The 106,860-nt window shown below is 61.9% G+C and carries 88 protein-coding genes, 1 tRNA gene, 5 pseudogenes and 1 riboswitch; of the genes and pseudogenes, 32 read left to right on the top strand and 62 right to left on the bottom strand.

The window, feature by feature from the left end:
- On the top strand, positions 1 to 520 hold a 520-nt coding region (locus tag GA0061105_RS26855; protein ID WP_141130233.1), incomplete at its 5' end, for an AMP-binding enzyme.
- Positions 521 to 629: 109 nt separating this feature from the next.
- Here GA0061105_RS26855 and GA0061105_RS26850 read toward each other — a convergent pair.
- Positions 630 to 854 carry a DUF1674 domain-containing protein gene (locus tag GA0061105_RS26850; protein WP_092753898.1) on the bottom strand — a complete coding sequence of 75 codons (225 nt, stop codon included), beginning with the start codon at positions 852 to 854 and terminating at the stop codon, positions 630 to 632.
- Between the two features lie 110 nt (positions 855 to 964).
- Here GA0061105_RS26850 and htpX point away from each other — a divergent pair, with 110 nt between their 5' ends.
- The 4 genes from htpX to purH all read left to right on the top strand — a co-directional run bounded on the left by htpX (position 965) and on the right by purH (position 7,001).
- A complete protein-coding gene (gene htpX / locus GA0061105_RS26845) occupies positions 965 to 1,921 on the top strand; it encodes a zinc metalloprotease HtpX (protein WP_092753884.1) in 957 nt (318 codons plus the stop codon).
- Positions 1,912 to 3,300, top strand: coding sequence for an RsmB/NOP family class I SAM-dependent RNA methyltransferase (locus GA0061105_RS26840; protein WP_092753882.1), 1,389 nt, complete (start codon positions 1,912 to 1,914; stop codon positions 3,298 to 3,300). Before htpX ends, GA0061105_RS26840 begins: the two co-directional genes overlap by 10 nt.
- A gap of 212 nt (positions 3,301 to 3,512) precedes the next feature.
- Complete coding sequence (locus GA0061105_RS26835) at positions 3,513 to 5,186, top strand: heparinase II/III family protein (protein ID WP_064696409.1); 1,674 nt, start codon at positions 3,513 to 3,515, stop codon at positions 5,184 to 5,186.
- Between the two features lie 198 nt (positions 5,187 to 5,384).
- A complete protein-coding gene (gene purH, locus GA0061105_RS26830) occupies positions 5,385 to 7,001 on the top strand; it encodes a bifunctional phosphoribosylaminoimidazolecarboxamide formyltransferase/IMP cyclohydrolase (RefSeq protein WP_092753880.1) in 1,617 nt (538 codons plus the stop codon).
- A gap of 17 nt (positions 7,002 to 7,018) precedes the next feature.
- On the opposite strand, the gene GA0061105_RS26825 is transcribed toward purH, so the two are convergent.
- Positions 7,019 to 8,404: an MFS transporter gene (locus GA0061105_RS26825; RefSeq protein ID WP_092753878.1), complete on the bottom strand. Its 1,386-nt coding sequence runs from the start codon at positions 8,402 to 8,404 to the stop codon at positions 7,019 to 7,021.
- Positions 8,405 to 8,433: 29 nt separating this feature from the next.
- The gene (locus GA0061105_RS26820) at positions 8,434 to 13,209 is read right to left on the bottom strand and encodes an NAD-glutamate dehydrogenase (protein WP_092753876.1); all 4,776 of its coding nucleotides are present in this window, start codon (positions 13,207 to 13,209) and stop codon (positions 8,434 to 8,436) included.
- A gap of 279 nt (positions 13,210 to 13,488) precedes the next feature.
- Between GA0061105_RS26820 and pdxY the strand changes: the two genes are divergently transcribed.
- The 3 genes from pdxY (at position 13,489) to GA0061105_RS26800 (ending at position 16,798) form a co-directional block, all read left to right on the top strand.
- Complete coding sequence (gene pdxY, locus GA0061105_RS26810; RefSeq protein WP_064696413.1) at positions 13,489 to 14,364, top strand: pyridoxal kinase PdxY; 876 nt, start codon at positions 13,489 to 13,491, stop codon at positions 14,362 to 14,364.
- 71 nt (positions 14,365 to 14,435) lie between these two features.
- Positions 14,436 to 15,077: a carbonic anhydrase gene (locus GA0061105_RS26805; protein ID WP_064696414.1), complete on the top strand. Its 642-nt coding sequence runs from the start codon at positions 14,436 to 14,438 to the stop codon at positions 15,075 to 15,077.
- 95 nt (positions 15,078 to 15,172) lie between these two features.
- Entirely contained in the window at positions 15,173 to 16,798 is a 1,626-nt protein-coding gene (locus GA0061105_RS26800; RefSeq protein WP_064696415.1) for a GGDEF domain-containing protein, read from the top strand.
- Positions 16,799 to 16,850: 52 nt separating this feature from the next.
- Here GA0061105_RS26800 and GA0061105_RS26795 read toward each other — a convergent pair whose 3' ends face one another.
- From GA0061105_RS26795 to GA0061105_RS33100, 3 genes and pseudogenes are all read right to left on the bottom strand, one after another.
- Positions 16,851 to 17,675 carry a lytic murein transglycosylase gene (locus GA0061105_RS26795; protein WP_064696416.1) on the bottom strand — a complete coding sequence of 275 codons (825 nt, stop codon included), beginning with the start codon at positions 17,673 to 17,675 and terminating at the stop codon, positions 16,851 to 16,853.
- A 165-nt stretch (positions 17,676 to 17,840) separates the two neighbouring features.
- Complete coding sequence (locus tag GA0061105_RS26790) at positions 17,841 to 18,875, bottom strand: aspartate-semialdehyde dehydrogenase (RefSeq protein ID WP_064696417.1); 1,035 nt, start codon at positions 18,873 to 18,875, stop codon at positions 17,841 to 17,843.
- A 110-nt stretch (positions 18,876 to 18,985) separates the two neighbouring features.
- A pseudogene (locus GA0061105_RS33100) lies at positions 18,986 to 19,202 on the bottom strand (hypothetical protein).
- Between the two features lie 253 nt (positions 19,203 to 19,455).
- Here GA0061105_RS33100 and GA0061105_RS26785 point away from each other — a divergent pair.
- Entirely contained in the window at positions 19,456 to 21,342 is a 1,887-nt protein-coding gene (locus GA0061105_RS26785) for an MFS transporter (RefSeq protein ID WP_092753874.1), read from the top strand.
- 164 nt (positions 21,343 to 21,506) lie between these two features.
- Here the strand turns inward: GA0061105_RS26785 and lpxE are convergent, their stop codons facing one another.
- The 3 genes from lpxE to leuB are packed head-to-tail and all read right to left on the bottom strand — an operon-like array spanning position 21,507 to position 23,608.
- The gene (gene lpxE, locus GA0061105_RS26780; RefSeq protein WP_208601706.1) at positions 21,507 to 22,241 is read right to left on the bottom strand and encodes a phosphatase PAP2 family protein; all 735 of its coding nucleotides are present in this window, start codon (positions 22,239 to 22,241) and stop codon (positions 21,507 to 21,509) included.
- On the bottom strand, positions 22,195 to 22,485 hold the full coding sequence (locus GA0061105_RS26775; protein ID WP_141130232.1) for a hypothetical protein: 291 nt from the start codon (positions 22,483 to 22,485) through the stop codon (positions 22,195 to 22,197). Before GA0061105_RS26775 ends, lpxE begins: the two co-directional genes overlap by 47 nt.
- Before the next feature lie 10 nt (positions 22,486 to 22,495).
- On the bottom strand, positions 22,496 to 23,608 hold the full coding sequence (leuB, locus tag GA0061105_RS26770; protein ID WP_064696419.1) for a 3-isopropylmalate dehydrogenase: 1,113 nt from the start codon (positions 23,606 to 23,608) through the stop codon (positions 22,496 to 22,498).
- A gap of 166 nt (positions 23,609 to 23,774) precedes the next feature.
- Here leuB and GA0061105_RS26765 point away from each other — a divergent pair, with 166 nt between their 5' ends.
- Positions 23,775 to 24,707, top strand: a complete 933-nt coding sequence (locus GA0061105_RS26765) for a pyridoxal-phosphate dependent enzyme (RefSeq protein WP_092753868.1) — start codon at positions 23,775 to 23,777, stop codon at positions 24,705 to 24,707.
- 59 nt (positions 24,708 to 24,766) lie between these two features.
- Here GA0061105_RS26765 and leuD read toward each other — a convergent pair whose 3' ends face one another.
- The 3 genes from leuD to GA0061105_RS26750 form a co-directional block, all read right to left on the bottom strand.
- Positions 24,767 to 25,375: a 3-isopropylmalate dehydratase small subunit gene (leuD, locus tag GA0061105_RS26760; RefSeq protein ID WP_092753866.1), complete on the bottom strand. Its 609-nt coding sequence runs from the start codon at positions 25,373 to 25,375 to the stop codon at positions 24,767 to 24,769.
- A gap of 135 nt (positions 25,376 to 25,510) precedes the next feature.
- A complete protein-coding gene (locus GA0061105_RS26755; RefSeq protein WP_092753864.1) occupies positions 25,511 to 25,933 on the bottom strand; it encodes a VOC family protein in 423 nt (140 codons plus the stop codon).
- Positions 25,934 to 26,029: 96 nt separating this feature from the next.
- A complete protein-coding gene (locus GA0061105_RS26750) occupies positions 26,030 to 26,263 on the bottom strand; it encodes a hypothetical protein (protein WP_092753862.1) in 234 nt (77 codons plus the stop codon).
- A gap of 113 nt (positions 26,264 to 26,376) precedes the next feature.
- On the opposite strand from GA0061105_RS26750, the gene GA0061105_RS26745 reads away from it, so the two are divergent.
- Entirely contained in the window at positions 26,377 to 27,282 is a 906-nt protein-coding gene (locus GA0061105_RS26745; RefSeq protein ID WP_092753860.1) for an HpcH/HpaI aldolase/citrate lyase family protein, read from the top strand.
- Positions 27,282 to 27,488 (top strand): DUF1737 domain-containing protein, encoded by a 207-nt coding sequence (locus GA0061105_RS26740; RefSeq protein WP_008528624.1) that lies wholly within the window; start codon positions 27,282 to 27,284, stop codon positions 27,486 to 27,488. The genes GA0061105_RS26745 and GA0061105_RS26740 overlap by 1 nt, the downstream gene beginning before the upstream one ends.
- 21 nt (positions 27,489 to 27,509) lie before the next feature.
- Here GA0061105_RS26740 and GA0061105_RS26735 read toward each other — a convergent pair whose 3' ends face one another.
- On the bottom strand, positions 27,510 to 27,947 hold the full coding sequence (locus GA0061105_RS26735) for a metallopeptidase family protein (protein WP_008528622.1): 438 nt from the start codon (positions 27,945 to 27,947) through the stop codon (positions 27,510 to 27,512).
- A 162-nt stretch (positions 27,948 to 28,109) separates the two neighbouring features.
- Here GA0061105_RS26735 and GA0061105_RS33555 point away from each other — a divergent pair, with 162 nt between their 5' ends.
- From GA0061105_RS33555 to bfr, 5 genes and pseudogenes are all read left to right on the top strand, one after another.
- On the top strand, positions 28,110 to 29,063 hold the full coding sequence (locus tag GA0061105_RS33555) for an ImuA family protein (protein WP_245304429.1): 954 nt from the start codon (positions 28,110 to 28,112) through the stop codon (positions 29,061 to 29,063).
- Between the two features lie 40 nt (positions 29,064 to 29,103).
- The gene (locus GA0061105_RS26730; protein WP_245304428.1) at positions 29,104 to 30,522 is read left to right on the top strand and encodes a Y-family DNA polymerase; all 1,419 of its coding nucleotides are present in this window, start codon (positions 29,104 to 29,106) and stop codon (positions 30,520 to 30,522) included.
- On the top strand, positions 30,519 to 33,965 hold the full coding sequence (locus GA0061105_RS26725; protein WP_092753856.1) for an error-prone DNA polymerase: 3,447 nt from the start codon (positions 30,519 to 30,521) through the stop codon (positions 33,963 to 33,965). Before GA0061105_RS26730 ends, GA0061105_RS26725 begins: the two co-directional genes overlap by 4 nt.
- Before the next feature lie 95 nt (positions 33,966 to 34,060).
- Positions 34,061 to 34,451, top strand: a pseudogene (locus tag GA0061105_RS26720) ((2Fe-2S)-binding protein).
- On the top strand, positions 34,417 to 34,902 hold the full coding sequence (gene bfr, locus GA0061105_RS26715; RefSeq protein ID WP_064696427.1) for a bacterioferritin: 486 nt from the start codon (positions 34,417 to 34,419) through the stop codon (positions 34,900 to 34,902). Before GA0061105_RS26720 ends, bfr begins: the two are co-directional and overlap by 35 nt.
- Positions 34,903 to 35,050: 148 nt before the next feature.
- Here the strand turns inward: bfr and GA0061105_RS26710 are convergent, their stop codons facing one another.
- From GA0061105_RS26710 to rsfS, 6 genes are all read right to left on the bottom strand, one after another.
- Positions 35,051 to 35,584 carry an RNA pyrophosphohydrolase gene (locus GA0061105_RS26710; protein ID WP_092753854.1) on the bottom strand — a complete coding sequence of 178 codons (534 nt, stop codon included), beginning with the start codon at positions 35,582 to 35,584 and terminating at the stop codon, positions 35,051 to 35,053.
- Positions 35,585 to 35,609: 25 nt separating this feature from the next.
- Positions 35,610 to 36,800, bottom strand: coding sequence for a divergent polysaccharide deacetylase family protein (locus tag GA0061105_RS26705; RefSeq protein ID WP_092753852.1), 1,191 nt, complete (start codon positions 36,798 to 36,800; stop codon positions 35,610 to 35,612).
- 77 nt (positions 36,801 to 36,877) lie between these two features.
- Positions 36,878 to 38,200, bottom strand: a complete 1,323-nt coding sequence (locus GA0061105_RS26700; RefSeq protein WP_064696430.1) for a S41 family peptidase — start codon at positions 38,198 to 38,200, stop codon at positions 36,878 to 36,880.
- The gene (locus GA0061105_RS26695; protein ID WP_092753850.1) at positions 38,190 to 39,590 is read right to left on the bottom strand and encodes a murein hydrolase activator EnvC family protein; all 1,401 of its coding nucleotides are present in this window, start codon (positions 39,588 to 39,590) and stop codon (positions 38,190 to 38,192) included. Before GA0061105_RS26695 ends, GA0061105_RS26700 begins: the two co-directional genes overlap by 11 nt.
- Before the next feature lie 179 nt (positions 39,591 to 39,769).
- Positions 39,770 to 40,252, bottom strand: a complete 483-nt coding sequence (rlmH, locus tag GA0061105_RS26690) for a 23S rRNA (pseudouridine(1915)-N(3))-methyltransferase RlmH (RefSeq protein WP_064696432.1) — start codon at positions 40,250 to 40,252, stop codon at positions 39,770 to 39,772.
- Positions 40,253 to 40,369: 117 nt separating this feature from the next.
- Positions 40,370 to 40,813 (bottom strand): ribosome silencing factor, encoded by a 444-nt coding sequence (rsfS, locus tag GA0061105_RS26685; protein ID WP_064696433.1) that lies wholly within the window; start codon positions 40,811 to 40,813, stop codon positions 40,370 to 40,372.
- Between the two features lie 210 nt (positions 40,814 to 41,023).
- Between rsfS and GA0061105_RS26680 the strand changes: the two genes are divergently transcribed.
- A complete protein-coding gene (locus tag GA0061105_RS26680; protein WP_064696434.1) occupies positions 41,024 to 41,401 on the top strand; it encodes a winged helix-turn-helix domain-containing protein in 378 nt (125 codons plus the stop codon).
- Here GA0061105_RS26680 and modC read toward each other — a convergent pair whose 3' ends face one another.
- The 7 genes and pseudogenes from modC to obgE form a co-directional block, all read right to left on the bottom strand.
- Entirely contained in the window at positions 41,402 to 42,469 is a 1,068-nt protein-coding gene (modC, locus tag GA0061105_RS26675; protein WP_092753848.1) for a molybdenum ABC transporter ATP-binding protein, read from the bottom strand.
- Positions 42,466 to 43,167: a molybdate ABC transporter permease subunit gene (gene modB / locus GA0061105_RS26670; protein WP_092753846.1), complete on the bottom strand. Its 702-nt coding sequence runs from the start codon at positions 43,165 to 43,167 to the stop codon at positions 42,466 to 42,468. Before modB ends, modC begins: the two co-directional genes overlap by 4 nt.
- Positions 43,168 to 43,433: 266 nt before the next feature.
- The gene (modA, locus tag GA0061105_RS26665; RefSeq protein ID WP_092753844.1) at positions 43,434 to 44,231 is read right to left on the bottom strand and encodes a molybdate ABC transporter substrate-binding protein; all 798 of its coding nucleotides are present in this window, start codon (positions 44,229 to 44,231) and stop codon (positions 43,434 to 43,436) included.
- A gap of 495 nt (positions 44,232 to 44,726) precedes the next feature.
- Positions 44,727 to 45,317: pseudogene (locus GA0061105_RS26660) on the bottom strand (nicotinate-nucleotide adenylyltransferase); the annotation flags it as partial.
- Positions 45,318 to 45,354: 37 nt separating this feature from the next.
- Positions 45,355 to 46,638 (bottom strand): glutamate-5-semialdehyde dehydrogenase, encoded by a 1,284-nt coding sequence (locus GA0061105_RS26655; protein WP_092753842.1) that lies wholly within the window; start codon positions 46,636 to 46,638, stop codon positions 45,355 to 45,357.
- Positions 46,631 to 47,800 carry a glutamate 5-kinase gene (gene proB, locus GA0061105_RS26650; RefSeq protein WP_092753896.1) on the bottom strand — a complete coding sequence of 390 codons (1,170 nt, stop codon included), beginning with the start codon at positions 47,798 to 47,800 and terminating at the stop codon, positions 46,631 to 46,633. The genes GA0061105_RS26655 and proB overlap by 8 nt, the downstream gene beginning before the upstream one ends.
- Entirely contained in the window at positions 47,787 to 48,875 is a 1,089-nt protein-coding gene (obgE, locus tag GA0061105_RS26645) for a GTPase ObgE (RefSeq protein WP_064696440.1), read from the bottom strand. The genes proB and obgE overlap by 14 nt, the downstream gene beginning before the upstream one ends.
- Before the next feature lie 84 nt (positions 48,876 to 48,959).
- Here obgE and GA0061105_RS26640 point away from each other — a divergent pair, with 84 nt between their 5' ends.
- On the top strand, positions 48,960 to 49,823 hold the full coding sequence (locus tag GA0061105_RS26640) for an endonuclease/exonuclease/phosphatase family protein (RefSeq protein ID WP_092753840.1): 864 nt from the start codon (positions 48,960 to 48,962) through the stop codon (positions 49,821 to 49,823).
- A gap of 92 nt (positions 49,824 to 49,915) precedes the next feature.
- On the opposite strand, the gene GA0061105_RS26635 is transcribed toward GA0061105_RS26640, so the two are convergent.
- From GA0061105_RS26635 to rplU, 4 genes are all read right to left on the bottom strand, one after another.
- Positions 49,916 to 50,503, bottom strand: coding sequence for a GNAT family N-acetyltransferase (locus GA0061105_RS26635; RefSeq protein WP_092753838.1), 588 nt, complete (start codon positions 50,501 to 50,503; stop codon positions 49,916 to 49,918).
- Entirely contained in the window at positions 50,500 to 51,156 is a 657-nt protein-coding gene (locus GA0061105_RS26630) for a GNAT family N-acetyltransferase (protein WP_011427247.1), read from the bottom strand. The genes GA0061105_RS26635 and GA0061105_RS26630 overlap by 4 nt, the downstream gene beginning before the upstream one ends.
- Before the next feature lie 125 nt (positions 51,157 to 51,281).
- Positions 51,282 to 51,551 (bottom strand): 50S ribosomal protein L27, encoded by a 270-nt coding sequence (gene rpmA / locus GA0061105_RS26625; RefSeq protein WP_004676172.1) that lies wholly within the window; start codon positions 51,549 to 51,551, stop codon positions 51,282 to 51,284.
- A 34-nt stretch (positions 51,552 to 51,585) separates the two neighbouring features.
- Positions 51,586 to 51,903 carry a 50S ribosomal protein L21 gene (gene rplU, locus GA0061105_RS26620; protein ID WP_007824851.1) on the bottom strand — a complete coding sequence of 106 codons (318 nt, stop codon included), beginning with the start codon at positions 51,901 to 51,903 and terminating at the stop codon, positions 51,586 to 51,588.
- Positions 51,904 to 52,206: 303 nt separating this feature from the next.
- Between rplU and GA0061105_RS26615 the strand changes: the two genes are divergently transcribed.
- From GA0061105_RS26615 to GA0061105_RS26600, 4 genes are all read left to right on the top strand, one after another.
- A tRNA-Ser gene (locus GA0061105_RS26615) sits at positions 52,207 to 52,296 on the top strand.
- A gap of 403 nt (positions 52,297 to 52,699) precedes the next feature.
- A complete protein-coding gene (locus tag GA0061105_RS26610; RefSeq protein ID WP_092753836.1) occupies positions 52,700 to 54,142 on the top strand; it encodes a M81 family metallopeptidase in 1,443 nt (480 codons plus the stop codon).
- 48 nt (positions 54,143 to 54,190) lie between these two features.
- Positions 54,191 to 55,975, top strand: a complete 1,785-nt coding sequence (locus GA0061105_RS26605) for a gamma-glutamyltransferase family protein (RefSeq protein ID WP_092753894.1) — start codon at positions 54,191 to 54,193, stop codon at positions 55,973 to 55,975.
- A gap of 252 nt (positions 55,976 to 56,227) precedes the next feature.
- On the top strand, positions 56,228 to 57,562 hold the full coding sequence (locus GA0061105_RS26600; RefSeq protein WP_092753834.1) for a glucoamylase family protein: 1,335 nt from the start codon (positions 56,228 to 56,230) through the stop codon (positions 57,560 to 57,562).
- Positions 57,563 to 57,656: 94 nt separating this feature from the next.
- On the opposite strand, the gene GA0061105_RS26595 is transcribed toward GA0061105_RS26600, so the two are convergent.
- The 6 genes from GA0061105_RS26595 to hglS form a co-directional block, all read right to left on the bottom strand.
- Positions 57,657 to 58,694 (bottom strand): ABC transporter ATP-binding protein, encoded by a 1,038-nt coding sequence (locus tag GA0061105_RS26595; protein ID WP_092753832.1) that lies wholly within the window; start codon positions 58,692 to 58,694, stop codon positions 57,657 to 57,659.
- Positions 58,691 to 60,358 (bottom strand): ABC transporter permease, encoded by a 1,668-nt coding sequence (locus GA0061105_RS26590; protein WP_092753830.1) that lies wholly within the window; start codon positions 60,356 to 60,358, stop codon positions 58,691 to 58,693. The genes GA0061105_RS26595 and GA0061105_RS26590 overlap by 4 nt, the downstream gene beginning before the upstream one ends.
- A gap of 99 nt (positions 60,359 to 60,457) precedes the next feature.
- Positions 60,458 to 61,480, bottom strand: a complete 1,023-nt coding sequence (locus GA0061105_RS26585; protein ID WP_092753892.1) for an iron ABC transporter substrate-binding protein — start codon at positions 61,478 to 61,480, stop codon at positions 60,458 to 60,460.
- A gap of 156 nt (positions 61,481 to 61,636) precedes the next feature.
- Positions 61,637 to 63,175, bottom strand: a complete 1,539-nt coding sequence (gene amaB / locus GA0061105_RS26580; protein WP_092753828.1) for an L-piperidine-6-carboxylate dehydrogenase — start codon at positions 63,173 to 63,175, stop codon at positions 61,637 to 61,639.
- Between the two features lie 43 nt (positions 63,176 to 63,218).
- Positions 63,219 to 64,502 carry an NAD(P)/FAD-dependent oxidoreductase gene (locus GA0061105_RS26575; protein WP_092753890.1) on the bottom strand — a complete coding sequence of 428 codons (1,284 nt, stop codon included), beginning with the start codon at positions 64,500 to 64,502 and terminating at the stop codon, positions 63,219 to 63,221.
- 67 nt (positions 64,503 to 64,569) lie between these two features.
- Positions 64,570 to 65,982, bottom strand: a complete 1,413-nt coding sequence (gene hglS / locus GA0061105_RS26570; protein ID WP_092753888.1) for a 2-oxoadipate dioxygenase/decarboxylase HglS — start codon at positions 65,980 to 65,982, stop codon at positions 64,570 to 64,572.
- Positions 65,983 to 66,086: 104 nt separating this feature from the next.
- Between hglS and GA0061105_RS26565 the strand changes: the two genes are divergently transcribed.
- The 3 genes from GA0061105_RS26565 to GA0061105_RS26555 all read left to right on the top strand — a co-directional run bounded on the left by GA0061105_RS26565 (position 66,087) and on the right by GA0061105_RS26555 (position 68,624).
- Positions 66,087 to 66,995, top strand: a complete 909-nt coding sequence (locus tag GA0061105_RS26565; RefSeq protein ID WP_092753826.1) for a LysR family transcriptional regulator — start codon at positions 66,087 to 66,089, stop codon at positions 66,993 to 66,995.
- A gap of 68 nt (positions 66,996 to 67,063) precedes the next feature.
- Positions 67,064 to 67,300 carry an Lrp/AsnC ligand binding domain-containing protein gene (locus GA0061105_RS26560; protein ID WP_003543721.1) on the top strand — a complete coding sequence of 79 codons (237 nt, stop codon included), beginning with the start codon at positions 67,064 to 67,066 and terminating at the stop codon, positions 67,298 to 67,300.
- A gap of 145 nt (positions 67,301 to 67,445) precedes the next feature.
- Positions 67,446 to 68,624: a glycosyltransferase family 4 protein gene (locus GA0061105_RS26555; RefSeq protein ID WP_092753824.1), complete on the top strand. Its 1,179-nt coding sequence runs from the start codon at positions 67,446 to 67,448 to the stop codon at positions 68,622 to 68,624.
- A 23-nt stretch (positions 68,625 to 68,647) separates the two neighbouring features.
- On the opposite strand, the gene GA0061105_RS26550 is transcribed toward GA0061105_RS26555, so the two are convergent.
- The 9 genes from GA0061105_RS26550 to epmA form a co-directional block, all read right to left on the bottom strand.
- On the bottom strand, positions 68,648 to 71,959 hold the full coding sequence (locus GA0061105_RS26550) for an oligosaccharide flippase family protein (protein ID WP_092753822.1): 3,312 nt from the start codon (positions 71,957 to 71,959) through the stop codon (positions 68,648 to 68,650).
- Between the two features lie 88 nt (positions 71,960 to 72,047).
- Positions 72,048 to 73,226: a glycosyltransferase family 4 protein gene (locus GA0061105_RS26545; protein WP_092753820.1), complete on the bottom strand. Its 1,179-nt coding sequence runs from the start codon at positions 73,224 to 73,226 to the stop codon at positions 72,048 to 72,050.
- Between the two features lie 42 nt (positions 73,227 to 73,268).
- On the bottom strand, positions 73,269 to 75,749 hold the full coding sequence (locus GA0061105_RS26540) for a glycoside hydrolase family 2 protein (RefSeq protein ID WP_092753818.1): 2,481 nt from the start codon (positions 75,747 to 75,749) through the stop codon (positions 73,269 to 73,271).
- A gap of 16 nt (positions 75,750 to 75,765) precedes the next feature.
- A complete protein-coding gene (locus GA0061105_RS26535) occupies positions 75,766 to 76,746 on the bottom strand; it encodes a DUF1839 family protein (protein WP_208601705.1) in 981 nt (326 codons plus the stop codon).
- Positions 76,737 to 77,645 (bottom strand): amino acid--[acyl-carrier-protein] ligase, encoded by a 909-nt coding sequence (locus GA0061105_RS26530; protein WP_092753816.1) that lies wholly within the window; start codon positions 77,643 to 77,645, stop codon positions 76,737 to 76,739. The genes GA0061105_RS26535 and GA0061105_RS26530 overlap by 10 nt, the downstream gene beginning before the upstream one ends.
- A gap of 4 nt (positions 77,646 to 77,649) precedes the next feature.
- Complete coding sequence (locus tag GA0061105_RS26525) at positions 77,650 to 78,831, bottom strand: acyl-CoA dehydrogenase family protein (protein ID WP_092753814.1); 1,182 nt, start codon at positions 78,829 to 78,831, stop codon at positions 77,650 to 77,652.
- Positions 78,831 to 79,082, bottom strand: a complete 252-nt coding sequence (locus GA0061105_RS26520; protein WP_092753812.1) for an acyl carrier protein — start codon at positions 79,080 to 79,082, stop codon at positions 78,831 to 78,833. The genes GA0061105_RS26525 and GA0061105_RS26520 overlap by 1 nt, the downstream gene beginning before the upstream one ends.
- Before the next feature lie 264 nt (positions 79,083 to 79,346).
- Positions 79,347 to 80,396 (bottom strand): lysine-2,3-aminomutase-like protein, encoded by a 1,050-nt coding sequence (locus tag GA0061105_RS26515; RefSeq protein WP_092753810.1) that lies wholly within the window; start codon positions 80,394 to 80,396, stop codon positions 79,347 to 79,349.
- Positions 80,393 to 81,454 (bottom strand): EF-P lysine aminoacylase EpmA, encoded by a 1,062-nt coding sequence (gene epmA / locus GA0061105_RS26510; protein WP_092753808.1) that lies wholly within the window; start codon positions 81,452 to 81,454, stop codon positions 80,393 to 80,395. Before epmA ends, GA0061105_RS26515 begins: the two co-directional genes overlap by 4 nt.
- A 148-nt stretch (positions 81,455 to 81,602) precedes the next feature.
- On the opposite strand from epmA, the gene efp reads away from it, so the two are divergent.
- Positions 81,603 to 82,172: an elongation factor P gene (gene efp, locus GA0061105_RS26505; protein ID WP_092753806.1), complete on the top strand. Its 570-nt coding sequence runs from the start codon at positions 81,603 to 81,605 to the stop codon at positions 82,170 to 82,172.
- Positions 82,173 to 82,232: 60 nt separating this feature from the next.
- Here the strand turns inward: efp and GA0061105_RS26500 are convergent, their stop codons facing one another.
- The 6 genes from GA0061105_RS26500 to metA form a co-directional block, all read right to left on the bottom strand.
- Entirely contained in the window at positions 82,233 to 82,961 is a 729-nt protein-coding gene (locus tag GA0061105_RS26500; RefSeq protein ID WP_064696466.1) for an SIS domain-containing protein, read from the bottom strand.
- 17 nt (positions 82,962 to 82,978) lie between these two features.
- On the bottom strand, positions 82,979 to 84,130 hold the full coding sequence (nagA, locus tag GA0061105_RS26495) for an N-acetylglucosamine-6-phosphate deacetylase (RefSeq protein ID WP_064696467.1): 1,152 nt from the start codon (positions 84,128 to 84,130) through the stop codon (positions 82,979 to 82,981).
- Complete coding sequence (locus GA0061105_RS26490; protein ID WP_092753804.1) at positions 84,130 to 85,161, bottom strand: SIS domain-containing protein; 1,032 nt, start codon at positions 85,159 to 85,161, stop codon at positions 84,130 to 84,132. The genes nagA and GA0061105_RS26490 overlap by 1 nt, the downstream gene beginning before the upstream one ends.
- Positions 85,154 to 85,930 carry a GntR family transcriptional regulator gene (locus GA0061105_RS26485; RefSeq protein WP_064696469.1) on the bottom strand — a complete coding sequence of 259 codons (777 nt, stop codon included), beginning with the start codon at positions 85,928 to 85,930 and terminating at the stop codon, positions 85,154 to 85,156. Before GA0061105_RS26485 ends, GA0061105_RS26490 begins: the two co-directional genes overlap by 8 nt.
- 131 nt (positions 85,931 to 86,061) lie before the next feature.
- Complete coding sequence (locus GA0061105_RS26480; RefSeq protein ID WP_092753802.1) at positions 86,062 to 87,084, bottom strand: aldose epimerase family protein; 1,023 nt, start codon at positions 87,082 to 87,084, stop codon at positions 86,062 to 86,064.
- Positions 87,085 to 87,176: 92 nt separating this feature from the next.
- Entirely contained in the window at positions 87,177 to 88,100 is a 924-nt protein-coding gene (metA, locus tag GA0061105_RS26475; protein ID WP_092753800.1) for a homoserine O-acetyltransferase MetA, read from the bottom strand.
- A 48-nt stretch (positions 88,101 to 88,148) separates the two neighbouring features.
- Positions 88,149 to 88,226: riboswitch (SAM riboswitch) on the bottom strand.
- A 153-nt stretch (positions 88,227 to 88,379) separates the two neighbouring features.
- Between metA and GA0061105_RS26470 the strand changes: the two genes are divergently transcribed.
- Positions 88,380 to 90,233 (top strand): ABC transporter ATP-binding protein/permease, encoded by a 1,854-nt coding sequence (locus GA0061105_RS26470; RefSeq protein ID WP_092753798.1) that lies wholly within the window; start codon positions 88,380 to 88,382, stop codon positions 90,231 to 90,233.
- A gap of 9 nt (positions 90,234 to 90,242) precedes the next feature.
- Here GA0061105_RS26470 and GA0061105_RS26465 read toward each other — a convergent pair.
- The 4 genes and pseudogenes from GA0061105_RS26465 to GA0061105_RS26450 form a co-directional block, all read right to left on the bottom strand.
- A pseudogene (locus tag GA0061105_RS26465) lies at positions 90,243 to 90,744 on the bottom strand (hypothetical protein).
- A gap of 171 nt (positions 90,745 to 90,915) precedes the next feature.
- Positions 90,916 to 92,736 (bottom strand): ABC-F family ATP-binding cassette domain-containing protein, encoded by a 1,821-nt coding sequence (locus tag GA0061105_RS26460; protein WP_092753796.1) that lies wholly within the window; start codon positions 92,734 to 92,736, stop codon positions 90,916 to 90,918.
- Between the two features lie 3 nt (positions 92,737 to 92,739).
- A complete protein-coding gene (locus GA0061105_RS26455) occupies positions 92,740 to 93,390 on the bottom strand; it encodes a thiamine diphosphokinase (RefSeq protein WP_064696474.1) in 651 nt (216 codons plus the stop codon).
- 66 nt (positions 93,391 to 93,456) lie between these two features.
- A complete protein-coding gene (locus GA0061105_RS26450; protein ID WP_092753794.1) occupies positions 93,457 to 93,981 on the bottom strand; it encodes a MarR family winged helix-turn-helix transcriptional regulator in 525 nt (174 codons plus the stop codon).
- 111 nt (positions 93,982 to 94,092) lie between these two features.
- On the opposite strand from GA0061105_RS26450, the gene GA0061105_RS26445 reads away from it, so the two are divergent.
- Entirely contained in the window at positions 94,093 to 95,631 is a 1,539-nt protein-coding gene (locus GA0061105_RS26445; protein WP_092753793.1) for an MDR family MFS transporter, read from the top strand.
- A gap of 382 nt (positions 95,632 to 96,013) precedes the next feature.
- Positions 96,014 to 97,558, top strand: coding sequence for a M48 family metalloprotease (locus GA0061105_RS26440; protein WP_092753791.1), 1,545 nt, complete (start codon positions 96,014 to 96,016; stop codon positions 97,556 to 97,558).
- 51 nt (positions 97,559 to 97,609) lie between these two features.
- Here the strand turns inward: GA0061105_RS26440 and GA0061105_RS26435 are convergent, their stop codons facing one another.
- From GA0061105_RS26435 to GA0061105_RS26415, 5 genes are all read right to left on the bottom strand, one after another.
- Positions 97,610 to 98,473, bottom strand: a complete 864-nt coding sequence (locus tag GA0061105_RS26435) for an RNA polymerase factor sigma-32 (protein WP_038692797.1) — start codon at positions 98,471 to 98,473, stop codon at positions 97,610 to 97,612.
- A gap of 377 nt (positions 98,474 to 98,850) precedes the next feature.
- Positions 98,851 to 99,423, bottom strand: a complete 573-nt coding sequence (locus GA0061105_RS26430) for a CarD family transcriptional regulator (protein ID WP_064696478.1) — start codon at positions 99,421 to 99,423, stop codon at positions 98,851 to 98,853.
- 394 nt (positions 99,424 to 99,817) lie between these two features.
- Positions 99,818 to 100,156, bottom strand: coding sequence for a ferredoxin FdxA (fdxA, locus tag GA0061105_RS26425; protein WP_049733327.1), 339 nt, complete (start codon positions 100,154 to 100,156; stop codon positions 99,818 to 99,820).
- Positions 100,157 to 100,350: 194 nt separating this feature from the next.
- Positions 100,351 to 100,755 (bottom strand): RNA-binding S4 domain-containing protein, encoded by a 405-nt coding sequence (locus GA0061105_RS26420; RefSeq protein WP_064696479.1) that lies wholly within the window; start codon positions 100,753 to 100,755, stop codon positions 100,351 to 100,353.
- Between the two features lie 2 nt (positions 100,756 to 100,757).
- Positions 100,758 to 103,979, bottom strand: coding sequence for a helicase-related protein (locus GA0061105_RS26415; protein ID WP_092753789.1), 3,222 nt, complete (start codon positions 103,977 to 103,979; stop codon positions 100,758 to 100,760).
- Between the two features lie 806 nt (positions 103,980 to 104,785).
- On the opposite strand from GA0061105_RS26415, the gene GA0061105_RS26410 reads away from it, so the two are divergent.
- Positions 104,786 to 104,941 (top strand): DUF3309 family protein, encoded by a 156-nt coding sequence (locus GA0061105_RS26410; protein ID WP_003543790.1) that lies wholly within the window; start codon positions 104,786 to 104,788, stop codon positions 104,939 to 104,941.
- A 26-nt stretch (positions 104,942 to 104,967) separates the two neighbouring features.
- On the top strand, positions 104,968 to 105,225 hold the full coding sequence (locus tag GA0061105_RS26405; RefSeq protein WP_064696481.1) for a YMGG-like glycine zipper-containing protein: 258 nt from the start codon (positions 104,968 to 104,970) through the stop codon (positions 105,223 to 105,225).
- Positions 105,226 to 105,706: 481 nt separating this feature from the next.
- Here the strand turns inward: GA0061105_RS26405 and phbB are convergent, their stop codons facing one another.
- A complete protein-coding gene (gene phbB / locus GA0061105_RS26400; protein ID WP_092753787.1) occupies positions 105,707 to 106,432 on the bottom strand; it encodes a beta-ketoacyl-ACP reductase in 726 nt (241 codons plus the stop codon).
- 68 nt (positions 106,433 to 106,500) lie between these two features.
- Positions 106,501 to 106,860 (bottom strand): annotated as a pseudogene (locus tag GA0061105_RS26395) (acetyl-CoA C-acetyltransferase); the annotation flags it as partial.

Raw genomic sequence — 106,860 nt, 5'->3', positions numbered from 1 at the left:
CGACCACGAGCGCTTCATCCAGACCTATTTCTCCACCTACAAGGGGAAATACTTCACCGGCGACGGCTGCCGGCGCGATGCGGATGGCTATTACTGGATCACCGGCCGCGTCGACGACGTGCTCAACGTCTCCGGCCACCGGCTCGGCACGGCGGAGGTGGAATCGGCGCTCGTCTCGCACAATCTGGTTTCGGAGGCTGCGGTCGTCGGCTACCCGCATGCGATCAAGGGCCAGGGCATTTACTGCTATGTGACGCTCATGTCGGGTCACGATGGTTCGGACACGCTTCGCCAGGAACTGGTGAAACATGTGCGCGCCGAAATCGGGCCAATCGCGGCGCCCGACAAGATCCAGTTCGCGCCGGGCCTGCCGAAAACCCGTTCCGGCAAGATCATGCGTCGCATTCTGCGCAAGATCGCCGAGGACGATTTCGGTGCGCTTGGCGACACCTCGACGCTTGCCGATCCGGCCGTTGTCGATGACCTGATCGCCAACCGGCAGAACAAGGCGACCGCCTGATACACGGGGCCGCTCCGACCATCCGAGTCCCGGGGCGGCTCACTTTACGCTGGGCCGGCTGATATCGGGCGGCCTGCACAGGGCCCGGATTCGGGCCCGACAATCCTGCTTAAAAATCGATTGCCCGCCCGTTGATTTCGTAATCGCCGAAGCGCGCGGGCTCGGCTCCGCCGCGGCCGCCGATCTCAGTTGGCAGCTCCAGCGGTTTCCGGTTCTTCCGTCGTTCCTCAGCCTCGGCAAGCGCACGTTGGGCGGCCGGGGACAGCACCTTGCGCGGCGGTTCCGATCCCTCCGCCGTCGGCGTTTGGCTATTGTCGTTGTCGGCTTCCTGCATGGCCTTCTCCTGCCGGAAATATTGAAAATGGCGGGTGAGTAACCAAATCATAATGCGCCGGCAGAGCGATTGAAAGCTTGCGGCGCCGAAATCGGAGATGGAGATTCGCAATGAACCTCGTTCGCACTGCCATGTTGCTTGCCTTCATGACGGCGCTTTTCATGTTCGTCGGCTTTCTGATCGGCGGCCGGGGCGGCATGATGATCGCCTTCCTCATTGCCGCCGGCATGAATTTCTTCTCCTATTGGAATTCCGATCGCATGGTGCTTGCGGCCTATCGCGCGCAGCAGATCGATGAACGCAATGCGCCGGAATTCTTTGCGATCGTGCGCGATCTCGCCCGCAATGCCGGTCTGCCGATGCCGAAGGTCTATCTCTACGACAGCCCCCAGCCGAATGCCTTCGCCACCGGCCGCAATCCCGAAAATGCCGCTGTCGCCGCCTCGACCGGCCTGCTGAGCGCCCTGTCTCCCGAGGAGGTCGCAGGCGTGATGGCGCATGAGCTCGCCCATATCCAGAACCGCGACACGCTGACCATGACGATCACGGCAACGCTTGCCGGCGCGATCTCGATGCTTGGCAACTTTGCTTTCTTCTTCGGCGGCAACCGCGACAACAACAATAATCCGCTCGGTTTCATCGGCGTCCTCGTCGCCATGATCGTGGCACCTCTCGCTGCCATGCTGGTGCAGATGGCGATCAGCCGCACGCGCGAATATTCGGCCGACCGCCGCGGCGCCGAGATCTGCGGAAACCCGCTCTGGCTTGCTTCAGCACTTGGAAAGATCGCCCGCGGGGCTGCTCATGTGCCGAACGAGGATGCCGAGCGGAATCCGGCGACGGCGCATATGTTCATCATCAATCCGCTTTCCGGCGAGCGAATGGACAATCTGTTTTCTACCCATCCGAACACGGAAAACCGCATTGCCGCGCTGCAGGAGATGGCGCAAGGCGGCATGACTATCTCGACGGGACCGGTGCGTGCTGCTAATCCGTCGCGCAAATCGCGCTCTGTTCCGAATACGGGTCGCGGTGGTTCGCAACCGCCAAAAGGTCCGTGGTCTTGAATTCAGAAGGTACAAAAAAGCCATTCCGGGAACAGAAACCCTCGGCCGACCGATCGGCGCCGGCAAAGCCCGGCCTGCAGGCCCGGGCGGCGGCCGCAAAAATTCTCGCCGCCGTCGTCGACCGCAAGCTGCCGCTCGATGGCGCTCTCGACCATGAACATGGCAATCCGGCCTATAAGGCGCTTGGCGAAAGCGATCGGGCGCTTGTGCGCGCCATTCTGAACACGACGCTGCGGCATCTGCCGCGCATCGATGCCGCAATTGCCTCGCTGCTGGAATCGCCGCTTCCGGAGGGGGCGCGGGCTTTGCACCATGTTCTGGCGATCGGGGCTGCGCAGATCCTCTATCTCGACGTGCCGGATCATTCGGCCGTCGATCTTGCCGTCGAGCAGGCCAATCAGGATCCACGCAATCGCCGCTTTGCCAAGCTGGTCAATGCGGTGCTGCGCCGGCTCGGCCGTGAAAAGGACGAGGTGCTCGAGGAGATCGGCAAGGTGCCGCCGATGCCGACCTGGTTCCTGACGAGGCTGGAAAAGGCCTATGGCCGCGACGCGGCGCTGGCGATCTCGCAATCGCAGCTCGAACCTGCGGCGATCGACCTCACCGTCAAATCCGACGCCGAAGCCTGGGCAAAGCGGCTGAACGGCGTTGCCCTGCCGACGGGCGGCGTGCGGCTGGCCGCCTTCGATGGCGGCATTCCTTCGCTCGAGGGCTTCGACGACGGTGCGTGGTGGGTGCAGGATGCGGCCGCAAGCATTCCGGCCAAGCTTTTCGGTGATCTCTCCGGCAAACGTGCCGCCGATCTCTGCGCTGCGCCCGGCGGCAAGACGGCGCAGCTCATCCTTGCCGGCGGCGCGGTGACCGCGCTCGATCAATCGGAGAGCCGGCTCAGACGGCTGCGGTCGAATCTCGACCGGCTCGGCCTCGAGGCGGAAACGGTCGCGGCGGACCTGACGACATTCAAACCGGCGGAAGGCTTCGATGCGATCCTGCTCGACGCCCCCTGCTCTTCCACCGGCACGACGCGCCGGCACCCCGACGTGCTGTGGACCAAGGGGCCGGATGATATTGCCAGGCTCGCGGCGCTGCAGGAGCGGCTGCTGCGTCATGCGCTGACCTTGCTGAAGCCTGGCGGCACGCTGGTGTTTTCGAACTGCTCGCTCGATCCGGCCGAGGGCGAGGAGGTGGTCGCCCGCATTCTTTCCGATACGGATGCAATCGAGCGCGTTCCGATCAGCCCGGACGACTGGCCAGGCCTTGAAGCGGCGCTCACGCCGCTCGGCGAATTCCGCACGCTTCCAACCATGCTGAAAATGCCCGAGGGCATCGCCTCCGGCCTCGACGGCTTCTACGCGGCGGTGCTGCGGCGAGCGGCGTGATAGAAGCTTAAACACATCGATCGAATCCGCGCGAGGCGAGGATTGCACCCTCGCAGCACGTCTGTCGTTCTTTGCGAAACGCCGGAATATCGTCGAATGACATGCAACGATTTTCTTATATTCGAACGTTGTCACGAATTAATTCATTGCGGGCGATGAAATCGGTTTCCTTTCACCTATTCTTAACCACGAGGGTCAATAGACAATAGAATATGCAGTCCGGTCGGCGTTTTGCGAGCATGTATGTTCGGGAGGCTTGGCGGCGCGCCTTGCGCCGCGTCGCGTTGCTGCGCCTGAAGCTCATTCGCCATTCTATCAAGCCGCCCGAGCGTCTGATCGTCGCCCCGACCGACCTTCGCGGCATCGATCCGCATGTGGCCGACGAAATTCTCAACGGACGGTTCCTCCTGGCCGGCCGCATGTTGGAAACGGACGGCAAGTCGCCCTTCACCTTCACCTTGCCCTCTCGGCCCTTTGCTATCCGCCTGCACAGCTTCGGCTGGCTGCGGCACATGCGGGCGCACAAGACGGAACGCAGTTCGGCCGCAGCCCGCGCGATCGTCGACAGCTGGCTTTCCATCCATGCCGGCCGCATGGAAGGAATTGCGTGGGAGACCGACGTCACTGCCCAGCGCGTGATTGCCTGGCTGTCGCATTCGCCGGTCGTGCTGCAGAACGCCGATCGCGGCTTTTATCGCCGTTTCATGAAGTCGCTGGCTTTCCAGGTCAGGTTCCTGCATCGCATGGCGCCCTATACGTTTGGTGGCCTGGAGCTGTTTCGCCTGCGCATCGCGCTCGCCATGGCCTCCGTCGCCATGCCGGCACGTCCATCCACGCTGCGAAGAGCGGCCCAGGCGCTCGACCGCCAATTCGATAGCCAGATTCTGCCGGATGGCGGCCATATCTCGCGCAACCCGCGCGTCGGCCTGGAACTGCTGCTCGACCTGCTGCCGTTGCGGCAGACTTACGTCAATCTCGGCCATGATCTGCCGCAGAAGCTGATCTCCGGCATCGACCGCATGTATCCGGCCTTGCGATTCTTCCGCCATCAGGACGGGGACCTGGCGCTTTTCAACGGTGCGACCTCGACCCTCGCCAACGAGCTGATGTCGGTGCTCAGATATGACGAGACCGCCGGCCAGCCCTTCAAGGCTTTGCCGCAGTCGCGCTATCAGCGGCTTTCCGGGGGCAAGACTATTATCATCGCCGATACCGGTACGCCGCCTTCGGGCGGCGCGCTGCGGACCGCGCATGCCGGCAGCCTCTCCTTCGAGATGTCGTCCGGGCGCCATCGCTTCATCGTCAATTCCGGCTCGCCGAAATTTGCGGGGCACCGCTATGTGCAGATGGCGCGCACGACCGCGGCGCATTCGACCGTCATCCTCAACGACACGTCATCCAGCCGTTTTTCGCACTCGCCTTTCCTCAATCACGCGATCACCGAGCCGGTGAGGACCGTCACTGTCGAACGTGTCGAAACCGAAGATGGGCGCGACAGCATCAAACTCAGTCATGACGGCTATCTCAAAACCTTCGGCGTGCTGCACGAGCGTGAGCTGACGCTCAATGCCGCAGGCTCGATGGTGACTGGCCACGACCGGCTGATCGTCCGCGAAGGACATGAAAGTGACGAGCCTTTGAAGGCCGTCGCCCGCTTTCATATCCATCCTTCGATCGTTCTGCAGCAGAGCGATGGAGAGTCCGTACTGCTGACGGCGCCAGACGGTGAGAGCTGGCTGTTTTCCGCGCCCGGCAATGAAGTGCTGATTTCCGAGGACGTCTTCTTTGCCGACAGCTCCGGCATTTGCGGCTCGGACCAGATCGAGGTCGATTTTGATCTGGCCGAGAAGACGGAGATCCGCTGGTTCCTGTCGCGTAAAGGTTAGACGGGACCGCCAACCGGAATTCGAATCCTGGATTAAATCGAAAAGCAGAGCATGAGCGCTGTTTGCGTGGCGGCAAAGCTGTGCTAACGCGGCGCCAGCAAGAAACGTCCCTAAGGCAGGATCTCGTCCGAAAGCCGCTCATACTTTTCGGCCGCATGCTCTAGCGGATATCTCCCGAAGCCCGAACGGAGAAGGTTAATGGCCGTCATTTCCAAAAAAATCCCCGCCCCGGACAAGGTCGAAATCAGGACCGCGCTCCTCTCCGTCTTCGACAAGACCGGCATCGTCGACCTTGCCCAGGCATTGTCCCAAAGAGGCGTGCGTCTGCTGTCGACCGGCGGCACCTACAAGGCGATCGCCGCTGCCGGTCTTGATGTCACCGATGTCTCCGAGATCACCGGTTTTCCCGAGATCATGGACGGGCGCGTCAAGACGCTGCACCCGACGGTGCATGGCGGCCTGCTGGCCATCCGCGACGACGGCGAACACCAGGAAGCGATGAAAAAGCACGGCATCGAGGGCATCGATCTTGCCGTCATCAACCTCTATCCTTTCGAAGAAGTGCGGGCGGCCGGCGGCGATAATCCGACAACTGTCGAGAATATCGACATCGGCGGTCCGGCGATGATCCGGGCATCGGCCAAGAACCATGCCTATGTGACCATCCTGACCGATCCCAATGATTATGCCGAGTTCAGGGAGCAGCTTTCGGCAGATGACGGCAAGACTGCCTATGCCTTCCGCCAGCGCATGGCCGCCAAGGCCTATGCGCGCACCGCGGCCTATGATGCTGCGATTTCCAACTGGTTTGCCGAAGCGCTGTCGATCGACACGCCGCGCCACCGCGTCATCGGCGGCGTGCTGAAGGAAGAGATGCGATACGGCGAAAACCCGCACCAGAAGGCCGCCTTCTATGTCACAGGCGAGAGGCGCGCGGGTGTCTCGACGGCTGTGCTGCTGCAAGGCAAGCAGCTCTCCTACAACAATATCAACGACACCGATGCCGCCTACGAGCTCGTCGCCGAATTCCTGCCGGAAAAGGCGCCAGCCTGCGCGATCATAAAACATGCCAATCCTTGCGGCGTCGCCACCGGCTCGAGCCTGGTCGAAGCCTACCAGCGGGCGCTCGCCTGCGATTCCGTTTCCGCCTTCGGCGGCATCATCGCGCTCAACCGGATATTGGATGCGGAAACGGCCGAAGAGATCGTCAAACTCTTCACCGAGGTGATCATCGCCCCGGATGTCACCGAAGAGGCGAAGGCGATCGTCGCCCGTAAGCCGAATCTGCGGCTGCTGTCTGCCGGCGGTCTACCCGATCCGCGCGCCCCAGGACTGACGGCAAAGACCGTTTCCGGCGGTTTGCTCGTCCAGAGCCGCGACAACGGCATGGTCGAGGATCTGGAGCTCAAGATCGTCACCAAGCGCGCGCCGACGGCGCAGGAGCTTGAGGATATGAAGTTCGCCTTCAAGGTCGGCAAGCATGTCAAATCGAACGCGGTGGTCTATGCCAAGGACGGCCAGACGGCCGGGATCGGCGCCGGGCAGATGAGCCGGGTCGATTCCGCCCGCATCGCCGCGCTGAAGGCCGAAGAGGCCGCCAAGGCGCTCGGCCTCCCCACGCCGATGACGCATGGTTCGGCGGTTGCTTCCGAAGCCTTCCTGCCGTTTGCCGATGGCCTTCTGTCGATGATCGCCGCAGGGGCGACGGCGGTCATCCAGCCGGGCGGCTCGATGCGCGACCAGGAGGTTATCGATGCCGCCAACGAACACGGCATTGCGATGGTCTTCACCGGGATGCGCCATTTCCGGCACTGACGCAGGCTGGAGAATTGTCAGGCTTGATCGGCCGGATAGGGCGTGCGGAACAGCAGCACCAGCCCGCCGGCGAGAAACAGGATCAACGTTGCCATTCCGAGCCGCGGTGAGCCGGTGATATAGGTTGTCAGCGAGAAAAGCAGCGTCGCCATGAAGCTCGTGGCGCGCCCCGAAAGTGCGTAGAGGCCGAAGTATCGGCCGGCTTCCTCAAGGCTGACGCTGCGCGCGAGATAGGAGCGCGACGAGGCCTGCACCGGCCCGAAAGCGAGCCCGATCAGCAGGCCATAAAGGATATAGGCCTTTTCGGCGGAGGTGCCGAAGAGACCGCCGGAATCGGCCGTCGGCAGCGATATCAGGCCAAACAGGGTGTAACCCGGCCCGGTCGAGATGATGCCGATGGTGGCGAGAAGCAGCATGGTGAGGCTGATGACGACCGTCACCTTCGACCCGACGCTCCTGTCGATGCGGCCGGCGATCAGGCAGCCGAGGATCGCCACCACGTTCAGGATGATGCCGTAGAGGCCGATTTCGATCGTCGCCCAGCCGAACATGCCGGCGGCGAAAACGCCGCCGAGAATCAACAAGCCGTTGACGCCGTCCTGATAGATCATGCGGGCGATGAGGAATTTCAGGATGCCAGGGCGTGCTCTGAGTTCACCGAGCGTGTTTCTCAGTTCCCGCAGGCCAATGCGGATGGCCGCGCCGAAGGGCACGCCTTTGGTGACATCGGGTGTGAAGAAGAACATCGGCAGGATGAAGATCAGGTACCAGACGGCCGAGATCGGCCCGGTGATGCGCGCATCCTGGCCGGTCTTGGGATCGAGGCCGAAGAGCGGGTCGAGGCCGAGGACGGTCTTGCCGCTTTCCGGGCTTGCCGCCAAAAGCGTGACGACGGCAATCAGCACGATCATGCCGCCGAGATAACCAAGCCCCCAGGCGGTGTTGGAGAGCTTGCCCACCTCGTGCCTGGCGACCAGCCGAGGCATCATGGAATCATTGAAGACGATCGAAAACTCGGCCGAAATCGAGGCGAGGATCATGAAGATCACGGGATAGAGGACGGGCGATCCCGGAGCTGCAAACCACAGGCAGAAGAGGCTGGCGATCTTGACGGCGGCGAAGAAGCCGATCCAGGGTTTACGCGCGCCGGACTGGTCGGCGATCGAGCCGAGAACGGGCGAGAGCAGGGCGATGATCACAGACGAGATCGTCGCCATGTTGCTCCATGTCGTCTGGGCCGATACCGGATCATCGGTCAGGCGGGAGACGAAATAGGGCCCGAAGATGAAGGTGGTGACCACGGTGAAGAAGGGCTGCGCCGCCCAATCGAAGAACATCCACCCCCAGATGCCCTTCTCCGTGGCTTTCGGCGGCTGCGTTCCTGTCCAGTCTATGCGATTCACCCATCCGCTCCTTTTTGCAGCGGACTGTCTCACCTCACCCGGTCGCGCGCAAGATCGGTCAGGATGCCTGCGGCAACGGTAATACGCGCAAGATTGGGATCGCCGCTGTCGCTGAGGCTCGAAAGCTCCTCGACGATGCGGTTGATGCGGACACGATCCTGTGCATGCCAGGCCTGGACGGGCAGCTTCTCCTTGCCGTGCTCGGAAAGGGCCGAGATGACAATGTCGCGCCGGGCGCTGGCAATCTGGTCGATGCTGCGGGCAAGCGCCAGATTTTCGTAGTGGTCGGAGGTGAGGATCCGGCCGCCGGCCGCCAGCAGCCGGGCGATCCGGAAGGTCTTCGACACCGCGAAATAATTTTCGGCAGCGCGCACCAGCGGCTCGCCGGTGCGCTCGGCAATCTGCATGATCTCCGGCACCAGCGCGAAGCTCTGGAGGTTGGCGATCTCGGCCGCAAGCTTTTCGGGCACGCCCGCCTCGGTGTATTCCGCCTGGCGAGCGGCAGCATCGCCAGCTGGCTGTTCGGCTAAAGCAGGTTTCAGCTTCTTCAGTGAAGCTTGTAGCCGGCTAATCACCGTTGCCATGTCGGCTTTGGTCATTGCGGTTTTCAACAAGAGGCGCGTGAGGACGGTAAAGCTGTAGCTGATTTCCTCGTAGATGCGGTTTTGCACCTCGCCCGAGATCTTGCCGTCGAGCGCATCCGTCTCGGACCAGAGCCGGGTAAGGTCGAAACCGTCGCGGGCGACGATTGCGGCGCGCACCACTTCCGGCGCCGAAGCCGCCGTCGCGTCCATCATCGCAACGGTGAAGCTCGGCCCGCCGCGGTTTATCGCTTCATTGGCAAGCACGGTCGCGATGATTTCGCGCCGCAGGCGGTGCCCGGCGATATCGCCGGCGTTCGACCTCTGCATCTTGACGGGGAAATAATTCGACAGCGTCGCTGCGAAATAGGGGTCGTCGGGCAGATCGCTCGCGGCGAGCGCGTCGAAGAGTACGATCTTGGCATAGGACAGCAGCACGCCGATTTCCGGCCGCGTCAGCGGCTTGCCGGCGGTGTAACGTTCGGCGAGCGTCTGCTCATCCGGCAGGGTCTCGACCTTGCGGTTCAGCTGGCCGGCAGCCTCGAGCACGCTCATGAAGCGGGCGAGTTCCAGGCCGTTTGCGGTGCCCTTGCGTTCGCTCAGCGAGATCGCCAGCGACTGGAGATAGTTGTTGCGCAAGACCAGAGCCGCCACCTCGCCGGTCATCGACGACAGAAGCTGGTCGCGTTTTACCCGCGTCAGCCGGCCGTCATGCATGGCGGCGGCGAGCGCAATCTTGATGTTGACCTCGACGTCCGAGGTGTTGACGCCGGCCGAGTTGTCGATGGCGTCGGAATTGCACCGTCCGCCCTTGAGGCCATAGGCGATGCGGCCCTTCTGGGTGACGCCGAGATTTGCGCCCTCGCCGATCACCTTGGCGCGCACCTCGGCCGCCGTGATGCGGATCGGGTCATTGGCGCGGTCGCCGACCTCTGTATCGGTTTCGGCGGAAGCTTTCACATAGGTGCCGATGCCGCCGAACCAGAGCAGGTCGACCGGGCTCTTCAGGATTGCCGTCATGATCTCGAAGGGCGTGGCCACGGCTTTGTCGATGCCGATCGCGGTCATCGTTTCCGGCGTCAGCGTCACCGATTTGGCTGCGCGGGAAATGACCATCGCCCCCTTCGAAAGGGCGTTTCTGTCGAAATCCTGCCAGCTCGAGCGCGGCAGGTCGAAGAGCCGCTGGCGCTCGGCGAGCGTCTTTTCCATGTCGGGATCGGGATCGATGATGATGTCGCGATGGTCAAAAGCGGCGACGAGCCGGATCTTGGGTGAGAGCAGCATGCCGTTGCCGAAGACGTCGCCCGACATGTCGCCGACGCCCGCGACGGTAAAGGGCGTCGTCTGGATGTCGATGTCCATTTCGCGGAAATGGCGTTTCACGGTTTCCCAGGCGCCGCGGGCGGTGATGCCCATCTTCTTGTGATCGTAACCGGCCGAGCCGCCGGAGGCGAAGGCGTCGTCCAGCCAGAAGCCGGCTTCCTGCGCCAGAGCATTGGCGGTATCGGAGAAGGTTGCGGTGCCCTTGTCGGCGGCGACGACGAAATAGGGATCGTCGCCGTCGAGCCTGATCGTGTCCGTCGGCGGCACGATCTCGGCGCCCGATATATTGTCGGTGATCGAAAGCAGCGTGCGGATATAAGTCTTGTAAGCCTCGCGGCCGGCATTGAAGACCTCGTCGCGGCTGCCACCGACGGGAAGTTTTTTGGGATAAAAGCCGCCTTTGGCGCCCACCGGCACGATGACGGCGTTCTTCACCTGCTGCGCCTTGACCAGACCGAGCACCTCGGTGCGGTAATCCTCGGCACGATCCGACCAGCGCAGGCCGCCGCGCGCCACCTTGCCGAAGCGCAGGTGCACGCCTTCGACCTCGACGCCGTAGACGAACATCTCGCGGAAGGGTCTGGGTTGCGGCAGCCCGTCGACCAGGTGCGGATCGAGCTTGAAGGCCAGCATGGATTTTGGCGAGCCATCCGCGTTCTTCTGGAAATAATTGGTGCGCAGCGTCGCGTCGACGATGTTGACGTAGCGGCGCAGGATTCGGTCGTCGTCAAGGCTCGGAACGTCGGCAAGATCGGCCTCGATCGCCTGGTGCAGGTCGGCGAGCTTCTTGGTGCGGGCTTTCTCGGAGAGCTTGGGATCGAGCGTGTCGTGGAACAGCCGGAAGATGGCGGCGGCCACACCAGGATATTTGTCGAGCGTCGTTGCGATGTAATCCTGCGAATAGGCGATGCCGGCCTGGCGGAGATAACGGGCATAGGCGCGCAGCACATTCGTCTCGCGCGCCGAGAGACCCGCCGAAAGGATCAGCCGATTGAAGCTGTCATTGTCGATCGTTCCGGCGAAGGCGGCGACGAAGGCCTCCTCGAGTGCGGCGCCATACCGGTGCAGGTCGATGTCGCCGCCGGTGCGGGTCTCGAGTTCCATGTCGTGCAGCACGACGAGTTTGGTTTCGACATCGGCGACCTTTACGCCGATGTCGAAAGTGCGTTCGCTGACGACATTGAAGCCGAGGTTCTCGAGAAGGGGCACGCGGCGCGACAAAGCCAGCTGGCCGTCGGCATGGAAGATCTTCAGCGAGAGGATCCGGCCATGTTCTTCCTGGCGATGATAAAATTGGATGCGGAGCGGTTCGCCGGCGGCGCAGGCGCCGATGTCGGCAAGGTCGGCCACGGTTTCTTCAGGCGTGAAAGAATCCTGGAAGGCCTGATCGACCGATAGCTTCGGCGACTTGGGTCCGGCCAACGCCTCGAAACGGTCGTGCCAGCGGGCGGTTATTTCCCGGATCGTCTGCTCGAGCTTTGCCTGCGGAATGCGCGGGGTCTTGCCGCCGGAGCGACCGATGATGAAATGCACGCGGGCGACGCCCCCTTCGGGGAAAGCCGGGTAATAGGCTGAGACACGGCCGTCATAGACGGTCTTCAGATAGGTGCCGATCCGCTCACGCACGATCGAGTCATATTCCTCACGCGGCACATAAACGATTACCGAGACGAACCGGTCGAAATGGTCGATGCGCGGCAGGACGCGCACGCGCGGCCGATCGGCGAGATCGTTGATCTGTTCGGCAAAGCTTGCAAGCAGCGTCGTGTCGATCTGGAAAAGGTCGTCGCGCGGATAGGATTCCAGCGTGTTGTCGAGCATGCGGCCGGAATGGCTCATCGGATCGAAGCCGAAATGCTCTTTGACCTTCTCGATCTTGGAGCGCAGCAGCGGGATTTCGGAGGCGAGCGAGGTATAGGCCGTCGAGGTGAAGAGGCCGACGATGCGGAGTTCCCCCGTGACGTTGCCTTGAGCGTCGAAACGCTTGACGCCGACGTAATCCATATAGGCGCGGCGATGGACGATCGACTTTACATTCGCCTTGGTGACGATCAGGAAGTCGGGGCCGTCGAGGAAGGCGAGAATCTCCGGCGTCGTGGTCACGGCATCCTTGCCGGTGCGCAGCACGAGAACGTCGGGATTGGAGAGGATGCCAAGGCCGGCACCCTTGTCGCGCTCGACCTTGGCGTCGGCGCCCTTGCCGGAATAGAGATATTCGCGCATCCCGAGAAAAGTGAAATTTTCATCGCGCAGCCAGGTCAGGAAGGCCACCGCCTCCGCGTGTTCGGCCTTTCTGCGGCCGGCGCCATTGGCCGAAAGCTCGGCGATCACCCCGTCAAGCTTGGCAAGCATCGGCTTCCAGTCCGAGACTGACAGGCGGACCTGTTCGAGGACGGTCTGGACGCGTTTGACGAGATCGGCAGCCTGGGTGGAATTCAATGGGGCGATATGGAGCTGGATATGGCTGACGCGCGTAGCGGGATCGCTCGGGCGGTCGGCGGAATAGAGCGCGGGGGCTTTGCCCTTTTCCATGACGAGGATGGGATGCACGGCCATGAACAGATCGCGATAGGTGCTCGTCACTTCACCCATGACCGATTCATAGAGGAAAGGCATGTTCCGGTCAGTCACCGACAGCACCGAGACGGGCGCGCCGCCAGGCGTCACCTCGGCAAGCGTGTCGATGCTGACGCGCGGCACCTTGCCGTTCCAGGCGGCAAGTTCCTTTGCCGAGTGCATGGCGGAGCGCGCCAGCATGTCGGGCGTATAGAGTTCGAGATCGTCATTGCTGGCCCGGCCGAAGAGAAATTCCGGATCGAGATGCGCCTCGCTCGCCGTCTCGGCGATCTTGCGCGCAGTCTCGATCTGCTTTTCCCGCTTTGGATTGTTTCTGGCAGCCATGAATCGCCTCCCCGCAATGAACTGATTTTTCGCAAGCTAGCAGAAGACTTCTCGAAAAAATCTCTAAAATAGAGGCCCCAGGAACTGTTTTGGTGCTTTTTTGACGGTAGAAATGGGAAATTGTTAGAGAATTTTCCGCTTTCAAGGCCAAATCGCGCCAGCAAGGCCTCTCCTTGCAGCTTTGCTTTGGCGGCACATTTCCATGCTCAGGTGAAGAATGGTTGACAGCACGGCGTCAAAAAGATCATCAAACGCCATCATCATTCGGACCTCGGTATCATGTCGGAAAATGCAGCGGGCGCAGTCATCGTCATTTCCAGCCATGTCGTGCGCGGCTCGGTCGGCAACCGGGCGGCGGTGTTTGCGCTGGAGACGCTCGGCCATCCGGTCTGGGCGCTGCCGACCGTGATTCTGCCCTGGCATCCCGGCCATGGCCGCTCGACACGGCTGACATTCGCCGAAGCGGATTTCGACGCGGCGATCGACGATCTGATCCGTGCGCCCTGGATTGGCGAAGTCAGGGCGGTGCTTTCGGGCTATTTCGGCAATGCCGCCCAGGCGCGCTCCGTCGCCCGGCTGGTCGCTGCGCTCCGGCAGAACAATCCCGAACTGCTTTATGTCTGCGACCCGGTCATGGGCGACCTCGGCGGCCTCTACGTGCCGGAAGCGACGGCGGAGGCCATTCGCGACCATCTCATCCCGCTGGCCTCGCTGGCAACGCCGAACCGGTACGAGCTCGCCTGGCTGTCAGGGGCCGCGCTCGACGACAACAGCGCCATCATGGAGGCGGCGCTGGCGCTCGGGCCGTCGCGCATGCTCGTCACCTCGGCGGTACCGATGATGGCGGGCGGCACCGGCAATCTCTACCTTTCCGGCCGACACGCGCTCCTTGCCGAGCACCGCGTCGTCGAGAACCCGCCGAATGGCCTCGGCGACCTGCTTTCCGCCGTTTTCCTGTCGCGCCTGCTGTCCGGCCTAGAGGATGAAAAGGCATTGCAGCTTGCCACCGCCAGCGTGTTCGAAGTGCTTGCACGTGCGGTCAAGCGCGGCAGCAATGAGTTGATGCTGGCAAGCGATGCCTCCAGTCTTTCGACGCCGATGGCCATGGTGCAGATGCGCCGGCTGGTGCACCCCGCCCAACGGCGGAAAAATTGACGCATTTGCCAATGCGCTCATTTTGCGGTGCAGCAGTTGATCTTGTCCTCGGCGCGCGCTAATCCAGAGGCATGCAGCGTTTTCCAAACACTCTTCTAAACGGTTATCGCAACTTTATGAACGGGCGTTATGCCGACGCCCGCGACAGGTATCGGCAGCTTGCTGAAAACGGTCAGAGTCCGAGCACGCTTGTTATCGCCTGTTCGGACTCGCGTGCGGCTCCCGAGCTAATCTTCGATGCCGGCCCAGGCGAGCTTTTTGTCGTCCGCAATGTCGCCAATATGGTGCCGCCCTATGAGCCGGACGGCAATTTCCATTCGACATCGGCTGCTCTTGAATTTGCCGTGCAGGCACTGAAGGTTTCAGACATCGTCGTGATGGGCCATGGCCGCTGCGGAGGGATTCGTGCGGCACTTGATCCAAATGCCGAGCCGTTGTCGCCCGGCGATTTCATTGGCCGATGGATGTCGCTGGTCAAACCGGCAGCCGAGCAGATCCAGAGCAATGACGTGATGACCGCGGCCGAGCGGCAAACTGCGCTCGAGCGTGTCTCCATCCGCAACTCCATCGACAATCTCAGAAGCTTTCCGAATATCAGGGCGCTCGAAGAAGCGGGAAATCTTCATCTTCATGGCGCCTGGTTCGACATTTCGACGGGTGAACTCTGGGTGATGGACGCCGATACCCGTGACTTCATTCGCCCGGAAATCTAGGGATAGGCGGGTTTATCAGTTTTTTAACGATTGCTGCTAAGCTTCTCCGGAATTGGTCGCACACGACCGACGTTTGATCACCGTGGCGATTGGCGATGAAGTTCGAGACCATCAAAAAGGTTATCCTGGCCGCTATCATGCTGCCTTTCGTCTTCATGGTCATTGAAGGCGTCATCCTGCTGCGGTCTTCGCTCAAGGAATACAGGGATCTTGAGAAGGATCGGCAGTTTGCCGATGTGCTTGCCCGCGCCGGGTCCATCGCCGCCACGGAGATCCTGGCTGAAATCGGCGCCACGCGTCGATACATCGCCCAGCCCAGCGGCCCGGCCGCCGCCGCGATGCAACGAAGCCGGGCGATGCTCGATCACGAACGCCGCGCTTTCTATGCCAGCCTCCCCTCTCGCGATCTGCTGGACGAGGGGCTTGTCGACGAATTGTCGGCTCTCAACCTTGCCTACAGCCGTATTGTGGCTGCGCGAAGCGCAGTCGACCAAGGCCGTTATATCAACAGCGATCCAGGGTATATCTACTGGTATGCGGCCCAGAAGCAGCTTGCTGTCGTCGATGCGCTTTCGCCGCTGATCAGTGACCCGGTACTGCTGCAGAAATCCAACCAGCTGATGGGCATCCTGCTGACCTATTACGGTGAAAGGCTGATCACCGTCGTCGGTACCCGTTATCTTGACAATGGCTTCGCCGCCAGGTTTCCGGTGGAGATGTTCGTGCAGGGCAAGGTCATGCTCGGCGATGGGATGGACCATATGGTCTTCCATTCCTCAGACTCAACGGTACGCGACATCACTGCCTATCTCGGCCGTAGCAACCAGGTGAAGGCGAATGCGATTACCGATTCCATCCTTGCCGGATCGCGGCCTACGCCCGAGGCGCGAGATATCTGGGCGGTGGCGCAGAACGAGCGGATGGCCTTCCTCCAGCACAAGATCGTCGAAGCCGCCAATGATATCCACGAGACCGGCGAAAGTCTTTCGGCGCGTGCGCAGGTTCACCTGACGCTGATCTTGGCGCTCTGCGCCGGCCTGCTCATTCTAGCCACCTTGGTGATGCTGCTGGCGGCAAGGGGTCTGCGCCTCGTTGCCCGGCTGACGCGCGATCGTGAGACGCTAGTGGGCGAGTTGCGCAACGCCGCCCAAACCGACCTTCTGACCGGGCTTTACAACAGGCGCGGCTTCGAAGTCGCCGCCTCGGCGCTTCTCACGCAGGCCGCGCACGGATCGCGATGGATTTCCGTCGTGCTCTTCGATCTCGATCATTTCAAGAAAATCAACGATGTTCACGGCCATGACGCCGGCGATGCCGTGCTTCGTCACGTTGCGGACATCGCACGCCAGAATTTTCGTCCCTTCGATCTGCTGGTACGCCACGGTGGCGAAGAATTCCTGGCGCTTCTGCCGGACTCGACCCCCGATGAAGCGGCAATCGTCGCCGAGCGCGCGCGCCTGGCGATCGAAAGGGCGGAAATCCCGTTGCCGAGCGGCGATCAAATCAAGGTGACGGCGAGCTTCGGATGCGCCGGCCGGGCAAACGACGCCGCCAACCGGAACTTCGAGGATCTGGTCAAGCGCGCCGATCTGGCGCTTTACGCCGCCAAGGCCTCCGGTCGCAATTGCGTCGTTTCGGGGCCGGTTGTGCCAGCGGCCATGCCACAGGAGGAGCGACGCAAGACGGCAGCTTCGGGCGGCGGTTTTGATGCCCGCATATGAAAAACGCCGCATATCGCAGCGGCGTTTCCGAATATCATTTTTCAATATAGCCTTATCTGCCGCCGTCGATCTGCTGGCCGATATAGGCGATCGCCTGCTGGTAGACGCTGGCGGCATTCCAGCCTTGGATGGCAGCGAAATTCGGCTCTCCCGGCTGATAGCCGGCGCCCGCACGCCAGCCGTGGCCCTTGAGGAAATTTGCGGTCGAGGCCAGCGCATCGGCGCGGGAGCCGACCATGTCGACCCGGCCGTCGCCGTCGCCGTCGGCGCCGAAGCGCACGACATTGCGCGGCAGAAACTGCGTCTGGCCGATCTCACCATGGGCGGCGCCCTTGGCCTGCGGGCTCAGATAACCCTCGGAGACCAGCTGCAGCGCAGCATAAAGCTGGTCGGTGAAATATTCCGAACGACGGCAGTCATAGGCAAGGGTCGACACAGCCGATAGCGTGTGCTGATTGCCCATATAGCTGCCAAAACCGGTTTCCATGCCCCAGATCGCGATCAGCGGGCCGGCGGGAACGCCGAAGCGGCGCTCCAGCGAAGCAAAGAGGGCCTGGTTGGCCGCCCTCATCGAACGGCCGCGGGAAATGATGGCCGCACCGCCGCGCTTCTGCATGAAGGCATCGAAGGAGAGCTTGAAACTTTTCTGGCCGCGGTCGGCGGCGATCGTCGGTCTGTTGTAGTTGACGTTGGCGAAGGCGCGGCTAAGCACCGATTGGCTGACGCCATTGGCCGCTGCCGTCTGTTTGAAATCGGCGACCCAGGCGTCGAAGCCCGCGCTGGTATTGCCACATTGCGGCCCCTGCGCGAAGGCCGGTACCGCATGGAGGACGCCCATTGCCGCAGCGGCCGCCAGAAACAACTTTGTCATGCGCATTGAGAAACCCCGCTCTCGATCTGCATAGTTTTTAGGCGGGCAAGAGAATGCCAGCCACTCGCGATTTTGTCACGATCTTTAGCGATCGCTTATACAACTGTGTTTGCCCCGGAAAAAGCCCCGCTCACGGAGCAGGGCTTAACGTCTTATGGTTTACAAATGGTATCAGGCTGCCTGCCTGCGGGGCTTGACCAGGCCGCGATTGACGAGCAGTTCGGCGATCTGGATGGCGTTCAGCGCTGCACCCTTGCGCAGGTTGTCGGAAACCACCCACATATTGAGGCCGTTTTCAACAGTCGCGTCCTCGCGGATGCGCGAGATGTAGGTCGCATCTTCGCCGGCGGACTCATAGGGCGTGATGTAGCCGCCGTTCTCGCGCTTGTCGATGACGAGGCAGCCGGGTGCGTCGCGCAGGATGTCGCGGGCCTGGTCGGCAGTGATCTCGTTTTCGAACTCGATGTTGACCGATTCCGAGTGACCGATGAAGACCGGCACACGCACCGCCGTGCAGGTCACCTTGATCTTCGGGTCGAGCATCTTCTTCGTCTCGGCCAACACCTTCCATTCTTCCTTGGTGTAGCCATCTTCCATGAAGCTGTCGATGTGCGGAATGACGTTGAAGGCGATGCGCTTGGTGAACTTCTTGTTCTCGATCGGGTCGGCAACGAAGACGGCGCGCGTCTGGTTGAAGAGTTCGTCCATGCCATCCTTGCCGGCGCCGGAGACCGACTGATAGGTGGAGACGACGACGCGTTTGATCTTGGCGAAGTCGTGCAGCGGCTTCAGCGCCACCACCAGCTGCGCGGTCGAGCAATTCGGATTGGCGATGATGTTGCGCTTGGTGAACTGCGTGACGGCGTCCGGGTTGACTTCCGGCACGATCAGCGGCACGTCGGCGTCGTAGCGCCAGGCCGACGAATTGTCGATGACGACGCAGCCCTGCTGGCCGATCTTCGGCGAAAACTTCTTGGAGACCTCGCCGCCCGCCGACATCAGGCAGATATCGGTATCGGAGAAATCGTAATTCTCCAGATTGGAGACCTTCAGCGTCCGGTCCCCATAGGAGACTTCGGTGCCCTGCGAACGCGCCGAGGCGAGCGCCACGACCTCATCGGCGGGGAAGCCGCGTTCGGAGAGGATGTTGAGCATCTCCCGGCCGACATTTCCGGTCGCTCCCGCAACTGCTACTTTGAAACCCATTTCTCAAGCTCTCTTTCTCTTCTCTCCTCTGTCCGGTGAGGGGAAAGGCGCGAAAAATCGCGTCTTCCTGTCCCCAGCCGAGCCGGGGAGAGAGCGGCAGGCCAGAGACGTCAGACGGTTTTCGTCGTCGTTTTGGCCTTGGTTTTGGCAGAAACCGGAACGGCAATATCCACCCCGGCAACTCGTGCCCGGTCATTGCATTCGGCAATGGCGTGTTCATCGCGAACCATGGAGATTTCCTTTTCCGCTGTTGCTCTTAGAAGGTTTTCCACAGGAGTCAAGGTTTTTGCGCGCGCAGGCAGTAGGCGAAAGGGACGGCCGCCTGATACGTAACAGGCCTTTTCTTCGCTATGTGGTTGAAATTCTCCCGCCTCCGAAATCACGTTGCGGTCAGGAGCCGAACAACGGCCAGACGCGTCCACGAAATGTGCCGGCCATTAGACTAAAGTCATAATCCCAAAGCCTCTCTCTTTGCGGCCTGTCTTTTCTGGCACACTCTCGTCAGGCGTGTCGCGGCCAGGGGTATGCTTTGAGGAAAGCGGGCCGCGTGCGTTGCTCATCACTCTGTGGAGGACAGACAATGGCAAATGTCGCAAGCATCGACGGCGCGAAGGCCGGTCCGATGACGGGCGAGGAGAAGAAGGTCATCTTCGCTTCTTCGCTCGGCACCGTTTTCGAATGGTACGATTTCTATCTTTATGGTTCGCTCGCGACCTATATCGGCGCGACCTACTTCACCCAATATCCTGAAGCAACACGCAACATTTTCACGTTGCTCGCCTTTGCTGCCGGCTTCCTGGTGCGTCCCTTCGGCGCGCTGGTTTTCGGCCGTCTCGGCGATCTCGTCGGACGCAAATACACCTTCCTGGTGACGATCCTGATCATGGGTTTCTCGACCTTCCTCGTCGGTATCCTGCCGGGTGCGGCCACCATCGGCATCGCAGCGCCGATCATCCTGATCGGTCTTCGCCTGCTCCAGGGCCTGGCGCTCGGCGGTGAATATGGCGGCGCGGCCACCTATGTCGCCGAACATGCGCCGAATGGGCGTCGCGGCTATTTCACATCATGGATCCAGACGACGGCGACGCTCGGCCTGTTCCTTTCGCTGATCGTCATCATCCTGGTCCAGTCGCTGATGGGTCCGGTTCAATTCGCCGCCTGGGGCTGGCGCATTCCGTTCCTGGTCTCGGTCGTCCTGCTCGGCATTTCCGTCTGGATCCGTCTGAAGATGAACGAATCGCCTGCGTTCCAGCGCATGAAGGCGGAGGGCAAGGGCTCCAAGGCGCCGCTGACCGAAGCCTTCGGCCAATGGAAGAACGCCAAGATCGCGATCATCGCCCTTCTCGGCGCAACCATGGGCCAGGCAGTCGTCTGGTATGGCGGCCAGTTCTATGCGTTGTTCTTCCTGCAGAACGTGCTCAAGGTCGAGCTTTTCTCGGCCAACGTCATGGTCGCTATCGCGCTCTTGCTCGGGACGCCGTTCTTCGTCATCTTCGGTGCCCTCTCCGACAAGATCGGCCGCAAGCCGATCATCATGGCTGGTCTCCTCATCGCCGCGGTGACCTACAATCCGCTGTTCAAGGCGATGACCTGGACGGCGAACCCGGCGCTTGCCGAAGCGCAGGCCTCGATCCGCGCGACGGTCACGGCCGACCCGGCGGACTGCAGGTTCCAGTTCAACCCGACAGGTACGGCGAAGTTCACCAGCTCCTGCGACGTGGCGACAGCGTTCCTGACGAAGAACTCGGTGCCATATGACGTCGTGCCGGGTCCGGCCGGGCAGCCGGCAACGGTGAAGGTCGGCAACCAGACCGTCACGAGCTTCGACGCCATTGCCGCCGGCGACAAGGCGAAGGGCATGACTGCTGCGTTCGAGAAGGGCGTCAACATTGCGCTTCACGATGCCGGCTACCCGCTGAAGCGCGGGGTCGCCAAAGTGCCGGATTCCAAGCTCGATGCCTTCATCGCCGCCAACCCTGAATTGGCGCTCAATGCCGAGACGATACGCGCGGGCGAGAAGGAAACCATGCCGGCAGCCAAGCTGGTCGAAGGCAAGCTGCTGACGGCGGACGAGGCCAATGGCGTTACCGACATGGCAGTCTACAACATCGCCAATGGTGGCACCTTCGCCATGACTGCCGATCCTACCCGCGTCAACTGGGTCGGAACGGTTGCGATCCTCTTCGTCCTCGTCCTCTACGTGACGATGGTCTATGGCCCGATCGCAGCACTTCTGGTCGAACTCTTCCCGACCCGCATCCGCTACACCGGTATGTCGCTGCCCTATCACATCGGCAACGGCTGGTTCGGCGGCCTGCTGCCGGCGACGGCCTTCGCGATGAGCGCTGCCGCGGGCGACATCTATTACGGTCTCTGGTATCCGATCGTCTTTGCGGCGATCACGCTGGTGATCGGCCTGATCTTCCTGCCGGAAACGAAGAACAGGGACATCCACGCAATGGATTGATGACGCCTTGGCGTCTGACAAGCTTGAGAAAACGGCCCGGCGCTCACAAGGCGTCGGGCTTTTTCGTATTACAGCGCCGCGCGTCATTTTGGAGGCGCAAAGGACGCTGTAACATGTGAAATGGCTGCGTAGTTTTGTCCTTAAATCGATTCTGATTTAAGGAATTATGCAGTGCGGAACAGGCGCTTGGCGAGCGGCCAGCCGTCCGGCGCCAGTTTGAAGAGCAGACCGCAGCGGGCATAGACGATCGCGGTCAGCAGCGAGAACCAGCCGCCGAAGGCAAGACCGGCGATGACGTCGCTCGGATAATGGGCGCCGACCATGACCCGTGTCATGCCGAACCAGATGGCACAGGCGATAAAGGCAACGCGGTAGCGCGGAAACAGAAGCGCGAAGGCGGCGAAGAAGGCGCCGACCGTGGTGGAATGGCCGGAGGGAAAACTTTCGAAGGCCGCACGGCCCGAAAAAGGCGTGAAAGAAAAGATACCGTAATCGTGGAAGTGATCGGGACGCGCCCTTCCAATCGCCCGTTTCAGGAGATTGGCGAGGAGCCCGGAGCAGACCACCGTGGTGAAGAGATAGGCGCCGATCCAGCTGACATAAAGCGCCTGTGCCTTGGCACGCGCCGTGTTCAAGAGCTTGTAGCCCGCCCTGCCCTGAAAGAAGAGCAGGATGCTGGTGCAGATCAGCCAGGCGGAATCGCCGAAACCAGTCAGGAACTCGCCCAGCTGCTTCACCGACGTGGGAGGCACGCTGGCGCCGATCGGCGCGTCGAAGAGCAGCATCGAAAGGAGCACGGCGTTGATGGTGATGAAGAGACAGGCCTGCCAGCGCAAAGGCGGCATCGTCGCATCAGTCCGGCGCCAGCGCCTGTCCAGAGAAATCCAAAATGCCCGCATTCAGTCGTCCGTTCGAATTAGAACTCGAGCGCCGCGTATCCGACAGGCACTCCATCACCTTGAACTGGCGCATAAGCCGGAAAATACCTTCCAGCCTGGAAGTATGCACCGTGAAATCCGGCGCAAAAATACACGAGATTATGGCCAAGGATAGCCCATTTTGGCTAATTCGACCGAACCGGCGGTTGTGCATCCCTGAAAAGCCCTCCGCATACGTGATGCGAAGGGCGTGAAACTGTTTCACGTGAAATATATCAGGCCGTCAGTGCCTTGAACTCGGCAAGGATTGCATCGCCCATTTCAACCGTGCCGACCTGCCTTGCGCCATCGGCCATGATGTCGCCGGTGCGGATGCCCTTGTCGAGCACGTTGGCAATCGCTTTTTCCAGGTCGTCGGCTTCCTTCACCATGTTGAAAGAATAACGAAGGCACATGGCGAAGGAGGCGATCATGGCGATCGGATTGGCGATGCCCTTGCCGGCAATATCGGGGGCCGAGCCGTGCACCGGCTCATAGAGAGCCTTGCGCTTACCGGTCTTACCATCGGGAGCACCGAGCGAAGCCGAGGGCAGCATGCCGAGCGAGCCGGTCAGCATGGCGGCGACGTCGGAAAGCATGTCGCCGAAGAGATTGTCGGTGACGATGACGTCGAACTGCTTGGGCTGGCGCACCAGCTGCATGCCGCCGGCGTCAGCCAGCATATGTTCGAGCTGGACGTCGGAATATTTCGCCTTGTGGGTCTCGGTCACCACCTGGTTCCAGAGCACGCCCGACTTCATGACGTTGCGCTTTTCCATGGAGCAGACGCGGTTGTTGCGCGTGCGGGCCATTTCGAAGGCGACGCCGGCGATGCGCTCGATTTCATAGGTATCGTAAATCTGCGTGTCGATGCCGCGTTTCTGGCCGTTGCCGAGATCGATGATCTCCTTCGGCTCGCCGAAATAGACGCCGCCGGTCAGCTCGCGGATGATCAGGATATCAAGGCCTTCGACCAGTTCCGGCTTCAGCGAGGAGGCAGAGGCAAGGGCGGGATAGCAGATTGCGGGGCGCAGGTTTGCGAAGAGCTGCAGGTCCTTGCGCAGGCGAAGCAGGCCGGCTTCCGGGCGCACGTCGTAAGGCACGTCGTCCCATTTCGGGCCGCCGACGGCGCCGAAGAGAACGGCATCGGCGGCAAGCGCCTTCTGCATGTCGGCTTCCGAGATCGCCGCGCCATGGGCGTCATAGGCAGAACCGCCGACAAGGCCCTCGTCGGTGACGAAACCGGCATTCATCGCCTCGTTCATATAGGCGATGATCTTGCGAACCTCACCCATGGCCTCGGGACCGATGCCGTCGCCCGGCAGCAGGAAAAGATTGCGCGCTGTCATGAAACCCTCCTGGAAAAACAGTTGCGGCTTCTTAGACCCCGTAAATGGGCATTTCAAGCGAGAGAAGGGCTGAATCGGTACGCTTCGCTCCAGGCCGTGATTGTTGCTCCTGCGCCTGCAACCGGATTAGAACGGTGACCAGACTTTTATTTCCTGGATGTTTCTCATGGCTTCAGCCCCTCTCCATCTCGACACGCCCCTGCTTCGGACATCCCCTGGCTATAGCGCCAGCGGCAAACCTCTCTGGCTGAAACTCGATGCGCTACAGCCTTCCGGCAGCTTCAAGCTGCGCGGTGTCGGCCGGCTTTGCCAGCACGAGGTGGAACATGGTGCGCGCGAGATCTTCTGCGCTTCCGGCGGCAATGCCGGCATTGCCGCGGCTTACGCAGGTCGGGCTCTCGGCGTGCCGGTCACGATCGTCGTGCCAGAGACGACGGCGGCCGATGTGCGGGATACGATTGCAGCAACCGGTGCGAATGTCCTGGTCCACGGATCGGTTTTCGATGAGGCCAATGCTCATGCGGTCGAGCTAGTACGGAGCCGCAAGGCGACCTACGTGCACCCCTTCGACCATCCGCTTCTGTGGGATGGCCATGCCACACTGATCGACGAGGTGGTGGCGAAGAGGGCGGCATTCGATTGCGTCGTCACCAGCGTCGGCGGCGGTGGGCTGCTTGCCGGTATCGTTGAGGGACTGAAACGGAACGGGCTTTCCGACGTGCCCGTCATTGCCGTCGAAACCGAAGGAGCGGCCTCGCTGAATGCCAGCCTCCGGGCGAACGAGCGCATCACCCTTCCCGCCATCACCTCGATTGCCAATTCGCTCGGCGCTCGGCAGGTGGCGCAGCATGTCTTCGAGCTGCCGAAACAGCATCCGATCGAAAGCGTTGTCGTCAGCGACGCCGATGCGGTTGCCGCCTGCCTGAAATTTGCCAATGTCCATCGCATTCTGGTCGAACCGGCCTGTGGTGCGGCTCTTGCGGTTGCCGATGTGCATGCCGGGCTTCTTCAGCGCTTCAACCACCCGCTGATCGAAGTCTGCGGCGGCATCGGCGTGTCGCTTGAAAAGCTGAGGCTTTGGAAGGAGAAGTTTCTCTAATCTCAGTCAAAGAAAAAGCCGGGCGAACCCGGCTTGATCGATCGGCAATGCGTCAGGGCTCAGGCGGCCCAGGGATGCGAAGCGGCGTTCTTCTTTTCAAATTCATCGATCGCCTTGCCCTTTTCCAGCGTCAGACCGATATCGTCGAGGCCGTTCAGCAGGCAGTGGCGCTTGAACTCGTCGAGGTCGAACTTGATGGAGCCGCCATCGGGGCCGGTGATCTCGAGGTTCGCGAGGTCCACCGTGAGGATGGCGTTGGAGCCGCGCGAGGCGTCGTCCATCAGCTTATCGAGATCTTCCTGGCTGACCTTGATCGGCAGAATGCCGTTCTTGAAGCAGTTGTTGTAGAAAATGTCGGCGAAGCTGGTGGAGATCACGCAGCGGATGCCGAAATCGAGCAGCGCCCACGGAGCATGCTCACGCGAGGAGCCGCAGCCGAAATTGTCGCCGGCGACCAGGATCTTGGCATCGCGATAGGCTGGCTTGTTGAGCACAAACTCGGTGTTTTCGGAGCCGTCTTCATTGTAGCGGGCTTCGGCGAAAAGGCCCTTGCCGAGACCGGTGCGCTTGATGGTCTTCAGATAATCCTTCGGAATGATCATGTCGGTGTCGATGTTGACGACCGGCAGGGGCGCTGCAACGCCCGTGAGCTTCACGAATTTATCCATGACCAATGCTCCATTTCAGCAAAACGTAATTTCTGAATTTGCATCTAGTCCAGTTTTTCGCCGAAATGAAGGAGAATCTTTCTAAAAAGGCAGCCACGCGACGTTTCGCGCGGCCTGCCTATACGCAATGTCCCGTCACTCGGTGGGTGCGTTCAACCCCCAGAGGACGCCGAAGGGATCGCGAAGCTGGCCGTAGCGGTCGCCCCAGAACATCAGTTCGACCGGCATGACGACTTCGGCACCGGCAGCGACCGCGCGCTCCCACCAGAAATCGATATCGTCGATGACAAGCTGGATGGCGAAGCCTTCATGGCCTTTGAAGGGATGACCGTATTCGGGATAGGCATCAGCCAGCATGAGGGAACTGCCGTTGATATAGAGATGCACATGCATCGTCCGGCCGCTCTCGTCGACCGGCACTCTATGCGCTTCTTCGGCGCCGAAGGCCTTCTTGTAGAATTCCGCGGCCTTTACCGCGCCGTCGACCGTCAGATAGGGCAGCAGGCCATTCTTGACCGGCGGCATTTTGACCGGTTTGTTTTCCGTATCCATGCTCATCCTCCATCGTTTTTGAGCGCCGGCTGAATGCCTGGCTGCTTCAAAGACGTATCATGGAAGCATGATCCGACAGTGTCGGTCAGTTTTTTAAGCGGCTTAGAGATCGATGATCGTGCCGCGGCCGTCGTTCCAGATGCGCATCTCCGGTTTGCCGTTGTTTGCCTTGGCACGAACGGGAGCGGGCTTCAACTTCATCGAAAGCGCGCGGCCGACCATGAGCACGGTGAGAATGCCGCCGACGGCGAGCGTCACCGAGAAGGTGAGAAGCAGCATGGCCACGAAAAAGGTGGCGCCGGCAAGCATGATGAAGATGGAGCGAATGTTCTGCATGGGTTTGAAACCTTTCTACAGAAAGGAATGTGGTTCTTCTTTTTCCTCTCTGCAAGGCAAGCATGGCTTTTTGTTGTCTTGCAGGGCTTTCTGAAGCTTGGCACTAATGGTCCATGAGTCGAACCGTACCTCTGCGTTCTCAGCTATTGCGCCGCTCGGTGCTGAGCGTGCCCGCCATCAACGTGCGGGCGCTCCAAAAGAGCCATTCCCTTGATTGCGATGCCGTTATTTTCGACCTGGAGGATTCCGTCGCGCCCGAGAACAAGGGGGAAGCGCGGGAAAATCTGCGTGGTTTCTTTGCCGGGCCGCCGCTTGCGGGCAAGGAAAGGATCATCCGCATCAATTCTTTGTCATCCGAATTCGGGGCGGCGGATCTCGATCTGGTCAAGGCGCTTTTGCCCGACGCCGTTCTCCTGCCGAAGGTGGACGAGCCGCGGGATATCACCGAGATCAGCGTTCTTCTTGCCGATGCCGAGGCGCCGGAGGGACTGCGCATCTGGGCGATGATCGAGACGCCGCGCGGCGTGCTGAATGTCGGGGCGATCGCCGAATCCGGAAGCACGCCGGGATCGCGGCTCGATTGCCTCGTCGTCGGCCTCAATGATCTGCGCAAGGAAACGGGCGTCCTGCAGCAGCCGGGGCGAAGCTTTCTCGTGCCCTGGCTGATGCAGGTCATCCTGGCGGTCAAGGCCTATGGGCTCGATGCGCTCGACAGCGTTTTCAACGATTTCCAGGATGCCGAAGGTTTCGACGTCGAATGCGGGCAGGGCCGCGCCATGGGGTTTGCCGGCAAGATGCTGATCCATCCCGCGCAGATTGCGGCCGCCAACCGGCATTTCGGTCCGAGCGCTGATGAGATTGCCGAGGCGCAGGCAATTATATCAGCCTTTGCCGATCCGGCTGCCAGGGGGCTCAACGTCATCAATGCGAACGGGCGGATGATCGAGCGGCTGCATCTTGTCCAGGCCGAAGCTCTGGTTCATAAAGCACGTCTGATTTCCGCAAGAAAGCCTGCCTGATGAAACTCTACCGCTTCCTGACCGGCCCCGACGATGCTTCCTTCTGTCACAAGGTTACCGCCGCCCTCAACAAGGGCTGGTCGCTGGAGGGCTCGCCGACCTATGCCTTCAATGCGGCAACCGGCGCGATGCAGTGCGGCCAGGCCGTCGTCAAGGAGGTCGAAGGCAAGGATTATGATCCGGAAATGAAGCTCTCCGAGCAATAGCGCGTTCTTCCGGACGCGGTGTCAGCGTTCCGCGGCTTCCTCGGCGCTGGCCTCGATCCGCTCCATATCATCGTCGCTCAGCCCGAAATGGTGGCCGATCTCGTGGATCAGGACATGGGTGATGATATCGCCGAGCGTCTCGTCGTTCTCAGCCCAGTAATCGAGGATGGGACGCCGATAGAGGCGGATGCGGTTCGGCATCTCGCCGGTTTCCACCGTGAAACGTTCGGAAATACCTCTGCCCTCGAAAAGGCCGAGCAGATCGAAAGGGGTTTCCAGCGCCATGTCCTCGAAAACGTCGTCATCAGGGAAATCCTCGATCTCGATCGTGAGGTTGGTCGTCAGCTGGCGGAATTCATCCGGCAAATGGCTATAGGCTTCCATGGCCAGCGACTCGAAAGTGCTGATCGTCGGCGCATGGCGGTCTCGCCAATCATCGCTCTGGTCTATGCGGGCCATGAATATTCCTTCCTTTGCGGGCCCATATAGAACCTTTGCTGCCGTTTTTCGAGTGTGGAATCAAAGGCAGGAATAAATTCATAGAAAATGGTTGTTGACTCTTCTCCGGCTCTCTGGAATCCATAAGAACATAACAGGAACACGACGGACGGAGTAAACGCCATGGCGCAGAACGCCCTGGCGCGCGAGCGGCTTTTTGCGCTCCGCGAAACCATAGCCAAGCTGGAAGGAAAGCCTGCGCCGGCGCTTGCGGCAGTGGAGCGGGAAGCCCTGGCGTTGGGGAAGACTGGGCAGCAGGATACGAAACGCGATCGGCGCGGATGCCTGCCGTTTGGCGTGACATCGCTCGACGAAGCGATGGGAGGCGGGCTGCCGCTCGATGCGATCACGGAAATCCGTTCCGCGCTTTTCCGGGATGCAGGGGCCGCCTGTGGGTTCGCCCTTGCGGCCGCAGCGCTGCTGCAGCGGGTGGAGGAGGAGGCGGGCGACCGTTCGCCGATGCTCTGGATCGGCGATGCAGTCTCGACGATCGAGGCCGGCCTTCCCTATGCGGTGGGTCTTCAGGATTTCGGCTTGCAGCCCGGGCGTTTCGTGCACGCTTCGCCGCGCAAGCTCGATGAGGCGCTCTGGCTTGCAGAAACCGCGGTGGAAAGTGGCGCCTTTTCGGTCGTCATCCTGGAGATCAGGGGCAATCCTGCGCATTTCGGCCTGACCGAGAGCCGGCGGCTCGGTTTGCGCGCCAAGGCGGCCGGCCGCCCGCTCTTCCTGCTTCGGCAGGCCGGAGAGGAGGAGGCAAGCAGCGCCGTCTTTCGTCTTCTGGCCGAGCCCGCGCCATCCGGCATGCGGGCTCTGCCGGATGGATCGAGGCTTGCCGGCAGCATCGGCAATCCGGTTTTTCGTCTCAGCCTGGAGAAGAGCCGCAACCCGGCTTCGCTCTCCCTTCTTCTGGAGTGGAACCCCCATGAACGTCAGTTTTTCCCCGTCGGCGAACCAAGGCACGCTCTTACTCCAGACGAACGGTCAGCGTATCCTGGCGCTCAGCTTTCCGCATCTTTCGACGGACAGGATCGCCCGCAGAAAATGGGGCCTTTCCTGGCGTTTGAAAGGGCGTCCTGAGGCTGCGCCGATCGTCTGTGCCGGAAAGCACGAGAATGCCATGCGGCTGACGGCGCTGGACGAGACCGCCGAAGCCTTGGGCCTGAAGAGGGGCCAAGGTGTCGCGGAAGCGCGCGCCATGCATCCGAAGCTCGATATTGTCGAGGAGGACCCGACCGCCGACGCGCGGCTGCTCGAAGCCATCGCCGACTGGTGCGACCGCTATACGCCTTTGGTGGCGATCGACGGACCGGATGGGCTGTTCCTCGACATCAGCGGCTGCACCCATCTTTTCGGCGGCGAGAGAGCGCTGTTGAAGGATATTCTCATGCGGCTTTTCCATATGGGGCTCGACGTGCGCGGCTCGATCTCCTCATCACCCGGCCTTTCCTCGGCCGTCACCCGTTTCGGCAATGGCGGTGTCGTCGAAGACGAGGAGATGGAGGATGTGCTGGCGCCGTTACCGGTTGCCGCACTTCGATTGAACGAAGACACCGTGGCGTCGCTGAAGAAGCTCGGGCTGAAATATATCGGCGATGTCATGAACGCGCCACGGGCGCCGTTGACCCGCCGTTTCGGAGCGAGCCTGCTGCTGCGGCTCGATCAGGCGCTCGGACATGACGAGGAACCGGTTTCGCCGCGGCTGCCCGTCGCCAGCCTGTCGGCCGAGCGGCGGCTGGCCGAGCCAATCGGCACCGAGGAGGATATCCTCGCCCTTGCCGGCCATCTCGCCATGTCGCTGAAACCGTCCCTGGAAGCGCGCGGCGCCGGCGGCCGCGCTTTCGAACTCGTGCTCTTTCGGGTCGACGGTAGGGTTTTCCGGATCGCCGTCGGCGCTTCGCGGCCGCTCAGGGAGCCGAAGCAGATCGCGGATCTCTTTTCACAGCGCCTGCAAGCCATTCATGACGATCTCGATGCCGGCTACGGTTTCGAGATCCTGCGGCTGAATGTCGTGCGCCATGAGCCCTTCGAAGCGACGCAGGGAGATTTCGACGGCGGCCGGCAAAGAGAAATTTCGCTTGCGGCTTTCGTCGATCGCGTCTCGGCCCGCCTCGGCGCGGACTGTCTGCAAGGTTTTCAGCTTCGCGAGAGCCATGTGCCGGAACGCGCGGCGATTGCAAGTCCCTTGATGGAAGGTTCTCCCACGCGACCCAAAGGCGGGGAAAGCCGTCTCTCCCCCTCCCGCAGCGAACGGCCCTTGCGGCTTTTTGCCAGGCCGGAACCGGTGGAGGCTTCGCTTGCCGAAGTTCCGGAAGGGCCGCCGCAAAGTTTCCGCTGGCGGCGCGTGCAGCATCAGGTCCTGCGCAGCGAAGGTCCGGAACGCCTTGCCATGGAGTGGTGGATCGATGGCGCCGATGCCAGGACCCGTGACTATTTCCGGGTCGAGGACAATGCCGGGCATCGCTTCTGGATCTATCGCGAAGGCTTCTATGGCGAGGAGCCGCCGCCGCGCTGGTTCATGCACGGGGTTTTCGCATGAACAGGGCGCCGGCATTTTTCGAGATCGGTGCGCGCACCAATTTCTCCTTTCTGGAAGGCGCTTCGAAGCCTGAGGAAATGGTGGTGCAGGCTGCCATGCTGAAACTTTCCGGTCTTGGGATTGCGGATCGGAACTCGGTTGCCGGTGTCGTCAGGGCGCATGCGCAGGCGCAGGAGATCGAAGAGAAATTTAAGCGAAGGCATGAGAAGAACCTCCATGACAAAGAGGAGAAAATTCTCGATCCTATCCGGATTCAACCGGGCGCCCGGCTCGTCTTTTCGGACGGAACCCCCGAAATCCTTGCCTATCCCCGGAACAGGCAGGGTTGGGCGCATCTCTGCCGTTTGCTGAGCGCGGGAAACCTGCGGGCAGAAAAAGGATCCTGCCTGCTTTACGAGGCGGATATCATGGAATGGGGAGACGAGATGATGCTCGCCCTTGTCCCCGATCCGTCGGTTGCCGGCGAAATTTCCGGCGAGCAGGAATTGGAAGCCTGTCTCGAACGTTTCCGAGAACGCTTCGGCAAGGCATTTCACATGGCGTTGGCGCCTGCCTACGACGGCCGCGACCGGCCGGTTTTCGCAACGCTTTCCATGATCGCCGCGCGCAACGGCATTCCTGTCATTGCGACCAACCAGCCGCTCTATCACCATACCGACCGCCGCCCGCTTTCCGATATCGTCATCTCGATTCGGGAACACGTTCCTATTGCCGAGGCAGGATTTCTTCTTGCTCCGAATGCCGAGCGTTATCTCAAGGGCCCACGTGAAATGGCCCGCGTTTTCCGGGATTATCCGGAGGCGATCGCCAATACCCAGATGTTTTTCGGCAGGCTTTCGTTTTCGCTCGATGAACTCAAACACAATTATCCGCCTGAAAACGATCCCGGCGAAACGCCTTACGAAACTCTCGAGCGATTGACGAGGACAGGGGCTGCAAAGCGTTATCCGGATGGTGTCCCCTCCGAGATCCAGACCCAGATCAACTATGAACTCAACCTCATCCGGGAGAAGCAATACGAGCCGTATTTTCTGACGGTTCACAAGCTCATTCAGCATGCGCGTTATGAATTGAAGATCCTGTGCCAGGGCCGCGGTTCCGCGGCCAATTCGGTCATCTGCTACTGTCTTGAGATCACGGAAGTCGATCCGACCAAAAGCACGTTGCTTTTCGACCGCTTCATCTCGATGGACCGCGACGAGCCGCCTGATATCGATGTGGATTTCGAGCATGACCGGCGCGAAGAGGTCATCCAGTACATCTACAGAAAATATACCAAGGAGCATGCCGGGCTGACGGCTGGCGTCACCACCTATCGCACCCGTTCGGCCGGCCGCGAGGTCTCCAAGGCCTTCGGGCTTTCGGAGGATGTCCAGTCGGCGATCAGCAGCCTGGTCTGGGGATGGTCGGAGGATAATCTGTCGGAGCGGGATGCCAAGGCGGCGGGGCTCGACATTTCGGATCCGGTGACATCAAACGTTCTGCGTTATGCCTCCGAGCTTCTCGGCTTCCCGCGCCATCTGACCCAGCATGTCGGCGGCTTCGTCATCACCCGGGACCGGCTCGACGAGGTCGTGCCGATCATGAAGACGGCGATGCCGGATCGCTACATGATCGAGTGGGACAAGGACGACCTCGACAATGTCAGGATCCTCAAGGTCGATGTGCTGGCGCTCGGAATGCTGACATGTCTCAGAAAAGCTTTTTCATTGCTCGAGCTGCATTACGGCGTCAAGAAAACCCTTGCCGATCTTGGCAACAGGGAACACGGAGACGAGGGCGTACCGGTTTATGACATGATGTGCCGGGCCGACACGCTGGGCGTCTTTCAGATCGAAAGCAGGGCGCAGATGAGCATGTTGCCCCGGCTGAAGCCCCGACGTTTCTACGATCTTGTGATCGAAGTGGCGATCGTCCGGCCGGGGCCAATTCAGGGCAATATGGTTCATCCCTATCTGACGCGGCGGGAGCAGTCGCATTCTCCCGGCTTCAGGATCGACTATCCGAAAGACGAGATGATCCCGATCCTCAAGCGGACGCTCGGCGTGCCTCTGTTTCAGGAGCAGGCGATGCAGATCGCGATCACGGCGGCAGGATTCTCGCCTGCCAAGGCCGATCGCCTGCGCCGTTCGATGGCGACCTTCAAGCGGTTGGGAAAGGTCAACGCGTTCAAGGACGACCTGATCAACGGCATGACCGAGAGAGGCTATCCGAAGGATTTCGCCGAACGCTGCTTCAGCCAGATCGAAGGCTTCGGCGAATACGGCTTTCCCGAAAGCCATGCGGCTTCCTTTGCCCTGCTGGTCTATGCCTCGTCCTGGATCAAGGCCTATTATCCCGACGTCTTTTGCGCTGCCATGCTCAACTCGCAGCCGATGGGCTTTTACGCACCGGCGCAGCTCGTTCGTGATGCCAGGGAACACGGGGTCGAGATCCGGCCTGTCGACATCAACAGATCCGATTGGGATTGCCATCTCGAAGAGGCGGTGTTCGACAGAAATGCCGTCGACATGCGGCACGCCGACATGCGAGACATCATCAGGGCAAAACGAGCCGTCCGTCTCGGTTTTCGCCAGGTCAAGGGGCTCTCCGAGAAAGCGCTGGAGAGCCTTATCGCCCACAGAGGCGATGGTTATGGCTCGGTTCGTGATCTTTGGCTGCGTTCCGGCCTCGACAGAGCCGATATCGAAAGGCTGGCGGATGCCGATGCCTTCGGTTCGATCGGACTGTCGAGACGTGAGGCGCTCTGGGCCGCAAGAGCGCTGGATGCAAAATATGCTCCTGAAAAATTGCCTCTGTTCGACAGAGTGAACCATATCGATTTGCAGGTCGAACCGACGGCCAGCCTGCCTGATATGCCGCCGGGTGAGCAGGTGATCGAGGACTATCGCTATCTGTCATTGTCGCTGAAGGCGCATCCGGTGTCCTTCCTGCGGGAGGAATTCCGGAAGATCGGCATCACCCGGAATGTCGATCTCCTGACGGTGCCGAACGGAAAGAGGGTGACAATCGCCGGTCTGGTACTGGTGCGCCAGCGACCGGGATCGGCCAAGGGCGTCATCTTCATGACGCTGGAGGATGAGACCGGCGTCGCCAACGCAATCGTCTGGAGCAAGATATTCGACAAATACCGGGCAGTGGTCATGGGTGCCCGGCTCGTGAAAATCCGCGGCAGGCTGCAGAGCCATAGCGGCGTAATCCATACGGTCGTCGAGCATATCGAGGACATGACGCCGGCGCTTGGCATCCTGCAACGCGAGGCCCGACGTTTCGCCGCCTGCGAACGCGCCGACGAGGTGCTGAGGCCAGGGGTCGATCCACTGCAGAGGAAGCTTGCAACCGCGCAGGAGAGGACGGAAATGGAAAGGCGAACGGGAGGCGCGGGCCATGTCGGTGCGACCGAAACCGCCGAGGTCATGCCGCGCGGGCGGAACTTTCATTGAGCGGTCGGATCGACTGGGGCATGTTCTCATCTTGCGATCGCCGCACAATTAATCTGCAACAGGCTCCACCCATCGCCTGCAATCGATGCCGCCGGATTCAAATTTTTTTCTTGACAGCTACCGTCTTCTTTAGCAGAAAACACGATAGTCAGTGTCATGTTTGGAAATGAAGACGTGCTTGTCTGCAGCTGCAATTATATAACCGACAAGGAAATCCGGGAGGTTATCACCGACCTTCTCGACGAAGATTGTTGGCAGCTTATCGTGCCTGCGAAGGTCTATCACGCCATGGAAAAACGCGGCCGTTGCTGCGGCTGTTTCCCCAACGTGGTCGACATTATTATCCGGACGACCGAGGAATATCACGCCCGTCGCCACTCGACGGAAGCCGAAATATTTGATTTCATGTCGCGCTTGAAGCAATTCCATGAGGAAAACAGGAGAGCGGACATTGAAAGGCGACAAAAAGGTCATCGAGCGGCTTAACGAGGCATTGTTCCTCGAACTCGGTGCCGTCAACCAATATTGGGTTCACTACCGTCTTCTTGAGGACTGGGGCTACACCAAGCTCGCCAAGAAGGAACGCGCCGAATCCATCGAAGAGATGCACCATGCCGACCGGCTTGTTGCGCGCATCATTTTCCTCGAAGGCCATCCCAATCTGCAGACCCTGGCACCGCTGCGCATCGGCCAGAACGTCAAGGAAGTTCTGGAAGCCGATCTGGCCGGCGAGTACGACGCCCGCACGGCCTACAAGAAGTCGCGCGATATCTGTCATGAGGCCGGCGATTACGTTTCCATGAAGCTTTTCGAAGAGCTGCTGATGGATGAGGAAGGCCATATCGATTTCCTCGAAACCCAGCTCGATCTGCTCGAGAAAATCGGCGAAAGCAAATACGGCCAGCTCAACGCCGATTCGGCCAACGAGGCCGAATAAAATCGCTAAAAGATACCGGCCGTCCCGAACGGCCGGTATTCCCGATCTGATATCGCCTGATGCAATCCAGTCGCCAAGCATTCGCTGAATACACTGGTCGCTCTTTGCTCCTGCCTTCCGAACGCGAGACGGGGTCGGTTTGCCGTAATCACTGTTCCGACTGCAGCGTTGCCAGGTGCTGGAATTCGGCGATCACCTGGTCGTAGACGGCACGCTTGAAGGGCACGATCAGGCCTGGCAGTTCCTGCATCGGTTTCCACTCCCAGGCATCGAATTCCGGCTCGTGGCCGCCAGGCGGCGGGTTGATGGCAATTTCATTTTCTTCGCCTTCGAAGCGGAAGGCGAACCAGCGTTGCGTCTGGCCGCGGAATTTTCCTTTCAGCCCGATGCCGATCAGTGCCGGCGGCAGATCATAATTGATCCAGTCCCGCGCTTCGGCGAGCAGGGTCACCGTCCTGATGCCGGTCTCTTCGTAAAGTTCGCGATAGGCGGCATCCAAAGGATCTTCGTCTCTGTCGATGCCTCCCTGGGGCATCTGCCAGAGCTGCGGTGAGCCGTCATATTCGGAATTGCCGTCGGGGATGCGTCGCCCGGCCCAGACCAGGCCATTGCGGTTCAGGATCATCACCCCGACGCATGGGCGATAGGGCAGATCCTCGGCTTTCACGTTGGCCTGGCTCATCTTCTTCTCCGTTCAGGACATCATCTCAGGGGTTTCTGGGATCGTTCGAAAGCGCCGCGACGCCGACGATCTCGATGCCGCGCATCGAAGCCTCCTCGCTCCACTTGGCAATGGCGTCGACGCTTTCGTCAAAAGCCGACGCGATGCCGATCGCCTGGCCGTTCTTGCGAGCGATGCGTTCGAGCTCGTCGAGCTTCTTCAGGATGGCGTTGACATCGAGCTGGCCGTCGAGCTGCAGATCGGCAAAGGCATAGGGCAACTCCGTCCCCTTTGCGACATCAGCCGTTTTCGACTGCGCCGACGTGCCGTCGTCGAGGAAGATCAGGCCGCGCTTGCCGATATCGCGCATCACCGGTTCCATAGCGGATGGATCGGAGAGGAAACGGCCGCCGAGATAGTTCATGATGCCGGTGTAGTTGGTGATCTCGCCCATCGCCTTGTGCAGGTTCTCGATATTGCGGGCGACCGGCTTGCCCGTCAGCAGGGTCTCCGGACCCGGATCATTGGCCGGGTAGTCGAACGGTTCGAGCGGCACCTGCAGCAGAATCTCGTGGCCGCCGCGGCGGGCTTCCTGCATCCAGCGCTGCAGGCTGTTGCCGCTTGCGGCAAAGGCGAGGGTGATCTCCTCCGGCAGTTCGGCAATGGCGCGCTGCGTTCCTGTCTGGCTGAGTCCGAGGCCGCTGACCACGATAGCAACACGGATGCCGCGCGCTTGGGATGAGGGGCGGGCATATTGGTCCATCGGCCGCCGGCCGTCCGGGCCGACGATCGGCAGCCTGCCAAAGGCGGTCTCTTCAAGCAGGGCTTCATTGGGTTGGGCTGCCATGCGCGGATCCTGGCCGATCTGCATGGCATCGACCAGCACCGGCCCGCCGCCGTCGCGCGGGCGGGGACTGTATTTGGTGACGACGGAGCCGTCGCCGGTAACCATCTGCTCGACATTGGCGCCCGAGCGCGGATCGGCGCGCGGCATGCCGTCGGCCGCCTGATTGGCAGCAGTCGTCGGTGGCTTATTGGAAGGTTGGATTGCTGCCTGTTCGGCCGCCGGCGGTTTGGCGCGCTCCAGCCCGTCGCCACGAAAGGCGGTATAGAGAGAAAAGCCGCCTATCGTGAAAAGGCACAGACTAGCGGCGATACGGCCGAGGCGCAGCACACCCGGGCGCCGGCTGCCGGTTTTGCGGTTGCGCCCCAACGGCGCATGCAGGTCCGTTCCCAATTTTCTCGCCCGCTCCAAAACCGGGAAACAGCTGAAAGGGTCAAGGCCGGGCGAGTGCCCGGCCTTGCAATGATCGATTACTTGGCGACGACGGCCTTGTCAGGGTTCGGCGGAAAGGCCGGATCGGTCTTCTTGCCGCGCAGGAGGTCGAGCGCGTAATTCAGCTGAACGTCGTCCTTCGGATCCGGCGGCACATAGGCGACGGAGCCCGAACCTTCGTCGGTCTCGCTCTGGCCCTTGATGTGGCCGCGCAGGCTGGATTCGCCTTCGGTTACCATCTTGCCCTGCAGTTCCTCCGGCAGCGGCTCCTCGACCTTGATGTCAGGGGTGATGCCGGTGCCCTGGATCGAGCGGCCCGACGGCGTGTAATAGAGCGCCGTGGTCAGGCGCAGTGCGCCGTTTTCCCCGAGCGGGATGATCGTCTGGACCGAACCCTTGCCGAAGGAGCGGGTGCCGAGAATGGTAGCGCGGCGCAGATCCTGAAGGGCGCCGGCAACGATTTCCGACGCGGAAGCCGAACCGCCATTGATCAGCACGATCACCGGCTTGCCATCGGTCAGGTCGCCCGGGCCGGCATTGAAGCGGCGGGTTTCATCGGGATTGCGGCCACGCGTCGAAACGACCTCGCCACGCTGCAGCAGGGCGTCGGAGACGTTGATCGCCTGGTCGAGCAGGCCGCCCGGATTGAGGCGCAGGTCAAGGACGTAACCCTTCAGCTTGTCGGCCGGAATGGTATCCTTGATCTTCTTGATCGCCTTTTCCATGTCGGGATAGGTCTTTTCGGTGAAAGAGATGATGCGGAGGTAACCGACATCGTCCTCGACGCGCGACTTGACGGCCTGGACGGCGACGACGTCACGAACGATCGTCAGCTCGATCGGCTTGTCGGCGCCCTTGCGGATCAGCGTCAGCTTGATCGGCGTGTTGACGGCGCCGCGCATCTTCTCGACGGCGTCTTCCAGCTTCAGGCCGCGCACGGACTGGCCGTCGATCTCGGAGATGTAATCGCCGGCGAGAACACCGGCCTTGGCGGCGGGCGTATCGTCGATCGGGGTGATGACCTTGACGAGCTCGTCTTCCATCGTGACTTCGATGCCGAGACCGCCGAATTCACCCTTGGTCTGGGTGCGCATGTCTTCGGCATCCTTCGCATTCATATAGCTCGAATGCGGGTCGAGCGAGGAAAGCATGCCGTTGATGGCGTTCTCGATCAGCTTGTCTTCGGCCGGCGGTGTGACGTACTGCGCGCGCACGCGTTCGAAGACGTCGCCGAATACCGACAGTTCCTTGTAGGTGGAGGATCCGGCTGCTTCTGCCGGCACACCTGCCGAGTAAATGACGCTCATCGCGGTCGCACCCATCAATGCGCCGACCAGAACAAAAGAAGCCCTACGAATCATTGCGTGCCTTTCCAGTGTCCTTGGCGGTCCACCACGGTCGGGAATCGACCGGTTTACCGTCTTTTCGAAATTCAATGTAAAGCGTTGGCCGGTCCGTTTCCAGCGCCAATGCAGTCGCGCTTGCCACTCTTTTCGCGCCCATCACGGCGAGCGGCTCGCCGGAGAAAACGAATTTTCCCTGACGGGTATTGATCGTATCCATTCCCGAGATCACCAGGTGATATCCGTCGCCCGCGTCGAGAATGATCATCTGGCCGTAACTGCGGAAAGCGCCGGCGAAAACCACCAGGCCGTCTGCCGGCGCCGTCACCACGGTCTCCGGGTTGGTCGCGACCGTCATTCCCATGGCTTCATGGCCGGTGCCGTCGGCGTCGCCGAACTGGCGCAGGATATCGCCGGCCACGGGCAGCTCCAATTTCGCCCTCAATTCTGCGAAGGGATATGCGGGCGCAATGCGGTTTTTATCGGGCACGCCGCTCTCGGCCAGCGCCTTCGCCTGAGCCCGCTGCTCGTCCGTCAAGAGCTTGCGGTTCTCCTCGGCCTGGCGGGCGGCGGCGGCGGCTTCGCGGACGGAAGCGATCTCGGATTCCATCGAGGCGACGAGGCCTTCGAGGCTGGTCGCCTTGCCTGCCAGTTCCTCCGAGCGTTTCCTTTCGGCCTCCAGTTCGGCGGCGTTGCTGCGGCTGAGCTTGTCGTTTTCGGCAAGCAGCAGGTCCATGCGCCGCTCTTCCTCGATGCCATCGGTCATCGTCGCCGTCAGCCGAGCCTTCTCGGCGGCGCTTGCCGTCTGCAGGGCGGCCAGGCTTGCGAGATCGGCGGCGAGTTTGTCGGTTTCCTTGCGGATGCCGGGCACGACGGCACCCAGCAGAATGGCGCTGCGCACGGAAGCGAGCGCGTCGTCGGGGGTGACGAGCAAAGCCGGCGGCGGATTGCGGCCCATGCGCTGGAGCGCCGCCAGCACCTCGGCCAACAGGCCGCGGCGTTCATGCAGGGAACGGCGGATGCCATCCTCCTTGACGCCGAGATCGGCGAGCTTCTTCTCGCTCTCGAGGATCTGCCTTTCCAGCCCCTTGCGGCGGGCGGCGGAATCGATCAGCGCCTGGCGAATGCTTTGCGTGCTCTTTTCCAGATTGGCGATGCTCTGCTGGAGTTCGCTCACCTTGTCGGACGACAGGCTGATGGTCTTCGACAGGGTTTCAAGCTCAGCGCGGGTCTGATCCCGTTTGGCGGCGAGTTCGGCGGCCGGATCGGGCGGCGGCGGCAAAGCTCCCGGCGAATTCGAAGAGGGTGCCGCTTGCGGGGCGGCATCCTGAGCCCGGACCGAAAACGGGCTGGTCGGCACAACGATGGCCGCAACACCGAAACCGACAGCAAGTGCCGGCCCAATCATGTGGTGTCGCCTGGTTGGAGTCGTCGTCATGCGTGTCCGGGCACTCTCTCAAATCGCGCGGAGACTAAGCTGATTTGGCACGCTTTGCCAGAAAGTTTGCGGGAGAACGGCGGCCTGCGCAAAACACGGCTGCGTGACAATGCGACGCATGGCGCAAAGGTGCTGCCGGACTGCAATGGTCAGGCGCGGTGATAGGGGTGGCCGGAAAGGATGGTGACGGCGCGGTAGAGCTGCTCGGCGATCAAGGTGCGCACCAGTTGGTGCGGCCAGGTCATTTTGCCGAGGCAAAGTGTGGCATCGGCCCGGTCGTAAAGAGCGGGATCAAGGCCGTCGGCTCCGCCGATCGCGATCGTCAGCTCGCGTTTACCCTGGTCGCGATAGCTGCCGAGCAGGTTTGCGAAGGCTTCGCTGTCGAGTGCTTTGCCGCGTTCGTCGAGAAGAATGAGAACGCTGCCCTCCGCGAGCGATTTCAATAGCATCGCCGCCTCCTCGCGCTTGCGGGTTTCCGCATTGGAGGCGCGGCTTTCAGCGACTTCGGCCACACGCGTGAACTCGAGACCGACCGCGGAGCCGGCTTTGGCAAAACGGTCGAGGTAGCGGGCCACAAGATCCTTTTCGGGGCCGGACTTCAGCCGTCCCACTGCAAAAAGACCAACTCGCATTCCCCGCTCCTGCTCACGACGGCGTTTCAGGCGCACGACGCACCGCAGCCGGCTTTACATGTTTCCCCGGCCAGTCAACTGCCGCATCTCAGGCGCCGGACGATGCCGGTTCGCCTGTCAGTGCCGTGTTTCTTCATCCATATCCGGAGCCGCCCACATCTTCTCGATGTTGTAGAACTCGCGGATTTCGGGACGGAACACATGCACGATGATGTCACCGGTGTCGATCAGGATCCAATCGCCGCCTTCCTGACCTTCGACGCGGGCCGTACCGAAACCTTCGTCCTTGAGATCGGTGAGCAGGTGATCCGAGATCGCCAGGACATGCCTGTTCGAGCGACCGGAGACGACGATCATGTAGTCTCCAAGCGCCGATTTTCCGGCAATGTCGATGGTGACGATATCTTCAGCTTTGGAGTCCTCAAGGCTGGTGAGGACGGCTTCTAAGGCGCGGGCAGCGGCATCGGCGCCACGTTCCGCACTCTTCGGGACAACGGCGAGCGTTTTTCCCTTGGCGTGTACTGTTGTCAGTTTTTTCCCTTTCCTGGAATGACAAACCATGCACAACACAGGATCCGATGACGACCGGATCATGGTTAAGATAGGCATCAAACCATCAATGTTTCAAGACGCGCTAACGTACGGAACGTCCGAAAACCCAATCTTACGTTAGAATTAAAGAATATTGCCGCCGGAGCTGCTTTTTCCGGGCGGTGTACAGTTTCCATGCCGCAGCGTAAAGTGCGGTAAATTCCACTATCCTTGGCTTCGATGACCGACTCGACTGCAAAACTAATCGTTCCCATCTTGCGAATCAGTTTTCCGGATGAGGATCGTCTCGGTCACGGCAAGATGGAACTCCTGGAGCATATCCGCGAGACCGGGTCGATTTCGGCGGCGGGACGGGCGATGGACATGTCCTATCGGCGCGCATGGCTGCTTGTCAGCGAGATGAACCGGATGTTCTCAGAGCAGGTGGTGGAATCGCAGCGCGGCGGGCAGAAGGGCGGCGGCGCGGCGCTGACGCCGTTCGGCGAGGAATTGCTCGGTCGCTTCCGCCGGATGGAAGAGACGATGCGAGAGAGCCTCGCCGAGGATCTCGCCTGGCTCGAAAGCAGGCGCAACCTGCAGCCGGGCAAGCGCAGCTGATCAGCCTTCCAGGGCAACCGTCTTGATGATGGCGAAGACAGATTTGCCAGGCCGAAGATCAAGGCGCTCGCAGGAGAGCGCGGTGATGCGCGAGAGAACGGCATCGCCGCCGCAATCGAGCCGGATTTCGACCGTTCCGTCTTCATCCGGCGACATGTCTTCGATGCTGCCTTCAAGAATGTTGAGCGCGCTGAGGCCCTCCGGCCTTGCGGTCGCCAGCATGACGTCGCGGGATGCAATGCGGATGCGGACCGGTCTGCCTGGCGCAAGGGCGGCACCGGGAATATGCAGCCGGCTGGATTTCAGCGCGACGACCGACAGGCGGTGATGGGCGTCGAAGCTCTCGACGGTGCCTTCGAGCAGCGCGCCCGCCTCTTTCCGGTCGGAGGCCGCAGAGGGGCGGCTTAAAATGTCGATGGCGGGGCCGGTCGCTTCCACCTTGCCGTCGTGCATGACGACGACCTGGTTTGCCAGCCGCGCCACCTCGGCGATCGCATGGCTGACATAGACGATCGGGATTCGGGTCTCATCACGCAATCGCTCGAGATAGGGCAGGATCTCGGCCTTCCGCGCCTCGTCGAGGGCGGCGAGCGGCTCGTCCATCAAGAGCAGGCGGGGGGAGGAGAGAAGGGCGCGGCCGATCGCGACGCGCTGTTTCTCGCCGCCTGAAAGCGTCGACGGACTGCGATCGAGCAGCGCCTCGATGCCGAGCAGGTCGACGATGCGGTCGAAGCTCTCGCCGTCTGCTCTCCTCGGCGCGAACCAGCGGCCGTAGGAAAGATTGGCCCGAACGCTCAAATGCGGGAATAGCCGCGCCTCCTGGAAGACATACCCGAAACGGCGGCGATGCTTCGGAACGAAGATGCCGCGGGCAGTCTCGGTCAGGGCTTCGCCATCGAGCATGACACGGCCCTCGTCGGGCCGGGCAAGGCCGGCGATGATACGGATCATCGACGTTTTGCCGGAGCCGGAACGGCCGAACAGCGCGGTGACGCCGCGCTCCGAGGTGAAGGCGGCATCGAGCGAAAAGGCGCCGAGCCTCTGTTTTGCATCGACGATGAGCGTCATTCCGGATCGATCCTCCGGCCGGCGAGGCGGGCAAGGAACTCGGAGGCAAGCAGAGCGGCCATGGAAATAACGATGGCGACCAGCGTCAGCCGCAGCGCGCCGGCATCGCCACCCGGCACCTGGGTGAAGGTGTAGATCGCCGCCGGCAGCGTCTGGGTCTCGCCCGGAATATTGGAGACGAAGGTGATCGTGGCGCCGAATTCGCCCATGGCCTTGGCGAAGGACAGGATCATGCCGGCAATGATGCCGGGCAGTGTCAGCGGCAGTGTAATCGTCAGGAAGACCCAGGCGGGGCCGGCGCCGAGCGTTCCGGCCGCCTCTTCCAGCCTGCGGTCAACCGCTTCGATCGACAGGCGGATACTGCGCACCATCAAGGGAAACGCCATGACGGCGCAGGCGAGGGCGGCGCCCGTCCAGCGGAAGGAGAAGACGATGCCGAAATATTGCTCGAGCAGGCTGCCGATCGGACCGCGGCGGCCGAAGAGGATGAGGAGAAGGAAGCCGGTGACGACGGGGGGAAGGATCAGCGGCAGGTGAACGACGCCGTTCAGCACCGACTTGCCCCAGAAGCGGCCGCGGGCCAAGAGCAGGGCAACGAGAATGCCGAGCGGGAGGCTCGCCAGCATGGCGACGATCGAGACGCGCAAGCTGAGCAGGATCGCCGTCCATTCCTCATCGCTCAAGCCGAATATATTCAAATGCGATGGTCTCCTGGAAAATCCGATGTCACCCGACGCCTGCCCCTCATCCGCCTGCCGGCACCTTCTCCCCGCTCGCGGGGCGAAGGGGAATCGCTGCAACCCCTCCGTCCCTCGGCAACGTCTCGCTGGGCACGTCCCCTCTCCCCGTTTACGGGGAGAGGGTTAGGGTGAGGGGCAGCCATTGACTAGAACCGGACAGAAGGCTCGCTTAAGTGAGCTTCACGCTAAGCTGTCGATGTTGATTCCGCAATCAATTCAGGTCATCACTTCAGAATGGTGAAGCCCTGCGCAGTGAAGAAGGCGGTCGCCTTATCGGATTTCAGGAAATCGAGATAGGCTGCGGCATCCGGGTTCTTGCTCTCGGCAAGGATTGCGATCGGATAGATGATCGGTGGATGGGAATCGGCCGGGAAGGTGCCGACGACGGCGACACCCTTATCGGCGGCCGCGTCGGTCTGGTAGACGATGCCATAGGGCGCTTCGCCGCGGGAGACGAGGGCAAGGGCGGCGCGGACACTTTCGGCGCCGGCGACCTTGCTTTCCACAGAGGTCCAGAGCCCGAGTTTTTCGAGGGCGGCCATGGCGTATTTGCCGGCGGGAACGGATTTCGGCTCACCCATGGCGAGCTTGCCATCACCCAGCAACGCGGCAAGATCGAAATCCTGCTTGATCTCGACCGGTTTTGCCTTGTCCTTTTCGGTCACGAGCACGATGCGGTTTCCAAGCAGGTTCGACCGGCTGTCCGGCTTGATGAGGTCCTTCTTGGCGAGGTAATCCATCCAGTCGAGGTCGGCCGAGATGAAGATATCGGCAGGAGCGGCGTTTTCGATCTGTTTGGCGAGCGCGCCGCTTGCGGCATAGGATGTAACAGCTTCCTTGCCGCTTTGCCCATCCCAGGCGGCGTTGGCGGCATCAAGTGCGTTCTTGAGGCTTGCCGCGGCAAAGACTGTCAGCTTTTCGCCGGCCGCGGCCGGCACCGGCACCGGCAGCGCTGCCGCGCCAAGCCAGAGTGCCGCGATTGCGACGGTTGCCCGTTTCATCCATCGGCGGCGGTTCTGCATGCCTTTGCTCCCAGGGCTCGAAATATTTTGACGAATATAACGACATTCACGTCTTGGCTAGGGATATATCCGTAAAAATATAACGATTTTCGGCGAACGACTGGCTCCGCCATTCACGAAGTGCATGGCTTTCCGGAAAAGAAAAATATCCGAGGGATGCGCAACAGACCGAGAATGCAAACCGGCGAGCCAAAGGACCGAAGTAGTAGAACCTATTTCATCGGTCTGCCGAGAAAAGCGGCAGCGTTGCAAGGATACTCACTCGAGTATTGCATCATCGGCATTGCTGCATTGCACAAATCGATATTCAACTTCCTGCGGAATATGGTACAACACACTCATCGAAACGGCTGTCTCCTCCTCCCATAGCCGTTCGACAGGATCGGCAACACTCCTCCTCCCAGTTGTCGATCGAGTTTATAAGCCCGACGGATCTCCTCCCCCGTCGGGCTTTCTCGTTTCTGGATGTCTCTGCAAATCAGCCTGCTCGGCGTTGTCCGGCAGTGCGCCGCCGTCGCGGATAGCCGTCGAGCTCAGGCCGGAGCGCGGCCCGTGGATGAAGGTCCAGGCTGGCGCCCGCTTCTTCCAGAGAACGCGCGCGTCGTCCTCGTCGATGCGGGCGAAATCGAAGGTGCGCGTCATTTTCGAGGAGAGATAGGAGAGCGTTGCGCCCGGCCGGTCGATCACCGCGATCGGAAAGGTGCGGGCGATGTCCTGCCATTTCTGCCATTTGTGAAAGGTCTGCAGGCTGTCGGCGCCCATTATCCAGATGAAATGCACATGCGGATTACGGGCCTTGACGCGGGCCAGCGTGTTGGCGGTGTAACTGACGCCGAGCGCCTGCTCGAAGGCCGTGACCTTGATGCGCGGATCGGCGGCCATATGCTCGCTTTCGGCAATGCGCTCGGCAAGCGGCGCGAGATGATTGCGACTTTTCAGCGGGTTGCCGGGCGTCACCATCCACCATAGCTGGTCGAGACCGAGCCGCTTGATGGCGATTTCGGCGACGAGCGCATGGCCCTCATGCGGCGGATTGAACGACCCGCCGAACAGGCCGACGGCCATGCCGCGCTCGCTGTGCGGCATACGGAGATAACGTCGGTCCAGCTTTTCCGTCGTCACGTCAGGGTCGGGTCTGGCCGGCACCGCGCACCCGGTATTTGAAGGAGGTGAGCTGCTCGACGCCGACGGGGCCGCGGGCATGCATCTTGCCGGTGGCAATGCCGATTTCCGCACCCATGCCGAACTCGCCGCCGTCGGCGAATTGCGTCGAGGCATTGTGCAGCAGGATCGCCGAATCGACTTCGGTAAAGAAACGTTCGACGACAGCAGGATCCTCGGCGATGACGGCCTCGGTGTGGTTCGAGGAATAGTTCTGGATATGGGCGATGGCGCCCGATATGCCGTCGACGACGGCAACCGAGATGATCGCGTCGAGATATTCGGTCGACCAGTCCTCCTCGGTCGCAGGCTTCATGCCTGGCGCGACCTTCAGCACCGTCGCCGAGGCACGAATCTCACAGCCGGCGTCGGTCAAAACCTCGAGCAGCGGCGTCAGATGCGTGCCGATCGCCGCGCCGTCGACGAGCAGGGTTTCGGCCGCGCCGCAGATGCCGGTGCGGCGCATCTTGGCATTGACGACGATCTGCTTGGCCATCTCGATATCGGCCGATGCGTCGACATAGATGTGGCACAGGCCTTCGAGATGAGCAAAGACCGGCACGCGGGCCTCGCTCTGGACGCGGGCCACCAGGCTCTTGCCGCCGCGTGGCACGATGACGTCGATCGCGCCCTCCAGGCCGCGCAGCATGGCGCCGACGGCGGCACGATCGGTGACCGGAACCAGCTGAATAGCATGCTCTGGAAGTCCAGCGGCCTTCAGGCCTTCGACAAGGCAGGCATGGATAGCTTGCGATGAACGGCGCGAATCCGAGCCGCAGCGCAGGATAACCGCATTGCCCGCCTTGAGGCAGAGGGCGCCAGCATCGGCAGTGACGTTCGGCCGGCTTTCGAAGATGACGCCGATAACGCCGAGCGGTGTGCGAACGCGTTCGATCTTCAGACCGTTCGGCCGGTCCCAGGCAGCGATGACTTCGCCGACCGGATCGGCAAGGGCGGCAATGGCGCGGATCCCTTCGGCCATCTCGGCAATGCGCTTGTCGTTCAGCGTTAGCCGGTCGACGAAGGAGGCAAGCGTTTCGCTGCCTTCGATGTCCTTCAGATCCTTGGCATTTTCGGCAAGAATATGCGCCTTGCTCGCCAGGATCGCATCGGCCATGGCGTTCAGGCCCTTGTTCTTCGTCTCGGTGGACGCAAAGCCCAACGGTCGCGCCGCAGCCTTCGCCTTGCGGCCGATGTCGTTCATCAGCGCGTCAATGTCAGGGCCTGGCGCAACGGTATCAAGCATAGCTCGCGTCCTTCTTCTGCCTTTCCGATTTCGACCGGATCTGCGCGGTCATCACCATGTCGTCGCGGTGAACCATGGCGGCGCGTCCGGCATAACCGAGGATCGCCTCGATCTCTGCCGACTTGCGGCCGGCGATGCGGCGGGCATCCTCGGCGTCGTAGCTGACAAGGCCACGGGCGATTTCGCGGCCTTCAGGGCCGATGATCGCCACGGTGTCGCCGCGGCTGAAGAGGCCGGAAACGCTGCGAACGCCGGCGGGAAGCAGGCTCTTGCCGGCGCCGAGTGCCGTGACGGCACCGTCGTCGACATGCAGTTCGCCTGCCGGCTGCAATTGTCCGGCGATCCAGGTCTTGCGGGCGGTAACGGGCGTGCCCGAAGGGGCGAACCAGGAGGAGCGCGCGCCGTTTTCGATCGCCGACAGCGGGCTCTCGGTCTTGCCCGAGGCGATGATCATGGCGCAGCCCGAGGTGGTCGCGATCTTGCCGGCATCGATCTTGGTGCGCATGCCGCCGCGCGAAAGCTCGGAGGCGGCGCCGCCGGCCATCGCTTCGATCTCCGGTGTGATTTCGGCAATCGTCTCCAGGAAGGCCGCATTCGTATCGAGATGCGGCGGCGCGGTATAGAGGCCGTCAATATCGGAGAGAAGGATGAGCAGGTCGGCGCCGGTCATCGTCGCCACGCGGGCGGCGAGACGGTCGTTGTCGCCATAGCGGATCTCGCTGGTCGCAACCGTATCGTTCTCGTTGATGATCGGCACGGCGCCGATCTTCAGCAACTGATTGATGGTTGCGCGCGCATTGAGATAGCGGCGGCGCTCTTCCGTATCGCCGAGCGTCAGCAGGATTTGGCCGGCGACGATCTCGTCGCGCGACAGGCTCTCCGACCAGGCGCGCGCTAAGGCGATCTGGCCGACGGCGGCGGCAGCTTGGCTTTCCTCCAGTTTCAGTGCGCCCGAGGGCAGGTCGAGCACCGAACGGCCGAGCGCGATCGCGCCTGAGGAGACGACGAGCACGTCGATCCCCTTGGCCTTCAGGCTCGCTATATCGGCGCACATGGCGTCGAGCCAGGCCTTCTTCAGCCCGGCCTTGCGATCGACCAAGAGGGCAGAGCCGATCTTGATGACGATGCGGCGGTAGCGGCCGAGCGGCTTACGGCTGGTCATCGGCCCCATCCTCGTCCTTGCCGTCGTCACCGACGACCATGTCGCGATGCCGGAGTTTCGGCGCCTTGGCCGGCTTCTCCTCGGCATTGTTCTCGACGATGATGTCGCGCAGTGCGCGCAGAACCTCGGTCATGCCCCGGCCGGTGACGGCCGAGATCTGGAAGGGGGTCTTGCCGCAGGCCTTGGCCAATTCCTTCGTTTTCTTCTTCAGTTCGGCCTCGTCGAGCACGTCGATCTGCGACAGCGCCACGATCTCGGCCTTGTCGGTCAGCTCGTTGCCATAGGCTTCGAGCTCGTGCTTGACCGTCTTGTAGGCCTTGCCGACCTTTTCTTCCTGGGCGGAGACAAGGTGGAGCAGCACGCGGGTGCGCTCGACATGGCCGAGGAAACGGTCGCCGATGCCGACACCTTCATGGGCGCCTTCGATCAGGCCCGGAATATCGGCAAGAATGAACTCCCGTTCGTCGATCGTGGCAACGCCGAGATTGGGATGCAGCGTGGTGAAGGGGTAGTTGGCGATTTTCGGCCGGGCGCGGGTAACCGCCGCCAGGAAGGTCGACTTGCCGGCATTGGGCATGCCGACAAGGCCGGCATCGGCGATCAGCTTCAGTCGCAGCCAGATGGTTTTTTCCTCGCCGGGCAGGCCGGGATTGGCCCAATCCGGTGCCTGATTGACCGAGGTTTTGAAATGGGCATTGCCGAAGCCGCCATTGCCGCCATGGGCGAGGCAGTAACGCTGGCCTTCCTCGGTCAGGTCGCAAATCATCGTTTCCCGGTCTTCCTCGAAGATCTGGGTTCCCACCGGGACCTTCAGCGTCACGTCGCTGCCGTTGGCGCCGGTGCGGTTGCGGCCCATGCCATGGGTGCCGATCGTCGCCTTGAAATGCTGCTGGTAGCGGAAATCGATCAGGGTGTTGAGGCCGTTGACGGCCTCGACCCAGACGTCGCCGCCGCGCCCGCCGTCGCCGCCGTCGGGCCCGCCGAACTCGATGAACTTCTCGCGCCGGAAGGAAACGCTGCCAGCGCCGCCATCCCCGGATCGGATATAAACCTTTGCTTCGTCGAGAAATTTCATTTTACTTCCAGTATTCGGTGGCGGTTGGACGGCCCGTCTTGGCCCATTCGATATAGGCGGTTCCGACGGAGGTCAAAGATTATCGTGAATTTCGTGAGCTATAACATACAGTACGGCTTCGGTCTCGACGGCCGATACGATCTGGCGCGGATTGCCGCCAGCCTCGAAGGCGCCGATGTCATCGCGCTCCAGGAGGTAACCCGCGGCTTCTGGCGCAATGGTTTTGCCGACATGGTGGCCGACATTGCTGCCTTGTTTCCCGACTATTTCTGGGTGTATGGGCCGGCCTGCGACACGCATGTCGAGGGTGATGAAAGCGGGCTGCGGCCGCGCGGCACCCGATTCCAGTTCGGCAACATGGTGCTGTCGCGCTGGCCGATCCTCTCGACGCGAACGCTGCTGCTGCCGCGCAGTCGGACGATCGGCAAGATCAACCTGCAGCGGGGCGCAACCGAGGCGCTGATCGCCGCGCCCAGGGAAGCGGTCCGTCTCTACTCCGTTCATCTCGACCATGTCTCCGCCGACGAGCGCATTCGCCAATTGCATTTCTTGAATGCGCGCATCAACGCCTTCGTCCAGGAGGGCGGATCGCTGACGGGGGGAAGCGAGCTTGACCTGCCGGAGCCGCCGCTGCCGGAGGATTATATCATCATGGGCGATTTCAATATGGAGCCCGAATCGTCCGAATATTGTGCGCTTGCCGGTGCCGGCGGCGGATATTACGGCCGTGTCGCCAGAATCGGCACGCCGGTCGATGCCTTTGCGGCGCTCAAGGCTTACGTCCCTGAGAGCTACAGCTGGATGGATCCCGAGGATCACGGCAAACGCATGCATCTCGATTATTGTTTCGTCAGTTGCGGCCTGGAGGGCCGGTTGAAATCCGCCCGGATCGACACGCAGTCCGTCGGTTCCGATCACTTTCCCGTTTGGGTCGAGATCGGCGATTGACGGAGACGCCGCCGAGCCGGCGGCGTCTCCTCTTGTCTATGAGAGCACGACGTTGTCCGAAAACCGCTCACCGTTTTTGGCATCATCCTCGGTTATGCGACCTTGCGCGGCTGCAGCGCGCCCGGCTGCAGCACGGTCTCGATATGCGAGACCATGGTGTTGCGGGCGAAACAATAGATTTCGCCGCAACCCGTCATGCGGAACCCGAGCTTCTCCTGCAGCCGCAGCGAAGCCGGGTTGTCGGCGAAGACACCGGAATGAACAGGCGTCTCCGGCATGCGGCGCGAGAAGCGCTCGATGATCGCCGCCACCGCCTCGCTCATATAGCCGCGCCGCCAGTAGTAGCGGTTTAGCCAGTAGCCGAGGTGCCAGCGGCCGTGGCGCAGCTCGATCGAGACGTTGCCGATATGGACATCGTCCTTGCAGGTGATCGCAAGCGGCCAGTCCGGCAGGGCGCCAGAGGTGACCGGCACCAGCCAGTCCAGCGCATCCTGCCGATCGAAGGGCGCGGGCACGCGGGAGAGCATGCGCGTCACCGCGAAATCGGAAAGCGATTCCGCGATGGCAGGCGCGTCGCTCAGCCTGTGCGGGCGGAGCGTCAGCCGGGCGGTCGAGATAACAGGCGCGGGACCGGGCATCATCGACTTGATATCCGGCCTTTGCAGTGCCGACGTGCTCATGCGATGTTCCCCCAGCTTCGGAGCGACATCCAGGTCTTGCGATCGAGCCTGTACCATTCCACCGGCACGTTGCTGCCGAGCGCCAGCGAGGCGGCAAGCCCCGATCCCTGGAACTGGAAGCCGCACTTCTGGATGACGCGCCGCGAGGCGACGTTCATCACCCGGCAGCGGGCGTCGATCTGATCGACGTCCTGACGGGTTCTGAATACCATATCGACCAGGGCATGGCAGGCCTCGGTCGTATAGCCCTGGTTCCAATAGGGCTCACCCAGCCAGTAACCGATCTCGACGGTCTTGCCGTCGCTATGCGGTTCGACGCCGCAGCACCCCATGAAGGCGCCGTTTTCGGCTTTGGTGATGGCATAGACGCACTTGCCAATCTCGCCATTTCGCGAACGCCAAACAAAGTCGGCGGCATCATTGGCGGTATAGGGGTGCGGCATACGCGATACCATGGTGGCGACTTTGGCGTTGTTGGCGAGATGGGCAAGGGCGTCGATGTCTTCTTCGTGGGGCGCGCGCATGACGAGCCTTTCCGATAACAAGACAGGGCAATCGGTCCTTAACCGCTCCGGCCTCAGCCGCTCCTTGGAAGACCGCTGGTCTTCCCGGGAAGACCGTGATTGGTCTACCCTTATCAATTCGCCTTGCATGTTCAGTCCTCCTGTTTGGACAAAGAAAAAGGGGAGATGGCGCCCCATCTCCCCTGTTTTCTGGACTGAACCTGGTACGGCCAGCCGGGTCGATGAGACGCCGGCTGTTTTTGAGCGCTACCGGCTTATTCCGCTGCTTCCGCTTTCGGCATGACAGACACGTAGACGCGACCGTTGGCCTTCGTTCGGTAGTCCACATTGCCGGCGGTAAGTGCAAAGATCGTATGATCCTTGCCGAGGCCGACGTTGGAACCGGGATGCCACTGCGTACCGCGCTGACGCACGATGATGTTGCCTGCGATGACGGCTTCGCCGCCGAACTTCTTCACGCCAAGGCGCTTGGATTCGGAATCGCGACCGTTGCGCGAGGAACCGCCAGCTTTTTTATGTGCCATTGGAGTTCTCCTTTAAACCTGAAACCCGTTGATCTTACTTGGCAGCCACGATGTCCGTGATACGGACGACCGTGTGATGCTGGCGATGGCCGCGCGAACGCTTCGAATTCTGGCGACGACGCTTCTTGAAGGCGATGACCTTCTTGCCGCGGGTCTGGTCGACGACTTCCGCCTTGACGGAGGCGCCGGCTACGAAGGGCGCACCGATCGCCGCGTCGGCGCCTTCGCCGATCACGAGGACTTCGGTGAATTCAATGGAGTCGCCAGCGGATGCTTCAAGCTTCTCGATGGTCAGCACGTCGTTGGCTGCCACACGGTACTGCTTACCGCCGGTCTTGATGACTGCGAACATTTTTTGTCCTTTCATGTTCGTTCCGGCGCTCCCCGCAAGCAGCAGGTGGCCGTCTTTTTATCAGTCGAAGTTAAGCAGGGATTTCAGGGAACTAGCCCGGAACTCTGGTCTGCCGGTGAAACCCCGCGCGAGCGCGAGGCGGGCAAGGGGCGGACTACTCCACTCCTATTGCGAATGCGGGATACGCGAGTGACGGAAAGGTGTCAAGGCAAAAGGATGGAAAAGCTTGAGATTTCGGCTTGCCAACCTGTCGTCCGCCCGTTATGAGAACGCCCGCGCCGAACAAGCGCCGACCAAGACCGCGGAGAGGTGGCAGAGTGGTCGAATGCACCGCACTCGAAATGCGGCATACCTGCAAGGGTATCGTGGGTTCAAATCCCACCCTCTCCGCCATCTGGACTTGATCCAATACCAGGCTCCCTCCAATGCGATTCTCGGGGACTGCGGCGGTTTTTTCGCCAGCAGCGGACGGCGGTCTTAATCGCCAGCGCCGGCAGGAACGACCTCACACGCTTGACGCCGGCTTTGCAATTGCTTTGCGACTGCTAGGCGAACGTCGCTCGTTTGAGCAAATCAGTTTCCAAGGCGCTCATCGCAAGTCATGCATTACGGGATTCCGGATCATTGATCTAAGGGACCGGCCCGGAGCAAATTTGTTATTTATTGCGGTTGATTGGCTCGTTTCGCGAACTATCATCAGGATCGGTTGGGGCATGCGGATTGATGCCGCCCCCGTGTTCAGCTCATCGTCGCCCATATCTTCCCTGACTGCTCCCAATTTCAACCGAGGTTTCCCATGCGCATCGCCGTCGGTGGCATTCATATCGAGTGCAGCACATACAATCCCGTTCTGAACGAGGAGAAGGATTTTCGGGTGTTGCGCGGGGAGGGTCTGCTGGAATCGCCCTATTTCGGCTTTCTGAAGGACTACGATGCCGAGTTCCTGCCGACGATCCATGCCCGCGCCATTGCCGGCGGGCCGGTTTCGCGTGCCACTTATGAGGGCTTCAAGAGCGAATTTCTCGAGCGGCTGAAGCCGCTGCTGCCGCTCGACGGTCTCTACCTCGCCATGCACGGCGCCATGTATGTCAAGGGGATGGAGGATGCCGAAGGCGACTGGATCAGTGCGGCCCGCGCGCTCGTCGGCGAGGCATGCACCGTCGCGGCAAGCTACGACCTGCACGGGAACGTCACCCAACGCATCATCGATGCGCTCGACATCTACTCCACCTATCGCACCGCCCCGCATATCGATGTCGAGGAGACGATGCGCCGCTCGGTCTCGATGCTGGTCGAGAGCTTGAAAACCGGCACAAGGCCGTTCGTTCTCTGGGCGCCGATCCCGGTCGTCCTGCCCGGAGAACGCACCAGCACGGTGGATGAGCCGGCTAAGAGCCTCTATGCCAGGCTGCCCGAGATCGATGTGATGGATGGCGTCTGGGACGCATCGCTGATGGTCGGTTACGTCTGGGCCGACGAACCGCGCGCCACGGCCGCCGCTATCATGACCGGCACCGACCCTGCCGTGCTGGAGCGCGAGGCGAGGCGTCTCGCCAAGGCCTATTGGGATGCCCGCGAAGACTTCGTCTTCGGCTGCGAGACAGGTTCAGTCGAGGAATGCGTTGCCAAAGCGATCACCAGCCCGACCGCTCCTGTCGTGCTCGCCGAATCCGGTGACAACCCGACCGGCGGCGGCGTCGGCGACCGGGCCGATGTCTTGGCCGAGCTGATCGCCAAAGGTGCTGACGGTGTCGTCTTTGCCGGCATCGCCGACAGAGCGGCGACCGAAGCCTGTTATGCCGCGGGTCTCGGTGCGGAGCTTGCCTTGAGCGTCGGCGCCTCGCTCGATAGCAAGGGCAGCACGCCGGTCCATGCCCGCTTCACCATCAAATTTCTGCACGAGACGCATGACCCCTCGGATCGGCAGGCGGTCGTTTCGATTCCTGGCATCGATCTCGTGCTGTCGGCCAAGCGGCGGCCCTACCACAATATCGCCGATTTCACCCGGCTCGGTCTCGATCCGCACGCAGCCAGGATCATCGTCGTCAAATCGGGCTATCTCTCGCCGGAACTGGCGCCGATCGCCAATCCCAACCTGATGGCGTTGTCGGAGGGCGTGGTCGATCAGTTCGTCGAGCGCCTGCCGCGGCGGCGCAAGGAGCGTCCGACCTACCCCTTCGACAAGAATTTTGGCTTCGAGCCGCAGGTCTTCTTCTCCGCGCGTTCGCATCGCGTTTGAGGCTCCATCGATCCGAACGATATGGTTCGGACAAAAAGGATGTTCGGCATGACCGGATTTACCACCCGTCCTGAAATTCTCGGCACTTTCGGCGTCGTCACCTCGACTCACTGGATCGGCTCTGCGGTCGGCATGAGCATTCTCGAAAAAGGCGGCAATGCTTTCGATGCCGCAGTGGCAACCGGCTTCGTGCTGCAGATCGTCGAGCCGCACCTCTGCGGTCCCGGCGGCGACCTGCCGGCGGTGATTTATTCGAAGAAGAAGGACAAGGTCGAGGTCATCTCAGCGCAAGGGCCCGCACCCGCCGGCGCGACGATCGAGCATTATACGGGGGAAGGCCTGACGCTCATCCCGGGCGACGGTCTGCTGGCGACGGTCATTCCCGGCGCCTTCGACGGTTGGATGCTGATGCTGCGCGACTACGGCACGATGAGCGTGCGCGAGGTGCTGGAGCCGGCGATCTTTTATGCCGAGCACGGCCATCCCCTGCTGCCCCGCGTCTCGGCGACCATCAAGGGGCTTGCGGCCTTTTTCGAAAAGGAATGGCCCACCTCCCACGAAACGTGGCTACCTGATGGCAGCGTTCCCGAAGCGCATGCGAATTTCCGCAATCCGGCGCTGGCCGAAACCTGGAAGCGCGTGATTGCCGAAGCCGAGGCAAAAAGCGGGCGGGAAGCTCAGGTGCAGGCGGCCCGCGACGCCTTCTATCGCGGCTTCATTGCCGAAAGGATCGACACCTATCTGAAGACCGCAGAAGTGATGGATGCAAGCGGCAACCGCCACAAGGGCGTGCTGACCGCAGGCGACATGGCCAACTGGTCGGCGACCATCGAGGAGCCGCTGACCTATGATTATCACGGCTGGACCATCGCCAAAACCGGGCCGTGGGGTCAGGGGCCTGTCTTCCTGCAGACCCTGTCGATCCTGAAGGGTTTCGACCTCGCCGCGATGCGGCCGGATGGCGCCGATTTCGTTCATACCGTCGTCGAGGCGATGAAGCTCGCCTTTGCCGACCGCGAGGTCTATTACGGCGATCCCAGTTTTTCCGAGATCCCCGTCGCGCATCTGCTGTCGGAGAGCTACGCTGCCGAACGCCGCAAACTCGTCGGCGCGGATGCCTCCTTCGATCTTCGCCCCGGCATCATTCCGGGTTTTGAAGCGCAGCATGCTCTGACGATGAAGATGCTCGGTGCCGAGTCCAAGACCGGCGCCGTCTACGAGCCGACCATGGCGCATCTGTCCGAAAAGCGGGGCGATACCGTGCATATCGACGTGATCGATCGTGACGGCAACTTGGTCTCCGTCACGCCGTCCGGCGGCTGGTTGCAGTCTTCGCCAACCGTGCCCGGTCTCGGCTTCTGCCTCAATTCGCGCGCGCAGATGTTCTGGCTGAAACCAGGCCTGCCGACCTCGCTTGTTCCGGGAAAACGGCCGCGCACGACGCTGACGCCTTCCCTCGGCCTTTATGAAGGCCGTCCGACGCTTGCCTTCGGCACGCCGGGCGGCGATCAGCAGGAGCAATGGCAGCTTTCCTTCTTCCTGCGGCATGTCCATCACAAGCTGAACCTGCAGGCGGCAATCGATCAGCCGCTCTTTCATACCGCTCATTTTCCGAGCTCCTTCTATCCGCGCAGCCGCGAACCCGGCAGCCTGATGGCGGAAGCGAATTTCGGTCCTGATGTGCTCGACGCTCTCGCCCGGAAGCGCCACAAGCTGACGATCACCGACGCCTGGACGATCGGCCGGTTGACCGCCGCACGACGCGATGCCGATGGGCTGATGCGCGCCGCAGCCACCCCGCGCCTCATGCAGGCCTATGCAGTCGGACGATAAGCGGGCGGCCTCACAGAGCGGCTGGAAGGCAGCAAGTAGTGCCGGACATAAGCTGTGCCGGGGCGGCACCTGGCTGCCGTTTTGCTGCACCGCTTATATGACTTATGCTAGATATCATTTCACCGATAATTGTTAACGACCAATCGCCTCTGTTTGTGTTCTCTTATCCTTGCGAATCAAAAAGGTTTGATTTGCCGGGGGGACGGCCGCCATGTTCAAGCATGGGGCGATGCAACAGTCGGGTAGGAGCCTATGCTGCAACGGATTGAAGACATTGATGCAGCCCTCATCGACAGGTTGCAGCATTCGGCTTTCAAGTACTTCCTGAAATATTCCAATCCCGAAAATGGCCTGGTGGCCGATACCTCGATCGGCGGGGTGCCGGCGAGCATTGCGGCTGTCGGCTTTGCCCTTTCCTCCTATCCCGTTGCTGTCGAGCGTTGCTGGATCACCCGGAAGGAAGCTGCCGAGCGCACCGTCAATACGTTGCGTTTCTTCGCCGAGGCGCGCCAGGGCGAGGAGCGGCATGCGACCGGCCACCGCGGCTTCTTCTACCACTTTCTGCACATGGATAGCGGCAATCGCGCCTGGAACAGCGAACTTTCCACCATCGACACCGCCCTGCTTATCGCCGGCATCCTGACATCGGCGCAATACTTCGATCGCGAAGACGACGAGACGGAGACGGAAATCCGCGAACTCGCCACCTTCATCTACGAGCGCGTCGACTGGCGCTGGGCACTGAACAAGGGCGATACCATTTCCATGGGCTGGAAGCCCTCATCTGGTTTCCTGCGCTGGCGTTATCACGGCTTCGACGAGGCAATCATCCTTTATGCGCTGGCGCTCGCCTCGCCGACGCATCCCATCCCGCAGTCGAGCTACGACGCCTTCACATCGAGCTATTCCTGGATGATGTTTGGTGACCAGCCGTATCTCTATGCCGGCCCGCTGTTCATTCATCTCTTCTCGCATGCCTGGATCGATTTCCGCGGCATCCAGGACAGGCCGATGGCGGAGCGTAACTGGGATTACTTCCGCAATACCCAGGTCGTCATCAACATGCAGCGCGACTATGCCGAGCGCAATCCCGGTGGTTTCGTCGGTTACAACAGGAATGTCTGGGGCTTCACGGCCTGTGACGGCCCGCCGCCGACCCGGCGCATGCGCGGCGGTCGGCAGCCGAAGGTTTTGGGTTATGCTGCCCGTGGCGCCCCGCTTGGGCCCGATGACGGCACGATCGCCCCCTGGGCCGCCCTTGCCTGTCTGCCTTACGACCGGCAGGCGGCTCTCGACGGCACCAAGGCGCTACTGACCACCTATCCAAACCTGCTGCTGGAAGGCGGCTTCCCCGGCGGCTTCAATCCGACCGTGCAAACCAAGCGGCCGGAGGGCTGGGTCGACGACCGCACCGTCGGCATCGATCAGGGCCTTGTCGTCATGACCGTCGAAAACGAGCGTTCCGATTTCATCTGGAAGCTGATGCGGCAATCGCCGGTCATCCGCCTCGGGCTCGAGCGCGCCGGCTTTACCGGCGGCTGGCTTGAGGGCATCGAGCCGCAAGAGCTGGTGCGCAGAGTCGGCTAGCGCATGACCCCGGAAATCGATTTCCGAAAAGGATCATGCGCAAACAAAAAAGCATAGAGCCCGCGTGTCCGGTAGGAGGCGCAGGCTCTATTGCTCAGCGCTCGAAGACGTGCGCCTTGCCTGATATATCCAGGCGAACGAGATCGCCTGGCGAGGGAAGGGCGACGCTCGAGGTCTTGATCCGGATCGGCGGCAGGGCAACGCCATCGAGCGAGACGGCGACGGTACAGACCGCGCCGCCGAATTCCACCTCGACGACCCGTCCGCCGTAGTCGCGATCGCTTTCATCGGCAACGACGCGGATCTGCTCGGGCCGCAGCATGATTTCCGCCTTGCCCTGGCGGTCGCCTTCGACCGCGACATGGCCGAGCGCACAGTCGGCAAGGCCGTTGCGGATGATCGCCGGGAGCAGCACGGCATCGCCGAGGAACAGCGCCGTCTCACGATCCCTCGGATGCAGGTACAGGGATTGCGGCGATCCCGCCTGGATCAGCTGCCCTTCCCTCAGGACCGCGACCTGATCGGCAAAGCTCAACGCCTCTTCCTGATCGTGCGTCACGAGAACGGCGGTAATGCCGGCCGCCTGCAGGACACGCGCGACAGCCTTGCGCATGTTTTCACGCAAGCCGGTATCGAGCGCCGAAAATGGTTCGTCGAGCAGCATCAGCCGCGGCTTGCGGCCAAGGGCGCGGGCGAGCGCCACGCGCTGCTGCTGCCCGCCGGAAAGCTGATGCGGGCGCCGCGCCAGCATGCCTCGGTCGAGCTCGACCATATCGAGCAGCTCGGCGATGCGCCGGTCACGATCGGCAGCACCCCGTTCGAAGCCGAAGCCGATATTCTCGGCCACGCTCAGGTGTGGAAACAGCGCGCCATCCTGGGAGACGATGCCGATGCCACGCTTGTGAGCCGGAACCGCCGCCGGGCCATCGGCCAGCACGTCGCCGTCCAGCGTCACTCTGCCGGCGTCGGCCTGCTCGAAGCCGGCGATGATGCGCAGCAGCGTCGTTTTGCCCGAGCCGGACGGCCCGACGACGGCGGTGCGGCTGCCGGCCTGGACGTCAAGCGAAATATCCTTCAATGCCTGGACGGGCCCATAGCGCTTGCTGATGTTTTCGATCGTAAGCAGCGTCATTGGCCGGCGGTCCGTTTCGATTGGGCATAGAGCGTCAGGGTGAGGGGCAGCGAAAGCACGACCATCATGACGGCGTAAGGGGCGGCCGAGACATAGTCGATCTCGCTCGTCAGCGACCAGAATTTCGTCGCAAGCGTATCGACGCCGTTGGGCGAGAGCATCAGCGTCGCCGTGAGTTCATTGGTGATGCCAAGTGCGGTCAAGGCGATGCTGGCAGCGGCGCCCGGTGCGGCAAGCCGCATGGTGATTTGCCGCACCGCCTGAGCGGGGGTGCGGCCGAGACCCATCGCGGCGCGCTCCAGCTCCACCGGTGCCTGGGCGATGCTGGCGCGTAAGCCGACCATGGCGCGCGGCAGGAAAAGCATCACATAGGCGACGAGCAGTGTTGCGAAGGTCTGATAGAGCGGCAGCACGAGGCGTACGGTGATCGTCACCAGCGCGAGCGCCACCACGACGCCGGGCAGCGAGCCGACATAATAGTGGCAGGCTTCGAGCACACGCTGGAAACGGCCGGGCGCGCGGACGGAGAGCCAGGCCATCGGTGCCGCGGCAATCGTCGCCAGCACGCCGCCGGCAAGGGCGAGCGCCATGGTCTGCAGGAAGGCGCTGCCGACCTCGATGCGCCAGATCCCGCTGCCGCCGAGATAGAGCCAGCGGCCGAGCGTCGTCAACGGCACGCCAAGCGTCAGCACTGCCACGGCGACAGGCAAAAGGATGGCCGGTACCACGAACCAGCCGAGACGCCGGCGATCGGCCGGACGCGGCGAGCCGGAGCCGACGCGGGCATAACGTTCATTGCCGCGCAGCAGCACCTCGAGGCCAAGCAGGAAAAGACAGCAGGCAACGAGCACGCCGCCGAGCATGTTGGAGGCCGGGCTGTTGTAGGAGGATTGAAACTGGTCGACGATCGCGGTGGCGAAAGTGTCGAAGCGTATCATGACGAACAGGCCGTATTCCGACAGCAGATGCAGCGCAATCAGCAACGAGCCGCCGCAAATGGCAAACCTCAACTGCGGCAGCACGGTGCGGAAGAAGACGCGCCAGGGATTGAGACCAAGTGAGGCCGCGGCATCCTCGATGGCCGGATCGAGACGGCGTAGCGCTGCGGTAACCGGCAGATAGAGGAAGGGATAGTAGGCGATCACCGAAACGAAGACGCCGCTCTGCAGGCCGCGCATGCCGGGAATGAGGCTGACCCAGGCGTAGCTGTGCACGAAAGCCGGCACTGCGAGCGGCGCGATCGCCAGCCAAGCCCAGAGCCTGGCGAACGGAATATCCGTGCGCTCGGTCAGCCAGGCCAGCGTCACGGCAAGCGCGATCGACAGCGGAATGGTGGCCGATTCCAGGAGAACCGTATTGACGAGGAGTTCGCCGACACGCGGCCGGAAGACGAGCGTTTTCACCGTCTGCCAGCCGACATCGTAAGTTATCCAGCCGATGAAGCCGAGCGGCACGAGACTAAAGATCGCGATGATGGTCGCGAGAAGCATCACGGAAGAATGCGGCAGGCGCCGGCGCGGCAACAGCATTTGCGCGGCCTTCGGCGCGACCGGGACTTCGTTGCCGGCTACGAGCGATCTGTTGTCCTGCAGCAAGGCCGATGCCTTCACACGCCGAAAAAGGAAGGCAACCGCTTTTGAAAAGCGGTTGCCGGATATCGTCATGCCCTAAGGTTTTCTTGAGCCAAAAGCAATAGTTTTGGCCGCAGCGAGCCTGCGGCAGAAAGGTCAAAGCATGTCGCGCGATTACGACATGCAGGAAAGTTAGATAAGGCCGGCGGCCGTCATCAATTCGACGACCTTCTTGCTGTCCAGCGTCGAGGCTTCGACCTTCGGAGCATTGAGATCGGCAAGCGGAACGAGTTTGTCGTTGGACGGCGTGTCCTTGCCGACGGCATATTCATAGGATGTGCCTTCCTTAAGAATCGCCTGACCGGCCTTGCCGGTAACGAATTTCAGGAAAGCCTGAGCTTCCTTCATGTGCTGCGTGGACCTCAGGATGCCGCCGCCCGACACGCTGACGAAAGCGCCGGGATCCTGATTCTTGAAGTAGTGCATGCCGACATTCTTGCTGTTCTCGCCGGTCTTCGCCTGATCGCCGAACCAGTAGTAGTGATAGATGACCGCGCCTTCGACTTCACCTGAATTGACGGCCTTCATGGCGACGCTGTTGCCCTTGTAGGGCGTCGCACTGTCCTTGAGAGCCTTCAGCCATGTCTTGGTGGCGTCTTCGCCCTTCAGCTGCAGCAGGGCGGCGACGATAGCCTGGAAGTCGGCGCCGGCGGGTGCCGCACCCCAGCGGCCTTTCCAGGCCGGATCGGCGAGGTCGAGCAGCGACTTCGGCAGCTTGTCTTCGGTCAGTTTCGTCTTGTCATAGGCAAAGACCGTAGAACGGGCGGCAATGCCGGTCCACATGCCGTCGGCCGGACGATACTGCTCCGGGACCTGATCCAGCGTTTCCTTTTCGACAGGGGCAAAGAGGCCCGCGCCATCGACCAGCGTCATGGCCGGCGAATTCTCGGTCAGGAAAACGTCCGCCGGGGATGCATCGCCTTCCTGAATGATCTGGTTGGCGAACTGCATGTCGCTGCCCTGGCGCATGGTGACCTTAATGCCGGTCTCCTTGGTGAAGGCATCGATCCATTCGCGACCAAGACTTTCATGCTGGGCATTGTAGACGACGAGGCCTTCGTCCTGCGCAATGGCGCTGCCTGCGAGCGTCGTGGCGGTGAGAAGCGAAGCGGCGAGCGCCAACAGGTGGGGAAAGCGGTTAACAGCAACAGTCATGATGGCCTCCATGGCGAAGTTACCCGGCGGGGTAAGAGGCGTATATTTTTCTTGACCAGCTATTTCAAGTTTCCCGCCGGGAAAAGAGGCATCAAAATATCTTGACCCTCAGATCACGAAGGCGACGCTCCAAAAGCGCCGCCTCCCGGCAACCACCTATTCGACGTCGAACTTGACGCCCTGCGCAAGCGGCAGCGTGCTGCCGTAATTGATCGTGTTGGTGGCGCGGCGCATATAGGCCTTCCAGGCATCGGAGCCGGACTCGCGCCCGCCGCCGGTCTCCTTTTCGCCGCCGAAGGCGCCGCCGATCTCGGCGCCCGAAGGCCCGAGGTTGACGTTGGCGATGCCGCAATCCGAGCCGCGCGCCGAGACGAAGGTTTCCGCCTCGCGCATGTCGTTGGTAAAGATCGATGACGACAATCCCTGCGGCACGGCGTTGTGCAAGTCCAGCACCGCGTCGAAATCGCTGTATTTCATCACGTAGAGAATCGGCGCGAAGGTCTCGTGCTCGACCGGGCCGGTCTGATTGGGCATTTCGACTAGTGCGGGGCGAACGTAGAAGGCATCGGCCGAACCATTGTCGACGCGTTCGCCGCCCGTCACCTTGCCGCCCGCCGATGCCGCCTCGCCAAGGGCTGCCTGCATCTTCTCGAAGGCCTTGCCGTCGATCAGCGGTCCGACAAGCGTGCCGGTTTCAAGCGGATTGCCGATGGTGACGGAGCCGTAGGCCTTCTGCAGGCGCGGCACCAGCTGGTCGTAGACGCTTTCATGGACGAAGAGCCGGCGCAGCGTCGTGCAGCGCTGGCCGGCCGTTCCCATGGCGGAGAAGGCGACGCCCCGCAGCGTCAGGTCGAGATCGGCGCTCGGGCAGACGATGGCTGCATTGTTGCCGCCGAGTTCGAGGATGGCGCGGGCAAAACGCTGCGACAGCCGCGGACCGACGGCGCGGCCCATGGCCGTCGAGCCGGTGGCGGAAACGAGCGGGATCTTCGGGTGGTCGACCAGCACCTCGCCGACCTCGCGACCGCCGATGATCAAGGTGGACAGATTGGCGGGGGCCTTGCCGCCCTCGGCGACGAAACGCTTCAGGGCCTTTTCGAACAGCGTCTGCACGGCAAGCGCGGTCAACGGCGTCTTCTCCGACGGCTTCCAGACGGTGGAATTGCCGCAGACCATCGCCAGCGCCGCGTTCCACGACCAGACGGCGACCGGGAAGTTGAAGGCGGAGATGATGCCGATTGCGCCGAGCGGATGCCAGCTTTCCATCATCCGGTGTTCGGAGCGTTCGGTGGCGATCGTCAGGCCATAGAGCTGGCGCGACAGGCCGACGGCGAAATCGCAGATGTCGATCATCTCCTGAACCTCGCCGAGGCCTTCGGAGGTGATCTTGCCGACTTCGATCGAGACGAGGCGGCCGAGCGCCGTCTTGGCGCTGCGCAGCTCCTCACCGAGCAGACGGATCAGCTCGCCGCGCTTCGGCGCCGGCACGTTACGCCATTCGAGGAATGCCTTATGCGCCTCTTCGATCACCGCTTTCGTTTCGGAAACGGAATGTTCTTTGAGGCTGCCGATTTTCTTGCCGGTGACCGGCGAGGCGACGGACAGCGTTCCGCCCTGATAGCGGTCGGCATCGACGCCGAGTTCGGCAAGCAGCTTGGCGGTTTCGGTGGCGAGATCGAGGACGGCGATGGTCATTGTCGTGTTTCCAATCTTATTGTTCTCAGGAGCGCTTCGGTTCTCAGAAGCGGGCATCGGCGAAATGGGCGACCTGCGCGCCGGCTTCGTACCATAGTTCCTTGAGCGCACGAAAGCTCGGTTCCATGGGTGAGGTCAGCGGCAGCGGCAGATCGGCCTCGGCAAGCCGGCCGAGAATATGGTCGGCCAATGTGCGGCCGAAGACCGTGCCAGGGGCTATGCCGCGGCCATTATAGCCCGAAAAGCCGATGACATTGGGGGCGAATTTGTGGAAGCGCGGCAGTGCATTGTCGGTCATGCCGATCTGGCCATACCATTCGCATTCGAATTCAACGTCGCCTATAAAGGGAAAGAGCCGCCTCAGGGCACGTTTAGCCCAGCCCTTATGCACGGCAAGCCCGGTGTTGCGCAGTGCGCCGACGCTGCCGAAAACGAGGCGTCCAGCCTGATCCATGCGGAAGGAGGACAGAATATCCTTGGTGTCCCATGCACCTTCCCGCCCCGGCAGGATCGACTGACGCAGATTGTGGCCGAGCGGCACGGTGGCGAAATTGAAATAGGGCAGATAGACCTGCTCGTTGCGCACCTGCTCGAAGGGGCCGGTGCTATAAGCGTCTGTCGCGACGATGATCCAATCCGCGCTGACCTCGCCGTTTTCCGTCTTCACGGCCCAGCGGCTGCCGCGGCGCTCCGTTGCGACGACGGGGCTTGACGTATGGATGGCGACGCCCGCCTTGACGGCGGCATGGGCCAGGCCGCGCGCATAGGCAAGCGGCTGCAGCGTTCCGGCGCGCAGATCGAGCAGTGAGCCGGCATAGGCCTCGCTGCCGGTGCGCTTGGCCGTCTCAGCCGCATCGAGCAGCACGACGGGCGCGCCGCGCGCTGCCCATTGCGACGCCCGCTCCTCGATCTCCTTCAGCCCGTCGGCGCCGACGGCGCAGTGCAGCGTGCCGTTGCGTTCGAGTTCGCAGGCGATTCCATGTCTGTCGATCAGTTCCATGACGAGCTTCGGCGCATTGCCGAGCAATTCGAGCAGGCGTTCGCCATGAACCCGGCCCAGCACGCCGGGCAGGTCATTGGGCATCACCCACATGCCGGCATTGATCAGGCCGACATTGCGCCCCGCGCCGCCGAAGCCGATCTCTTTCGCCTCGAGGAGCATCACCTTCGACCCGGCCTCGGCAAGATGCAGGCCGGAGGAGAGGCCGGTATAGCCGCCGCCGACGATGACGACATCAGCCGATACCGCGCCGCGGAGGGCCGAGGTCGCCGGCGGTTGGCCGGCGGTCTTTTCCCAAAGGCCGTGGGAGCGCGGATCATTCAGCATGGCACGGTCCGATCGGATTGAAACCGGCATACTCTAGCGCATAAGAACAGGTGTTGAAGCGGCGATTTCACGCAACGGTCCTCAGCTGCAGGCCCGCGAGCCCGAGCGCCTCCATCGCGGCAGCCAGCGATGCGGCCTGCCGTTCCGCATAAAGCGCCAGTTCGTCCTGAACGGTCGCTCCGAGTGCGGTCTCGAAGGCGTCGCGGTTCGAGCGCGTCGCATAATTCTGCTGCTGGTCGGTGCCGAGATTCGACTGGAAGATGCCGGCCGCGCTGACGGGCAGGAAGTCTTCATAGACGATCGGCGCGAAGGTGAGGTAGCCCTTGGCGATCAGCGCTTCGGGATCGCCCGGCAATGTCTCGGCGACCGCGGCGGCAATGCCGGCAGGCGTGGCGGAATAACGGAAGAAGGCGAGATCCTGCCTGCGCAGCTCATCCCAGCTGTCCGGCAGAGCCTTGAAGCGCTCGGCCAGTTCCTGGTCGTAGGCGCAGGCCTTGGTGCCGCCGGCGCCGACCTGCACCTCGCCGCGAACCGAGGCGAGCAGCCGGTCGTAGAGCGCCCGTCCCTTCGCTGTCAGCGCGACACCGCGCTGTTCGATCTCGCCGAAGCGGGCGGTATGGGTCCCCTTTACCGCACCCTCGTCACCCGAGAAGACGATCGCCTCCTCCAGCGCCTTGAAGCTCGTCTGCCGCAGCAGGATGTCGCACTGGCGGCGCGGCGGTCCCTCGATGACAGCCTTGGGGGTGATGCCGCGTTCGGGCATGCGCGCCTGCACCGCGTCGATATCGAGCGTGCGCGGCGTCAGATGGTTGATATGCGGTCCCTTGAAGCTGACGACGTCGGCGATCAGCCGATGCGCATCATGCAGGCGCTTGTAGGTTTCGGCGCTGACGGTGGCTTCGCCGTGCCAGCGGAAGGTTTCAACCGCCTCGGCAACGAATTCGGTCGCTTCCGCTTCCGTGAGACCGCCATTCTGCTCATAACGCTCGATCAGCGCGATGGCGCGCGGCGTATAGATGCGTCGCTTGGCCAGAATGGCCTCGGCTTCACCACGCAGACCTTCGTCCTCGATCAGTTCCAGGCGCAGCAGCGAGGTGAAGACGCGGAACGGATTGATGTTGAGCGCCGTCTCGTCGATCGGCCGGAAGCAGGTGGAGTGAACCGGCACGCCGGCAACCGAGAGATCGTAATAACCGACCGCTTGCATGCCCATGACGGCAAACAGCCTGCGGATGGTGAAAAGCTCGACCGCCGTACCGAGCCGGATGGCGCCGTGGCGCTCGACATCGATGCGATCAAGCTCGCCGGCGCGGGCCAGCCGCTCGCGCAGATCCGGATGGCTTTCGAGGCAGTCCCCATTCACATCCGCCACCAGTTCGATCAGCGTGCCATATTGCGGCACCTCCGTCCGGTACATCTGCGACATCGCCTCGGTGAAGAGCGATCGGATACGGTCTGTGGAAACGAAGGCGTGCGGCATCTTGGAAAACTCCGGCTCATTCCGTTTTTGCAGGATGAACCTCTTTACAATCGCGAAGAACGCGAAAATATCGACATTTCGGAAATAGCTCATTCTGAAACGGAATGACCATGGTTACCTCACGGCGTTTTCTGCCGTCGATTTCGCATCTTGCCGCCTTCGAGGCGGTCGCCCGCACGGGCAGCGTGACCGCGGCGGCACGCGAACTCGATCTGACGCAGAGCGCCGTCAGCCGCCAGGTGAGCGCGCTGGAGGAGCAGCTTGGCGTCGAGCTCTTCCTGCGCGAACGCCAGACCATGCGGCTGACGCTCGCCGGCGACAGCTATGCCCGTGAGATTCGCGAGGCGCTGCGGCGTATCTCGAGCGCCTCGTTGAACCTGCGCGCCAATCCGCATGGCGGCACGCTCAATCTCGCCATCCTGCCGACCTTTGGCACGCGCTGGCTGGCGCCGCGCCTGGGGCGCTTTCTCGCCGCCAATCCCGGCGTGACCATCAACCTGGCCACCCGGCTTTCGCCCTTCGACTTCCGGCTCGATTCGATCGACGCCGCGATCCACTTCGGCCACCCGCACTGGCCCGGCGCGGAACTGACCTTGCTGATGTCGGAGCGCACGGTGCCGGCCTGCAGCGCTGATTTTCTGAAACAGCACCGGATTTCGCGGCCAGAGGATCTGCTTGCCGTTCCGCTTCTGCATCTGACGACGCGCCCCGATGCCTGGGAGCAATGGTTCGCCGGCAACGGTGTCTCCTTCGAACGCGTGCACGGCATGCTCTTCGATCAGTTCGCGACCGCTGCGCAAGCGGCGATCGCCGGCCTCGGCGTCGCGCTGTTGCCGACATTCCTGATGCAGGAAGAGCTCAGGCGCGGCGATCTCGTTGCAGCCGTCGACAAAGAGATGGAGAGCCGGGAGCGCTATTATCTCGCCTTTCCCAGCGAGCGCGCGGATTATGCGCCGCTTGCCGCCTTTCGCGACTGGATCGTCGCGGAAGCGGCCGCGGACCCGGCCGGGTGAGGAACGGCTTGCATCGGCATGGGGCTTTCGACCATTATATCAGCCAAACAACTTTGCAGGAAATTTCCATGAAGCCGATCTTCGTCCAGCTCCAATGCGCCCCCGGCAAGACCTATGACGTCGCCGACGCCATCTACCAGACCGAGCTGGTCTCGGAGCTCTATTCCACCAGCGGCGATTACGACCTGCTGTTGAAGGTCTATATCGAGGAAGGCCAGGATATCGGCAAATTCATCAACGACAACATCGCCAATATTCCCGGCATCGTCCGGTCGCTGACGACGCTGACTTTCAAAGCCTTCTGAATTCCCGTCAGACACGGTTAACCCTGTCGCGAAGAATCGCCTCCGCAGGGTGTCGCTGAAACCACGCCTTAACGCCTGAGATATCTGGTCGTTGCTATAAAATCCGCGCCAAAACGAGTTTGGCACGTGCAGCGATAGGTGAAAAATGGCGATCGTCGAGGTAGATAGGGTGCGCGAGAAGCCGCAGCCGCAAACGGCGCCGCTGATCGTCCATGTCGTGCGCCAGTTCCTGCCCAATCGCGGCGGTCTGGAAGACGTCGTCGCCAATCTCAGCCGCCAGACCCTCCGGCGCGGCTATCGCGTCCGTGTCGTCACGCTGAACTCACTGTTTACCGCGCCGGAGGACAAGCTGCCAGCTCGCGAGAATATCGACGGCATCGAGGTGGTTCGCATCCCGTGGTTCGGTAGCAGCCGCTATCCGTTGGCGCCGGAGGTTTTTCGTCAGCTCGGCGATGCCGATCTCGTGCATGTCCATGCGATCGACTTCTTCTTCGATGCGCTCGCCTGGGGCCGGCGGCTGCACGGCAAGCCGATGATCGTCACCACCCATGGCGGGTTCTTCCACACAAGGAAATACGCCGCGATCAAGAAGATATGGTTCCGCACGCTGACCCGCGCCTCGGCGAAGGCCTATCGCCGCGTCGTCTGCTGCAGCGCCTCCGATCTCAAGCAGTTTTGTGAGATCGTGCCTGATAGCGTGCTGATCGAGAACGGCGCCGATATCGGCAAGTTCGCCGACACCGCTTCGCGACGGGCAAGGCGCCGCATCGTCACCATCGGCCGATTTTCGGTGAACAAGCGGCTGGACCACCTGCTTGACGCGATGGCGGTGCTGAAGAGCGGCGATCCGGAATGGCATCTCGACGTTGTCGGGGCCGAATCCGACCTGAACCGGGTGGATATCGAAGGCGAGATGGAAGGCCGGAACCTGACGGGCCGCGTCACCCTGCACGTGTCGCCAGACAATGATACCATCCGCCGCATCATCACTGAGGCTTCACTCTTCGCCTCCGCCTCGGAATATGAAGGTTTCGGGCTGGTGGCGCTGGAGGCGATGAGCGCCGGCCTGTTGCCGGTGCTGAACGCCAACGATGCCTTTCAAACGCTCGCCAGCCGACATCCCGTCATCAGGCTTGCCGATTTTACCAGTCCGCAGACCGCCGCGGCCGCCATGGAATCGGCCTATGACGACCTTGCGCGCCGACAGGACGCCGTTCGCTCGGAGCTTCTCGACGCCGCTCGCGGCTATTCCTGGGATATCGTCGCCGGGCGCTACATCGATCTCTACAGATCGCTCGATATCGTCGCCGCGGAAAGCCTCTGATCCCCGCCTGCCGGAAGATCTGCTTACGCTCTGGCGAGACGAACGATCTCGTCGAGCACGAATTTGCGTGATTGCGGCGGCGTCAGATTGTGGTCGGCATCCGGCAGCATCAGCAGCCGCACATTGGGATAGCGGGAAAGCCTGGCGCCGCGCGGGCCGAAATGGAAATAGACATGGTCGAGGCCGACGTCGCCTTCGCTGTAGATCAGCGTCAGCGGCACCTTGCGCTTGCCGAACAGCGCGAAGGACTGCCGGACCTCGCGGGCGATGTGGCGCCGGTCGGGAAGCAGTTCGAGCAACGGCGCGACGAAGGGCGACAGTCGCCGGCCGCCGGCGATGACGATATTGCGAAGCGCCGACACCACGTCCACCTGCCCGCGCAGCAGCCGCTTCAGCGTGTCGAGCCGCGCCAGGCGCTGGCCGTAATCGTCGAGGCTGCGGGGAACGGAGACGACGTGCTCGCGGCGCACCGGCACCTTCGGATCCCAATAATAGACGAAGGGATTGATCGAGACGACAGCCTTCAGCCGCTCGTCGGCGACGCCGGCGCGGAAGGCGACATAGCCGCCGCTGCACCGGCCGGCGACCATGACGGGGCCGGCAACGACGTTTTCGAGCAGATCGAGCGCGGCGATCGCGTCGTCGGTCTGCGTCATCGAATAAAGCACCTGCTCCGGCGCATCCGGCCGCGGCGGACTGTCGCCGACATTGGCAGAATCAAAGCGCAGCGAAACGACGCCTTGGCGCGCGAGTTCGCGCGCCATATCAACCGTCGTCCGCCCCCATCCGGCATGCCGGTCATATGCAGTCGACAGGAAGAGCACGGCATTGCCCTTGATCTCTCCCAACGGCCGGCTGACGACACCGACCAGATGATCGTGGCTTCCGAAACGCACCGGCGTTTCCATAAAACCTTCGCCGGCAAGCGGCGTGGTCTCGATTGCTGCCGGCGAATGCGCGGCGGATGTCTCCGTCGCCGCCGCCTTCAGCCAGCCTGTCAGAAGCTCGACGACGGCCATGGGCGTCTTGGCGAAGAGCGGATTGGTCACGAGCTCGTCATAACCTTCGAACACATTCTGCTCGACCTCGGCGCCAAGCGCCTTCAGCGCATCGGCGAAACCGGTATCCTCGGCCCTGACGGGGCGTTCCAGGATCAGATAGCGGGGCGCTGCCAGCCCCTTCGGCGAAGCTATGTTGAGTTTGCCGAGCTCGGCGGCGATCTCTTCCGGCATGACAAGCCCGGCGATCTGCACCTTTGCGGCCTGCACGTGCTGCTGGCCGAGGCCGAGATCGGCGTCGATGATCTTGGACCACATGTTGAGTTCACGCATATAGGCACGGCCGCTCAGCACCGGCGCCAGCATGACAAGGCTGTCGACGCCTTCGATCGATGAGCCGATGCGCTGCGCGAGCGTTGCGCCAAGGCCTTGACCGATCAGGATGATGCGGTCGCAGCCGGTGAGCGATTTCAGCTTGGCGGCCGCCGCGCGGATCGAGTTTTCCCAGGTTTCCAACCTTGCCGGCAGCGCCCCGAAATCGAGCGCATCGCCGGTGCCGCGGTAATCGAAGCGCAGGCTGGGTACGCCAATATCGGAGAAATGTTCGGCCGCGACGCGGAAAAACTTGCGGCTGCACATTTCCTCGAAGCCCCAGGGGCTGACGAAGAGCACCGCGGCCGAGCGCTTCCTGGCCTCGGGATTTTCAGGCATGAACAGGCCGATCGTGCCGTCGAAGACGACAGGCAAGGCGGCGCTGCGTCCGGCGCCTTCGGCCGGTTCGAGCGAAAATTCGCCGGGCGCGACCTTGGCGCGGTCGGGATCGCCGGGGTGTCCCGGCGCGATGAAGTTGATCACCCGGCCGAGCGGCCGCCGCAGGGCCGACGGCATCTTTTCGACAATGGAGCGCATGACCTCGACATCCTCGGCGGGCACTGCGCGCAGTACCCGCAACGCAGCGAAATGGGCGAACGTGCCGGCGATGATCGCGAAGACGAGACCTATCGGGCCCTGGACGAATTCCAGCGCTGAAATCGCCCCACAGGCGCACAATACGGAGGCGAGCGTCACCTTCGTCAGGCTTGCGTAGAGACCCGAAAGCTGGGACCCGAATCCTGTCTGTCTGATCATCATCACCGACATCGCAGCGAATACGAGAATGCGCACGAGTGCGGCCCCCTCGGCGGCAAGCCTAGGTATGATCAGTAAACAACCCGCTACCATGAGAAGGCCACCTATCACACTGATAGTCAGGCGGGAGCGGGCCCTGTCCATTGACAGAAGATAGAGGCTGAGGATCTGCATAAAAGTGTAGGCGGGAGCGACGAGCGCAAGCAGCGCGACCACCGTGCCGCTGCGGCGGAAGGCTTCCCCGAACACGACGAGCACCAGTTCGCTGGAGATCGCGGCAAGCCCGAGGCTCATCGGCAGCACGATATAGGCCATGCTGCGGGTGACGGCGGCGAAGACCTCGACCGGCAAGGTCGCATCGTCGCTGTTGTGGCGCCGCTCGGAATAATAGGGCAGCAAGCTGCCGGTCATCTGGATCGGCAGTTGCAGGGCAATATTGGCGATCGACAGGCCGACCGCATAATAGCCGACCATTTCCACCGACCAGAACTGCTGCAGGAAAAGCAGTTCGAGCCGGTTGAGGAAGATGGAATCGATGATGAACTGGATCGACAGGATGACGGAGGAGGAGGCAAGATATTTCAGCGACACCCCGCACCAGTCGCGCCGCGCGAGAAGGATCGGCAGCGTGGCGAAAAACAGCACGAGCTGGCCGAGCGCGTAACCGACGAGAACGCCCTCGACGCCATAAAAGACGGCGCCGCCGGCGACGCCGGCGAGCTGTATGACGGAGACGGCGACCGTCAGCTTGAAGAAGGCGCCGAGCTTCTTTTCACCGATCAGGTAGAATTTGACGAACGACCCGATCGCCTGGACAAAGAACAGCGCAGCCGTGACGAGCGCGACGGACGGCGCGGTTTCCGCCCAGTGCATCTCTTCGGAGGTCAGGAAAAACAGGGCGTATAGCGCCAGCAACAGCACCGTCGAAAACATCATGAAGCTGACGAGGATGGCGGCGAACCCCCGGCGGCGGCGCACGTCATAGCCTTCCGCCGAAAGCTGCGGCAACGTCTTCAGAAGCGTAATGCTGGAGCCGAGCTCAGCGATCGAGGCGCCCGTGACCACCAGCCAGAGCGAAAAGGCGACGATGCCGTTAGCCTCTGGCCCAAGCAGCCGAGCGGTGATGATCGAGGACACGAAGCCCGTCAGCAGCAGCAGCATGCCTGCGGCCGCATTCATCACCGAATTTGCGATAATACCCTTCGACATCTGTCCATCCGCCAGGATCGGCCTAAGGCCGGATACCCGCCATCTCTAATGTGAAAAAATTAAAATTAAGCGGAGTGGCGACGTCACCTTAGCTGGCCTGCATCGCCGCCAGCTTTTGAAGCGCCTTCTCATAGCTGTTCTCCGCGAGGTAGCGCAGCAGAAACTCCCGCGCCTTTTCCGCCTTCTCTCGTGCCCGCTCTGGCGCGCGGAAGATATCCCTGAGATGCGCGGCCGCAATTTCGGGAGAAGGATCCGCCCAGACAGCACCCGGCAGCCCGGCAAATTCGGGATGGGAATCCACGACGGGAATGAGGGGAGAGGCGACGAGCCAGCTATTCTCAGGATCGCAGAAATCTTCCGTGCCCGACCAGGCAGTTGAAATGACCGGGGTGCGATGCATGATCGCCTCGGCAACCGTCAGGCCGAAACCTTCGGAGCGATGCAGCGAAAGATAGGCATCGGAAGAACGGATGAGGCCGTTGATCTCAGCGTTCGAGAGCTTGTCGGTGACGATCCTGATGCGGCTCTCGCCGGCGACCGACGCAATCAGTTCGCGCAGGGCCTCATCCTTGTCGATATTGCCGCTGGCCTTCATCAGCAGAAAGGCGCTTGGGCAATCGGCGCTGAATAGCCTGAAGGCTTCGATGACGGCCTGCGGGTTCTTTCGGCTGATCGAGGAGCCCGCGCTGAAGATGAAGCTGACGAGAAAGGCGTCCTTCTCGATGCCGAACTTTTCCCGCATGCCTTCGCTCGCCGGCTTCTCGGTCACGGGATGCGGAACCACGATGACGGATGCTTTGGTCAGCGGCGCGATCGCCCGGCGGGTGAATTCCGAGGGCACGAAGACGGCATTCATGTAACGCAAACCATTACGCCATTCCGCCGGCACGACTTCAAGCTCCCAGGCGAAATAGCCGATATTGAAGGCACGGGTGAAATTCGCAAGCCCCTTCTTCAGGATGGCGCGCGGCAGCATCGGCGGATTGAGATGCCAGATCCGGCTTCCCGGTGGTTCGGTGGAGAGGTGCGACGGCGCCCAGCCGGAAAAGGATTTTTCGTCCGGATGCGTGCTGACATCGGAGAGCGAAATCGCCCGTCCCGTCTCCGAAAGAGCCCCGGCGCAGAGCCGCGCCGATTCGCCGACGCCGACAGCCATCGAGAGATAGCCGACGATTTCCACCGGCTCGCGCGGTTTGAAGGCAGCGCGCGACCGCGGGATCAGCCGCTGCAGGACGTGGGCGCGTAGAAAGCGGTATGTCTTTCTCAAGTCACGATCTTTCCGGTGGATTTGCATCGTTCCTCGCGAGCCTCAGCCCGCAAGCCCGACGCGATGTGAACTGCCTAGACTTCTGATCTCGCCCGTCGGCGGAACATCGCTCTCCGTGCCGGCGAGCGCGGAGAGCTTCACGCGCCGCACCGGGCCGGGAGCAAGGTGGAACCAGTCGTCGTCGGCCCTGTAGCCTTCGACGTCGATATGCACCGATTGCGCCAGCCGGTCGGTCCTGAGATCGACGACCCAGGTATCGCCGTCTCTGCCGAGCGACGCCTCGATGTCGGCGTCGTGCAGTGCTTTTCCGCGCCCGCAGGGGAAGTGGAAGCTTTCCGCGAGGGTGACGCCGTCGGCGAGCGAGCGCAGCCGGGCCAGGCTGGCGTCATGCGACGGGGGTCCGAAACGGAAGGCATAGGTCGTATCGAAAAAGGCGCCGAACAGCGCGGTCGAGGCGAAGCGTTCCACGCTCCTTGCCGCCAGCTTGAAGGCCATGCTGCCGCTCACGACCTGCTGTTTTCCATCACGCAGGCAGACGACCTCGAGCTCCACATCCAGGGCGGCGTCGGTCTCGTTGACGACATGGACGTCGAGACCGTTGGTTCCTTCGTCGGTAAAGACTGCCTGGATCGGCCGGAACGCGCGGCGCAGCGCATACCAGACAGGCTTCGGCTCACCGGTGGAATCGATCACCCCCCAGCCGGGGCCGGGCAGGAGGTCCTGCAGTGTCCAGACCAGCGCACCGTTGCAGGTGGAATCCTTGCGCCGCCATTCGGCGAAGGTCTCCTCGATCACCTCGCCGGTGACGGCGCGGGAGAGATCGAGATAACGTTCCGGATCTTGGCGGCGTAGCCGGGCCGGATCGAAGTCGTAGAGAAGCTCCAGATAGAAATCGCGGACATCCTCGAAATCCCACGATGCGCCGCGGTCACGAGGCACGCGGGCCTTCCACAGTGGACTGTGGACGGCTGGCACATCGAGGTGGCGTTGCAGCGTCCTTTGCTGCGGCACATGCGCGAAGGCGAGGCTTTCGGATGCGAAGCGCACTTCCGCGCGGCGGGCATCGGCCATCGGGCGCATATAGGCGCCGACGCCGTAATAATGCGCGACGCCTGAATTGGGCGAGAACGGCATCGCGCCGCCAGAGGGCGAGTTCGGCACATAAGGCACATCGGGACGCATGCGCATGGCGATGGCCGGGATGATTTCGTCGGTAACAGGCCCGCTCCAGAATTCCGTGGGCAGGCCGAGCATCGCGGCCTGCTGGTGAATCTCGCTGCCGCCGCAGAGCACGGCAAGCGACGGAGATGCCTGCACGCCGTGCAGGAACTCCTCCACCTCGGCATGCACATGGCCGAGAAAGGTCTTGTCGTTGCGGGGATAGTCGAAATTGGCGAACATGAAATCCTGCCATACCAGCAGGCCGAGTTCGTCGCAGAGCGCGAAGAAATCCGGCGTCTCATAAGCCATGGTGCCGCCGATGCGGATCATGTTCATGCCGGATGCAGCGGCAAGCCGCAGAAACGGCTCGTAATCCGCTCTCCCTCCCGGCAACCGCGCGATATCGGCCGTCGTCCAAACCGCGCCGCGGCAGAACATACGTTCGCCGTTGACGAGGAGCGCGAAGTCATTGCCATCAGCGCCGCGCTCGACTTCGATCCGCCGGAAGCCGGTCCGGCCAAGCGGATATTCCGTGCCGTCGGAGACAAGCGTCATTTCGTAAAGACGTGGAGCGCCATGCGTATGCGGCCACCATGGCTCGATGTCAGAAAGTTTGAGAATAGCCGAGTAATGATTATGGCCGACCTTCTCGAAGGGCTGCTCCATGCCGCCGCAGCGCAGCAGCATGGCCGGCTCCTCGGCATTGCTGTGCAGGGAAACGCTGAGACGGCCGGCGCCGCTCTCCTCCAGGACCGCGCGGATGGCAACATTGTCGATCGAGACGGGGTTGCGCCGCGCCAGTGAAATCGGCCGCCAGGGCCCGACGGCATGAATATCGGGGCACCAGCCGGGCATATGGCCGAGCAGCGTGGTGCGGAAGTTCTTGAGGCCTGTCGGCGTGATCATTTGCGGGCGCCAGCGCGCGCGGGGGCCAGGCTCCGACAGGCGAGGCCCGAGCGCCCGGAAGCAGAGCGCCAGCTCATCACCGCCCAATAGCGTCACCGGAATTTCATGCGCCGTGAACATGCTTTCGGAAAAGAGGATTTCCTCACCGTTGAGGAAAACATGGCATAGCGTGGCCAGCCCGCCGAAACGCAGGATCGCTTCGCCGGGTTCGGCATCGAACAGCCGGCAGAGGTACCAGGCATCCCTGGTGTTGAGCGGCTCGGGATTTTCCCGGTCGAACATTCCGGCTTTTTCGAGTGCCCCGGCAACGGTGCCGGGAACGGGCGCGGGAATAAACTTGGCGGAAAGGGGAATGTCGTGCGGCACGGCGCAGGCGCCCGGTTCCGTCAGGATCAGGTTCCAGCCTTCGGAAAGCACACTTTCCTCGGCTCCGATGCTTGCCAAACGCCCCCGCATGGTCAGATCTCCGGCCCTAGAGTCGCTCCGCAAGCGACGTCATCATGGCATCCCATGCATCGGCGGCCGGATCAAGGGCTGCCTGCAGCGGCTCGAACTTCCTGCGGGCGACGGCGCGGGCAAGCTGGAACTGCACGGATTTCGCCGCGTCGGAAATGCGCCGGGCATCCTCGGCGGCCGCCGCGAATTCGGTTGAGGACAGCCAGGTCAGATAGTCAGCCGCCAGCTCGAAATTGGCGCCCACTTGGCGAAGCGTGTTGAAGGCGTATTTGTGGAAGAAGCCGAACGGCCGCTCCGCCACGGTTTCCACCTGCTGCGGAAAAACGCGGGCGAAGGCGCGGATCGGGTTTTCGCGGGGACGCCTGGAGAAATGAAATCCGGCAAGCCGCCGCGCGGTCGCACGCAGATGCGCTTCGTCAGCCGGCTTTTCCGGCAATCGCGCGAATTCGGTATAGGGCAGGAACGGCGGATCGCTCTCCGTCAGATGCAGCTGGAACAGCCCATCGAAGTCCTCGCCCTCCAGGTGGAAATAGCCGGCATTGTGAAAATACTCGACGCGCTTTGCGACGACATCCAGCCGGTTGATCGCGACCGTCGTCTTGCCGTGCTCCTGCCGATAAGCGGTGCCGCGCGTATCCGGCATATAGAAGGAATCCATCTCGATCAGGCAGAGACGGCCCCGCGCAATCTGGACTTCGACATGCCGTTCGACGCGGTCGTAGATCGCAAGCTCGGTGGCGCGGATGCCGTAGAGAGCTTCGAGATCCTCGAGTGGCACCTTGAAGAAAGTGAACTGGTCGCCCTCGAAATCCTGCGCCAGAGTGAAACCGAGCATCGCCTCGGGCGCTGCGCCCGAGCTGTTCAGCACTTCGATCCAAAGATCGACATAGCAGTTGGTTTCCGGCCAGGCGCGCTCGCCGGAATGCAGAGCGTGCGGCCGGTAGGTTTCCGGGTGGAGCCCCGGGAAGACCGATGTCATCGACGTCATCAGCCCCACAGCGTTTTCCGCACGCTGGCCGGCCATTGCTTCACGTCGAGCCCGTGGTGGTGGAAGAGGGCGAGCGCGATGCGCTCCAGGCCGAAGCCGACGCAGGCCGTATGTGCGGCGCTTCCGTCTTCGAGGTTCAGACCCCACTTCAAGCCGAACGAATCCTGATGGTAATTGAAGCTCATGCAGGCGGTCGGATTTGCCGCCGACGTGATCGGGATCAGCAGTTCGAACTTCAAGTTCTGGTCGCGCTGGTTGTTGACCATCATCTTGCCGGCGCGGCCGAAGAAGGGATCGTTGGCAACGTCGATAGTTACATCGAGGCCGAGCTGTTTCATCATCTCGACGCCGCGATCCATCCATTTCTGACGGAAATCGGTGACGTGCTGCTCGGTGCCCATGCAGACATATTCACGCATGCGGAACAGCTGCTGGCGGGCGGGATCCCTCGAAGGCTCATGGCGGAAGCAATAGGACTGCAGATCGAACAAACCGCCCGTCTTCGGCAGGTTACCGCGCTTGGCGACCGTCGGATAGAGCGGATAGCAGGCAGCCGGCGTCAGCACGATATCGGTGGCCTTCTGGTCCCTGGTCCAGTCGTCGCCGACTTCCATGCATTCAAGCAGGCTCATATGGTCGAGCTCGCTGCCGCAGAAACTGTGCACCGTGCCGGCCAGCTGCGGGAAGCTCTTCATGTAACCGCTTTTTTCGAAGAGCGCGCGGTTCATGCCGGGCGGGAAGCGCATCGCCTCGGCGCCGTCGGCGCCGCCGAACGCGTCGATCAGCCGTTCGAAAGCGGTGATCACATCTTCGAACTGGCCGCTGCGGCCATAGAGACCATCAACGCCGGTATCGATCAGCAGGCCGGACTCGAAGAGCCGGTCGAGAAACGAGGTCTGCATATCCATGGCTTTACCCCAGTAGGCTAGTGTCCTGCTTGTGGACGAGAAGCATGCTCGACGTGTTGCCGAGGATGCGGTCGTTCGAGATCATGAGTTGGGCCGAATGCGCGTCGCGCAGATGGCGTCCGAGGCTGAAGGGCGTGCCGTTCTTGTAGCCCATGATGCCGCAGATCAGCATGGCGTGATTGACGATCTCCAGGATCGTCTCGGAAGAGGCAATCTTGACGTTGTTCATCGCCACCGCAAAACCCATCGACGACAGCCGGTCGGGGTCCGATTTGGCGTCTTCATAGGCCTTGAGCCCGGCGACCACGTTGGATTTCACCATCTGCAGCAGGTTCGAAACCTCGGCGAGGCGCAGCGCGCCCGGCGGCGACGCATCCGGCGCTTTGCGGGCGGCGGCACGCACGAAGGCCTGGGCGCGGGCGACCGCATCGACGGCGATGCCGTACCAGACGCCGCTCCAGAGCAGATGCGAAGAAGCGAGCATCGATTGCGCGGCGATCTCGGCGAAAGGCTTCGGCAGGATCTGATGTGCCGGCGCTTCGCCTTTGAAGAGGAAACCGTCGGAGCAGGTGCCGCGCATGCCGAGCGTATTCCAGGCATGCGTTTTCTCGAGCGTGTACTGGTCTTTGAGGAAGGCCGTCAGCACCTGATCGGACGAGGCCGCCTGCGCATGGGCACGCGAGGTGATCAGGATGGCATCGGCGTGCGAGCCGTAGGAAATGACGGTAGCATCTTTTTCGAGGCGGCAGTGATCGCCAGTAACCTCGACCGCGCAAATGCTGTTGCGCAGGTTTCCGCCGATCCCGCCCTCGGTGGTGGCCGACGCGATCAGCAGCTGTTCGGCAGCGATGCGGCGCATGAAGCCGCAATGCCATTCGCTGTCGGCGCCGTGTTCGACGAGGCTCGACAGCTTAATATGGTGCATGGCGAAGACCATGGCGCTTGCTGCGCAGGCCTGGCCGAGCATCGAGCACAATTCGGCGATTTCGGTGATCGAGGCCGATTCGCCGCCGAGCTGCCGGGGCACCTGAATGCCGAGCAACCGTTCGGCCTTCATCGCATCCACGGCTTCCCGGGGAAACCGGCCCTCGGCATCGACAACATCGGCGTGTTTGGTCGCCACTTCGGCGACACGGGCGACCCTTGCGACAAGACCGTCCTGCATGATCTTGACGGGGAAGTTCATCAGGCGACCTTCCGGCTGTCCTGAATGGTGTCGACCGTCTTGGCGATGGCCGAGATGCTCGCGAAGGATTTGCGGTTCAGGAGATTGTCGGGGAATTCGATGTCGAACGCTTCTTCGATACCCAGCATCAGCTGCACCGAGGCAAAGGACGTCAGACCCGCCGCATAAAGATCGGCGTCGTCGGCGACCTGGTCGATTGCGACAGGAAGTTTGCCGAATTTGGCTACGAGGTCGCGGATTGTCTTATTCATCCCATCACTCCAAGATTCTCATGATCCCGAACCGGCGTTCATCGCCTTGTCATGAGCGTCCTTTTAGTGCGGAAAACAGAACATTCCGCTAATTTGTTGGGTTAAAGATGATTGTTCCTCATGGTTAGGATTTTAGCGATTCTTCCGATGAAAGCTTGGATATTCATTTTAAGTCAATGAGCTATGGTCATTTGCGCAATTATGCTCGGCGTCGGTTCCGACGCGGCGAGTACAGAAATGACACGCAAAGTACACTTCGCGCCATCAGGCCGGCGGATAGGAATGCGCGCCGCCGCGATGATCAGAGACGGAATAACACCCCTCGCCCGTCGGCTGGATGCTGTTTCCGCTGACGACGGCCTTGCCGTGACCGCCTGGGATGTCGAGGATGTAAGTCGGCTGGCAGAGCCCGGAAATCCGTCCGCGCAGCGCCGCCACGATCCTCTGCCCCTCCTCGATCGTCAGTCTGAAATGGCCGGTGCCGGGCGCAAGATCGGGGTGATGGAGGTAATAGGGTTTGACGCGGCTTTCGACGAAGGCCTTCATTAGCTCGGCCAGCACGTCGGGATCGTCGTTGACGCCCTTGAGCAGCACCGATTGGCTGACCATGGCGATGCCGGCATCGACGAGGCGCCCGCAGGCCGCGCGCGCTTCCGCCGTCAGTTCCCGGACATGGTTGGCATGCAGCGCCACATAGACGGTCTTGCCGCTCGCCTTCAGCGCCGCGATCAGCGCCGCATCGATCTTCTCGGGATCGACGACCGGAACGCGGGTGTGGAAACGCACGATCTTCACATGCGCGATCCCGGCAAGCGCCTCCATGATGTCGCGGAGCCGGCGCGGCGAAAGCACCAGCGGATCGCCGCCGGTCAGGATGACTTCCCAGATCTCCGGGCGGCCGCCGATATAATCGAGAGCTGCCTGCATCGCCGCCGCATCGAGCGTGCCCAAACCCTGCGGCCCGACCATTTCGCGGCGGAAGCAAAAGCGGCAATAAACCGGGCAGACATGCACGGCCTTGAGCAACACGCGGTCGGGATAACGATGGACGATGCCTTCGACAGGGCTGTGGGCATGGTCGCCGATCGGATCGGCACGTTCTTCGGGGGCCACGATAAGTTCGGCAGCGTCAGGCACGAACTGCCGCGCGATCGGATCATCAGGGTCGGCGCGGTCGATCAGCCTGGTCATCGCCGGCGTCAGGGCAATTGCGTAACGTGCGGCTATCTCGTCGAGCATTGCACGATCGCCGGGAGGGGCAAGCCCCGCTTTCAGAAGATCGTCGACGCTCTTGACCGGTTTGACGACATTCATCTTCCATACTCCGCGACCGGCGCCCAGAGCACCTGGTCGATGCGCGACGCTCCCGTCGCCAGCATCACCAGTCGGTCGAAACCGAGAGCAATGCCGCTTGCCTCGGGCACCAATGACAGCGCAGCGAGGAAATCCTCGTCGATCGGATAGGTCTCGCCGTAGATCCGCGCCTTCTCGGCCATCTCGATCTCGAAGCGCCGCCGCTGTTCGCCGGCGTTGGTGAGCTCGCCGAAGCCATTGGCAAGCTCGACGCCGCAGGCATAGAGCTCGAAGCGCTCGGCAACTCGGGGCTCGCGTGCCGAAGGACGCGCCAGTGCGGCCTCCGAAACAGGATATTCGTCGAGAATGGTAATGCGGCCGAAGCCGAGATGCGGCTCGATCTTTTCGACCAGCACCCGGCTGAAGAGATCGGCCCAGCCGTCGTCATCGGCGACACGCATGCCGACGCGCCTGAGTTCGGCCGCCAGATGTTCGCGATCGGTCGAACCGTCGGCGGCGACGGAAGCGAGAAGATCGATGCCGGCGTGACGTTCGAAGGCTTCGGCGACAGTGATCCGCTCCGGCCCGGCGAAGGGATCGCTCTCGCCGCCGCGATAGGCGAGCACCGGCGTCTTCACCGTTTCGGCCGCCAGGGCCAGGAGACGCACGCAATCCATCATCAGGCTCTCATAGCTTTCGCCGGCCCGATACCATTCGAGCATGGTGAATTCGGGATGATGCAGCGGCCCGCGCTCACGGTTGCGGTAGACATGGGCAAAACAGGAGATGCGCTCCTCGCCCGCCGCAAGCAGCTTTTTGCAGGCGAATTCCGGCGAAGTGTGCAGATAGAACGGGGCCTTTTGCCCGTCCGTCGTCAGCGCTTCCGTCGCAAATGCATGCAGATGCGCCTCGTTGCCGGGTGAGATCTGCAGCACTGCCGTATCGACCTCGATGAAATCCTCGCGCGCGAAAAATCCGCGCAACGCGGCCTGAATCGCATTGCGTCCGATCAGAAACGGACGGCGATCGGCATGCACGGACGGGGTCCACCAGGGGGACGCTTTCGCCGAAAAATTCATTCCAAGCTTTCTTCGCCGGAGAAGCCGGTATGGGGGTGGCTATTTCCCGGATTTTAGGTTAGTTGCGCCCCCAAAGAAAAACATTTGCGTCTCCGGGGCGTCTCGACAGTCATCTACGACGCCGAAAGCCGAGTTACAAGGAAGTCTTATGGTCAAGGTCATCGCCTCTTCGGTCCGCAAGGGCAACGTTCTCGATGTCGACGGCAAGCTCTATGTCGTTCTCACCGCCCAGAACTTTCATCCGGGCAAGGGCACGCCGGTAACCCAGGTCGACATGCGCCGCATCGTCGACGGCGTGAAGGTCTCCGAGCGCTGGCGCACCACCGAACAGGTCGAGCGCGCCTTCGTCGAGGACGTCAACTTTCAATTCCTCTATGAAGACGGCGAAGGCTTCCACTTCATGAATCCTGCCAACTACGACCAGGTGGTCGTCAGCCAGGAAACCATGGGCGACCAGAAGGCCTATCTCCAGGAAGGCATGACCTGCATCCTGTCGATCCATGAAGGCATTCCGCTGGCGCTCGAACTGCCGCGCCACGTCACGCTCGAGATCGTCGAGACCGAACCGGTCGTCAAGGGCCAGACTGCGTCATCGTCCTACAAGCCGGCCATGCTCTCCAACGGCATCCGCACCTCGGTGCCGCCGCATATCGACGCCGGCACCCGCGTCGTTATCGCGACCGAAGACAATTCCTACGTCGAACGCGCCAAGGACTGATCCTGGTTTATATCTCTGCAGAAGGCCGGTTCAGACCGGCCTTTTTTGTATCTGCCGACGTCAAAGATGCGGATTGCGCGGCCGGTATTTCCGCACGAGCTTCTGGTTTATCTCGGCAGCCCCGGGCATGTTGGCGCTGAGATAGACCGGCGCATCGCCGGATTTGGAAAGCTCCGAGGCGACTTCCGCGAAGACGGCGTTGATGACCGTCACCCCGACCGCCGTCGAGACCGGCCCGACCCGAAGCCCCGTGCCCTCGAGATCGATAACGGCGTCGCCCGGCGGCAATCCGTTATCGAGCACCACGTCAGCGACTTCGGCGAGGCGTCGACGGCCATTGGCGATCGCTGAGGAATAGGCAATCGAAGTGATGGCAATCACCTTCGCGCCGATCTCGCGCGCATAGTCGGCGGCCTCGATCGGCGCGGCGTTCACGCCGGAATTGGAGGCGATGATGATGACATCGCCGGGCTGCATGCCGTAACGCTCCAGCATCGGCCGCACCAGGCCCTGCGTGCGCTCATAAACCGAACTGATGACCGCGCCCTCATGCAGCATGGCCGAGCCGACGAGCACCGGAACGGTAAGCGCAAGCCCGCCGGCGCGATAGTGCACCTCTTCCGCCAGCATATGTGAATGCCCGGTACCGAAGACATAGACGCGCTTGTCGCCGCGGGCAGCATCGAGAATGACGGCTGCCGCCTGCGCCATGGGCTCGGCAAGCACTTGCTTCAGCTCTTCCAGCCGACCGATCAGGTTGGAGAAATAGGCATCCGTGATGGCAGTCATCTCACGTCTCCTTGAGGTCAGGCCGCCTCGCCCGAAAGCCAGGTGGCTGCAACCGTAAGCGTATCGGTCAAATGGACGAGGTCGGCGCGGGCGCCCGGCGACAGATGGCCGCGGTCGGCAAGCCGCAGGAAACGCGCGGGGTAAAGGGTCGCCATGCGCAGCGCCTCGGCGAGCGTCAGGTCGAGATAGGTGACGCCGTAACGGATCGCCGAGATCATGTCGACGTCGGAGCCGGCGAGCGTTCCGTCGGGAAGCACGAGCTTCGAGCAAAAGCCGCCCTTTTCGCGCCGGACGGTGCGTCCGTTCAGCGTGAACGAGTCCTGCTGCGAGCCGACGAGCGACATGGCGTCGGTGACGAAGAACAGTTTGCCTTCGCCGCGCTTGGCGCGCAACGCCGTGCGCAGCGCCTTCGGATCGACGTGATGGCCGTCGGCGATGATGCCGCACCAGGTCGCGGGATGGTCGATCGCGGCGCCGACGAGGCCGGGGGCGCGATGTCCCATCTGGCTCATCGCGTTGAAGAGGTGGGTAACGCCGCGCGCGCCGGCATCGAAACGCTCTTCCGCTGCCTCACTCGCGCAGTCGGAATGGCCGATGCTGACGGTGACGCCGGCTTCCGCAAGCTCGCGCACCTGGGCAACCGTCACCTGCTCGGCGGCAATAGTGACGAGCAGCGTTCCGATCGCCTCGCGCGCCCGGATGAAAGCGCTGACATCACTGTCTTCTACCGGCCGCATCAGTTCCGCCAGATGCGCGCCTTTGCGGGCGGGCGACAGATGCGGGCCCTCGAGATGCAGGCCGGCGACGCCGCGGTTTTCCTTCACGGCCTCCTTCGCCGCCGCGATGGCGGCATTGGTCGCCTCCGACCTATCGGTAATTAGGGTCGGCAACAGCGACGTCGTGCCATACGGCCGGTGCCCGCCGGCGATGATATCCATCGACGCCGCGGAAGGCTCGTCGTTCAGCATCCGGCCGCCGCCGCCATTGACCTGCGCATCGATGAAGCCGGCAGACAGGACGCCGCCCGCAAGTGTGACTGTGTCGCCATCAGGCAGGTCGATTCTCGCGACGATCGCTTCAATACGGCCGTCGGCAACGATGAGTGCCTTATCGTCATGGAAGCGCTCGCCATCGAAAATACGGGCGCCGACGAAGATCTTGCGCCGCATCAGACCGTCTCCGTCACCTTGAGCAGGTTGGCCGGCCGGTCGGGATCGAAGCCCTTGCGGCGCGTCACAGACTCGATCAGCCGGTAATAGACAAGCAGCGACACCAGCGGGTCGAGGAGGCCGTTCCCGGTTGTCGGCACGCGCAGATTGATACCGGAGAGCGGCTGCGTGGAGAAACCGACGGTGGTGGCGCCGAGCTTCTGCAGGCGCTCCAGCGCCTGGCCGTTATTGGCGAAAGCCGCGTCGTCGGGCGCGAAGGCGACGATGGGAAAGCCCGGCTGCACCAGGCGCATCGGGCCATGCATCAGTTCCGCCAGCGAAAAGGCCTCGGCATGGAGGCCGGAGGTTTCCTTGGCCTTCAGCGCCGCTTCGAGCGCGATCGCGAAAGCCGGACCGCGGCCGGCCGTATAGAGCGAGGTCGCGTTGAACAGCACCTCCTCGGCCGGCGCCGTATCGAGGCCGGCGGTCGCCGAAAGCGCTTCCGGCAGCTTGCCGAGCGCGGCCTGCAGATCGGACGCACCGCCGATCGCAGCCGTCACGCCGGAAAGGGCGGCAACGGACGCGATGAAGGATTTCGTCGCCGCCACACTCTTCTCCGCGCCGGCGTTGAGGCCGAGAACGATATCCGCTTGCTTGGCAAGCGGACTGTCGGTGACGTTGACGACGGCGATCGTCGTCGCGCCGCCCTTCTTGGCCGCGTCCTGCAGTGCGACGATATCGGGACTTGCACCCGACTGCGAGACGGTGAAATGCACGCCGCCTTTCAGATGGAGAGAAGCGCCGTAGACAGAAGCGATCGACGGGCCGACCGAGGCGACCGGTACGCCGCAGGTAATCTCGAAGAGATACTTGAAGAAGGTGGCGGCGTGGTCCGAGGAGCCGCGCGCGGCCGTCGTCACCACGCTCGGGCGGGAAGTCGAAAACAGCCGGGCGATCTCTGCGAAAACCGGCGTTCCCTTTTCGAGAAGTGTGGCCACCACCTCCGGCGACTGGCCGGCTTCCTGCAGCATCAGCGACTGGGTTTCACTCATGGTCATCTCCAATTCTCAATTCGGCAACAAAATCATAGGCATCGCCGCGATAATGCGAGCGGGTGTATTCGACGACGCGCTGGTCTTCCAGCCGTGAGACACGTTCGATCAAAAGCGCCGGCGCGCCTGATTTTACATTCAGCATCGCGGCATAGGACGCATCGAGTGTCACGGCGGTCAGCCGCTGCAGCGCGCGCACCGGCCGATGTCCGTTCGCCGCCAGCGCATCGTAGAGCGATCCCTCGCCGCCTGCGTCCTCGCCCAAGAACTTGAGCGGCACGACGGCGCGCTCGATCGCCAGCGGCAGACCGTCGGCGAGGCGCAGCCGGTCGAGCCTCAGCACCTGCTCGTCGCCGCCCAGACCGAGCAGGAAGGATTCTTCCGGGGACGGCGTGTTGACTTCCCGCGACAATATCCGTGCGGCAGGCAGACGCCCGCGCGAGCGCATATCGGCGGAGAAGGAGGAAAGCCGCCAGAGCGACTGCTCCATGCGCTCCACCTTGCTCGATACGAAAGTACCGCTTCCGCGGCGCGATTCCAGTGCACCCGACGCCATCAGGTCGCGATAGGCGGTGCGCACGGTGACGCGGCCGAGCTTGAGGGCCTCGGCGAGGTCGCGCTCGCCAGGCAGCGCCGTACCCGGCTTCAGCAGTCCTTCCTGAACGAGGCTGGTCAGCGCCTGCGCCAGCCGCTTGTAGAGCGGGCCGGTCAGCGCTTCGTCGCGCAGGCCGCGCCTATTCAGCTCCGTCACCAGACTGGTTCTATCCATGGGAATACAATAGAACCTATTTAGAACCAATCGGCAAGGCGGAATCGAACGCGGGAAACAAAAAACCCTCTGCGGTGGCCCGCAGAGGGTTCATAACGACCAAAGTTGACAGCCGTGCGTCCTGAAGGCGCTCAGCTCTTGGTGAAGATATAATCCGTCTCCTGGCGCAGCACCTCGCCGGGGCGCAGGACCGCATTCGGGAAACCTTCGTGATTGATGGCATCCGGCCAGACCTGCGTCTCCAGGCAGAAGCCGGCGAACGGGCCGTATTTGCGCCCGTCGAGACCGGGAGCCCCCGTATTGAGCTTGAAGCCGGCATAGAACTGCACGCCAGGCTCGGTGCTGCGCACTTCCAGCGACACGCCGGAATAGAGGCTGCGGGCGAGTGCGACGGTGCGCTTGGCGGTGCGTTCGCGGGACAGGCAAAAATTATGGTCGTACAGCACCTGTTCACTGCCGACGAAGCGCTTCATCGGTGCCATCTCGCGGAAATCGAATTCGGTGCCGCCAACGGAGCGGATCTCGCCGGTCGGCACCTGCTTCTCATCGGTCGGCAGATAGTGATCGGCGGCGATCATGATATCGTGACCCAGCGCATCTTCGTGGCCGTCGAGATTGAAATAGGCGTGCTGGCAGACATTGGCGAGCGTCGGCTGATTGCTGGTCGATTCGTAGGTGATCGACAATTCGCCGTTGCCGTGCACCCGGAACGTTGCCTGGATGGTGCAGTTGCCGGGATAGCCGGCGCGGCCGTCGGGATCGACGATCTTCATCACCAGGCGGTCGACGGCATGCTCGACGATCGTCCAGTTGCGCTTGGCGATATTGTCGCTGCCGCCATGCAGATGCGTGACGCCGTTTTCGTTCAGTTCGAGCTGATAATCCGTGCCGTCTAGCGTGAAGGCGCCGCCGCCGACGCGGTTGGCGCAGCGGCCGGGCGTCGCGCCGAAATAAGCCGAATGGAGGGGGTAGCTGTCGAAATCATCGAAGCCGAGCTGCAGCGGCGCGTCATGGCCGGCAAGGCGCAGATCCTGGATGACAGCACCCCAGGTGATGATCTTGGCGGTCAGCCCGCCGCCCTTGATGACGACGCGATAGACGGTCTCGCCCGCCTTCGTCTGCCCGAAAACTTCCCGCTCCAACTTATCCGACATGATCGACCGTCCGTTCTATTCCTGAGTTCAGGACCGGAACCTGCCCGCATTTGTCCCAAACCGCAACCGGGCAGATTAGAAAGAAACGCCGCTCAGAGATCCATGCCGATCTCTTCGAGATCATAGGGCGTCGTCTGGTAGATCTCGTTGATCCAATTGCCGAACAGGAGATGCGCATGGCTGCGCCAGCGGTTCTGCGGCGCCAGCGTCGGGTCGTTATGCGGGAAGTAATTGTGCGGCATCTTGATCGGAACGCCGGCATCGACATCACGAAAATACTCTTCGGAAAGCGAGGTAGAATCATATTCGACGTGGTTGAACATATAAAGCCGCCGGCCCCTCTTCTCGTGCACGAGGCAGACGCCCATCTCGCTCGATTCCATCAGGATTTCCAGGCTTTCGGATTTGTCGATGTCCTCCCGGCGCACCTCGGTCCATCGCGACACCGGAACCTCGAAATTGTCGGAAAAGCCATTCAAATAGATGGAGGAAGGTTTGAGATTCCGGTGGCGGTAGACGCCGAAGGCTTTTTCCTTCAGCTCGTATTTCGGAACGCCGTGAAAATGATAGATCGCTGCCATCGCGCCCCAGCAGACGTTCATCGTCGAATGGACGTTGGTTTCCGTCCAATTGAAGATCTCCTGCATCTCTTGCCAATAGGTAACGTCCTCATAGGGCAGGAGCTCGATCGGCGCCCCGGTGATGATGAAACCGTCGAACTTGCGCTGCTTCACCTCCTCCCAGGTCTGGTAGAAGGCGAGCAGATGGTCTTCCGATGTGTTCTTTGGCTTGTGGCCGCCGATGCGGATGAGCGACAGCTCCACCTGCAGCGGCGAGGCGCCGACAAGGCGGGCCATCTGTACTTCGGTCTTGATCTTGTTCGGCATCAGGTTGAGCAGCCCGATCTGCAACGGTCTTATATCCTGACGGATCGCCATCGTCTCGGTCAGCACCCGCACGCCTTCCTGAACCAGGGTTTCGAAGGCGGGCAACGTATCGGGAATCTTGATGGGCATTGCGGTCACTCGATCAAAACAAAAAACCGGCGGCGACAAAAAATCGCTACCGGTCCGCACGCGGCCCTTTAGCAACTTTTTTAACGTGGCTGCAAGCCGGCCGGCCAAATCACCACGGATTGTTAATTAGCCCCTGTCGGGCCGCGAATCAACTGCCGAATGCATGCGGCAGCGGCCCGCGCAAGCATCATCACAGTTTAATGACTGATAGAATCTGTTGATAGACCGATAACGCCACCATGTTAATAATGACGATATGGGCGGTGTTGGAAAAGCGTGATGGCAGATAAAATCGAGGGGAGGCCGGGGACCCGGAGGCAGGATAGGGTAGGTTACGATCTCAGCCTGACATATCGCCTCGGGGTGATGTTCTCGGCATTCTGGAATTCGCAAGTGCGTGGCAAGGTGCTGTTTCTGGCGACCGTGCTGATCCTCGTCATATTGGCGACAGCCTATGGCCAAGTGATCCTCAACGAGTGGAACGCCCCCTTCTACGATTCGCTCGAGCGCCGTGACCTCGGCGAATTCTTCGACCAGCTCGAAATTTTCGCAATGATCGCCGGCACGCTGCTGCTGCTCAATGTGCTGCAGGCCTGGCTGAACCAGATGACCGCGCTCTATATGCGTGAGGGCCTGTCGCGCGATCTCGTCGACCAGTGGCTGAAGCGCAAGCGGGCGCTGCGGCTTGCCTCCAGTGGCCTGATCGGCGTCAATCCGGACCAGCGCCTGCATGAGGATTCCCGCAACCTCGCCGAAAGCACCACGGGCCTCGTCCTCGGACTCTTACAATCGACCATTCTGCTGGTGAGCTTCATCGGCGTGCTCTGGGAACTGTCGAGCGGCTTCATCTTCCACATCAGCGGCCACAGCTTTTCCATCCCGGGCTATATGGTCTGGGCGGCGATTTTCTATGCGGCTTCAGCCTCGGTGCTCAGTCAGGTCGTTGGCCGCAAGCTGGTGAAGCTCAATGCCGACCGTTTCTCGAAGGAGGCCGAGCTTCGCTTCACGCTGATGCATGCGAACGAAAACATGCCGGCGATTACCGTTGCCCGCGGCGAGGAGAACGAACGCCGGCGCATCAACACCGATATCAGTTCGGTGCTGAGGGTCGTCAAGCGGCTCGCCATGGCCAATACCAACCTCACCTGGGTTTCGGCCGGCTACGGCTGGCTGGTAATCGTCATCCCGATCATCGTCGCCGCTCCCGCCTATTTTTCCGGCGGCCTGACCCTCGGCCAGCTGATGATGTCCGTCGGCGCCTTCAACCAGGTCAATACGGCGCTGCGCTGGTATGTCGCCAATTTCGGCCCGATCGCCGAATGGCGCGCCACGCTGATGCGCGTCACGGATTTCCGTCAGGCGCTGCTCGACATGGATGAGGACTTCGACCTGAAGGGCAGCATCGCCTATGAAAACACCGCGCCCGACACGCTGACGCTGAAGGATGTGGTGATCAACGCCAAGATCGGCGAAGACATCGCGGAATGCGGCGGCTTCCGCCTGCGCGAGACCGACGTCGTGATCAAGGCCGGCGAAAAAATCATGATCAACGGCGATCACAGCGTCAATCGCAAGCTGCTCTTCCAGGCGATGGCCGGCCTCTGGCCGTGCGGCAGCGGCACGATGGGCCTGCCGCCGGCCGACGAGATGCTGTTCGTGCCGCAGGTCGCCTATGTCCCAGGCGGAACGCTGCGCGAAGCGCTGGCCTTTCCCGAAAGCCCCGATGCCTACGAGAGGGCGGCCGTCGAGGCGGCCCTCGAAAAGGCCGGGCTGCATTCGCTGGTCGCAAGGCTCGATAGCCGCGCCCGCTGGGACAAGCTGCTCGACGGCGACGAGCAGAAGGCGATCGGCTTCGCCCGGCTGCTTCTGGTGCGCCCGCGCTGGATCGTTTTCGATGAAGTGCTTGAGGGCATGGAGCCGGAATGGCAGGAAACGATGTGCCGAGTGCTGGCCACCATGCCGGAAACCGCCATGATCTATATCGGCCGCTCGGAAACCTATCTCGAGGCCCTGCAGCCGCGCGTCCTGCACCTGCAGGCGCTGCCGGCAGAATCCGAGGAACTGACGCCTGTCGCCGAGACCGGCGCCAACGCCGAGGCAAGCGCGGCTGCCATCCCGGCGCCGGCGCTGTAAGCCACCCGGTCACATCGGCGACACGATGCCGTTGAGGCCGACGGCGACCTCGTCGGCCGAAATGCTGTCGTCTGCCGCTTTTTCACCGGTGATGATGACGCCAGCGCCGGTTTTCAGATCGTCTTCGGTTGCAGGCGCCAAGGTCACGATCGGCGTTGCATCGGCGATCGTGATGGTTTTTTCCTTGCCCTGATAGGTAAGCAAGATCGTGGCCGTCGACGGATTTGACGGCGTTGCTGACGGTCGCGTTGGTCATCTGGCTGTTCGGGGCGCATCCCAGGGCGATTTCCCTCGCCCGTTCCCTTCATCGACGCCGGAGAGATCAGCACTTCGATCGCCCCGTCCGGGCCGCTGCCCTTCGGAAGCGAAGCGACGCCGACGAAATCGCCGGGTTTGATATCCTCGACCGAATGCGTTCACCGTCCTGCCCCTGCGCGGCCTGCGAGAAGGCCAGCGCGACAAAGCCGCCGGCAAGGGCTTTGAAAAGAAGGGAATAAGGCTTGCGAGACATATGACTTTCCTTGTCGCCACCGCGATCGGCATTATCCCTGCAGCGCCGCGCGTTTTTTCAGACCCGCAAGGAGCGCTGTAACGCTTGGATCTGCTGCCGGACGACACCTTATGCCGGCTGGGAATACACTGGCCAACCAAGGAAAGGTGAGCCGTTGAGCCCCGGCAAAACTCAGCCTTCCAGCTCTTCCCGCAGCATTTCGAGCTCCAGCCACTCCTCCTCCATCTTTGTCAGGCCGGTGCGTAGCTTCTCCATCTCCGCGGCAAGCCGGGTGAAGGCTGCAGGGTCGCGCGTGAACAGATTGGGGTCGGCCATCACCTGTTCGCGCTTGGCGATCTCGGCTTCGGCCTTGGCCATCTCCTTCGGCAGGTTGTCCAGCGCGAATTTCTGCTTGAACGACAGCTTGCCTTTCGAGCTTCCGGTGGACGGCGCCGCTTCCTGCGCCTTCGGTTTCTCCGCCGCCTTCTCGGCTTTCCTACGCTCTTCGATCGCGCCTTTGCGCTGCGCCAGCATATCCGTGTAGCCGCCGGCATATTCGATCCATCGGCCGTCGGGCGCATCCGGCACGGCGGGGGCGATCGTCGAGGTTACGGTGCGGTCGAGGAAGTCGCGATCGTGGCTGACGAGGATGACGGTGCCGGGAAAGCCGGCGACGACTTCCTGCAAGAGGTCGAGCGTCTCGATATCGAGATCGTTTGTGGGTTCGTCGAGGATCAGGAGATTTGCCGGACGGGAAAGGATGCGCGCCAGCATCAGCCGGGCGCGCTCGCCGCCCGAGAGGCTTTTGATCGGCGTGCGCGCCTGTTCCGGCTGGAACAGGAATTCCTTCATGTAGCCGGTGACATGGCGCTGCTCGCCGTTGACGAGCAGGTTTTCGCCGCGCCCGTCCGTCAGGTAGTTGGCGAGCGTATCCTCGGGGTCGAGATCCTCGCGCTTCTGGTCGAGTGTGGCGATCTCCAGATTGGTGCCGAGCTTGATCGTGCCGCTATCAGGGGAAAGTTGCCCGGTCAGCATCTTCAGCAGCGTCGTCTTGCCGGCGCCGTTCGGCCCGACCAGACCGATGCAGTCGCCGCGATGCACGCGGATCGAGAACGGCGTAACGATCGGCCGATCGCCGAAACTCTTGGTGATCTTCTCGGCCTCGATCACCAGCTTGCCGGATTCCTGTGCGTCCGAAACCGTCGCCTGCACCGTGCCCTGCGGTCCCTTGTGGCCGCGATACTGCGAACGCATCGTCTGCAGCTCGCCGAGGCGGCGCATATTGCGTTTGCGCCGCGCCGTGACGCCGTAACGCAGCCAATGTTCCTCGCGCTCGATCGCCTTTCCGAGCTTGTGCTGTTCCAGTTCCTCGGCCTCCAGCACCTGGTCGCGCCAGGCTTCGAAATGCCCGAAACTCCTGTCGAGCCGGCGCGAGGTGCCGCGGTCGAGCCAGACGGTTGCCGTCGAGACCTTTTCGAGGAAGCGCCGGTCGTGAGAGATCAGCACAAGGGCGCTGCGCGTCTTCTGCAGCTCGCCTTCCAGCCATTCGATGGTCGGCAGGTCGAGATGGTTGGTCGGCTCGTCGAGCAGAAGAATGTCGGGCTCCGGCGCCAGCACGCGGGCAAGGGCGGCCCGGCGCGATTCGCCGCCGGAAAGGGTGTTCGGATCTTCCTCGCCGATGAGGCCGAGATGGGACAGGAGATAGGCAACGCGATAGGGATCGTCGCCCGGTCCCAGCCCAGCCTCGGCATAGGCCTGTACGGTGCTGAAGTCGGCAAAATCCGGTGCCTGTTCGAGATAGCGCACCGTCGAGGACGGATGGCGGAAGACCTCGCCGGACTGCGCCTCGACCATGCCGGCGGCAATCTTCAACAGCGTCGATTTTCCAGAGCCGTTGCGCCCGACCAGGCAGATCTTGTCGCCGGGCTCGACCTGCAGGGAAGCGCCCGCCAGCAGCGGTGCGCCGCCAAAGCTCAGGAAAATATCGTCGAGTTTCAGAATGGGAGGGGCCAAAAATCAGACTCCGGAAAGATCATAGGGTCGGGCAAGCACGATCGCCCGGCCGCTTTTGAGCGAAAAGCGAACCTTGCCTTCCGCGACGTTGGAAATGGTGCGCGACGAGCCGAAAGGCAGCTGGAAATCTGCGAGCGGATAACGCGCATTCTCGATGGAAAGCCCCTTCAGCTCGCTGAAGCCGGGGACGGAAAACAGGCTGCCTTTGGGAAGGTCCAACTCGATCGTGCCGGCAAGCAGCGGCACCGCCTCTTCCTTGCCAGAGGTCAGCAGCACGTCGAAACCCTCTTCGGCCAGGGCAACGGCCGATAGCAGGTGCTGAAGCGCGTGGTCGGAGCGTTCGCCGGCGAGCGCGCCCGCCAGGATGAGCCGGCGCGCGCCTCGGGTGACCGCTTCCGATATCGCGATTTCGCCGTCCGTCGCCGCCTTCGCTGCGGGATAAGGCTGCTTGAGCACGCCGGGAAATTCACCTTCGAGATCGGCCGGCGTCGAATCGAAATCGCCGACCCAGAGTTCCGGCGTGACACCAAGTGCGGCCGCATGCCGCATGCCGCCATCGGCCGCGATGAAACGGCTGCCGCTAATGGCATGGCGGAGGCGCTCCGTCAGGCTGAGTTCGCCGCCGAGCAGAATGGTGAAGGTGGAGTGGCTCATGGGCACTGCCCTTAGCGCAAACGGGGGGGCGAGGGGAAGGGGCACCGATGGATCGGCGCCTTCATCTCAACCCGGCGTATCCTTGTCGCGCGACAGGAAAATGGCCTCGTAACCGCCGATGAAGCGCTCGAAGAGCGTCGCGAAGCGCTCGATATCCGCCGCTGGCCACTCGGAGACGATCTCGGAGATGATGGCCATTTTCTGCGCGTGGATCTCGGCAAGCAACGCCTGACCGACGTCGGTGATGACGACGACGATCCGCCGTGCATCGGCCTGCGAGGCCTCACGGCGCAGCACGTTGCGCCCGACCATCTCGGCCACCACTCGGCTTGCCCGCGACGGATCGATGCGCAACATCTCTGCGATCATGCCGACGGTGACCTCGCCGACAGCCTCAGCCCGCCTCACGGCGTCAAGCACGTCGAGATGAGAAAGTTCAAGGCCCGGCGCAGCACTCTGGATTGCAAGCCTGCCGATAAGCCGTCGCCCGGTCATCAGACGCATGCGCGCCATGCTTCGGCCGATACGGGGCAGATTCTCGTCGTCCGGCTCTGCCTTGTTGGACAGGATCTTCGTCAGAGTTTCATTCATACCGGAATCATAACAGAGCCGGGGCCAAAATTGAACATGCCGACGGCATTTGTGTGCCATTGACAATTACATGCTGATAGCACATAAATGGATGAACCCGGAATATAGCTCATGGACATGCAACCCGCGCCTGCGCCGCTCGTGACGGATCCTCGTCGCCGGCTTATCCTCTTCTTCTTTCTGATGACCGCCATGTTCATGGCGACGCTTGACAATCAGATCGTCTCCACAGCGCTGCCGACGATCGTCGGCGAGTTCGGCCATCTCGAACGGTTCGGCTGGATCGGCTCGGCTTACCTCCTGGCGCTCAGCGCCGTTATGCCGCTCTACGGCAAGCTCGGCGACCTCTTCGGCCGCAAATATGTGATGATGACGGCGATTGCGATCTTCACGGTCGGCTCGGCAGTCTGCGGCCTTGCGGTCTCGATGAATACGCTGATCGCTGCCCGCGTGCTGCAGGGCCTTGGCGGTGGCGGCATCATGGTATCGATCTTTGCCGTGAACGCCGATCTGTTCGAGCCGCGCGAGCGGGCGCGCTACCAAAGCTATTCCAGCCTCGTGCTGATGGCTTCCGGCGCGATCGGCCCGGTGCTCGGCGGAACGATGAGCGATCTCTTCGGCTGGCGCTCGATCTTCCTCGTCAATGTGCCGATCGGTTTCATCGTACTCTGCGGCCTTGCCTTCATGCTACCCTACCGCAAACCGCATCGACGCCCGAAGATCGATTATGCCGGCGCGCTGCTGCTCGCGCTGACGGTAACGAGCATCGTGCTTGCCACCGACAGCAGCGAATTGTTCGGCTCATTGATCTCCCCACAGAGTGCGGGGATCGTTGCCTTCGGCGTCGTTTGCGCCGTGGCGTGGGTGTTCGTCGAGCGCCGCGCGCCGGAGCCCATCGTTCCCCTGCAGCTCTTCCGCAATTCGGCCTTCTGCCTGCTCCTGGTGATATCTGTCATGGGCGGCGCCATCGCCATCGGCATGGTCAACTATTTCGCTCTCTTCCTGCAGACGACGACCGGCCTTTCACCGTCGGCCGCCGGCCTTCTCTTCATTCTGCTGACCGGCGGCCTCGTCTGCGGATCTTTGTCCGCCGGCCGCATCATCTCAATAACCGGCCGCTACAAACCCTTCGCCATTGCAAGCCTCACCTGCAGCGCCATTGCCTTTGCGCTGATGTCGCAGGTCCACGCGGGAACGCCGATCGCCTTCATCGGCGCGATTATGATGCTGCATGGCATCGGCATCGGTCTTGCGCAGCAGGTTCCCGTCATCGGCGTGCAGAATGCCGCACCAGCCCGCGACGTCGGCGCAGCAACCGGTGCCGTGACGCTGTCGCGCATGGGAGGCGCTTCAATCGCCATTTCCATCTATGGGGCGATCATTGCTTCCGGGCTCGGCAAGGTCGGCGCTCCCATTCCGGGTGTTGCCGATATTGAGCAGCTGACGCCGAAGATGATGGCTGCCCTTCCCGAGGCGAGCCGATGGGCCGTCGCAGATATCTATACCGCCGCCTTTTCGCCCCTGTTCATGACCTCTTGCGCCATTGCCCTGACTGGCCTTGCCGCCGCCATGATGCTGAAGCCCGTGCAGCTGCCCCACGCCGGCGAAGCCAAGCAACCGCCACCGGCGACGGCTGAAGGGGCCGAATAGCCTGGCAGCATAAACGCTTTATCAACAGGCGTTTGCTCATGACATTTGTAATCACAAGTTGCGACTTTCCCGCCATACTGTCGTTTTCCAGCCGGTTGCTTCAATCACGCCGTTCTTTTTCCGCGCCGCCGACAAATCTCCGCGTCATGACGGAATTTTCGCCATAATTTCATCCGAGCGAAGAGAGGCCCCGATCCTGAGGCTTGCCAAAATGCAACGGCGCCACAATTATACAGAGTCTCGCTATGCAACCGATGCGTAAATCAGCTACAGCAACGACTTGTATCGGCCTAGCGTGTAGCGCGAGATCAAGGGTGCGCACCTGTTGAGTTCCCCTTGCCAAGGCCGGTCCCGATCTGCGGCAAACCGGCAAAACAGCGACATGATGCGGAGAACCAGACTGGACAGCTTGACGACGTGGAAATCGCCCGCGCTTTCCAGTGATGCCATCTGCGTGACGCGCCGCTTCGCCCGTCGCCTCATGCTGCTTTCAGCCGTCGCAATGGCGCTGAACGGGTGTCAATCGCTGATCGAACAATCCTACCAGCCGAGCATCTCGCCTTCTTCCAATCCGCAGATCGTCGACGAGGTGCAGAAGAACGACCCGCGTGCTGCGATGGGCGCCCGCGAGCATCCGCGTATCGTGGCAAGCTACGGCGGTGAATATAAGGATGCCAAGACCGAGCGCCTTGTCGCCCGCATCGCCGGAGCGCTGACAGCGGTGTCGGAGAATCCAAGCCAGTCCTACCGGATCACCATACTGAACTCGCCGGCAATCAACGCCTTTGCGCTGCCCGGCGGTTACCTCTACGTCACCCGCGGCCTGCTCGCCCTTGCCAACGACGCTTCCGAGGTCGCAGCCGTCTTGTCGCACGAGATGGGCCACGTGACGGCCAACCACGGTATCGAGCGGCAGAAGCGCGAAGAAGCCGAGGTCATCGCCAGCCGCGTCGTGGCGGAAGTCCTCTCAAGCGATATCGCCGGCAAGCAGGCACTTGCCCGCGGCAAGCTGCGGCTCGCCGCCTTCTCCCGCCAGCAGGAGCTGCAGGCCGATGTCATCGGCGTGCGCATGCTCGGCGAAGCCGGCTACGACCCCTATGCCGCCGCTCGTTTCCTCGATTCCATGGCGGCCTACAGCCGCTTCATGTCGGTCGACCCCGAAGCCGACCAGAGCCTCGACTTCCTGTCGAGCCATCCGAATTCCGCGCAACGGATAGAGCTTGCCCGCACACACGCGCGCGCCTTCGGCCAGGAAGGCTCGGTCGGCGACAAGGGCCGCGACTATTATCTCGACGGCATAGACGGCCTGCTCTACGGCGATAGCCCGGAAGAAGGTTATGTGCGCGGCCAGACCTTCCTGCACGGCGGCCTCGGTATACGTTTCGACGTGCCGCCGGACTTCAAGATCGACAATAAGGTCGAAGCGGTCATGGCAACCGGCCCGAATGATACCGCCGTTCGCTTTGACGGCGTTGCCGACAGCCAGAATCAGAGCCTCACCAACTATATCTCCAGCGGCTGGGTGACCGGCCTCGATCCGTCGACGATTCAGCCGATCACCATCAACGGCATGGAAGCGGTCACCGCGCGCGCAAGCGCCGACCGCTGGGATTTCGACGTCACCGTCATCCGCAACAATTCGCAGATTTTCCGTTTCCTGACCGCCGTCCCGAAAGGCAGCGTTGCCCTAGAGCCGACAGCCAACGTCCTGCGGGCAAGTTTCCGACGGATGACGCCGGCAGAGACGGCCTCGCTGAAGCCGTTGCGCATCCGCGTTGTCACCGTCCGGCCGGGCGAGAATATATCGACCCTAGCCGCTCGCATGATGGGCACCGACCGAAAGCTCGACCTTTTCAAGCTGATTAATGCCCTGCCCACGGGTGCGGCCGTTTCCCCTGGCGATCGCGTCAAGATCATCGCCGAATAAAAAAGCCCGGCTTGCGCCGGGCCAGTCGGTGCTGCTGGAGGGTAAGCAAGTTCAAGCGTAGGCGGCCATATGCGGGTCGGCGCTGACCAGCGCGGTGCGAAGCTTTTCCATCGCCCGGCTTTCGATCTGGCGCACACGCTCCTTGGAAATGCCGAGATCGGCGCCGAGCTCTTCGAGCGTGGCGCCGTCTTCCGCCAGGCGCCTTGCGCTAATGATCTTCATCTCGCGTTCGTTGAGGTGTTTCAGCGCCGAGGCGAGCCAGACGCGGCGGCGCTCGCCGTCGATCATATTGGAAACCTGCTCGTCCGGTAGCGGATCGTCGCTGACGAGAAAATCCATTTTCTCGGCGCTTTCGGCATCGCCGGAGACCGAAGGCGCCTGCAGTGAAGCGTCGTTGCCGGAAAGCCTGGCATCCATGGTCTGCACATCGGCGAGACTGACCCCGAGGGCGGCGGCGATTTCCTGATGAATGGACTGCAGCGTCAGTTGCGTATCGCCCTTGGCGAGCTTGGCGCGCAGGCGACGCAGATTGAAGAACAGCGCCTTCTGCGCCGAGCTTGTGCCACCGCGCACGATTGACCAGTTGCGCAGGATATAGTCCTGGATCGAGGCTCTGATCCACCAACTGGCATAGGTCGAGAAGCGCACGTCGCGTTCCGGTTCGAACCGGGCGGCGGCCTCAAGCAGGCCGACATAGCCTTCCTGCACGAGGTCGCTCATCGGCAGACCGAAATTGCGGAACTTGCCGGCCATGGAGATCACCAGGCGCATATGCGCCATGGCGATTTGGTTGCGTGCACCGCGATCGTCGTGATCTTTCCAGCGGGTGGCGAGATCATGCTCTTCCTGACGGGCGAGATAGGGGGCGGCCATCGCGATTTTGATCATGCGCCGATCTGCAGACATGTTCTTCATTTCGATCTCCCAAAACAGGCCTTCGCCCTAAAAATGGACAATAAAACTCACCTTCCGGAACATCGCTGTCCGGACTGAAAGAGGTTCCGAATGCATAAAAGCCTCACCCCTGGACTTTTCAGGGGGAGGCCCTATCTCTCGTCATGTGCCGCTAAGACGGCTGGATTGGACCTGTTTCTTCACGTTGCCGGACGGGCAATATTGAATAGGCATGATCCGCTCCTCATCGAATACTGATGGAATAGCAGTTCGCCCGACGAGCAAGCGCCCGGCGAGCAGTCCGCAATTACGTGTGGTAAACGCGGCAGTGCGGAAAAAGTTCCAATAAAAAACCCGGCGCAATGGCCGGGTTTTTTAATAGGAAAAACAGGGTCGCTTTACGCGGCTTCGTCCTGCGTATCGTCTTCTTCGATGGCCTTGCCGCGCTTCGGGCCCTTGTTGAGGTTGGTCTCGACGAGGCGGACGGCTTCGGTTTCCGACATCTTGTTGACAGCGGCGATTTCGCGCGCCATGCGATCGAGTGCAGCCTCGTAGAGCTGGCGTTCGGAATAGGACTGCTCGGGCTGGTTCTCCGCACGGTAGAGATCGCGCACCACCTCAGCGATGGAAATCAGATCACCGGAATTGATCTTGGCATCATATTCCTGGGCACGGCGGGACCACATGGTGCGCTTGACGCGCGCCTTGCCCTGCACAACCTTCAACGCGCGATCGACGAAGTCCGTTTCCGAAAGCTTGCGCATGCCGATGCTCATCGCCTTAGCGACCGGAACCTTCAGGCGCATCTTGTCCTTCTCGAAATCGATAACGAAAAGTTCGAGCTTCATGCCGGCAACTTCTTGCTCTTCGATAGCGGTGATGGTACCGACGCCGTGAGCGGGGTAGACGATCGATTCACCGGTCTTAAAGCCGTGACGTGCTGTAGAAGGTTTTTTCTGCTGAGTCGTCATTCTATCCAAAAACTCCCTGTTACGCTTCCGGCGGCGGCCGGAGCCGGGTCAGTCAGGCCCGGTTGAGACGGTTGCATCCGTCGGGTGACTTCACTCTGGTCCCATCAGGCAAAAGCAAAGACTTCTTGCGCGCGATCTGGGAGACCCGGCGCTCAAAGCGTTGATATGTCACGGAAACCGCGTACGGATTTGATTTGCTTTCGTGATGGTTTTGGGCATGCGTCATGCCACAAATGGAACAGTACGCGAAACCTATCATAAAAATATGAGGAAATCAATAATTTGCTTCGCATGAGCCATGCGGGCAACACAGGTCACCCATAGCACACACGCAGGATTTAAAACGTTTCACCGCGCAACGGCATGCATGCGGCTATTAGATCAGGCAGCCATCCTAATCGCCGGAACCGGGCTTTTCAGAGAAATATTTCTCGAATTTTCCGGTCTCGCCGTCCATTTCCTTGGCTTCCGGCAGAGGGTCCTTCTTGACCGTGATGTTCGGCCAGATGCTGGCATATTCGGTGTTGATCTTCAGCCATTTATCGAGGCCCGGCTCGGTATCCGGCTTGATCGCCTCGGCGGGACATTCGGGCTCGCAGACGCCGCAATCGATGCATTCGTCGGGATGGATGACGAGGAAATTCTCGCCCTCGTAAAAGCAGTCGACAGGGCAGACTTCCACGCAATCGGTGTATTTGCACTTGATGCAATTGTCGGTCACGACATAGGTCATGAAGAACTCCAGGATTTCCATGCGAATGGGGCCGGGCAACCTGGAACGTCGCGCCTATCCCCGTGCCGGACGAAAAGCGTGGGCAGGCTTGGGGGGCAAGCACGCTTCCGGCAGGTTGTCAGTGACGTATCGGCTTTAGCACCGGATTTCAAGGATAAACGATCTGTAAAAGCCGTCGCCGCAGACAGAGTTTTCTAATCCTCGTCCGACATCAGCCTGTCGATTGCACGCCTTTCCTTTTTTGTCGGACGGCCGGTGCCGGTCGCGCGGATCGCTTGCTCGTATGGTGTGAGACGTTTTGTCTCGTCCGGCGGCGGAGATTGGTCATCGTAGAGCAGGCGGGCCTCCTCGTAGGGTCCCCGCCTCTCCCCGGCCAGACGCACGATGAGAACGACGTCGCGCCGCTCCAGCGTCAGCTCGATACGGTCGCCCGGCTTGACCATCTGGCTCGGATGGCTGCAGCGCTCGCCGTTGATGCGCACGTGCCCCGACTGGACATGGCTTTGAGCCAGCGAGCGCGACTTCAGCATGCGCGTGAAGAACAGCCACTTGTCGATGCGCTGGCGCGAACCGCTTGCCGGCTGTGTCTCCCCGCCCATGATTACTTCTTCATCTGTTCCTTGAGGGCTGCGAGCTTGGCGAAAGGCGAATCCGGATCGATCGGCTTCTCCTTGCGCGGCGGCTTGGCCTCGAAGCGCAGCGGCTGGACGCCGCGATTGCTGTTGCGGTCGTTGCGGTCGTTGCGGTCATTGCGATCGTTGCGTTCACCGCGGTCCTTCCGATCGCCGCGATCCTGTCGATCACCGCGCGGCTGGTCCTTGCGCTCGCCCCTTGCCTGCTGCGGCCTGCCGCCGTCGCGGCCGCCACCGTCCTTGCCGCGGTTGTGGCGGTTGTCGCGCCCGTCGCCGCGATTGCCTTCACCACCTTCACCGCCGCCCGGACGGCGATTGCGCTCGCCGCGTTCCTGATTCTGGCCGCCCCGGCGTTCGCCGTGGCCGCCACGTGCCTGGCGATGATTGTCGTTGCGGCCACCCAGACGCCACAGAAGAACCGGCTTCGGTTCCGACGGCTCGCCGGCTTCGCCAGAAGCGGATAGCCCTTCAGCGGGGGTGGATGTGGCTTCATCGGCGGCGGACGCTTCCGCAGGAGCGGATGTTGCGACCGCCTCATCAGCAGCATGGCTCTCGATCGTTTCTGCCGGCGTCTCGGCAACTGCCGCCTCGCTTGCCGAAGCCTCGGAACCAGTCTCTTCGGCCGCTGCGTCGGCATCGTCGTGATCGGCTTTTTCGGTTGCCTCGTCCGTGGTCGTTTCCACGGCGGCAGCAGGCGCCGAAGCTGCGTCCTGCGCTGCAAGATGGGCCGAAGCCTCTTCCGCCTTCACGGCATCGGCGCGATAGCCGAGGCCCTTCAGGATCTCTTCCATGTCCTCGAGCGTCGCACCGAGGATAGACAGCATCGCCGTCGTAGTCGTGAAGCGGCGGCCGTCATAGGCGCCCTCCGGACGATTGTTCTGACCGGGCTTCCATTGCAGCAGCGGACGGATGATATCGGCAAGGCGCTCCAGAATGTCGATGCGCACGGCCCGCTTGCCAAGGAAACGGAAGCCGGCGAGCTTGTAGAACATCCGCTCGAAGCTCGGATCGGTGACCACCGAGGTGCGGCCGGCTGCAAGCACCGGGATGAGATCGCCGTAGCCCGGCTTGTCGAGACCGTCGTTCTTCAACGCCCAGAGCAGCGTGATCAGTTCGGCGGGTGCCGGCTTCAAGAGGGCCGGAACGAAGATATGATAGGCCCCGAAACGCACGCCGTAGCGGCGCATAGAGGCGCGGGCCTCCTGATCCAGCGACTTCACCTCTTCGGTCACGTCACGCCGGAAGAGCACGCCGAGATTCTCGACGAGCTGGAAGGCGAGCCCCTTGGCAAGGCCCTGCAGGTCCTCGGCGCGCGACAGATCGTCGAGCGGCTTCAATATCGTGCTGATATGATGATTGACGAAACGTTCGATGCGGGCGGCGACGTGATCGCGGGCATTGCCCGTCAACTGCTCGTCGGCGAGCAGAATCACGCGCGGACGCATGACGTGGTCGCTGCCCGAAAGCCGCGCCACCGGATCGCCGAGCCAACGGATCAACCCATCCGAGCCGATCGCCAGGTCGCTGTTTCCGGCAGCATGCATCCGGGCGGCGCGGGCTTCAAATTCGAGCGCGAGCGCCTTCTGCGACGCAGCCTGAACCGCCTTGCCATCCGGCCCGTCCGTTCCCGCCACCGGCGTGAAACGGAATCCGCTCAATTGCCCTACATGATGTCCTTCAACGAAGACATCGCCATTCACACTGATTTCAGCTTCCAGCATCGCATTCTCTCTCAGGCGCTTCATGAGCACAGATGTCCTGCGATCAACAAAGCGTTTCGTCAACCTTTCATGTAACGCGTCGGACAATCGGTCTTCGATTTCCCGCGTCTTTTCCTGCCAGTGTGTCGGATCGGCAAGCCAGCCGGGCCGATTCGAAACATAGGTCCAGGTCCTTATCTGCGCGATTCGCGCCGAAAGCGTGTCAATTTCCCCATCTGTCCGATCGGAGCGATGAACCTGCTCCGCCAGAAACTGCTCGTTCACCGTGCCATAGCGGACGAGATCGGAAAAGAGGGTCGATATAAGATCGGCATGTTGTGCCGGAGTGATACGCCGGTAGTCCGGAAGAGCGCAAGCCTCCCAGAGTTTTTCGACGCGAGCCGGCCTGTCGGCCAGATCGACGACTTCGGGATAGCGCGAAAGCTGCTCCAGCGCCTGTTGGTCGACTGCAGGCAGCGCCCGCGTCAGCCCCGGCACGCGCGGTCCCGCCTCGAGGCTGGCGCGAAGCGACTGGATCGAGGAAAAGTCCATCTCCGTCGTTCGCCACTGCAAGACTTTGACATTGTCGAATTCATGCCCTTCGATACGCTGCACCAGCTCATCGTCGAAGGGGGAGACCTGCCCGGTGACACCAAAGGTTCCGTCGCGCACGTGCCGCCCCGCCCGCCCGGCGATCTGGCCAAGTTCGCCCGGATTGAGGTTGCGGAACTGATAGCCGTCGAATTTCCGGTCCTGGGCGAAGGCGACGTGATCGACATCCAGATTGAGGCCCATGCCGATCGCATCGGTCGCCACCAGATATTCGACGTCACCCTCCTGATAGAGCGCGACCTGTGCATTGCGGGTGCGCGGGCTGAGCGCCCCCAGCACGACCGCAGCGCCGCCGCGCTGCCGGCGGATGAGTTCGGCTATGGCGTAGACCTCGTCGGCGGAAAAGGCGACGATGGCCGAGCGCTGCGGCAGCCGGGTGATCTTCTTCTGGCCGGCGTAAAGGAGATGCGAAAGCCGCGGCCGCTCGACGATGGTGATGCCTGGCAGGATATGCTGCAGGATCGGACGCATCGTCCCTGCACCCAGCAGCAGCGTTTCATCACGGCCGCGAAGATGCAAAATGCGGTCGGTAAAGATATGGCCGCGCTCGAGATCGCCGGCCAGCTGCACCTCGTCGATTGCGACGAAGGCGGCCTTGGTCTCCCGCGGCATCGCCTCGACCGTGCAGACGGAAAAACGGGCATTGGGTGGCGAAATTTTTTCTTCGCCGGTGACCAGCGCCACGTTCTGCAAACCGACCTTCTCCACCACCCGGGTATAGACCTCGCGCGCCAAAAGCCTGAGCGGCAGGCCGATCACGCCGGTCCCATGCGCGACCATGCGCTCGATGGCATAATGGGTCTTGCCGGTATTGGTTGGTCCGAGCACCGCGGTCACACCGCGCCCGCTCAGAATCATCGGCTGCGAAGTCAGAGTCATGGTCCATGCAAGTGAGGCAGGCAGCCCCAGGAAAACTTTTACCTCTCGACGAAGGCACAGAACACATGGACAGCTGCCGCCGCAAACGCAAGGGCAGATTTCAAAATGGGCGGGGGATTACGACCTTTACGAGTCGTCCAGAACCTCCGCATTTCCGATTCGGAACAGCGTGAGAACGAATCGGACACGAATCGCTGACTCCCGACGATTCAGCTTTTGTTCACGGCTAACTATTGATTTTGAATCACTTTTTCCCACTAAATGCTGAATCGGGAGACTCTCTCCCGTTCGCATTTTCGTCCGTTTGCCGGTTGGTCAGCCGTGCGTTTTCTGCCAAGTCAAAATCGGCTCAAATTAACCTGTCGACCAAAGCCGGAACGAATCGGAGACGAATCGCCGACTGGACCGATTTCACCTTTTGTTCACGACCATATGTGGTGGGGGCATCATCTCCCACTGCTAGATGCAGGGCAGGTGCCACGCCCTTGCGGCTGATGTGTCACGCAGGCGTTAATCTTCCGGTTGCGAATTTCACATACCGTTAAGCCAGGTCCACTTGCGGATCGGACCGATCAAAAACGGAACGAATCACCGACGAATCGGAGACATTGGGTTCTTCCCGCTTTGTTCATCGCAAGATATTGTATTTAAATGTTTCTTTAACCATATTTGCGATTTGGCCGGGCTGACGGATCGCAAACCATGAATCGTGGCGCGCCACAATTCGCGAGCTTAACCGGGAACAAAAATCGCCAATGCGTGTTTCTTGTCCATTCAGATTGCGGATGAAATGAAGGAAACACACCATGCTTGGCACGATACTTCTCGTTATCCTCATTCTGCTCTTGATCGGAGCCTTGCCGAATTGGGGTTATAGCCGTGGCTGGGGCTATGGACCTTCCGGCGGTTTGGGGCTAGTTCTCGTCATTATCATTATCCTTGTACTAATGGGCCGCATCTAAGGCCCGACAACCTGGGGAGTTACGACATGATGAAGAAGATTGTTCTTATCGGCGCGCTCGTGGGCGCTCTCGCATCCTGCACGGCGACCGAGCAGGGCACGGCGATCGGCGCCGGCACCGGTGCGGTCATCGGCGGCGCCGTCACCAACAGCTGGGGTGGTGCCGCAGTCGGCGCTGTTGCCGGCGGTTTGACCGGCGCGCTGATCGGCCAGTCGGTCGAACGCCGCGGCTACTGCATCTATCGCGACCGCTACGGGCGCCGCTATGAGGCCCGTTGCCGCTAACCGGCAGAAGCATATCGGACTCCCAAACGGGCGCTTTGGCGCCCGTTTTTTCTTGCCAGCCGCCCCGTCAACGTGACGTTGACGATGGGTCGCGAAAGTCAAACCTATCCCTGATCGCGGCGCGGGCCCATATTCCCAATGAGCGCAAGGGCGAGCAAGCGCCACCCGGGGCAGCAGAACTGCCGGCGCATCGGAAGGAACGCTTTCATGGTACAGATTCTTCTCAATTCCGCCGTCGCCGTTCTGGTCGGATCGGCTATCCTGACAAGCACGATCTCAGCGCTTCTTGGTGACGATCGCTCACTGCAGCGAGTGCCGGTCAAGATCCGGGTACCGCGGGGTCGGAACGATGGCGGCCGCTTCAGACTTTTAAAATAGTTCACGATTCCCTGGGCATCGATACCCCGGACACCGCCTCAAACAGCAATAGCGCGTCCCTCAGGACGCGCTATTTCGCGTAAATCGATGCATTCTCGTTGCGCTAAACGAAGAACTGCCCGCCATTGGCCGTCAGCGTCGAACCGGTGATGAAGCCGGCATCGTCGGAAACGAGGAAGGTCACGCAACGCGCAATCTCTTCCGGTTCGCCGAGACGACCGACCGGTATCTGCGGAATGATGCGCTCGTTCAACACTTTCTCCGGCACGGCAAGCACCATTTCCGTTCCGATATAGCCGGGGCAGATGGCGTTGACGGTGATGTTTTTCGCCGCCCCTTCCTGGGCAAGCGCCTTGGTAAAACCGAGATCGCCCGCCTTGGCCGCCGAATAGTTCGCCTGACCCATCTGGCCCTTCTGGCCGTTGATCGACGAGATGTTGACGATGCGGCCAAAGCCGCGGTCGCGCATGCCGCTCCAGACCCGATGCGTCATGTTGAACAAGCCGGTCAGATTGGTGTTGATCACCTCATGCCACTGCTGCGGTGTCATCTTGTGGAACATCGCGTCGCGGGTAATGCCGGCATTGTTGACGAGGATTTCGACCGCCCCGATCTCGCTCTCGACCCTGGTGATCCCTTCACCACAAGCAGCGTAGTCCGAAACGTCCCATTTGAACACCGCGACACCGGTGGCGTCGTGGAAGGCCTGAGCCTTCTCGTCATTGCCGGCATAGGTGGCCGCAACCCTATATCCGGCATTTTTCAGCGCCATGGAAATTGCTGCGCCGATGCCGCGTGTACCACCGGTGACCAGGGCCACTCTGCTCATGTTCCGCTCCCCCTTGTGTTTTCGCCCGCTCGTGGCGGTATTTCAATCAATGACGAATTCTGTGCTATTCAGAACGCCTCAAAGCACATGGCGACGCCCATGCCGCCGCCGATGCACAGGGTGGCGAGGCCCTTCTTCGCACCGCGGCGCTTCATTTCGAACAGCAGCGTGTTGAGAACCCGAGCGCCGGAGGCGCCGATCGGATGGCCGATGGCAATCGCGCCGCCATTGACGTTGACGATCGAGGGATCCCAGCCGAGATCCTTGGTGACGGCGCAGGCCTGTGCCGCAAAGGCTTCGTTGGCTTCGACCAGATCGAGATCGCCGACCGACCAGCCGGCCTTCTCGAGCGCCTTGCGCGACGCCGGAATCGGGCCGGTGCCCATGATCGAAGGATCGACGCCCGCCGTTGCCCAGGAAACGATGCG

The sequence above is a fragment of the Rhizobium aethiopicum genome (genome assembly GCF_900094625.1).
Classification (GTDB): Bacteria; Pseudomonadota; Alphaproteobacteria; order Rhizobiales; family Rhizobiaceae; genus Rhizobium; species Rhizobium aethiopicum.
This window is presented reverse-complemented; position numbering and strand designations above follow the sequence as displayed.

Bases quoted from the DNA above. Each gene is read 5' to 3' on its own strand.
- GA0061105_RS26850 (WP_092753898.1), bottom strand. From the start codon at position 854: ATGCAGGAAGCCGACAACGACAATAGCCAAACGCCGACGGCGGAGGGA.
- htpX (WP_092753884.1), top strand. From the start codon at position 965: ATGAACCTCGTTCGCACTGCCATGTTGCTTGCCTTCATGACGGCGCTT.
- GA0061105_RS26835 (WP_064696409.1), top strand. From the start codon at position 3,513: ATGCAGTCCGGTCGGCGTTTTGCGAGCATGTATGTTCGGGAGGCTTGG.
- purH (WP_092753880.1), top strand. From the start codon at position 5,385: ATGGCCGTCATTTCCAAAAAAATCCCCGCCCCGGACAAGGTCGAAATC.
- GA0061105_RS26820 (WP_092753876.1), bottom strand. From the start codon at position 13,209: ATGGCTGCCAGAAACAATCCAAAGCGGGAAAAGCAGATCGAGACTGCG.
- pdxY (WP_064696413.1), top strand. From the start codon at position 13,489: ATGTCGGAAAATGCAGCGGGCGCAGTCATCGTCATTTCCAGCCATGTC.
- GA0061105_RS26805 (WP_064696414.1), top strand. From the start codon at position 14,436: ATGCAGCGTTTTCCAAACACTCTTCTAAACGGTTATCGCAACTTTATG.
- GA0061105_RS26800 (WP_064696415.1), top strand. From the start codon at position 15,173: ATGAAGTTCGAGACCATCAAAAAGGTTATCCTGGCCGCTATCATGCTG.
- GA0061105_RS26795 (WP_064696416.1), bottom strand. From the start codon at position 17,675: ATGCGCATGACAAAGTTGTTTCTGGCGGCCGCTGCGGCAATGGGCGTC.
- GA0061105_RS26790 (WP_064696417.1), bottom strand. From the start codon at position 18,875: ATGGGTTTCAAAGTAGCAGTTGCGGGAGCGACCGGAAATGTCGGCCGG.
- GA0061105_RS26785 (WP_092753874.1), top strand. From the start codon at position 19,456: ATGGCAAATGTCGCAAGCATCGACGGCGCGAAGGCCGGTCCGATGACG.
- lpxE (WP_208601706.1), bottom strand. From the start codon at position 22,241: ATGCGGGCATTTTGGATTTCTCTGGACAGGCGCTGGCGCCGGACTGAT.
- leuB (WP_064696419.1), bottom strand. From the start codon at position 23,608: ATGACAGCGCGCAATCTTTTCCTGCTGCCGGGCGACGGCATCGGTCCC.
- GA0061105_RS26765 (WP_092753868.1), top strand. From the start codon at position 23,775: ATGGCTTCAGCCCCTCTCCATCTCGACACGCCCCTGCTTCGGACATCC.
- leuD (WP_092753866.1), bottom strand. From the start codon at position 25,375: ATGGATAAATTCGTGAAGCTCACGGGCGTTGCAGCGCCCCTGCCGGTC.
- GA0061105_RS26755 (WP_092753864.1), bottom strand. From the start codon at position 25,933: ATGAGCATGGATACGGAAAACAAACCGGTCAAAATGCCGCCGGTCAAG.
- GA0061105_RS26750 (WP_092753862.1), bottom strand. From the start codon at position 26,263: ATGCAGAACATTCGCTCCATCTTCATCATGCTTGCCGGCGCCACCTTT.
- GA0061105_RS26745 (WP_092753860.1), top strand. From the start codon at position 26,377: ATGAGTCGAACCGTACCTCTGCGTTCTCAGCTATTGCGCCGCTCGGTG.
- GA0061105_RS26740 (WP_008528624.1), top strand. From the start codon at position 27,282: ATGAAACTCTACCGCTTCCTGACCGGCCCCGACGATGCTTCCTTCTGT.
- GA0061105_RS26735 (WP_008528622.1), bottom strand. From the start codon at position 27,947: ATGGCCCGCATAGACCAGAGCGATGATTGGCGAGACCGCCATGCGCCG.
- GA0061105_RS33555 (WP_245304429.1), top strand. From the start codon at position 28,110: ATGGCGCAGAACGCCCTGGCGCGCGAGCGGCTTTTTGCGCTCCGCGAA.
- GA0061105_RS26730 (WP_245304428.1), top strand. From the start codon at position 29,104: ATGCGGCTGACGGCGCTGGACGAGACCGCCGAAGCCTTGGGCCTGAAG.
- GA0061105_RS26725 (WP_092753856.1), top strand. From the start codon at position 30,519: ATGAACAGGGCGCCGGCATTTTTCGAGATCGGTGCGCGCACCAATTTC.
- GA0061105_RS26710 (WP_092753854.1), bottom strand. From the start codon at position 35,584: ATGAGCCAGGCCAACGTGAAAGCCGAGGATCTGCCCTATCGCCCATGC.
- GA0061105_RS26700 (WP_064696430.1), bottom strand. From the start codon at position 38,200: ATGATTCGTAGGGCTTCTTTTGTTCTGGTCGGCGCATTGATGGGTGCG.
- GA0061105_RS26695 (WP_092753850.1), bottom strand. From the start codon at position 39,590: ATGATTGGGCCGGCACTTGCTGTCGGTTTCGGTGTTGCGGCCATCGTT.
- rlmH (WP_064696432.1), bottom strand. From the start codon at position 40,252: ATGCGAGTTGGTCTTTTTGCAGTGGGACGGCTGAAGTCCGGCCCCGAA.
- rsfS (WP_064696433.1), bottom strand. From the start codon at position 40,813: ATGGTTTGTCATTCCAGGAAAGGGAAAAAACTGACAACAGTACACGCC.
- GA0061105_RS26680 (WP_064696434.1), top strand. From the start codon at position 41,024: ATGACCGACTCGACTGCAAAACTAATCGTTCCCATCTTGCGAATCAGT.
- modC (WP_092753848.1), bottom strand. From the start codon at position 42,469: ATGACGCTCATCGTCGATGCAAAACAGAGGCTCGGCGCCTTTTCGCTC.
- modA (WP_092753844.1), bottom strand. From the start codon at position 44,231: ATGCAGAACCGCCGCCGATGGATGAAACGGGCAACCGTCGCAATCGCG.
- GA0061105_RS26655 (WP_092753842.1), bottom strand. From the start codon at position 46,638: ATGCTTGATACCGTTGCGCCAGGCCCTGACATTGACGCGCTGATGAAC.
- proB (WP_092753896.1), bottom strand. From the start codon at position 47,800: ATGACCAGCCGTAAGCCGCTCGGCCGCTACCGCCGCATCGTCATCAAG.
- obgE (WP_064696440.1), bottom strand. From the start codon at position 48,875: ATGAAATTTCTCGACGAAGCAAAGGTTTATATCCGATCCGGGGATGGC.
- GA0061105_RS26635 (WP_092753838.1), bottom strand. From the start codon at position 50,503: ATGAGCACGTCGGCACTGCAAAGGCCGGATATCAAGTCGATGATGCCC.
- GA0061105_RS26630 (WP_011427247.1), bottom strand. From the start codon at position 51,156: ATGCAAGGCGAATTGATAAGGGTAGACCAATCACGGTCTTCCCGGGAA.
- rpmA (WP_004676172.1), bottom strand. From the start codon at position 51,551: ATGGCACATAAAAAAGCTGGCGGTTCCTCGCGCAACGGTCGCGATTCC.
- rplU (WP_007824851.1), bottom strand. From the start codon at position 51,903: ATGTTCGCAGTCATCAAGACCGGCGGTAAGCAGTACCGTGTGGCAGCC.
- GA0061105_RS26610 (WP_092753836.1), top strand. From the start codon at position 52,700: ATGCGCATCGCCGTCGGTGGCATTCATATCGAGTGCAGCACATACAAT.
- GA0061105_RS26605 (WP_092753894.1), top strand. From the start codon at position 54,191: ATGACCGGATTTACCACCCGTCCTGAAATTCTCGGCACTTTCGGCGTC.
- GA0061105_RS26600 (WP_092753834.1), top strand. From the start codon at position 56,228: ATGCTGCAACGGATTGAAGACATTGATGCAGCCCTCATCGACAGGTTG.
- GA0061105_RS26595 (WP_092753832.1), bottom strand. From the start codon at position 58,694: ATGACGCTGCTTACGATCGAAAACATCAGCAAGCGCTATGGGCCCGTC.
- GA0061105_RS26590 (WP_092753830.1), bottom strand. From the start codon at position 60,358: ATGACGATATCCGGCAACCGCTTTTCAAAAGCGGTTGCCTTCCTTTTT.
- GA0061105_RS26585 (WP_092753892.1), bottom strand. From the start codon at position 61,480: ATGACTGTTGCTGTTAACCGCTTTCCCCACCTGTTGGCGCTCGCCGCT.
- amaB (WP_092753828.1), bottom strand. From the start codon at position 63,175: ATGACCATCGCCGTCCTCGATCTCGCCACCGAAACCGCCAAGCTGCTT.
- GA0061105_RS26575 (WP_092753890.1), bottom strand. From the start codon at position 64,502: ATGCTGAATGATCCGCGCTCCCACGGCCTTTGGGAAAAGACCGCCGGC.
- hglS (WP_092753888.1), bottom strand. From the start codon at position 65,982: ATGCCGCACGCCTTCGTTTCCACAGACCGTATCCGATCGCTCTTCACC.
- GA0061105_RS26565 (WP_092753826.1), top strand. From the start codon at position 66,087: ATGACCATGGTTACCTCACGGCGTTTTCTGCCGTCGATTTCGCATCTT.
- GA0061105_RS26560 (WP_003543721.1), top strand. From the start codon at position 67,064: ATGAAGCCGATCTTCGTCCAGCTCCAATGCGCCCCCGGCAAGACCTAT.
- GA0061105_RS26555 (WP_092753824.1), top strand. From the start codon at position 67,446: ATGGCGATCGTCGAGGTAGATAGGGTGCGCGAGAAGCCGCAGCCGCAA.
- GA0061105_RS26550 (WP_092753822.1), bottom strand. From the start codon at position 71,959: ATGTCGAAGGGTATTATCGCAAATTCGGTGATGAATGCGGCCGCAGGC.
- GA0061105_RS26540 (WP_092753818.1), bottom strand. From the start codon at position 75,749: ATGCGGGGGCGTTTGGCAAGCATCGGAGCCGAGGAAAGTGTGCTTTCC.
- GA0061105_RS26530 (WP_092753816.1), bottom strand. From the start codon at position 77,645: ATGGATATGCAGACCTCGTTTCTCGACCGGCTCTTCGAGTCCGGCCTG.
- GA0061105_RS26525 (WP_092753814.1), bottom strand. From the start codon at position 78,831: ATGAACTTCCCCGTCAAGATCATGCAGGACGGTCTTGTCGCAAGGGTC.
- GA0061105_RS26520 (WP_092753812.1), bottom strand. From the start codon at position 79,082: ATGAATAAGACAATCCGCGACCTCGTAGCCAAATTCGGCAAACTTCCT.
- GA0061105_RS26515 (WP_092753810.1), bottom strand. From the start codon at position 80,396: ATGAATGTCGTCAAACCGGTCAAGAGCGTCGACGATCTTCTGAAAGCG.
- epmA (WP_092753808.1), bottom strand. From the start codon at position 81,454: ATGAATTTTTCGGCGAAAGCGTCCCCCTGGTGGACCCCGTCCGTGCAT.
- efp (WP_092753806.1), top strand. From the start codon at position 81,603: ATGGTCAAGGTCATCGCCTCTTCGGTCCGCAAGGGCAACGTTCTCGAT.
- GA0061105_RS26500 (WP_064696466.1), bottom strand. From the start codon at position 82,961: ATGACTGCCATCACGGATGCCTATTTCTCCAACCTGATCGGTCGGCTG.
- nagA (WP_064696467.1), bottom strand. From the start codon at position 84,130: ATGCGGCGCAAGATCTTCGTCGGCGCCCGTATTTTCGATGGCGAGCGC.
- GA0061105_RS26490 (WP_092753804.1), bottom strand. From the start codon at position 85,161: ATGAGTGAAACCCAGTCGCTGATGCTGCAGGAAGCCGGCCAGTCGCCG.
- GA0061105_RS26485 (WP_064696469.1), bottom strand. From the start codon at position 85,930: ATGGATAGAACCAGTCTGGTGACGGAGCTGAATAGGCGCGGCCTGCGC.
- GA0061105_RS26480 (WP_092753802.1), bottom strand. From the start codon at position 87,084: ATGTCGGATAAGTTGGAGCGGGAAGTTTTCGGGCAGACGAAGGCGGGC.
- metA (WP_092753800.1), bottom strand. From the start codon at position 88,100: ATGCCCATCAAGATTCCCGATACGTTGCCCGCCTTCGAAACCCTGGTT.
- GA0061105_RS26470 (WP_092753798.1), top strand. From the start codon at position 88,380: ATGGCAGATAAAATCGAGGGGAGGCCGGGGACCCGGAGGCAGGATAGG.
- GA0061105_RS26455 (WP_064696474.1), bottom strand. From the start codon at position 93,390: ATGAGCCACTCCACCTTCACCATTCTGCTCGGCGGCGAACTCAGCCTG.
- GA0061105_RS26450 (WP_092753794.1), bottom strand. From the start codon at position 93,981: ATGAATGAAACTCTGACGAAGATCCTGTCCAACAAGGCAGAGCCGGAC.
- GA0061105_RS26445 (WP_092753793.1), top strand. From the start codon at position 94,093: ATGGACATGCAACCCGCGCCTGCGCCGCTCGTGACGGATCCTCGTCGC.
- GA0061105_RS26440 (WP_092753791.1), top strand. From the start codon at position 96,014: ATGATGCGGAGAACCAGACTGGACAGCTTGACGACGTGGAAATCGCCC.
- GA0061105_RS26435 (WP_038692797.1), bottom strand. From the start codon at position 98,473: ATGAAGAACATGTCTGCAGATCGGCGCATGATCAAAATCGCGATGGCC.
- GA0061105_RS26430 (WP_064696478.1), bottom strand. From the start codon at position 99,423: ATGACGACTCAGCAGAAAAAACCTTCTACAGCACGTCACGGCTTTAAG.
- fdxA (WP_049733327.1), bottom strand. From the start codon at position 100,156: ATGACCTATGTCGTGACCGACAATTGCATCAAGTGCAAATACACCGAT.
- GA0061105_RS26420 (WP_064696479.1), bottom strand. From the start codon at position 100,755: ATGGGCGGGGAGACACAGCCGGCAAGCGGTTCGCGCCAGCGCATCGAC.
- GA0061105_RS26415 (WP_092753789.1), bottom strand. From the start codon at position 103,979: ATGACTCTGACTTCGCAGCCGATGATTCTGAGCGGGCGCGGTGTGACC.
- GA0061105_RS26410 (WP_003543790.1), top strand. From the start codon at position 104,786: ATGCTTGGCACGATACTTCTCGTTATCCTCATTCTGCTCTTGATCGGA.
- GA0061105_RS26405 (WP_064696481.1), top strand. From the start codon at position 104,968: ATGATGAAGAAGATTGTTCTTATCGGCGCGCTCGTGGGCGCTCTCGCA.
- phbB (WP_092753787.1), bottom strand. From the start codon at position 106,432: ATGAGCAGAGTGGCCCTGGTCACCGGTGGTACACGCGGCATCGGCGCA.